The organism is Ruegeria sp. HKCCD7628 (assembly GCF_057221005.1).
Genome location: NZ_JBWVBA010000006.1, coordinates 57,672 through 173,014, shown reverse-complemented (window position 1 = coordinate 173,014; position 115,343 = coordinate 57,672). Strand labels below are relative to the sequence as shown.

At 55.7% G+C, this 115,343-nt stretch carries 101 protein-coding genes, 1 pseudogene and 1 riboswitch (2 of these 103 cut by a window edge); of the genes and pseudogenes, 43 read left to right on the top strand and 59 right to left on the bottom strand.

Annotation, left to right across the window (positions count from 1 at the left end; genetic code table 11):
- From AC2TAD_RS14290 to AC2TAD_RS14275, 4 genes are all read right to left on the bottom strand, one after another.
- Positions 1-58, bottom strand: the 5' end (the start) of a protein-coding gene (locus AC2TAD_RS14290; protein WP_480868446.1) for a lysylphosphatidylglycerol synthase transmembrane domain-containing protein. 845 nt of this gene lie to the left of the window's left edge; the window shows 58 of its 903 coding nt (coding positions 1-58); the start codon lies at positions 56-58; its stop codon lies beyond the left edge, outside the window.
- On the bottom strand, positions 55-1,668 hold the full coding sequence (locus AC2TAD_RS14285; protein ID WP_480868444.1) for a sulfatase-like hydrolase/transferase: 1,614 nt from the start codon (positions 1,666-1,668) through the stop codon (positions 55-57). The genes AC2TAD_RS14290 and AC2TAD_RS14285 overlap by 4 nt, the downstream gene beginning before the upstream one ends.
- The gene (locus AC2TAD_RS14280) at positions 1,665-2,285 is read right to left on the bottom strand and encodes a CDP-alcohol phosphatidyltransferase family protein (protein WP_480868442.1); all 621 of its coding nucleotides are present in this window, start codon (positions 2,283-2,285) and stop codon (positions 1,665-1,667) included. The genes AC2TAD_RS14285 and AC2TAD_RS14280 overlap by 4 nt, the downstream gene beginning before the upstream one ends.
- 201 nt (positions 2,286-2,486) lie before the next feature.
- Positions 2,487-3,221, bottom strand: coding sequence for an endonuclease/exonuclease/phosphatase family protein (locus tag AC2TAD_RS14275; protein ID WP_480868441.1), 735 nt, complete (start codon positions 3,219-3,221; stop codon positions 2,487-2,489).
- Positions 3,222-3,306: 85 nt separating this feature from the next.
- Here AC2TAD_RS14275 and AC2TAD_RS14270 point away from each other — a divergent pair, with 85 nt between their 5' ends.
- Both AC2TAD_RS14270 and AC2TAD_RS14265 read left to right on the top strand, forming a co-directional pair.
- Positions 3,307-3,888, top strand: a complete 582-nt coding sequence (locus AC2TAD_RS14270) for a YceI family protein (RefSeq protein ID WP_480868440.1) — start codon at positions 3,307-3,309, stop codon at positions 3,886-3,888.
- A gap of 165 nt (positions 3,889-4,053) precedes the next feature.
- A complete protein-coding gene (locus AC2TAD_RS14265) occupies positions 4,054-4,896 on the top strand; it encodes a cytochrome P460 family protein (RefSeq protein WP_170754275.1) in 843 nt (280 codons plus the stop codon).
- Positions 4,897-4,976: 80 nt separating this feature from the next.
- Here the strand turns inward: AC2TAD_RS14265 and AC2TAD_RS14260 are convergent, their stop codons facing one another.
- From AC2TAD_RS14260 to AC2TAD_RS14250, 3 genes are all read right to left on the bottom strand, one after another.
- Entirely contained in the window at positions 4,977-7,136 is a 2,160-nt protein-coding gene (locus tag AC2TAD_RS14260; RefSeq protein ID WP_480868437.1) for a Tex family protein, read from the bottom strand.
- A gap of 65 nt (positions 7,137-7,201) precedes the next feature.
- Positions 7,202-8,224, bottom strand: coding sequence for an Ldh family oxidoreductase (locus AC2TAD_RS14255; RefSeq protein WP_480868436.1), 1,023 nt, complete (start codon positions 8,222-8,224; stop codon positions 7,202-7,204).
- Between the two features lie 75 nt (positions 8,225-8,299).
- The gene (locus AC2TAD_RS14250) at positions 8,300-9,247 is read right to left on the bottom strand and encodes a c-type cytochrome (protein WP_170754268.1); all 948 of its coding nucleotides are present in this window, start codon (positions 9,245-9,247) and stop codon (positions 8,300-8,302) included.
- Positions 9,248-9,295: 48 nt separating this feature from the next.
- On the opposite strand from AC2TAD_RS14250, the gene AC2TAD_RS14245 reads away from it, so the two are divergent.
- Genes AC2TAD_RS14245 through AC2TAD_RS14235 form a run of 3 tightly spaced genes read left to right on the top strand, consistent with a single transcriptional unit; the run spans position 9,296 to position 11,742 of the window.
- Positions 9,296-9,868: an RNA polymerase sigma factor gene (locus AC2TAD_RS14245; protein ID WP_331251810.1), complete on the top strand. Its 573-nt coding sequence runs from the start codon at positions 9,296-9,298 to the stop codon at positions 9,866-9,868.
- Entirely contained in the window at positions 9,865-10,611 is a 747-nt protein-coding gene (locus AC2TAD_RS14240; RefSeq protein WP_480868433.1) for an anti-sigma factor, read from the top strand. The genes AC2TAD_RS14245 and AC2TAD_RS14240 overlap by 4 nt, the downstream gene beginning before the upstream one ends.
- Positions 10,612-10,668: 57 nt before the next feature.
- Positions 10,669-11,742 (top strand): helix-turn-helix domain-containing protein, encoded by a 1,074-nt coding sequence (locus tag AC2TAD_RS14235; RefSeq protein ID WP_170754265.1) that lies wholly within the window; start codon positions 10,669-10,671, stop codon positions 11,740-11,742.
- Here the strand turns inward: AC2TAD_RS14235 and AC2TAD_RS14230 are convergent.
- A complete protein-coding gene (locus tag AC2TAD_RS14230; protein WP_170754263.1) occupies positions 11,715-12,605 on the bottom strand; it encodes a LysR family transcriptional regulator in 891 nt (296 codons plus the stop codon). The genes AC2TAD_RS14235 and AC2TAD_RS14230 overlap by 28 nt on opposite strands.
- A 104-nt stretch (positions 12,606-12,709) precedes the next feature.
- On the opposite strand from AC2TAD_RS14230, the gene AC2TAD_RS14225 reads away from it, so the two are divergent.
- Entirely contained in the window at positions 12,710-13,594 is an 885-nt protein-coding gene (locus AC2TAD_RS14225) for a phytanoyl-CoA dioxygenase family protein (RefSeq protein ID WP_480868431.1), read from the top strand.
- A gap of 8 nt (positions 13,595-13,602) precedes the next feature.
- Here the strand turns inward: AC2TAD_RS14225 and AC2TAD_RS14220 are convergent, their stop codons facing one another.
- Complete coding sequence (locus AC2TAD_RS14220; protein ID WP_170355198.1) at positions 13,603-14,907, bottom strand: UDP-glucose dehydrogenase family protein; 1,305 nt, start codon at positions 14,905-14,907, stop codon at positions 13,603-13,605.
- A 158-nt stretch (positions 14,908-15,065) separates the two neighbouring features.
- On the opposite strand from AC2TAD_RS14220, the gene gmd reads away from it, so the two are divergent.
- Positions 15,066-16,190 carry a GDP-mannose 4,6-dehydratase gene (gene gmd, locus AC2TAD_RS14215; RefSeq protein ID WP_170754257.1) on the top strand — a complete coding sequence of 375 codons (1,125 nt, stop codon included), beginning with the start codon at positions 15,066-15,068 and terminating at the stop codon, positions 16,188-16,190.
- A 10-nt stretch (positions 16,191-16,200) separates the two neighbouring features.
- Positions 16,201-17,178 (top strand): GDP-L-fucose synthase, encoded by a 978-nt coding sequence (gene fcl / locus AC2TAD_RS14210; RefSeq protein WP_480868429.1) that lies wholly within the window; start codon positions 16,201-16,203, stop codon positions 17,176-17,178.
- 23 nt (positions 17,179-17,201) lie between these two features.
- Here the strand turns inward: fcl and AC2TAD_RS14205 are convergent, their stop codons facing one another.
- The 7 genes from AC2TAD_RS14205 to AC2TAD_RS14175 all read right to left on the bottom strand — a co-directional run bounded on the left by AC2TAD_RS14205 (position 17,202) and on the right by AC2TAD_RS14175 (position 26,673).
- Positions 17,202-18,278: a DUF2793 domain-containing protein gene (locus tag AC2TAD_RS14205; protein ID WP_480868428.1), complete on the bottom strand. Its 1,077-nt coding sequence runs from the start codon at positions 18,276-18,278 to the stop codon at positions 17,202-17,204.
- Between the two features lie 189 nt (positions 18,279-18,467).
- A complete protein-coding gene (gene galU / locus AC2TAD_RS14200; protein ID WP_170355194.1) occupies positions 18,468-19,361 on the bottom strand; it encodes a UTP--glucose-1-phosphate uridylyltransferase GalU in 894 nt (297 codons plus the stop codon).
- 308 nt (positions 19,362-19,669) lie between these two features.
- Positions 19,670-21,475, bottom strand: a complete 1,806-nt coding sequence (locus tag AC2TAD_RS14195) for an ABC transporter ATP-binding protein (protein WP_480868426.1) — start codon at positions 21,473-21,475, stop codon at positions 19,670-19,672.
- A gap of 1 nt (position 21,476) precedes the next feature.
- Positions 21,477-22,406, bottom strand: a complete 930-nt coding sequence (locus AC2TAD_RS14190) for an ABC transporter permease subunit (protein ID WP_170355192.1) — start codon at positions 22,404-22,406, stop codon at positions 21,477-21,479.
- Between the two features lie 10 nt (positions 22,407-22,416).
- Positions 22,417-23,340, bottom strand: coding sequence for an oligopeptide ABC transporter permease OppB (gene oppB, locus AC2TAD_RS14185; RefSeq protein WP_209196323.1), 924 nt, complete (start codon positions 23,338-23,340; stop codon positions 22,417-22,419).
- A gap of 67 nt (positions 23,341-23,407) precedes the next feature.
- On the bottom strand, positions 23,408-25,036 hold the full coding sequence (locus AC2TAD_RS14180; RefSeq protein WP_170754247.1) for a peptide ABC transporter substrate-binding protein: 1,629 nt from the start codon (positions 25,034-25,036) through the stop codon (positions 23,408-23,410).
- A 401-nt stretch (positions 25,037-25,437) separates the two neighbouring features.
- Entirely contained in the window at positions 25,438-26,673 is a 1,236-nt protein-coding gene (locus AC2TAD_RS14175) for a lytic murein transglycosylase (protein WP_480868424.1), read from the bottom strand.
- Positions 26,674-26,844: 171 nt separating this feature from the next.
- Between AC2TAD_RS14175 and AC2TAD_RS14170 the strand changes: the two genes are divergently transcribed.
- From AC2TAD_RS14170 to AC2TAD_RS14155, 4 genes are read left to right on the top strand one after another with little or no spacing between them, the layout of a single operon-like run.
- Positions 26,845-27,807 carry a cytochrome ubiquinol oxidase subunit II family protein gene (locus AC2TAD_RS14170; RefSeq protein WP_480868422.1) on the top strand — a complete coding sequence of 321 codons (963 nt, stop codon included), beginning with the start codon at positions 26,845-26,847 and terminating at the stop codon, positions 27,805-27,807.
- Positions 27,804-29,894, top strand: coding sequence for a cbb3-type cytochrome c oxidase subunit I (locus AC2TAD_RS14165; RefSeq protein ID WP_480868420.1), 2,091 nt, complete (start codon positions 27,804-27,806; stop codon positions 29,892-29,894). The genes AC2TAD_RS14170 and AC2TAD_RS14165 overlap by 4 nt, the downstream gene beginning before the upstream one ends.
- A complete protein-coding gene (locus AC2TAD_RS14160; protein ID WP_170754238.1) occupies positions 29,891-30,523 on the top strand; it encodes a cytochrome c oxidase subunit 3 in 633 nt (210 codons plus the stop codon). The genes AC2TAD_RS14165 and AC2TAD_RS14160 overlap by 4 nt, the downstream gene beginning before the upstream one ends.
- Positions 30,516-30,842, top strand: coding sequence for a cytochrome o ubiquinol oxidase subunit IV (locus AC2TAD_RS14155; protein WP_234899478.1), 327 nt, complete (start codon positions 30,516-30,518; stop codon positions 30,840-30,842). The genes AC2TAD_RS14160 and AC2TAD_RS14155 overlap by 8 nt, the downstream gene beginning before the upstream one ends.
- A gap of 32 nt (positions 30,843-30,874) precedes the next feature.
- Here the strand turns inward: AC2TAD_RS14155 and AC2TAD_RS14150 are convergent, their stop codons facing one another.
- Together AC2TAD_RS14150 and AC2TAD_RS14145 are read right to left on the bottom strand one after the other, a co-directional pair.
- On the bottom strand, positions 30,875-31,243 hold the full coding sequence (locus tag AC2TAD_RS14150; protein ID WP_331251872.1) for a CrcB family protein: 369 nt from the start codon (positions 31,241-31,243) through the stop codon (positions 30,875-30,877).
- Complete coding sequence (locus AC2TAD_RS14145; protein ID WP_170754413.1) at positions 31,237-31,605, bottom strand: fluoride efflux transporter FluC; 369 nt, start codon at positions 31,603-31,605, stop codon at positions 31,237-31,239. Before AC2TAD_RS14145 ends, AC2TAD_RS14150 begins: the two co-directional genes overlap by 7 nt.
- Before the next feature lie 336 nt (positions 31,606-31,941).
- Here AC2TAD_RS14145 and AC2TAD_RS14140 point away from each other — a divergent pair, with 336 nt between their 5' ends.
- From AC2TAD_RS14140 to AC2TAD_RS14130, 3 genes are all read left to right on the top strand, one after another.
- Positions 31,942-33,417 carry an FMN-binding glutamate synthase family protein gene (locus AC2TAD_RS14140; protein ID WP_480868418.1) on the top strand — a complete coding sequence of 492 codons (1,476 nt, stop codon included), beginning with the start codon at positions 31,942-31,944 and terminating at the stop codon, positions 33,415-33,417.
- 61 nt (positions 33,418-33,478) lie between these two features.
- Positions 33,479-34,018 carry an RNA polymerase sigma factor gene (locus AC2TAD_RS14135; protein WP_480868416.1) on the top strand — a complete coding sequence of 180 codons (540 nt, stop codon included), beginning with the start codon at positions 33,479-33,481 and terminating at the stop codon, positions 34,016-34,018.
- Complete coding sequence (locus AC2TAD_RS14130) at positions 34,015-35,952, top strand: vWA domain-containing protein (RefSeq protein ID WP_480868415.1); 1,938 nt, start codon at positions 34,015-34,017, stop codon at positions 35,950-35,952. Before AC2TAD_RS14135 ends, AC2TAD_RS14130 begins: the two co-directional genes overlap by 4 nt.
- 41 nt (positions 35,953-35,993) lie before the next feature.
- Here the strand turns inward: AC2TAD_RS14130 and AC2TAD_RS14125 are convergent, their stop codons facing one another.
- From AC2TAD_RS14125 to AC2TAD_RS14110, 4 genes are read right to left on the bottom strand one after another with little or no spacing between them, the layout of a single operon-like run.
- Positions 35,994-36,644 carry an ABC-type transport auxiliary lipoprotein family protein gene (locus tag AC2TAD_RS14125; protein WP_170754228.1) on the bottom strand — a complete coding sequence of 217 codons (651 nt, stop codon included), beginning with the start codon at positions 36,642-36,644 and terminating at the stop codon, positions 35,994-35,996.
- The gene (locus AC2TAD_RS14120) at positions 36,641-37,957 is read right to left on the bottom strand and encodes an MlaD family protein (RefSeq protein ID WP_480868414.1); all 1,317 of its coding nucleotides are present in this window, start codon (positions 37,955-37,957) and stop codon (positions 36,641-36,643) included. The genes AC2TAD_RS14125 and AC2TAD_RS14120 overlap by 4 nt, the downstream gene beginning before the upstream one ends.
- Positions 37,958-37,961: 4 nt before the next feature.
- On the bottom strand, positions 37,962-38,777 hold the full coding sequence (locus AC2TAD_RS14115) for an ABC transporter ATP-binding protein (protein WP_480868412.1): 816 nt from the start codon (positions 38,775-38,777) through the stop codon (positions 37,962-37,964).
- A 1-nt stretch (position 38,778) separates the two neighbouring features.
- Positions 38,779-39,903 (bottom strand): MlaE family lipid ABC transporter permease subunit, encoded by a 1,125-nt coding sequence (locus AC2TAD_RS14110; protein WP_480868410.1) that lies wholly within the window; start codon positions 39,901-39,903, stop codon positions 38,779-38,781.
- A 241-nt stretch (positions 39,904-40,144) separates the two neighbouring features.
- On the opposite strand from AC2TAD_RS14110, the gene AC2TAD_RS14105 reads away from it, so the two are divergent.
- The 3 genes from AC2TAD_RS14105 (at position 40,145) to AC2TAD_RS14095 (ending at position 44,358) form a co-directional block, all read left to right on the top strand.
- The gene (locus AC2TAD_RS14105) at positions 40,145-41,677 is read left to right on the top strand and encodes an alkaline phosphatase family protein (RefSeq protein ID WP_480868408.1); all 1,533 of its coding nucleotides are present in this window, start codon (positions 40,145-40,147) and stop codon (positions 41,675-41,677) included.
- Positions 41,678-41,791: 114 nt separating this feature from the next.
- A complete protein-coding gene (locus AC2TAD_RS14100; protein WP_480868536.1) occupies positions 41,792-43,657 on the top strand; it encodes a PAS-domain containing protein in 1,866 nt (621 codons plus the stop codon).
- A complete protein-coding gene (locus tag AC2TAD_RS14095) occupies positions 43,657-44,358 on the top strand; it encodes a response regulator transcription factor (RefSeq protein ID WP_209196309.1) in 702 nt (233 codons plus the stop codon). Before AC2TAD_RS14100 ends, AC2TAD_RS14095 begins: the two co-directional genes overlap by 1 nt.
- Positions 44,359-44,444: 86 nt before the next feature.
- Here AC2TAD_RS14095 and AC2TAD_RS14090 read toward each other — a convergent pair whose 3' ends face one another.
- From AC2TAD_RS14090 to AC2TAD_RS14060, 7 genes are all read right to left on the bottom strand, one after another.
- Positions 44,445-45,716 (bottom strand): HlyD family type I secretion periplasmic adaptor subunit, encoded by a 1,272-nt coding sequence (locus AC2TAD_RS14090; RefSeq protein WP_480868406.1) that lies wholly within the window; start codon positions 45,714-45,716, stop codon positions 44,445-44,447.
- Positions 45,717-45,738: 22 nt separating this feature from the next.
- Positions 45,739-47,886 carry a type I secretion system permease/ATPase gene (locus AC2TAD_RS14085; RefSeq protein WP_480868404.1) on the bottom strand — a complete coding sequence of 716 codons (2,148 nt, stop codon included), beginning with the start codon at positions 47,884-47,886 and terminating at the stop codon, positions 45,739-45,741.
- Positions 47,883-49,223, bottom strand: a complete 1,341-nt coding sequence (locus AC2TAD_RS14080) for a TolC family protein (protein WP_480868402.1) — start codon at positions 49,221-49,223, stop codon at positions 47,883-47,885. The genes AC2TAD_RS14085 and AC2TAD_RS14080 overlap by 4 nt, the downstream gene beginning before the upstream one ends.
- A 6-nt stretch (positions 49,224-49,229) precedes the next feature.
- Complete coding sequence (locus AC2TAD_RS14075; RefSeq protein ID WP_480868400.1) at positions 49,230-50,036, bottom strand: SapC family protein; 807 nt, start codon at positions 50,034-50,036, stop codon at positions 49,230-49,232.
- 59 nt (positions 50,037-50,095) lie between these two features.
- On the bottom strand, positions 50,096-52,279 hold the full coding sequence (locus AC2TAD_RS14070) for a hypothetical protein (protein WP_480868399.1): 2,184 nt from the start codon (positions 52,277-52,279) through the stop codon (positions 50,096-50,098).
- Positions 52,280-52,384: 105 nt separating this feature from the next.
- Entirely contained in the window at positions 52,385-53,335 is a 951-nt protein-coding gene (locus AC2TAD_RS14065; protein ID WP_480868535.1) for a hypothetical protein, read from the bottom strand.
- Positions 53,336-53,338: 3 nt separating this feature from the next.
- Positions 53,339-53,914 carry a hypothetical protein gene (locus AC2TAD_RS14060; RefSeq protein ID WP_480868398.1) on the bottom strand — a complete coding sequence of 192 codons (576 nt, stop codon included), beginning with the start codon at positions 53,912-53,914 and terminating at the stop codon, positions 53,339-53,341.
- A 246-nt stretch (positions 53,915-54,160) separates the two neighbouring features.
- On the opposite strand from AC2TAD_RS14060, the gene AC2TAD_RS14055 reads away from it, so the two are divergent.
- A complete protein-coding gene (locus tag AC2TAD_RS14055; protein WP_480868396.1) occupies positions 54,161-55,273 on the top strand; it encodes a lactonase family protein in 1,113 nt (370 codons plus the stop codon).
- Between the two features lie 24 nt (positions 55,274-55,297).
- Positions 55,298-56,011: a dockerin type I domain-containing protein gene (locus tag AC2TAD_RS14050; RefSeq protein ID WP_480868395.1), complete on the top strand. Its 714-nt coding sequence runs from the start codon at positions 55,298-55,300 to the stop codon at positions 56,009-56,011.
- A gap of 13 nt (positions 56,012-56,024) precedes the next feature.
- Here AC2TAD_RS14050 and AC2TAD_RS14045 read toward each other — a convergent pair whose 3' ends face one another.
- The 3 genes from AC2TAD_RS14045 to AC2TAD_RS14035 all read right to left on the bottom strand — a co-directional run bounded on the left by AC2TAD_RS14045 (position 56,025) and on the right by AC2TAD_RS14035 (position 60,114).
- Positions 56,025-57,341: an HlyD family type I secretion periplasmic adaptor subunit gene (locus AC2TAD_RS14045; RefSeq protein ID WP_480868393.1), complete on the bottom strand. Its 1,317-nt coding sequence runs from the start codon at positions 57,339-57,341 to the stop codon at positions 56,025-56,027.
- Entirely contained in the window at positions 57,341-59,107 is a 1,767-nt protein-coding gene (locus AC2TAD_RS14040; RefSeq protein ID WP_480868391.1) for a type I secretion system permease/ATPase, read from the bottom strand. Before AC2TAD_RS14040 ends, AC2TAD_RS14045 begins: the two co-directional genes overlap by 1 nt.
- A gap of 143 nt (positions 59,108-59,250) precedes the next feature.
- Entirely contained in the window at positions 59,251-60,114 is an 864-nt protein-coding gene (locus tag AC2TAD_RS14035) for a LysR substrate-binding domain-containing protein (RefSeq protein WP_480868389.1), read from the bottom strand.
- Between the two features lie 171 nt (positions 60,115-60,285).
- On the opposite strand from AC2TAD_RS14035, the gene AC2TAD_RS14030 reads away from it, so the two are divergent.
- Positions 60,286-61,620, top strand: a complete 1,335-nt coding sequence (locus AC2TAD_RS14030; protein ID WP_480868387.1) for an SWIM zinc finger family protein — start codon at positions 60,286-60,288, stop codon at positions 61,618-61,620.
- Positions 61,617-64,319 carry a DUF6493 family protein gene (locus AC2TAD_RS14025; RefSeq protein WP_480868385.1) on the top strand — a complete coding sequence of 901 codons (2,703 nt, stop codon included), beginning with the start codon at positions 61,617-61,619 and terminating at the stop codon, positions 64,317-64,319. The genes AC2TAD_RS14030 and AC2TAD_RS14025 overlap by 4 nt, the downstream gene beginning before the upstream one ends.
- Here AC2TAD_RS14025 and AC2TAD_RS14020 read toward each other — a convergent pair.
- The 5 genes from AC2TAD_RS14020 to AC2TAD_RS14000 are packed head-to-tail and all read right to left on the bottom strand — an operon-like array spanning position 64,316 to position 69,611.
- Positions 64,316-65,227, bottom strand: a complete 912-nt coding sequence (locus AC2TAD_RS14020; protein WP_480868384.1) for an SMP-30/gluconolactonase/LRE family protein — start codon at positions 65,225-65,227, stop codon at positions 64,316-64,318. The genes AC2TAD_RS14025 and AC2TAD_RS14020 overlap by 4 nt on opposite strands.
- Positions 65,224-66,201, bottom strand: a complete 978-nt coding sequence (locus tag AC2TAD_RS14015; protein WP_480868383.1) for an ABC transporter permease — start codon at positions 66,199-66,201, stop codon at positions 65,224-65,226. The genes AC2TAD_RS14020 and AC2TAD_RS14015 overlap by 4 nt, the downstream gene beginning before the upstream one ends.
- Positions 66,198-67,124 carry an ABC transporter permease gene (locus AC2TAD_RS14010; RefSeq protein ID WP_480868381.1) on the bottom strand — a complete coding sequence of 309 codons (927 nt, stop codon included), beginning with the start codon at positions 67,122-67,124 and terminating at the stop codon, positions 66,198-66,200. Before AC2TAD_RS14010 ends, AC2TAD_RS14015 begins: the two co-directional genes overlap by 4 nt.
- On the bottom strand, positions 67,121-68,593 hold the full coding sequence (locus AC2TAD_RS14005; protein ID WP_480868379.1) for an ATP-binding cassette domain-containing protein: 1,473 nt from the start codon (positions 68,591-68,593) through the stop codon (positions 67,121-67,123). The genes AC2TAD_RS14010 and AC2TAD_RS14005 overlap by 4 nt, the downstream gene beginning before the upstream one ends.
- A 4-nt stretch (positions 68,594-68,597) precedes the next feature.
- Positions 68,598-69,611, bottom strand: coding sequence for a substrate-binding domain-containing protein (locus tag AC2TAD_RS14000; protein WP_480868377.1), 1,014 nt, complete (start codon positions 69,609-69,611; stop codon positions 68,598-68,600).
- A 214-nt stretch (positions 69,612-69,825) separates the two neighbouring features.
- Here AC2TAD_RS14000 and AC2TAD_RS13995 point away from each other — a divergent pair, with 214 nt between their 5' ends.
- Genes AC2TAD_RS13995 through AC2TAD_RS13985 form a run of 3 tightly spaced genes read left to right on the top strand, consistent with a single transcriptional unit; the run spans position 69,826 to position 71,744 of the window.
- On the top strand, positions 69,826-70,749 hold the full coding sequence (locus AC2TAD_RS13995) for a sensor histidine kinase (RefSeq protein WP_480868375.1): 924 nt from the start codon (positions 69,826-69,828) through the stop codon (positions 70,747-70,749).
- Positions 70,750-70,755: 6 nt separating this feature from the next.
- On the top strand, positions 70,756-71,016 hold the full coding sequence (locus AC2TAD_RS13990) for an ATP-binding protein (RefSeq protein WP_480868533.1): 261 nt from the start codon (positions 70,756-70,758) through the stop codon (positions 71,014-71,016).
- Positions 71,013-71,744: a response regulator transcription factor gene (locus tag AC2TAD_RS13985; RefSeq protein ID WP_480868373.1), complete on the top strand. Its 732-nt coding sequence runs from the start codon at positions 71,013-71,015 to the stop codon at positions 71,742-71,744. The genes AC2TAD_RS13990 and AC2TAD_RS13985 overlap by 4 nt, the downstream gene beginning before the upstream one ends.
- A 9-nt stretch (positions 71,745-71,753) precedes the next feature.
- Here the strand turns inward: AC2TAD_RS13985 and AC2TAD_RS13980 are convergent, their stop codons facing one another.
- The 15 genes from AC2TAD_RS13980 to AC2TAD_RS13910 all read right to left on the bottom strand — a co-directional run bounded on the left by AC2TAD_RS13980 (position 71,754) and on the right by AC2TAD_RS13910 (position 86,989).
- Positions 71,754-73,169 (bottom strand): FAD-binding oxidoreductase, encoded by a 1,416-nt coding sequence (locus AC2TAD_RS13980; RefSeq protein ID WP_480868372.1) that lies wholly within the window; start codon positions 73,167-73,169, stop codon positions 71,754-71,756.
- 77 nt (positions 73,170-73,246) lie between these two features.
- A complete protein-coding gene (locus AC2TAD_RS13975) occupies positions 73,247-73,504 on the bottom strand; it encodes a DUF4242 domain-containing protein (protein WP_170355157.1) in 258 nt (85 codons plus the stop codon).
- A gap of 28 nt (positions 73,505-73,532) precedes the next feature.
- On the bottom strand, positions 73,533-77,066 hold the full coding sequence (locus AC2TAD_RS13970) for an AAA family ATPase (RefSeq protein WP_480868371.1): 3,534 nt from the start codon (positions 77,064-77,066) through the stop codon (positions 73,533-73,535).
- Positions 77,067-77,171: 105 nt separating this feature from the next.
- Positions 77,172-77,429 carry a hypothetical protein gene (locus tag AC2TAD_RS13965; protein WP_170355155.1) on the bottom strand — a complete coding sequence of 86 codons (258 nt, stop codon included), beginning with the start codon at positions 77,427-77,429 and terminating at the stop codon, positions 77,172-77,174.
- Positions 77,430-77,442: 13 nt separating this feature from the next.
- The gene (locus AC2TAD_RS13960) at positions 77,443-78,144 is read right to left on the bottom strand and encodes a NapC/NirT family cytochrome c (protein WP_480868369.1); all 702 of its coding nucleotides are present in this window, start codon (positions 78,142-78,144) and stop codon (positions 77,443-77,445) included.
- A gap of 29 nt (positions 78,145-78,173) precedes the next feature.
- The gene (locus tag AC2TAD_RS13955; RefSeq protein ID WP_480868368.1) at positions 78,174-78,611 is read right to left on the bottom strand and encodes a nitrate reductase cytochrome c-type subunit; all 438 of its coding nucleotides are present in this window, start codon (positions 78,609-78,611) and stop codon (positions 78,174-78,176) included.
- Positions 78,612-78,623: 12 nt separating this feature from the next.
- Complete coding sequence (gene napH, locus AC2TAD_RS13950; protein ID WP_480868366.1) at positions 78,624-79,541, bottom strand: quinol dehydrogenase ferredoxin subunit NapH; 918 nt, start codon at positions 79,539-79,541, stop codon at positions 78,624-78,626.
- Entirely contained in the window at positions 79,538-80,356 is an 819-nt protein-coding gene (gene napG / locus AC2TAD_RS13945) for a ferredoxin-type protein NapG (protein WP_170754176.1), read from the bottom strand. Before napG ends, napH begins: the two co-directional genes overlap by 4 nt.
- A 27-nt stretch (positions 80,357-80,383) precedes the next feature.
- A complete protein-coding gene (gene napA / locus AC2TAD_RS13940) occupies positions 80,384-82,876 on the bottom strand; it encodes a nitrate reductase catalytic subunit NapA (RefSeq protein ID WP_480868364.1) in 2,493 nt (830 codons plus the stop codon).
- A complete protein-coding gene (locus AC2TAD_RS13935; RefSeq protein WP_170355149.1) occupies positions 82,873-83,166 on the bottom strand; it encodes a chaperone NapD in 294 nt (97 codons plus the stop codon). Before AC2TAD_RS13935 ends, napA begins: the two co-directional genes overlap by 4 nt.
- Positions 83,163-83,678 (bottom strand): ferredoxin-type protein NapF, encoded by a 516-nt coding sequence (gene napF, locus AC2TAD_RS13930; protein ID WP_480868362.1) that lies wholly within the window; start codon positions 83,676-83,678, stop codon positions 83,163-83,165. The genes AC2TAD_RS13935 and napF overlap by 4 nt, the downstream gene beginning before the upstream one ends.
- A 192-nt stretch (positions 83,679-83,870) precedes the next feature.
- Positions 83,871-84,884, bottom strand: coding sequence for a FecCD family ABC transporter permease (locus tag AC2TAD_RS13925; RefSeq protein WP_480868361.1), 1,014 nt, complete (start codon positions 84,882-84,884; stop codon positions 83,871-83,873).
- Position 84,885: 1 nt separating this feature from the next.
- Positions 84,886-85,833: an ABC transporter substrate-binding protein gene (locus AC2TAD_RS13920; RefSeq protein ID WP_480868359.1), complete on the bottom strand. Its 948-nt coding sequence runs from the start codon at positions 85,831-85,833 to the stop codon at positions 84,886-84,888.
- Entirely contained in the window at positions 85,830-86,633 is an 804-nt protein-coding gene (locus AC2TAD_RS13915) for an ABC transporter ATP-binding protein (RefSeq protein ID WP_234899475.1), read from the bottom strand. Before AC2TAD_RS13915 ends, AC2TAD_RS13920 begins: the two co-directional genes overlap by 4 nt.
- Positions 86,633-86,989: a DUF1636 family protein gene (locus AC2TAD_RS13910; protein ID WP_170754165.1), complete on the bottom strand. Its 357-nt coding sequence runs from the start codon at positions 86,987-86,989 to the stop codon at positions 86,633-86,635. Before AC2TAD_RS13910 ends, AC2TAD_RS13915 begins: the two co-directional genes overlap by 1 nt.
- A 102-nt stretch (positions 86,990-87,091) precedes the next feature.
- Positions 87,092-87,295: riboswitch (cobalamin riboswitch) on the bottom strand.
- 126 nt (positions 87,296-87,421) lie between these two features.
- Here AC2TAD_RS13910 and AC2TAD_RS13905 point away from each other — a divergent pair.
- The 9 genes from AC2TAD_RS13905 to AC2TAD_RS13865 all read left to right on the top strand — a co-directional run bounded on the left by AC2TAD_RS13905 (position 87,422) and on the right by AC2TAD_RS13865 (position 98,490).
- The gene (locus AC2TAD_RS13905; RefSeq protein ID WP_331251812.1) at positions 87,422-88,069 is read left to right on the top strand and encodes a helix-turn-helix domain-containing protein; all 648 of its coding nucleotides are present in this window, start codon (positions 87,422-87,424) and stop codon (positions 88,067-88,069) included.
- 181 nt (positions 88,070-88,250) lie between these two features.
- Positions 88,251-89,144 carry a class II glutamine amidotransferase gene (locus AC2TAD_RS13900; protein WP_480868357.1) on the top strand — a complete coding sequence of 298 codons (894 nt, stop codon included), beginning with the start codon at positions 88,251-88,253 and terminating at the stop codon, positions 89,142-89,144.
- 1 nt (position 89,145) lies between these two features.
- Positions 89,146-89,829 (top strand): protein GlxC, encoded by a 684-nt coding sequence (locus AC2TAD_RS13895; protein ID WP_480868355.1) that lies wholly within the window; start codon positions 89,146-89,148, stop codon positions 89,827-89,829.
- An 11-nt stretch (positions 89,830-89,840) separates the two neighbouring features.
- The gene (locus AC2TAD_RS13890; protein WP_480868354.1) at positions 89,841-91,169 is read left to right on the top strand and encodes an FMN-binding glutamate synthase family protein; all 1,329 of its coding nucleotides are present in this window, start codon (positions 89,841-89,843) and stop codon (positions 91,167-91,169) included.
- Between the two features lie 71 nt (positions 91,170-91,240).
- Positions 91,241-92,569: a type III glutamate--ammonia ligase gene (gene glnT, locus AC2TAD_RS13885; protein ID WP_480868352.1), complete on the top strand. Its 1,329-nt coding sequence runs from the start codon at positions 91,241-91,243 to the stop codon at positions 92,567-92,569.
- 131 nt (positions 92,570-92,700) lie between these two features.
- Positions 92,701-93,501, top strand: a complete 801-nt coding sequence (gene fabI / locus AC2TAD_RS13880) for an enoyl-ACP reductase FabI (protein ID WP_480868351.1) — start codon at positions 92,701-92,703, stop codon at positions 93,499-93,501.
- Between the two features lie 11 nt (positions 93,502-93,512).
- Complete coding sequence (locus AC2TAD_RS13875) at positions 93,513-95,927, top strand: DUF3141 domain-containing protein (RefSeq protein WP_480868349.1); 2,415 nt, start codon at positions 93,513-93,515, stop codon at positions 95,925-95,927.
- A 6-nt stretch (positions 95,928-95,933) separates the two neighbouring features.
- The gene (locus tag AC2TAD_RS13870; RefSeq protein ID WP_480868348.1) at positions 95,934-97,328 is read left to right on the top strand and encodes a bifunctional enoyl-CoA hydratase/phosphate acetyltransferase; all 1,395 of its coding nucleotides are present in this window, start codon (positions 95,934-95,936) and stop codon (positions 97,326-97,328) included.
- A complete protein-coding gene (locus AC2TAD_RS13865; protein WP_480868346.1) occupies positions 97,321-98,490 on the top strand; it encodes an acetate/propionate family kinase in 1,170 nt (389 codons plus the stop codon). The genes AC2TAD_RS13870 and AC2TAD_RS13865 overlap by 8 nt, the downstream gene beginning before the upstream one ends.
- On the opposite strand, the gene AC2TAD_RS13860 is transcribed toward AC2TAD_RS13865, so the two are convergent.
- The 7 genes and pseudogenes from AC2TAD_RS13860 to AC2TAD_RS13830 all read right to left on the bottom strand — a co-directional run bounded on the left by AC2TAD_RS13860 (position 98,491) and on the right by AC2TAD_RS13830 (position 104,315).
- Positions 98,491-98,961, bottom strand: a complete 471-nt coding sequence (locus AC2TAD_RS13860) for a phage holin family protein (protein WP_170355135.1) — start codon at positions 98,959-98,961, stop codon at positions 98,491-98,493.
- Between the two features lie 10 nt (positions 98,962-98,971).
- The gene (locus AC2TAD_RS13855; RefSeq protein ID WP_480868344.1) at positions 98,972-99,217 is read right to left on the bottom strand and encodes a hypothetical protein; all 246 of its coding nucleotides are present in this window, start codon (positions 99,215-99,217) and stop codon (positions 98,972-98,974) included.
- Positions 99,218-99,313: 96 nt separating this feature from the next.
- Positions 99,314-99,979, bottom strand: coding sequence for a D-lyxose/D-mannose family sugar isomerase (locus AC2TAD_RS13850; RefSeq protein WP_480868343.1), 666 nt, complete (start codon positions 99,977-99,979; stop codon positions 99,314-99,316).
- Between the two features lie 15 nt (positions 99,980-99,994).
- The gene (locus AC2TAD_RS13845) at positions 99,995-100,921 is read right to left on the bottom strand and encodes a carbohydrate kinase family protein (protein ID WP_480868341.1); all 927 of its coding nucleotides are present in this window, start codon (positions 100,919-100,921) and stop codon (positions 99,995-99,997) included.
- A gap of 26 nt (positions 100,922-100,947) precedes the next feature.
- Positions 100,948-101,937: a glucokinase gene (locus tag AC2TAD_RS13840; protein WP_480868531.1), complete on the bottom strand. Its 990-nt coding sequence runs from the start codon at positions 101,935-101,937 to the stop codon at positions 100,948-100,950.
- 42 nt (positions 101,938-101,979) lie between these two features.
- Positions 101,980-103,281, bottom strand: a pseudogene (locus AC2TAD_RS13835) (GH1 family beta-glucosidase); the annotation flags it as partial.
- A gap of 2 nt (positions 103,282-103,283) precedes the next feature.
- The gene (locus AC2TAD_RS13830) at positions 103,284-104,315 is read right to left on the bottom strand and encodes a LacI family DNA-binding transcriptional regulator (RefSeq protein ID WP_480868339.1); all 1,032 of its coding nucleotides are present in this window, start codon (positions 104,313-104,315) and stop codon (positions 103,284-103,286) included.
- Positions 104,316-104,530: 215 nt separating this feature from the next.
- Between AC2TAD_RS13830 and AC2TAD_RS13825 the strand changes: the two genes are divergently transcribed.
- The 9 genes from AC2TAD_RS13825 to AC2TAD_RS13785 all read left to right on the top strand — a co-directional run.
- On the top strand, positions 104,531-105,799 hold the full coding sequence (locus AC2TAD_RS13825; protein WP_480868337.1) for an ABC transporter substrate-binding protein: 1,269 nt from the start codon (positions 104,531-104,533) through the stop codon (positions 105,797-105,799).
- A 63-nt stretch (positions 105,800-105,862) separates the two neighbouring features.
- Positions 105,863-106,870, top strand: coding sequence for a carbohydrate ABC transporter permease (locus AC2TAD_RS13820; RefSeq protein WP_170355128.1), 1,008 nt, complete (start codon positions 105,863-105,865; stop codon positions 106,868-106,870).
- Positions 106,871-106,874: 4 nt separating this feature from the next.
- Positions 106,875-108,023, top strand: coding sequence for a carbohydrate ABC transporter permease (locus AC2TAD_RS13815; RefSeq protein ID WP_480868336.1), 1,149 nt, complete (start codon positions 106,875-106,877; stop codon positions 108,021-108,023).
- Between the two features lie 9 nt (positions 108,024-108,032).
- Complete coding sequence (locus AC2TAD_RS13810; protein WP_480868335.1) at positions 108,033-109,688, top strand: alpha-amylase family glycosyl hydrolase; 1,656 nt, start codon at positions 108,033-108,035, stop codon at positions 109,686-109,688.
- A gap of 3 nt (positions 109,689-109,691) precedes the next feature.
- Positions 109,692-110,780: an ABC transporter ATP-binding protein gene (locus tag AC2TAD_RS13805; protein WP_480868334.1), complete on the top strand. Its 1,089-nt coding sequence runs from the start codon at positions 109,692-109,694 to the stop codon at positions 110,778-110,780.
- 313 nt (positions 110,781-111,093) lie between these two features.
- A complete protein-coding gene (locus AC2TAD_RS13800; RefSeq protein ID WP_170355124.1) occupies positions 111,094-112,218 on the top strand; it encodes an extracellular solute-binding protein in 1,125 nt (374 codons plus the stop codon).
- Between the two features lie 115 nt (positions 112,219-112,333).
- A complete protein-coding gene (locus AC2TAD_RS13795; RefSeq protein WP_480868333.1) occupies positions 112,334-113,446 on the top strand; it encodes an ABC transporter ATP-binding protein in 1,113 nt (370 codons plus the stop codon).
- Positions 113,447-113,456: 10 nt separating this feature from the next.
- Positions 113,457-114,377: an ABC transporter permease gene (locus tag AC2TAD_RS13790; protein ID WP_480868331.1), complete on the top strand. Its 921-nt coding sequence runs from the start codon at positions 113,457-113,459 to the stop codon at positions 114,375-114,377.
- On the top strand, positions 114,374-115,343 hold the 5' portion of the coding sequence (locus tag AC2TAD_RS13785; protein ID WP_480868330.1) for an ABC transporter permease. It continues 284 nt past the right edge of the window; the window shows 970 of its 1,254 coding nt (coding positions 1-970); it begins with the start codon at positions 114,374-114,376; the stop codon falls past the right edge of the window. The genes AC2TAD_RS13790 and AC2TAD_RS13785 overlap by 4 nt, the downstream gene beginning before the upstream one ends.

The following is a 115,343-nucleotide window of genomic DNA, read 5'->3' as shown; positions in this document are numbered from 1 at the left end:
ACAACACGACGCCCAACAGCGCAAGTGATCCGAACAGGCGAAACAGGCGGCCACTCATCTCGGTTTCCCCGCTAATTGCCCCGAAGAAGTGAAGGCTAACAGGAAATCATCGCGAAACGTATCCATCCGACGTACCGGGCCATCTGCGGCGGGCGCTAGACCGTCAGCCCAGCCCCAGTGGTTAATCAAAGACAGAACATCTGTGGGGCCGATAACATGGATCGGGACATCGCGATTGTCACTGCCAGCCACAAAACCTGCGGCTTGATGATCTCCTGCGACAATAACCAGTGGTGCTTGCTTACCCAGTTTTGCCACATGCGAAAACACTGCTTGCAAACTGTAGTCGACCGCGCGGCGATAGGCGTCCCGCACATCATCGTGATCCTGCCATAACTCGCGCGCGGGGGGGCCTTGCTCGGCCATCGGTGTGAAAACGGTTCCATCGCCCAGGTCCTGATCCCTGATCATCCGCGGGATCGGTGTCCATGGTGCGTGAGACGAGATCAGCGCAACTTGAATGAAATCAGGCCGTGGGTCGGGCGGTAGCAAATCCTTATAGGTCGCCAGAGTGAACTGATCAGGCATAGTCACCCAGCCAAAACGTTTTCCGCGATAAGGAATGTCCGCGGCTGCAAATATGTGATCGAACCCCATCACGGCGCTTTCGGGCCACGCCAGCGTAATCGCAGGCATGATCGCCGCCGTGCGATAGCCGGCATCCCGCGCATAGTGGAACAACCACTTTCGATTGCTGACCAGCATCGCGTTGTAGCGTCCGTTATCCGACGTCCAAAGTCCGGTCGACAAGGCGCCATGTGCCAGCCAGCTTTCGCCACCTGCCGTGGGTGAGGTCAGCCAGCCGCTTTTGACGGACAGTCCCGCTTGCGTAAGGGCCGTCTCGGCGCTTTGTAGCGTCGGCAGGTGGGTGTCGGAATACAGTGGATTATCAAAGCTCGCGCGGCCATAGCTTTCAATCCAGATCAGTAGAATATCGCGGCCCGAAAGCCTATCCAGCAAACCTTGCGCTTGGCGCATCGGATCTGCCCGCGCCTCGCGACGGAACACAGACAGATCGTCAACGGTTGCCTGCATCTCGGTCCCACGCTTGAACACCAGCCGGGATGTCCACGCCGTGCCCGGAGGGCTTTGATCAAAACGCCAGTATTTAAGGTGATGCCCGGCGTCCGCCACGGCCCAGGATCCTGTGATCATTATGCCAAGCACCGCAGCCGTCTTCGCCCAAACGGGGGGTGACAGAGACCCCCAGGCCTTCAACCCAAATCGCAGCAATACGAAATAGATGGCCACCAGCGCGCCGCCTGTCACAGCCATCGCTATGGCCAAGGGCCTGCCAACACTGTCTTGCAACAAGCCAAAACCTGCCTCGATCAAAAATGTATCGACGATTGGATTAAAGGTGCGGTTATACGCGGTGAACGTGGCGTAGTCAGCTAGTTTCATCAGGCTGGCTGCGATCAAAAGGGCCGCCAGAATTGACGCCACCCCAGGAATCCTTCCGAATGCGATCATGAACAAAAGGATCACGGGTAATTCCAGCGGCCAGCGATTCACCGCAGACCAATTCATTGTGCCGGGATGGTTCGGCAGGACCAAAGCGCAAAAGACCAAAAGAGCGCCGAGGACAAGTGCGAAAGATAACCTCATGAGTTGCGGCTCAGCAGCCAACGGATATCCACGCCAAATGAGTAACTCAGCGCGATTGACGCACTGATGGAAATCGGCGCGATCAGAAAGTGAGGTGCCAACGGGCAAATGAGGATCAAAAGTGCCGTGATCTGTACCACGCAGATGGTTTTGCGACGAAAGGATGGCCTAAGCTCTCCTTGCAGTCGGGGTATTGCCCAACCAGCAATAACAAAGGCATAGCGAGCAAAACCAAGGATCAGAACTTCGGCCTGTGTGGTTCCGGATAGCATCAGCCACAGCGCAAGCACTGCACCCAAGGCGGCATCGGTTTCCATGTCGAACCGCGCGCCAAAATCGGATTTCAGTCCAGAGCGACGGGCCAGCCAGCCGTCCAGGCCATCCATCGCAAATGCACTTGTTCCGATACAGAATATCACCCAGCCCGACACAGTGTCGGCGACAAAAAGCGTGCCGAAAAGGAACGCCACAAGGGCCGCGCGCAGCAAGGTTACGGTATTGCAAAGGCCCAGCAACCTGTGAGGGTACGAAGTTGCCAACCCCAGCCCGGCAAGGGCCGAGGCCACGAAGAACGCAAGTAGAACCCAAAAAACGGTTGGCAGGGTTAACCATGCCAAGATTGTCAGCCCACACCCAATCAAACCTACCTGAAGCCAAAAGGAGGTCAGGGGCGACATCAGCCAGAGAGACTGGCGGTCGGTTGTCACGCGCTGTGACGCTTGGACTTTGGATTGCGGTGTCATAATCTATTGTGATCTAGCGTAGATTTCCCTTTTGACTAATCTCTTAACAAATGCCGAGCGTCATTATTCAGGTGATCACGAAACCTTGACCGAAGCAATCAATGGTAAATGGTCTGACGCCATGCGCAGATTCGGCGTCGACATAGCCTGTGCATCAAAGACCCCATCAGGCCGATCAGTCATAATTCGGTCCAGAGGCAACAAAGGGCGGCGTGACGGAAAGGTCGCCCGCGCGGGTCCTGCAAGCTTTTGCCCAACAAGACGTCTGTGAAACATCAAACCACCCCACGGCCGCCATTCGTTCAAGTCACCCAGAAGAATTGTCTGCATCTTAGGGCGGCGCCGCAAATATTGCCCGATGATACGCATTTGTATGACGCGCAAGGGTTGGAACAGCGATAAATGCGTAGAGAGAATTCGCATATCGACGCCGTCTCGCAGGGTCTCGACCACGACCGCGCCGCGGTGGCAATGCCCCGGAAGATCGACAACATCGCGGTGGGTTACCTCAAGAAGCGGATGAAGAAATAGAATGGTTCCCAGGAATCCGTCGCTTTGTGATCCCCATCGCATCGCATGCTGATCATGCTGGTAAACCAAGCCGGTGTCGCCCTGTATACGGCGCATGTCTAAAATTCGCGCATGTGGCCGGCACTCGCCATCGGCCTCCTGCAAGGCTAAAACGTCCAGCCGAAGAGGGGCCAGATCAGAAGCGATGGTTCGATGGATACGATCGGGATCAACCCGCTTGTCCGCTCCCTTGGCGCGGTGAATGTTCCAAGTGGCACAAGTTAGACGGGTTAAGCGCATTTAGTTTACTTTGTCGGTGCAGGGCGCGGGCTATATGGTTGTTTGACTACCTTTATCTAGTTCGACAATCGTCAAGGGACCAGCCATGCGCAATATTGCTTTAAGCTTTCTGATCGCAACCTCTCCAATCGCAGCGGCCGCCGAAATGGCGAGCTACGAACTGGACCCCGAACATACGACAGTGTTTTTTACCATAGAACACATTGGATATGCCGACACGCTGGGGATATTCGGCAATGTGCAGGGTATTTTCGACTATGACACCGAGACGCAGGAACTGGCGAATGTTCAAGTCGCGATCGACGCCAAAAGCGTCAACACCTTTAACAAGGCGCGTGACGGGCACGTTAAAAACAAGGATTTTCTGCATGTCTCGGAGTTCCCCGAAATCACCTTTGTCGCAGAGTCTGGTACAGCCGCCACGGACAATGCGGGCACAGTGACCGGAGACCTGACGATATTGGGCGTGACCCAGCCGGTGACACTGAACGTGAAGTTGAACAAGGCTGAACCCTACCCATTTGGGCACAAACGGTTTGTGCTTGGGCTTTCGATAGAAGCCTCCATCAAACGCAGCGACTATGGCATGACTTACGCGGTCGAGAATGGCCTTGTGGGTGACCTTGTGAACATAAAAATCGAAACCGAAGCTATGCGGATCGAATGACCCGTTTCGGCCTGCACCAAGCTTAAAAATGGTCTCATTTTTTTGTGCGCGTTTGTGAACGGTGCATCCATTGCGTGCGTAGTTCATGTGCCTAATGTCCTGACCACAGCAAGCATCGCCGTTTGTCATGTTTCGGGCGGCTGCCAGCCAGTGAAAGGACATTTGATGAAATCGTTGGTAAAAGCCGCACTAAGGGCCGCCATAGTTGGCACCTCGCTGGGGACCGTTGTGAATGCCGGAGATATCCAGGCTGGTAGTGAAACGGCCGCGCAATGCGCCGCCTGCCACGGTAGTGCTGGTATCAGTACGGCCGACAACTTCCCAAACCTTGCCGGTCAAAAAGAAGGCTACATCAAAAAGCAGTTGATGGCGTTCAAAACCGAAAGCCGCAAGGATGATTTGATGAACGCCATCGCAGCGAACCTGTCCGATGCAGAGATCGATAATCTGGCCGCTTATTTCGCCAGCCTGCCCGGGGGCGAAGCTGGGGCGGTTGCCAGCAATGAAACGGGTCTTGACGGATCGTTGATGGCGTTCCCGAAGGATCATGAAACCACGTTCACCCGTTATCACCGCAAAGACTATGACGACCGTAAACAGGTTCGGTTCTTCAGCGGTAACGATTTGGCGCTTGAAGGGGTCAAGACCGGTCTGCCGTTCAAACCTGGTTCGTATTTCCTGGTCGAGATTTACGACGCTAAAAAAGACGCTGATGGTAATCTGCTAAAGGACGCTGAGGGTAAATTGATTGCTGGCGAGCGTAAGCTATTTACGGCAATGGAAAAGCGCGACGGTTGGGGGGATGATGTCCCTGAAATCTATAAGAATGACGATTGGCGTTATTCGGTCTTTGAAGTCGACGGCTCGAACAAGGCTGGTGTGAACGAAGCTCCGTGCATGGCCTGCCACAAGCCGCTGACCGAGGATGACTACGCGTTTACCGTTGACTGGGTCGAAGACTTCCACGCGTCACAAACGGCTGGCTATTCGCACAAGATCGTCGAGTAAAAGGGCGTTCGCCGCACTGTAGATTTCTGAAAACCCCGGCTGAATTGCCGGGGTTTTTTGCTTGTGCAGCGTACCCAAGGCTATCCCTTTTTCTTGCGCATGCTCAAACCAATGCGTTTGCGCTTGGTGTCCACATCGACGACGGCCACTTTGACAATCTGGCCGGTTTTGACCACGTCATGGGGATTTTTGACAAACCTGTCGGTCAACTGGCTGACATGCACCAGCCCGTCCTGATGAACACCGATATCAACAAACGCGCCGAAGGCGGCGACGTTGGTCACGGTGCCTTCCAGAACCATTCCGGGCTTTAGATCGGAAATCTCCTCGACACCTTCGCGGAAAGTCGCTGTTACAAAACTTGGACGCGGGTCGCGCCCGGGTTTTTCAAGCTCGGCAAAGATGTCTTGGACAGTCGGAAGGCCAAATCTGGCATCGACGAATTGCTGCGGTTTCAGTCGTTTCAGGGCCTGTTCATCCCCCATGATTTGCCGAATGTCTCGCCCGCAGGCAGAAACGATGCGCCGGGCTACGTCGTAGGATTCGGGATGCACCGAGGATGCATCCAGGGGCTCTTTGCCGTCCCGGATGCGCAGAAACCCTGCGGATTGTTCATAGGCGCGTGGTCCCAACCGCGCGACGTCCAAAAGTTCGGACCGCGTGGCGAACGGGCCGTTGATGTCACGATGTGACACGATGGCTTCGGCAAGGCCAGGCCCCAGGCCCGAGACGTGTGAAAGGAGCGGAGCAGACGCGGTATTCAGGTCCACCCCGACGGCGTTCACGACATCTTCGACGGCGGATGCCAGCGACTGCGATAACCGGTGCTGATCCACATCGTGCTGATATTGGCCCACTCCGATTGATTTGGGTTCGATCTTGACCAGCTCGGCCAACGGATCTTGCAGGCGCCGTGCGATTGAAACAGCGCCGCGCAGTGACACATCCAGATCGGGAAACTCACGCGCCGCGAGTTCCGAGGCCGAGTATACCGAAGCGCCCGCCTCGGAAACCACCACCTTGGTGGGCGCTTTCACTGACTTGGGCAGCAGTTTCAACGTGTCGGCGACCATCTTCTCAGTTTCGCGGCTTGCTGTGCCGTTGCCGATCGCGATCAACTCGATCTGATGCGCTTCGATCATAGCCAGAATGCTTGTCTGCGTGGCCTTCAGGTCGTTTTTCGGTTGAAACGGATACAGCGTGGTGGTGGCGATGACTTTGCCGGTTGGGTCGACAACAGCCGCCTTCACACCGGTACGAATGCCGGGGTCCAATCCCAGCGTTGCCTTGGCACCTGCTGGCGCGGAAAACAGCAAATCCTTGAGGTTATTCGAGAACACCTGAATTGCGTCATCCTGCGCCCTGCTGCGCAGATCGGCCATCAATTCAACCATAAGGGACAGGGACAGTTTAACCCGCCACGTCCAACCCGCCACCTTGCGAAGCCACACGTCTCCGGGTGCATCGCTGCGCGTCTGCAAACACGCAGCAACGATGGCCTCGGCGTGCGCCACTCCTGTCTCGGGTTCAGGCGCGATATCAAGTGTAACAATACCATCCTTGGACGCGCGCAGCATCGCCAACGCGCGATGAGAGGGCGTATTCGCCCAAAGCTCGACATGCTCAAAATAGTCGCTGAACTTGGCACCCTCCTTTTGTTTGCCGTCGATGACTTTGGACGTCAGATACGCTTCGCGTTGCATGAAGCCGCGTAAATCGCCAAGCAAGTTCGCATCTTCGGTCAATCGCTCGGCGATGATGTCACGCGCGCCGTTCAAGGCATCTTTGGTGGTGGGCACGGCTTCGGTTACATAGCGCTCGGCCAGTGCCTCTGGTTTGGCCGAGCGGTTTGTCAGGATCGTATCGGCCAGCGGCTCCAACCCGTTTTCGCGCGCGATCATGGCTTTGGTGCGGCGCTTGGGCTTGTAAGGCAGGTAGATGTCTTCCAGCTGCGCCTTTGTGTCCGCCCGAGTAATGGACTTGACAAGATCGTCGGTCAGTTTGCCCTGATCCTTAATCGAGCCCAGAATCGTTTCGCGCCGCGCTTCAAGTTCGCGCAGATAGGTCAGCCGGTCAGACAGCGTGCGCAGTTGAGTGTCGTTCAATCCACCGGTTGCCTCTTTGCGGTACCGCGCGACAAAGGGAACGGTGGCTCCTTCGTCCAGCAATTTCACCGCAGCACCGACCTGTTCGGGGCGGGCGCTGATCTCTGTGGCGATGGTGCGGGCGATGCGGTCCAAGGGGGCCTCCTGAATATTATCCGGAGGACCTACTTAGCCAGCCATATGCCGAAGGGAAAGAGGCCTTACACCTGAGCGGCTAGCGCCTGCAAATCGTCGTGCAGCGTTTTGGCAATTTCGACGTAACCACGTTCAGTGTTGCGGGCCCTTGCGGCAAAGCGCCTTTGCGAGGGCAGGCGTGCGCCCTGACCGATGATATCGGCGAACAAACGCTCGGCGCGGCTATCATTTGCGGCCAAACGGCCACCGCTGAACTGGGCCGGATCAAAAGCAAGAATGATCTCGCCGTGATAGGGCGCGCCGCCCGCGCCTTCGGCGTATTCCATGCTTTCAAGGCTGGTCAAATCGTCGATCAGAGGGCCTGCCATCAGCTCGATCATGATCGACAGGGCCGAGCCCTTATAGCCGCCAAAGGTCAGCATCGCGCCCTCCATCGCCGCCTGTGGATCGGTCGTGGGTTGGCCGTCCTTGTCGATGGCCACACCCTCGGGCAGGGGCTTGCCCGCGCGTCGATAGAGTTCAATTTCACCGCGGGCAAAGGCACTGGTGGCAAAGTCGAAGGTAAACGGGTCTTGCCCCTGACGCGGCCAACTGAAGGCCAGCGGATTGGTGCCGAGGCTACCGCGCGTGCCCCCCGCAGGGGCGACCCAGGAATGGCTGGGCACCATCGCCATCGCGGCCAGGCCAACCGCAGACAAGCGCTCGACCTCGGGCCAGAGCGCCGAGAAGTGAAAGCAGCGGTTGATCGCCATGGCGGCAATGCCGTGGGTTCGCGTCTTCTCGATCAGTACCGGCAGCGCCTGTTCGAAGGCCAGCAAGGACATGCCGTCCTGCGCATCCACCCGAACGATGGCATTGTCCGAATGTTCCAACACCGGCGCGACACGCCCATCGATCTTGCCCGCTTTCATGGTGTCGTTGCACATGAACAGGCGGAACAACCCGTGAGACTGGCAATCGTCGATTTGACAGGTCGCAAGCATCCCTGCAATTGCGTTAGCGTGGTCCGTTCCAAAACCGGATTTCGTCAAGATGTTGAGGCTAAGGGCCTTAATCTCGTCCAGTTCCAGTTTGACCGTCTCGTTCATGCCCCGCCCCTGCGCTGTCATTTGGTTATGACAGGCATAGCGCGGCGGGGCAGGTGAGGGAAACGGTTTTGAGCCTTAGCTCTGCGCCTCGTCCTGCAAATAGGCAATCACGTTGGTGATGTCTTCCTCTTTCTTCAGGCCGGGGAACTGCATTTTGTTGCCGGGCAGGGCCCCTTTGGGGTCAGCCAAAAAGGCAGCCAGAGTTTCAGGGTTCCAGACCAGCCCTGACGCCTTCAGAGCATCCGAGTATTTGAACCCTTCCGCTTGTGCTGCTTGTGCACCGACGATTCCGTACAATGACGGTCCAACGCCATTCTTGCCTTCTTTGATTTGATGGCAGGCTTTGCATTTGCGGTAGACTTTCTTACCGGCTTTAATGTCGCCTTCCACCGCAGCGACGGCGACCGGGGTTGCAGCGGCAGCGGGTGTTGCCTCGGCTTTGTTTTCATCCATGTTGAAGAACAAGCGCGCAGTGACTGGTACGGTGCGGGTGATGCCGGGCAGGCTGGCCAGTTCCATCAGCTTGTCGACACCTGCATTCACGCCTGCGTCTTCGGTGCTGATAAACACCATGTCATTGGTTGACACCATAACCGACGTCTCGGATACGCGGACAACGAACATTTCTGCCTCGAATTCCACGTCTGTCCCCACCAGCGTAAGTACCGCTTCGACGTCAATTACCGCGGTTTCGCCTACTCCAAGCGCCTTGACCTCGGCCATGTCAAACTCGGCCTTCAGGGCGGCAGTGCCCGCTTTGCGGAAGACGTGCTCGATCATCCGCTCGTTACGGATGTCGATATTCGTTTCGACCGACGACAGATCGATTTCGATCTCGGCCTTGCCATCTGGACCCACGTGACCGGAAAGGTTGGTGAAGGAATTGACCTCGCCCACGGTATCTTTCTTGATGGTACCATACGCCAAATGAGAGTTTTCAGGCGACAGGGTCCAATGCTCGGCCAGTACTGGCGTTGCAACAATTGCCGACGCAATCGTGACTGCTTTCAACAGAAGTTTCATTTCTTTCCTCCACGGGTTATGTCAATTCTGACCAGGCGGGCCCGGCTCGTGAATGTCAAACACACACAGGTCACTATTTATTCAATGGTTGGTGCAATTAGTTCCGAACAAGCCGTACGCGGCGCGATACAGACGCATTCAAAACGCGTCTGGCGGTTTGGGCTGGCCTTGTCCGGCGCCTCCGACGTAGCCGACGATTTATTGCAATCCACTTGCCTTCGCGCGCTCGAGCGCCATCATCAAGTGACATCACATGACCGGTTGGACAGTTGGCTGATGACGATCTGCCGCTCGATCTGGCTGAATGAAGTCCGGGCGCGCTCGGTTCGGAAGGCGCAGGCGCTGTCGGTCACACCCGAAGCAGAATTAATTTCGCCTGAAGCTGACTCGGAAACGAATATTTTCGCAGCTGAGGTGTTTACTCAAGTGATGCACCTGCCTGAAGCGCAGCGGGAAACGGTCATGCTTGTGTTCGTTGAGGGCTATAGCTACCGCGAAGCGGCTGCGATGCTGGATGTGCCGATTGGAACCATTATGAGCCGGTTGTCTAACGCCCGGCAGAAACTTAAAACCGTGATGCAGCTAAGTGCTGCAGACGCCGTTCGACGGAGTGGCAAATGAAGTTTTCCGATGAGACGCTGATAGCGTATCTGGAAGGCACAGTGGATGACGACCAGGCAACCGCGATTGAACACGCGGTCGAGGACGACCCTGAGCTCGAGGCGCGCCTTATGGCGCTGGACCCGTTCGCACCTATGGTGCAGGCGGTATTTGAAAAGGTGCCCGCCGAGGCGCCGAAAGTTGAGCTGCCAGAGCCGCAGCCGGTGGAATCTTCGCATTCTTCAGGCGGACCGTGGCGCCTGATGGCCGTTGCGGCTTCGGTGGCAGTTGTCGCTGTGTCAGCAACGTTCTGGACAACCCGGCCTGAACCTCTGGGTTGGGCGCAGCAGGCGGCGATCTATCAGTCGCTTTATGTACCAGACACGATTGCGTCGCTGGACAACTCGGAACAGGCGCTGAAAATGCAGTTCGATTTGGCAGAGGCAGAGCTGGGACGGTCCTTGAACCGCGAAACGCTTGAAGCTTTGCCAGGAATGGAACTGAAACGCGCGCAGGTTTTGTCATTCAATGGCAAACCGCTGGTTCAGGTGGTATTTGCCGACGAACAAGGCCAACCCTTCGCCTTTTGTATCATCCGACAAGGTGAGGGTGCCCCCAGTAAGGACGTCAATCTTGCCGAGCTTAGCGGTCTGGCAACGGCGACATGGTCCGAAGGTGGCTATGGTTATATGCTGATTGGCAGCAATCCGCAGACACCTCTGGAAGGGCAGCTGGATATTCTGACCTCAAGTTTCGCCAGCTGATCAATCTGCTGCAGAAACGCCTTGTGAACTGGTGGAAATACCCGAAATATGCCGGGTATGACCACTAAACCTGTCAGGCCAGACCCGGAAGACGACGACTCGCTGGGGCCGCGCAGCATCTATGATGCTGATCCGCCAGAGGAAGACGATCTGTGGTTTCTGCCCGCCGACGCCGAGATTGACGAAGATTTTCTGCCACCGGGCCCGAAGGCCGATCGCAGAACACTGTTCGACTTCAGGGATTGGCGGGCCGCGCAGGCCGAACTCTCCTATGAACTGGCGGATCTTGCGGCAAGTTTCGGGGCTCTGGACGAGAGACTACGAGCGGGTCCAGAGGGATGGACGCATCGGTTGGCACTGATGGATGTTTCAGACCTAGGTTGGTGGACCGGTGACCGGATTGGCGTTGATCGTCTGGCGCTGTGGACAGGGTTGCGGATCGGATCGACCGGAGATGACGTTCAGGCGTTGTTTCGGGCAGGTTGGGCCGTCAGACGCCTGACAACCGGAGCTGGCCCGGCCGAGGGTGGCTGGACCACTGGATTGACCGCATTTCTTGATCGTATGGCGCTTGACATGGACGAGGTCCCCGAGGCGATTGCTGATTTGGCGGACGTGATGGACAGGGTTGCAAGCCTGCACCCGGTTACGCAAGCAGCGATTGCATTCCACGCATGGCGCGCTCTGTCTCAGGGCATGGGACAAGACACAGAGGCTGCGGTCATTGCCGCCCGACACGCGGCAACGATGGGCCGGGGAGGCGCCCTTTTCATGCCGGTTGCACTGTCTGGACCGGGTGCTTTACGTGGGGTTGGAGAGGTCAACGATAAGCTAAGTGCATGGATCAAGGGGTTAGGTCAGGCCGTTTTGGCTGCATTGCTTCACTTGGACCGTGTCAGCGCGTGGGAACTCCGTGCTCGGGATCTGACGTCCGATCTGAGTGGGAAAACCCCGCCAATGCTGGTTGATGTGCTAGCCGCGTGGCCAATGGTTTCGGTTCCTTTGGCTGAAGAATTGACCAAGGCGTCACGAGCGACCGCGCAGCGTAACATTGACCTTTTCACGTCGCGCGGTTTGATCCGCGAGGTGACAGGGCAGGGACGTTACCGTGTCTGGACCGCAGCACTGTAATCCATGATCCAGTTGCGAAAGTCGCGGGCGGGAGGTCGCAAAGCAGATTTGGACGGGTAAATCAGGTGATAGGCTTCTTGCCCCGCAACGTCGATGCCGGGCAGGCAGGGCACAAGGCCCGACAGGGCCATGACCCGGTCAGATGCAGGGGCACGCGCCAAGGCAATACCGCCTCGGTTGGCGGATAGCTCAGCCGCCATTATGGAATTGTCGGCAAAGAAAAACCGGGCCCGCCCAGCTGGAAGGCGCAGTGTTTCGAACAGATGAAGCCAGCTGGCGCGATGGGTTGAAACTTCGATGAGGGTGAACTGAAACAGGTCCTCAGGGCTATGGATGCGATCCGCGATATCTGGCGGAGCGACGGGGTAAAGGCGTTCGCGCAACAATTCGTCGCCCTCAGTGCCGAAAAGTGTCGGGTTTCCGAAAACGATTTGAAGATCGGTAAATCGATTGGCAAAGTCTGCCGTCAGATTACCGGTCGTCAAAGACAGGTTGATCCTGGGGTACAGGTCCTGAAACGTTGGCAACCCGCTGGCCAGAATACCATGCGCAAACAAAAGCACCGACTGAACGTACAAGCGTTGCCCGCGCGTTTCGCCAAAAAGACCCGTGGTCGACGTTTCCAGCATCAAAAGCGATTGCTGGACCGAAGGCAAATAGGCGCGACCTGCCTCGGTCAGTGTCACAGAGTGGGCATGGCGATGGAACAGGGGCGTTCCCAGTTGATTTTCCAGGGCTTTGACTTGCTGACTGACGGCGGCTGAAGACATGTTCAACTGCCCAGCCGCGCGCGCAAAGCTTTCGGTGCGGGCCGCAGCCTCGAAGACACGAAGCCAATTGAGGGATGGGATGCGGGACGACATGAATTCAGGCTAAGCTCAACTTATCCTCACGGGCAAGACACAACATTCTGCCTTACTTCGGATAACGTCTAAGCTTTGAAGACATGCCTGAGAAGGAGACACGCATGTCTGCATTGAATTCCGCGCCGATTGGCAGTCTGACGCCTGAGCAGATAGAAAGCTATTGGGAGGACGGATATCTTTACCCGCTCACTACGTTTTCGGAACAGGAAACGTCCGAGATCAGGGCAGAGTTCGAACAGATCGAGAAAGACTGGCTTGGCGCAGATCTTCCGCTACCCCTGAATACCTATAAACGGGTCAACGCACATCTTGTTATGCCGCTGGCAGCGCGTGTTGCAACGGACCCTCGGGTGCTGGATATCGTTCAGGGTATTCTGGGGCCGGATATCATGGTTTGGTCGGCCGAGTTTTTTGTTAAGGAACCGCACACCCGCCAAACAGTCGGTATGCATCAGGATCTGACCTATTGGGGGATGGGCGAAACGCCGGATCAGGTGACCGCGTGGATCGCGCTGTCTCCTGCAACGTGTGACAGCGGATGTATGGATTTCGTAAGCGCCAGCCACAAGAACCCGATCCTTCCGCATAACGACACCTATTCGGATACGAATTTATTGTCGCGCGGGCAGGAGATCGCGGTAGAGGTCGCGGATGAGGATAAAACCCATATCGAGCTGGCACCGGGTCAGATGTCGCTGCACCACGGGTTGACCATCCACGGCTCCGGACCAAACCGCTCGGATGACCGGCGGATTGGTCTGGCCATCCGCTATCTGAACCCGAATGCAAAGCAATTGGTGGCCGAACGCGATTATGCCCTGTTGGCACGGGGCGAAGATACGCAAAGCAATTTCGTGCCGGTACCTGCGCCAGAAACGCTGTTTTCACCCGAGGCGTTGGCGCTTTACGAGCAGGTACGGCAAGATCAGAGCAAGGCCCTGGCCGAGGGAGCAGACAGTTCTGTGCCGCTGTACGCCAATTCTTAAAGCGGCGGTCAGCGGCCCACACCGATATAGGTTTCGAATCCCGATTTCCGGGCAGCCGATTTCGAATAGATGTTTCGTAGATCCACCATCCGGGGGGACTTCATTGAACGTGCCATGTCCGACAGGTTCAGGGCGCGGAACTCATTCCATTCGGTCAGCAATACGACCGCATCCGCATCGGTGGTTGCGGTATAAGGGTCGTCGCACCATTCCACGCCCGGCAACAAGGCTAATCCTTCGGCCCGACCCTGCGGATCCACAACCCGAACCGTTGCGCCTCCGCCGATCAGTGCGGGGACAATGGTCAACGACGGGGCATCACGCATATCATCTGTGTTGGGTTTGAACGTAACACCCAGAACCGCGATGGTCTTACCGTTGAAGCTGTCATCGCATACGTCGCGAATTTTCTCGATCATGCGGTGTTTGACGCCGTCATTCACGCGCATAACCGTTTCGGTGATCTGCATCGGATAAGCGTGTTCCTGACCAATCCTCGCCAAAGCAGCGGTATCTTTAGGAAAGCATGAGCCACCATAACCCGGACCAGCATGCAGGAACTTGTTGCCGATACGACCATCCAGACCAATGCCGCGCGCGACTTCTTTGACATCACCGCCCACACGTTCGCACAGGCCGGCGATTTCGTTGATGAAAGTAATCTTGGTCGCAAGAAACGCGTTTGCCGCGTATTTTATCATCTCGGCGCTTTCCAGATCCGTCGTCAGGATAGGGAAGTCTCGCAGATAAAGCGGCCGGTAAATCTCGGCCATAACTTCGGCGGCGCGGTCGCTTTCAACGCCAACGACAACGCGATCGGGGCGCATGAAATCGTCAATCGCCGCCCCTTCGCGCAGGAATTCAGGATTTGAAGCGACGTCAAAATCTGCATCCGCATTGGCCTCAAGAACAGCCTCGTGCACCTTTCTGTTGGTGCCGACGGGCACGGTCGATTTGGTGACGATCACGGTGTAGTCGGTGACCGACTGAGCAATCTCTTGCGCGGCGGCCATCACGTAGGTCAGATCAGCGTGCCCGTCGCCGCGCCGGGTTGGGGTTCCAACGGCAATGAAAACTGCGTCTGCACCGTCCACGGCAGCAGCCAGATCGGTCGTGAAACTCAACCGCCCCGCTGCTACATTCTTGGCCATCAGGACATCAAGTCCCGGTTCGTAGATGGGAACTTGGCCGGCTTGCAACATCTCGATTTTCTTTTCGGCTTTGTCGACGCAAATAACGTCATGGCCAAAATCCGAGAAGCAAACGCCCGACACAAGGCCAACATAACCTGTGCCGATCATCGCTATCCGCATTTTTCAATGTCCTTCAACAAAAGACTGTTTAACGCGCGCCAGCATTTCGCAAAGTTCAACGGGTTTCAATGCCGTTTCCTGCCGCCGGGTTGCATTCTGGGTGTTCTTGCTGTTTCTGAGAGTCCTACCAGCCAGATTGAGTTTTGTGGAACGAGACAATGACAAAAACTGCTTTAATAACCGGCATTACAGGGCAAGACGGATCGTATCTGGCCGAGTTTCTCTTGGAGAAAGGGTATGAAGTTCACGGAATCAAGCGCCGCGCCTCGTCGTTTAATACGCAACGCATTGATCATATCTACCAGGATCCGCACGATCCGAACCCTCAACTCCACTTGCACTATGGTGATCTCAGCGACACGTCCAACCTGACTCGAATCATTCAGGAAGTTCAGCCGGATGAGGTCTATAACCTCGGCGCGCAATCCCATGTTGCCGTCAGCTTTGAATCGCCGGAATACACAGCGGATGTCGATGCGATTGGGACGCTGCGATTGCTGGAAGCGATACGGTTTTTAGGCCTGGAAAAGAAGACACGTTTCTATCAGGCGTCCACTTCCGAGTTATATGGCTTGGTGCAGGAAATTCCTCAGAAAGAAACCACACCGTTCCACCCCCGGTCCCCATATGCCGTGGCCAAACTTTATTCATACTGGATTACTGTGAATTACCGTGAGGCGTACGGGATGTATGCGTGCAACGGAATTCTGTTCAACCACGAAAGCCCGCGCCGGGGTGAAACCTTCGTGACGCGGAAAATAACACGGGGTCTTGCGAATATTGCGCAGGGGCTTGAGGAGTGCCTGTACATGGGCAACATCGACAGTCTGCGCGATTGGGGGCACGCGAAAGACTATGTGCGGATGCAATGGCTAATGCTGCAGCAGGATGCGCCAGAAGACTTCGTTATCGCGACAGGCGTACAGTACTCCGTCCGTCAGTTTATCGAGTGGTCGGCTGCGGAACTGGGTGTTACGCTGGAGTTCTCGGGTGAAGGCGTTCAGGAAGTTGCGACTGTCAAAGCGGTCAAGGGCGAAAATGCGCCCGCGCTTAAGCCCGGGGACGTCGTCATGCGTATCGATCCGCAATACTTCCGGCCCGCCGAGGTCGAGACCCTGTTGGGCGACCCTTCGAAGGCCAAAACCAAACTTGGATGGGTGCCGGAACTGACCGTTCAGGAAATGTGTTCTGAAATGGTAAGCGAAGACCTCAAGACCGCCAAACGTCATGCCTTGCTGAAAGAGCACGGCTTCGATTTGCCAGTAAGCCTGGAAAATGGCTGAGGTGGGCGCAATGCGGAAAATCTATGTTGCCGGTCATCGTGGTATGGTCGGTGCGGCCATACTACGGCAGTTGCAAGATCGTGGGGCGGCAGGTGAGGCACTGACCATTGTAACCCGCACTCATGCGGAACTGGATTTGACTGATCAGTCCGCAGTTCGGCACTTCATGGAGACCGAACGGCCCGATGTTGTCGTTTTGGCGGCAGCCAAGGTCGGAGGTATTCACGCGAACAATACATACCCGGCAGATTTCATTTACGAAAACCTGATGATCGAATGCAACGTTATCCATCAGGCGTTTTCAGTGGGAGTCCAGCGCCTGCTGCAACTTGGCAGCTCATGCATCTATCCCAAGGCTGTACCGCAACCGATGCGAGAAGATGCTCTGCTGACTGGAGTGCTTGAGCCGACAAATGAGCCGTACGCAGTTGCCAAGATTGCAGGTATCAAGCTGTGCGAAAGCTACAACCGGCAGCACGGCGTTGACTATCGCTCAGTTATGCCAACCAATCTGTACGGCCCAGGTGATAACTTTCACCCTGAAAACAGCCATGTTCTGCCGGCTTTGATCCGTCGTTTTCACGAAGCCAAGCGGGACGGTCTGGACGAGGTGGTCATCTGGGGAACCGGTAAGCCTCGCCGAGAGTTTCTGCACGTAGACGATATGGCCAAAGCGTCTCTGTTTGTGCTCGATCTGCCACGCGATGTTTATGAAGCCAACACAGAACCCATGCTGAGCCATATCAACGTCGGCTGTGGCGAGGATATCTCGATCGCGGAGCTTGCAACTCTGGTGGCCCGCACGGTGGGTTACACCGGGCGGATCACTCAGGATGTCAGCAAACCAGATGGCACAATGCGTAAGCTCATGGATGTGTCACGATTGGCGGATATGGGTTGGCGTGCGCGGATCACCTTGCAAGACGGCATCCACGAAACCTATGCGTGGTTTCTGGAACAGTCAGATGCTGAATTGCGGGCAAAGTAAAGCTCAGATCACAAAACCTCTGATCAGAACCAGCGTCCTGTGGCGGTTGCGGTCGGAGCGACAGGCGCAGGGTCAGAAACCGTTGATAGTACTTGGTAGGACACATTTGTGGCTGCCGGCGCATCAAACCCGACAAATCGCGAGACCGATCCACCGCTGCCGCTTAGGGCAGGTTTGGTCCCAGAGGCAAAGGCAATTGGAAAGGTCCAACTGTTTTGCCCGCTTGAAAAAATCGCGCCTTCGCCGATGGTGCAGCCTACTGCGCTCAGATTGACTGTACAGATTTGAGTGCCGTCTGCGAAACGAACAAATTCACCATTTGCGTTCGAGCCCCGCTCGATCACTGCGCCTGTCGGCGTGCCTGATGTTTGTGACACAGATCCCAGCACGTTGCCGGGGCTATAGCCAAAATCCGCCCGCATCAAACGACCCGCAGTTACGTCCGAAGCACTGCTTTGAATCGCTGCACCAGTTGCAATTGCAGTTGTCGGATCGAAAACAAGGGCATCTGTCCATGTGTTCCCATCTGCCGAAACCTTGATTGAAAAACCAGTTGAGCCTGCCAGTCCCATTTCGGCGTGACCGGTCCAGTTGGACTGAAACAAAAGCGAAGCGGTATCCCCCGCGCTTGCCTTGTTGATCTTTAACTGGTGGCTATTGCCCTCATGGCTTAGCAATGTGGCAGAAGAACGAACCGAGAGGCGGTTTGTTGCGTCCCAGGTCGTTGCGACGCCTATCCCGTCCAGATTCTGCGTTGCCCCTGCCGGCACAACCCAATTCGAGCCTGTCCAGACTTTCACACGCCCGGCGCTGATGTCCCACGCTCTCCAGCCAATATCTGGCGCTACAAAGTGCCACGCATTATCCAACCATGCCGCAAGCATGTTTTCCTGACCTGACCATTCACCAATCGGAGCTTCACCTACGGCATGAACTTCACCCTGCGCTGGGGCCACTGGTGGGTTTGATGCATCGGTTGCCACGACGCTTAATTGAACAATCACATCCAGTTGCCTTAAGGCTTCGTTATGAGTGACGTGCTTTTGTGCTTGCGAGGGTTGAATGAATGGTAAATCCAAGCGGGGTGAAACTTGTGGCATTGGGGCGTGTCCTCCTGAAGATGCTGGTCCGACAATTGATTTGCGCGCCAAACTGCCATCAAATGGATGAATTCACGCTAAGCGGGCAGAACGCGTCCAAAAGGAAGTGGTAAGTTTTCTGTCATGTTGCCCGAAAAAGAAAAGGCACCCAAAACCGGGTGCCTTTGTACTGAGATTATGGGGCGGAAATTATTGGGCTGCTTGGTCAGTCGCCATCGTATCGTGCAGATATTCCCGCAGGTCGTCGCGCAGATCGGGTCGGGCCAATGCAAAAGCCACGGTTGCTTGTAGAAATCCAGCCTTCGAGCCGCAGTCGAAACGTTGTCCTTCGAACTTGTGCCCAAATACCGGCACACCATTCCCGATATCCTCGGCAATCGCGTCCGTCAGCTGAATCTCACCACCGCTGCCTTTTTTCTTCTGGTTCAGATTATACAGAACCGATGGGCCCAGAATGTAGCGACCGATCACTGCGAGGTTTGAAGGCGCCTCATCCGGTTTGGGCTTTTCCACCATGCCACGAGCCCGGACAACTTGTCCGATATTCTCACCTACGTCCAAAACACCATAGGAGCTGGTTTTTTCTTGGGGAACCTCCATCGCAGCCACCATGTTTCCGCCGGTTTCCTCATAGGCTTCGACCATTTGCTGCAAGCATGGTTTGTCCGCGGCGATGACGTCATCAGGCAACATGACGGCAAAGGGCTCATCCCCGATCAATCGGCGAGCACACCACACAGCATGGCCCAGCCCCAAGGCTTTGTGCTGCCTGATATACGCGATTGCGCCACTTTCCATGTTGGTTTCATCCAGCACTTCAAGCAGCTCGTCTTTGCCCTTGGCCTTGAGTTCTTGCTCCAGAATATGGTTGTGATCAAAATAGTCCTCAAGCGCGGATTTGCCGCGCGATGTGACAAAGATGAATTCCTTGATGCCAGCCGCACGCGCTTCGTCAATTGCGTATTGGACCAGCGGACGATCGACCAGAGTCATAATCTCTTTGGGGACGGATTTCGTCGCAGGCAGAAAGCGGGTACCCAGTCCCGCAACCGGGAAAATCGCTTTGGTAACCTTGCGTACCATTGTACCTCTCAGTTTTTAAAATTTGCACCGAAGTCCAGAGGCTTCGGAACGTTGTATTAGGCCGTGAACCCGGAATGTTCAATGACCTCGCGGAGACCGCTAGGGAAACAGGAGAAATCGTGCCATCCCAATACAGGGAAGTCAAAACGATCCATTGTCACATGCGAATGAAACCTTACCTTTCGTGCTATATTAGGAAACTAATTTATATTTTAGAGTGAGATAGTTTCCAAAAAAGCGCCTAATCGATGGAAAAACAGGCAGGTTGGTTAATACCTCAAAGCCAGAATCTGGCTTTGAGGTTTGTACTATGCATTGGCCACAATGCTTTCTAGTGGATCATGTTCCGCAACGAAGTGATCGGGCTTAATTTCGTTAAGTTGCGGGACATAGTCCTCTTGGCCAGCGAACAGGCGACTGGGGAGAAACCGCAGGGCAGCCTTCGGATCCATCGGCGAGGGAAGCTCACCGGGGATTTTCAGCCTTTGGCGGCTCCGTTCCACATCTGGGTCAGGGATCGGAACAGCCGATATCAGAGACTTGGTATAGGGATGGATCGGATCAGAGCAGATCACCTCGCCATCCCCCAGCTCCACGATCCGACCCAGGTACAACACCATGATCCGGTTCGACACGGCACGTACTACCGACAGATCGTGGCTGATGAAGATCATCGAAAGGCCGAACTCCTGCTGCAACTCGCGCAGCAATTCAACGATCTGCGCCTGAATGGACACGTCCAAGGCCGAGACCGCCTCGTCGCAGATGATCAGCTTGGGTTTGTTGATCATCGCGCGCGCGATGCCGACCCGTTGGTTCTGACCGCCTGACAACTCGTGCGGATAACGGTTGATCATGTTGGCGTTTAAGCCCACACGCTCCATCATTTCGCTGACCATCTGCTTGCGCTCGCGGTCCGTCAGATCAGGGCGGTAGGTCTTGAGCGGCTCGGCGATCGAAGCCGAGATTGTCATGCGCGGATCGAGGCTGGCCAATGGGTCTTGAAAGACGATCTGCAAGTCCTTGCGGTACTTGTTCAGCTCGGCGCGTTTGAGACCCACAATAGGATGGCCCAACCAGCTGACATTTCCGCCACTGGGTTCTATCAGTTGCAACACGGCGCGCGCCAGCGTGGACTTGCCGCAGCCGGATTCGCCCACAACGCCCAGAGTTTCACCCTTGCGGATGTCAAAGCTTACGCCATCGACGGCTTTGAGTGGCACTTTGCGCCCGAACAGCCCGCCTTTGACGTTGATCGGGAAATGCACCTTGACGTCATCGACCTTGAGCAGCGGTTCTTCGACCTTCTCCAACGCCTTGGGCGCATCGCCCGCATCAATGCGTGGCATCGCCTCGAGAAGGGTGCGGGTATAGTCGTGCTGCGGGTTGCGGAAAATTTCGCGGGTGTCTCCGGCCTCAACAAATTCGCCCATGCGCATGACTTGAATGCGGTCGCACATACGAGCGACTACGCCCATATCATGGGTGATCAGGGCAATCGCGGTGCCTTCGTCCTTTTGCAGGCGCACCATCAGGTCAAGAATGTCGGCCTGAACGGTCACATCCAGCGCCGTGGTCGGCTCATCCGCGATCAGCAGTTTGGGGTTGCACAGCATCGACATGGCGATCATCACGCGCTGACGCATCCCGCCCGACAGCTCGTGCGGGTATTGATCCAGCCGCCGCGCGGCTTCGGGGATGCGGACGCGGTTCAGCCAGTCCAGACAGCGAGCCCGCGCTTTGGAACCCTGCAGCCCCTCATGCACCTGAAGAACCTCGCGCATTTGCTGGCCGATGCGCAGATGCGGGGTCAGCGCGGTCAATGGGTCCTGAAAGATCATGCCCACGTCTGAGCCACGGATCTTGTTCAGGCGGTTGATGGGCAGGTTCAGGACTTCGGTGCCGTTCAATTTGGCTGACCCAAGCGCCCGACCAGCAGGTGGCAGCAAGCCCATCGCCGCCATGAAGGTTTGGCTTTTGCCCGACCCGCTTTCACCCACGATGCCAAGGCATTCGCCGGGGTTGATGTCGAAACTGATGCCTTTGACGGCCTCGACCACGCCATCGGGCGTGTCGAACTGGACCTTCAGGTCTTTTACGGAAAACAGACTCATATCAGCGATCCTTTGGGTCCAGAGCGTCACGCAAACCATCCCCGATGAAGAACATCGTGATGATGATGGCGACGTAGAATGTCAGCGGGAACATCAATTGCCACAGGGTGCCATACCCCATGGTTCCCGCCCCTTCCGCGATCAGACGTCCAAGCGAGGTGTAAGGTTCTGAAATCCCCAGCCCAAGGAACGAGATAAAGCTCTCGGTCAGGATCATTTCAGGCACCAGAAGCGAGGCATAGACGATCACCACGCCCAGCAAGTTGGGCAGGATATGGCGGTACATGATCGTGAATTCGCTGACGCCTGCGGCGCGGGCGGCCTCGATAAACTCACGGTTTTTCAGGGTCAGGGTTTGACCCCGTACGATCCGCGCCATGGTCAGCCAGCCGACCGCGCCAAGTGCGATGAACAGCATGAAGAAGGATCGACCTGCCACGACTAGCAGCAGAATAATCACCAGAGTTGCCGGGATCGCCAGCAAGATGTCGACAAAGCGCATCATGACGCTGTCAGTCCGGCCACCGATATAGCCTGCGGCGATACCATAGCAGGTGCCCACGATTAGCGCCGTGGCCGCCCCGATCAGACCGACTAACAGCGATGTGGTGGTGGCCTGTATGACGCGGCTGTACAGATCGCGCCCTAGATCATCGACGCCAAAAAAATGCCCCGTCTCAACCGAGGGCATCCCCATGCCACGAACGTCACCCATGACGTTCCAGTCGATCTCTTCATTGTTCCAGACCGCGAAATAGGGACCGATGATGGTGAACAGAACGATCAGCGCTAGAATGACTAGGCTGGCCATCGCAGCCTTATTGCGCACAAAACGCATCCGCGCGTCCTGCCACAGTGAACGCCCCTGAATGACCGTGTAATCGGTGATATCTTCGGCCAGGTGGGCGGCTTTTTGAGATTTTCCAAGCATGGTTCGCCCCTTAGTACCGGATTTTCGGATCGAACCAGGCATAGGCCAGGTCGGTCAAAAGGTTCACGACGACGGTCAGCGCGCCATAGAGGATCGTGACCCCCAAAAGTACCGCGTAGTCGCGTGAAAGGGCCGAGCCGACATAGGCTTGCCCCAGACCTCCGGTCGAGAAATAGATGTCCACGAAGACCGAACCGGTCAGAACATAGACGAAGACCGGGCCCAAATAGGAGACGACGGGCAAGAGCGTCGGTTTCAACGCATGGCGCCAGATCACGGTTCTGGTCGGCAGGCCCTTGGCCCGCGCGGTGCGGATGAAGTTCGAGTTCAGAACCTCAAGCATCGACGAGCGTGTGATCCGCGCGATCGAGCCGACATATGAGGTCGCGAGCGCGATGACGGGCATGATCAGGTATGGCCATTGCCCCCCATTCCAGCCACCGCCCGGCAACCAGCCCAACCACAGGGTAAAGGTCAGGATCAGGATCGGGCCCATGATGAAGTTCGGCAGCGCCTGAGCTGCAATGCCCAGACCGACAGCGAAATAGTCGATCCAGCTATTGTGCTTGATGGCTGCCGCAATCCCCAGGCCTACGCCAATCGTGGTAGCAAACAGGAACGACAGCGATCCATAAGTCAGCGAGATCGGGAAACCTTGGGCGATGATGTCGTTTACATCGCGGTCCTTGAACTTGAAGGATGGCCCGAAATCGAAATGCACCACGATGTTATAAAGATAGTCCCAGAGCTGTTTCCACAGCGGCTGGTCCAGCCCATAGCGTGCCTCGATATTGGCCAGAACCGCAGGCGGCAGAGGCCGTTCCGAGGTGAAAGGCCCACCGGGCGCGAAGTGCATCAAAAAGAAACAAGCGACGATCAACAACAAGATCGTCGGAACGGCGACCAACAGCCGCCGGATGATATAGGCAAGCATTTCATGCCCCCAATTATTGGCTGTGCCCCAAAAGCGGTTCTTGGGGCACAGCGGGATCTAAAGGTGATTACTCGGCTGTTTTGTAGAGGTTTTTGGAGTACCAGTTCTGCTCTACGTTATTGACCGGCCAGTTCCCCACATCGCTGTCCATCATGTAGACGCCAGCATAGTGATAGATCGGGATGACGGGGGTCTCTTGCGCGATGATACGCTCGACCTCGGTATAAAGCGGCGCGGCATCGTCCGCGGTTTTGGCAGAGGCCAGCAGTTCATCAACTTTGGCGTTGTTATACTTGCCGTCGTTATAGCCCGAATCCGACTGCAACAGGTCCAGGAAGGTCGAGGCTTCGTTGTAGTCGCCACACCATGCGCCACGGGCCAGATCGAAGTTCTGGTTACCGCGCTCTTCCAGGAACACTTTCCATTCCATGTTGGCCAGCTCGGCGTTCACGCCCAGTTTCTGTTTCCACATCTGGCTCAGCGCCACGGCAACTTTCTTGTGGGCCTCTGACGTGTTGTAGACCATCTCGAAGCTCAGCGGATTGTCTGCGCCATAACCGGCCTCGGCCAGTAGTTCCTTGGCCAGTTCGTCCCGTTCGGCTTGCGACATCGACGCCATTTCGACGTCCGGAACGGTGAAGCCTGCGGTTGCTTCGGGCGCGAAAGTATATGCCTGCGGCTGACCGCCTGCCATGATGTTCTCGGTGATGATCTTACGATCTACGGCAAGCGACAGGGCCTGACGGACATTCGGGTCTTTGAACGCTTCCGGACCACCTTCGGACAGGTTGAACGTGTAGTAATAGTTGCACAGACGCGGGAAGCTGATCGCCTCTTCCGGGTGCTCTTTTTGCAGGCGCGGGAACTGGCCTGCGGGAACTTCCGTGCGGTCCAGTTCACCGGCCAGATAGCGGGTCAGGGCCACGTTTTCATCGTTGATGACCAAGGCCACTACCTTTTCGATGATCGTGTTGTCATTGTCCCAGTACATCTCGTTGCGCTCGCGGACCGAGCGTTCCTGCGGCAGATGCTCGGTAAGAACATAAGCACCGTTCGACACGATGTTGCCGGGCTTGGTCCAGGCGTCGCCGAACTCCTCAATCACTTTCTGCGGGGCAGGGAAGGTGGTCGCATGCGTGGTCATCTGCGGGAAATAGGACAGCGGTGCGCTCAGCTTTACTTCCAGCGTGTGGTCATCGATGGCCTTGACGGCCAGATCGTCAACCGGCTTTTCGCCTGCGATAATTTCAGACGCGTTTTCGATCGACATCAGCTCCATGTACCACGCATAGGGCGAGGATAGAGCGGGATCGACGGCGCGTTTCCAGGCAAAAACGAAATCGCCTGCTGTAACCGGATCGCCGTTGGACCACTTAGCGTTGTCTCGCAGGGTGAAGGTGTAGACATCTTTGGCGTCATTCGTGGTAAAGCCTGTTGCTACACCTGGAACCAGATTTCCGTCTTCGTCCTGGTTCATCAGACCTTCGAACAGATCGCGGACGATCTCGGCGCCCGAAACATCCTCAACTACCTGCGGATCGACCGAGCTGTGCTCGTCCAGAATGCGATATGTGAACGTCTGGTCATCGGCCAGCGCTTCACCCGTGGTCGGGTGGGTCCCGGCGGCAAAAGCCGCGCCGGTGATCATGGTCGAGGTCAACAGACCTGCTAGCGAAGTTCGAATATATTTGTTCATGTTTGTATTCTCCCGTTTTTGGGGGCGACACACGCATAGCCCGTCAGAGCGGTCGCTGACCTCTCTGATTGTCCGGCTCGGATCGAGCTCGGGACGGGTTCACAGTTTGCTTTGTCAGATCGCAATGAACACCGCGTCGCAGTCTTTCGGTTGCAGTCGGAAACGTGGTTGCGAAAGTCGCCCTTCACTGGGGCCGACGTTGGCATTATTTCAAAAAAGGTTAAAGCCTTTGCCTGCAAATTGGGCAATCTAACGTCAATTGTGAATGAAAACGGGTCCTATCCGGCAATAAAATAATTTAGCGCAGGCGCTTCTTGACACTTTTGTGAAGCTGCTTGGAAACACGTTGACGCTTTACGCTTGGTAATGGCTCAAGCATAGCCTGTGAAAACAGCGAATCGCTATTTGGCCAGAGTCGCTTTCATTGAAGCCGCGGGGAAACAGGTCGGGATACGGCCAGTTTGTTCCTGCCACCTACCGATAGAACGGCGCGTCTTGAATCCAGGTAAACCATCCGCTCCGCCCACGTCGTGCCCTTGAGCTTCTAATGATTTCTGCATTGCTACAATGTCTGATCGGTAAAGCGGGTCTATCGCACCCCAACGTCCCTTGAAGTCGCCGATTTGGTACTGGATGCGATCGCTTACGTGGCCGACAAACAGTGCATACAGATCGCTGTTGTTGTATCGCTTCAGCACATAGAAATTTGGTGTAACCAGAAATGCTGGTCCGTTTCGACCAGCAGGCATCATCAGATATCCTTCTTCGGGCAGTTCATGCTGTGGGAATGGTTTCCCCGACACTCTCTGAATGCCCAGTTTAGCCCAATCACGAATAAGTTTACCCTGATCAGGCCCCTCGTTTGCGCAGGACACAGATAGGGGAACCGTGACTTCAAATCCCCAATCGCGGCCCGGCACCCAGCCATGCCGCGCAAGATAGTACCCAATTGACGACAAAGTATCGTCAACCGAGGTCCAGATGTCTGCGCGTCCGTCTCCGTTTCCGTCAACCGCATGTTCAAGATAATTCGAGGGCATGAACTGGGGTTGCCCAAGAGCTCCGGCCCAACTGCTTTTCATCCTACCAGGTGGGGCGTGGCCCGCCTCGGCAATCTCGAGCGCTGCGATCAGTTCTTTGGTGAACAGTTCCGCCCGCATGCTCATAAACGCTTTGGTAGCCAGAACCTGTATGGCGTCATGCCGGATGGGCACTTGACCGTATCCGCTTTCTCGTCCCCAAATAGCCAACAATATGCGGGCAGGGACACCGGTTTCAGTTTCAACTCGGGCAAGCACCGCGCCATGGCGGCGGGCCATCTTACGCCCAACCGAGGTTGCACCTTGCACTGAGCCAGGGTTGAAATAGCGGGCAGGCGCACCGAATTCGGCCTGTTTCTGTTGTGTCGGCTGCACCTTGTGTGTTCCGGGTGGAACCAGGTCGGGAAGATCCCAGTTGAGCATCACACCGTCAAATGCTTGCTGAAAAGTGTGTTTTGAAACGCCCTTGGCTTTTGCGTTCGGCCATATGGTTTCACCAATCCACGCCTGAAATTGGTGTTCGATAGCAGCGCGGTCCTGAGCCCGCGCAACAGTCGTGCAAAGTAGAAGAGCAAGAAAACAAAAAATCCAACGCATTTCCGAATTGTCTCAACCTAGGTGTTCCGCAAGTCAATAGTGTCGTTTGTATAAGGCTGGGGTTGATCGCAAAGGAATACGAACAATTTGGGGTTTTGGAAAACTCTTGAGAAATCGCCCGACTCTGTTGATAGTTCAGCCAGACCATATGCCGTAGGAGGGCGAACAGGCGTGGCCCATTTCAGAGTGTCATCCGCTGTGTTGCCAATCGCCGCATTGGCTCTGACCGCGGGGTTGTTTGCACATGTGGCCCATGCTGCCGACAGTTTTCTGGAGCCGCAAGGCCCCATCGCAGCCGTTCAGAAAACACATCTGGTGCGAGCAACGCTGTTGATCCTGATTGCTGTTGTGCCGGTTTTATGCCTCGTACCTTTGATCGCAATCAGGTATCGCAGGCGCAAACAAAGTCAGTCAGCTTATGCCCCGAACTGGGACTTTTCGGCGCGTCTGGAGTTCTTGATGTGGGGCGTTCCGGTCGTGATCGTCGCGGTCTTGTCTTTCTATCTGTGGAAGGCAACTCACCGGTTGGATCCTTATGCAAACTCATTTGGTGAAGCGCCTGCCATCAATGTGCAGGTCGTAGGCTTAGATTGGAAATGGTTGTTTATCTATCCTGACCACGGCATCGCCACTGTAGGAGAGTTTGGGATACCTGTAGGCCAACAAGTCGCGATAACGTTGACGACTGACACCGTTATGCAGTCTTTCATGATCCCTGCGTTAGCCGGCCAGATTTACGCGATGCCGGGAATGACCACTCAACTGCATCTCGTCGCCAACACGCCAAAGACCATGCTGGGTGAAAACACGCAGTATAATGGCAGGGGCTTTACCAAGCAAAAATTCCTGACACAGGCCATGCGGTTGCAGGATTTCGATGCGTGGGTAAACAGCGTGCGAGCCAACGGCATTCCGCTAACAACCGAGACCTATAAAATACTGGCAATGCGCACCGACAGGGACGAAGTTCAGGCTGCGTTGGGCACCGCGACGATGCCTCTGAACGCCTTGTACTTCACACTGGATGACGGCGACTTGTTCCATTCTATTCTGCACCGTTACCACAGCGGTCAACCTTTGTCGGCAGCGCAACAGCCCGGGACCGTTTCATATGGTCAGGAGGGCGGACAATGACGACTGCGTACAGCGAAACATTCGGCCGCCTGAGTTGGGACTCTTTTCCGATTGCGGGGCTGATCCAGTCTCCGAACGCCAATGAGATAGTCGCCAACGCCGCCGCCGCGATAGTGATCGTCGGAGCAATAGCCGTTGTCGCCTTGCTGACTTGGTTTCGTCTTTGGGGCCCTCTTTGGCGCGATTGGCTGACCAGCGCGGATCACAAGAAAATCGGCATCATGTATATAGTCTTTGCCATCGTCATGTTGGCTCGGGGCGTTCTCGAAGGTGTTGTGATGCGCGCTCAGCAGGCCGCAGGCCCAGGTGAAGGTTTTCTGGAAGCTGAACATTTTGCTGAACTGTTCAGTACCCATGGCACAATCATGATTTTCTTTGTCGCGGTTCCTTTCGTGTTCGGCATTGCGAATTTTTTGGTTCCCCTGATGATCGGTGCACGAGATGTCGCCTTTCCGGTCATGAACCAGATCAGCCTTGGTTTTACGGTCTCCGCAGGCATGATGCTGATGGTGTCATTGGTGGTCGGAGAGTTCTCGACCGGCGGCTGGACGGCCTATCCACCCTATACTGGTGCAGCCTTTAACCCCGGTGTAGGACCGGACTACTGGATCTGGGCCATTGTTGTGTCGGGTATCGGAACAACTCTGACAGGTATAAACTTTGCAGTAACAATCTATAAATTGCGCGCGCCCGGTATGACCTTCATGCGTCTGCCGATGTATTGTTGGACGATCATCTGCAGTTCGATCCTGATCGTTTTCGCAATGCCACCGCTTGGCGTGGCGGCTCTCATGTTGGCGGCGGATCGATATCTGGACTTCCATTTTTTCACCAACGACCTTGGTGGGAACATGATGAACTATGCCAATCTGTTCTGGCTGTTCGGACACCCCGAGGTCTATCTGCTGGTCCTTCCCGCGTATGGGATTTATTCCGAGATTTTCGCAACCTTTTCGGCGAAACGACTGTACGGCTACAACTCGCTTGTCATCGCCACGATGTCGATCGCGGTTATGTCGTTCACGGTTTGGCTGCACCATTTTTTCACGATGGGTCAAAGCGCGCTGATAAATGCGGTGTTTGGGATTGCGACGATGCTGATCGCTATTCCGACCGGAGTGAAGGTTTATGACTGGATGGCCACACTGTTTCGGGGCCGAATCCGTTTCTCGGTCCCGATGCTGTATGGCCTCGCATTCCTTATGCTGTTTGTGATTGGAGGCCTCAGTGGCGTTCTTCTGGCTAATCCAACGTTGGATTATCAGGTTCACAACACGCTGTTTCTTGTCGCGCATTTCCACAACGTGTTGTTGCCCGGGGTGTTGTTTGGGTTGCTGGCTGGATACAACTACTGGTTCCCCAAGGCCTTTGGGTTTCGTTTGAACGAAGCTTGGGGGCGACTGACGGTTGTTCTGTGGACAGTTGGGTTCATGTTGACCTTTTTGCCGCTGTATTTCGTCGGTCTGATGGGGATGCCCAGACGGTCTTTCAGTTGGGAGGACCCCAGCTTCCACCCCTATATGATCGTTGCGGCGCTTGGATCACTGGTGATCCTGTCAGCGCTGCTGGCGGTCGTTGCGCAGTTATGGATCAGTATCAGAGACCGCGAGAAAACACGCGTGCCGGTTGGCGACCCATGGGATGCCCGCACACTGGAATGGTCGACGCCGGCGCCGCCGCCGCCTTACAACTTCGCTATCATCCCCAACGTGACCGAGCGGGATGATTTTGCTGCGGCCAAGGAACGAAATGAAGCTTACCCGCAGCCTGAGGCTTACGAGGATATTTTGCTGCCGCGCAATACCGCGATCGGTTTCGTTTTGTGTGTTTTTAGTGGTGTTTGGATGTTCGCGCTTGTCTGGTGGATCTGGTGGTTGGCCGCGTTGATGAGCGTCCTTATCGTCGTGGCGTTCATCGCCTGGACGTTCCAAACGGACACCGAAGTGGTCATACCGGCCACCGAGGTGCGCAAACAGCATGAAGCATGGCTTGAGATCGTGCGCAATTCGGACCCTGTCAATCGCGACCATGAATGCGCACCTGAAAACCGTGGTCTCGCGCGACCAGATATGGAGGCCACAACATGAAGCGCGCTCCAACCCACAGTTACCCCGGATTGAATCTGGGCCGCAGGCATCCCGAAGCGGACAAGGCCAGTGAAGTCGTCACATTCGGTTTTTGGGTCTTTCTAATGAGCGACCTTGTCTATTTTGGTCTGATGTTCGCGATCTACATCACCATGATAGATGCGCAGGCCGGTGGACCCGGTCCGCATGAGCTGTTCAACCTTAAGAGCATTTTTGCCCAAACGCTCATCTTGCTTACGAGCAGCTTGACTGTGGGGCTGGCGATGCTGGCCTTGAAGTACAACCTGCCACGCTCACGCATTGTGATGTGGTTTGGCGTCACGCTTGTTTTGGGGTTGAGTTTTCTGGTTCTTGAAATGAGTGATTTTATGGCGATGGCTGAAAAGGGAGGCATTCCCCAACGCAGCGGGTTTCTGTCCGCTTTCTATGGCCTCGTTCCACTGCACGGCCTGCACGTTGCTGCCGGTTGCATCTGGTTGATCGTGCTTGGCATCCAGCTTCGCGTTTTTGGTCTGACAGACCTGCTTATGTCGCGGGTCGTGCGGTTGGCCTTGTTTTGGCATTTCCTTGACCTGATCTGGATCGGGATCATCACGATCGTTTATTTCGGAGGGCTTGCCTATGGATAAGCGCAGCGAAATGCACCGTCGGGAACGCCGCCGTTATCTTATAGGATATGGCGGTTCACTGCTTCTGACCATTTCTGTCTTCTTGGCAGCGTTTGTCTTCGGTATTGCGACCAAGGGCGTTTATTTGACGATTGGATTGCTGGGGCTTGCGCAATTGATTTTACAGCTGGTCTACTTCCTTCACATTGATCGCAGGCGCAGTAGCCGTGAAGATTTGGATCTTGTGTTGTTTTCAACGCTGGTTTTGCTGATCATCATAGTCGGTACAATCTGGATCATGGGAAATTTGGCGGTGCGCATGCACACGTTTCCAATGTAGTGACCAAGTTAGAAACGCGAACTCTTCGGCACTCAAAGCCTCGTCAATAAAAGACCAAATCCAAGCGCTATCCAGCATAAGGCAAGGCTGAGGCATATGTTGCCCGCAGCCAGGGCAAATGTGTTCCTGCGCCGCAACTCCAGCGACTGATAAGCAAAGCTTGAAAAGGTCGTGAAGCCACCGCAGAACCCGAAAACAAGGTGTTTCTGTTCTTCGCTTATCTCAGTTACCCCGCCGAGGTACCCGATCCAGAGGCCCAGAATGAAACTTCCTGCAACATTTACGATCAACGTCGCAAAAGGCAGATCGTGATTGATTTTCAAAGCCACCCATTGGCGCAGGACCGCACCTAGACCTCCGCCTAAACCAAACATTATATGCTGGTAAAATTCGCTCAACACCCGGACCTCGTGTTGAAAACGCGGCGACCTATTGCTTCGCCCGCGAGGGCGGCAATCAGGCCACATGCGATCTCAAGTACAGCAGCCATTGCGGCGTACCAGGGGTTTATAGCGGCCAACATGTCTAAGTCTGCAACAAAAGAGGAAAAGGTAGATAGCCCGCCGCAAAACCCGACAGCGCCAAGGTGCAGGACATGGGCATGTACGCGGTGTCTTATGGAATATAGCCAGCCCAAGACAAAACAGGCGGCAATATTAATCCCGAAGGTTGTTGTTAGGATCCGAATGCCGGGGATCTCTATAGAAAAAGCCTCTCGAAACAACGACCCTGCTGCGCCACCCACGAAAACAGCCAAAAACATCCACGCTGTGGCTGAAACCTTCGGGTGGGTAGATTTTTGGGCCAATGGTTTCGTCCGTTTCAAGCGTGCGAGTTGGATACCGTGTGACTAAAGTAGGATCAACTATGAGCCGACCGTGAAGCCCTGCCCTCAAAATCACCGTCATCTAAATGCACTGATACAATTGCTTGCAATCAAACGCCAAATGCCCCCACGATTTGATCGACCCGCCATCTGATTTGGAGAGCTAGGATGATCGTCCGCAGACTATTTTATTTTCTCAGTTATGTGTGTCTGCCGCTGACGGTTGTTTGGGGACTCTTTTGGCCTCCTGCGCATTGGTTGTTGATATTCTTGGTGCCATATTCAGTGATCGGGCTTTATGACGTTCTGACCACCAAGCACAATGTGCTCAACAACTATCCGGTTCTAGGTCACTTCCGATATATGTTGGAGTTCGTCAGCCCCGAGATACGTCAGTATTTCGTTGAGACCAACGAAAGTGGCCGACCTTTTAATCGTATCATCCGTGGGTTGGTCTATGCGCGCGCCAAGGGGCAGGTGGATACGCAGGCGTTTGGTACGCAATACGATATCCTGACCGTTGGGTATCACCGCGCCAACCACTCGCTCGCGCCCAAACATGTGGATGAAAGCGAAAAGCGTGTCTTGCTGGGTGGCCCCCAGTGCAGCCAGCCCTACAACGCCTCGCGATTGAATGTATCTGCCATGAGTTTTGGTGCCTTGAGCGCAAACGCGATCAGAGCTTTGAATGGTGGCGCTAAAGATGGTGGATTCGCCCATAATACTGGTGAAGGCGGATTGTCTCCGCACCATTTGGCCGAGGGCGGAGACATCATATGGCAGATTGGAACCGGTTACTTTGGGTGTCGGACGGCCGATGGCGGTTTTGACAAGGACAAATTTGCCGAAAAAGCCGGCACAGAAGTTGTCAAGGCGATTGAAATCAAGCTGTCGCAAGGGGCCAAGCCATCTCATGGCGGTGTGCTGCCTGCCGCAAAAGTTGACCAAGAAATCGCTCAAATCCGGGGTGTGCCGGTGCATCAGGACGTTATTTCTCCGCCGGTGCACTCTGCATTTGAGGGGCCAACGGGCCTGATGCATTTCGTGCAGCATCTGCGCGAAATATCAGGTGGTAAGCCGGTCGGGTTTAAACTGTGTATTGGACGCCCGTCTGAGTTCATGGCAATCTGCAAAGCGATGCTTGCAACAGGGATTGTGCCGGACTTCATCACCATTGACGGTGCCGAAGGTGGCACCGGCGCGGCCCCGGTCGAATTTACCAATCGACTGGGGATGCCTCTGAACGAGTCTCTGATCTTCGTCAACAACTGCCTGTGCGGCGTAGGGTTGCGGGATCAGATCAGGATCATTTGCTCGGGCAAAGTGGCGACGGGATATGACATGATCGAGAAATTCGCGTTGGGTGCCGATATGTGCAACTCGGCCCGGGCGATGATGTTCGCGATAGGTTGTATTCAGGCCCTGCACTGCAACACAAACAGATGCCCATCCGGCGTGGCGACCCAAGACCCGATCAGGGGGAGAGCGGTGAACGTACCGCAAAAACGCAAGCGTGTTCAGCGCTACCATGACGCGACCGTGGATAGCTTTGTAGAAATTCTGGGGGCTATGGGCAAAGAAACCACCGCCGAGTTGCACCCATCAGATATCCGGCGCCGTACCGCAGATGAGCGTGAGAATTCCTATGCTGATCAATACACGCTGGTGGCTTCCGGTGCCTTCCTTTCAGGTTCCATTCCGGATGAGTATGCGGCTGATTGGGAACAAGCCACATCCGAACATTTCTGATTTTTTTACGAATGCCGCCAAGGATTGACCTTTCAGATGCGTCTTACTCATCGTGATGCGCATGGAAACGTCGGATGAAGACTTGGCTCAAGCCGCGATTGAAGGGGACGCTGAGGCGTTTGCTGCCCTTCTGGAGCGTCACTACGATCGAATTTTCCGTCTGGCCTATCGATTGACCGGCCGCGAGGAACAGGCCGAGGATATTACTCAGGATATCTGTGCCGGTTTGCCGTCCAGGATTGCCGGGTTTCAAGCGCGGTCGAAATTTACCACTTGGTTGTATCGCGTTGTGGTGAACGCCGTCGAGGACACACGCCGCAGGCAGGCGACGCGCAGCAGAGCTGCGCTTGGGTGGGGCGACGTTGAGCAGATGCGCCGCGCCGAAGCAGCCGAGGTAGCGGAAGCCGTCGAGTGGCTGCAAACAGCGATGCGGTTGTTGCCGCTCGACTTGCAGGAGACGCTGGCCCTGACCCTTGAAGATGAGATGACGCATGCGCAGGCGGGTGAAGTATTGGGAGTGTCCGAAGGTACCGTGTCATGGCGTCTTGCTGAAATTCGAAAGCGTCTGCGTGCAATGCGACAAGAGGAGTTGGCGCAATGACCGATGATCTTGAGCAGTTGAAGAAAGTAATGGACGTCTCGACCCCCGGTCCAGACGCATCCCGTCGAGCCGCCAATATGAAACTGGCGCAAAAAAACTTTGCGGCGCTCCAAGGATCGTCCGCCCTGGACCGTCCCAATGTCAGGCGAGGCCTATTGGCCCGCGTGACAAAAGGAGCGAAATCCATGTTGAATGCCCTCTCACACCGTGGTCTGCTGACGGCCACGACAGCCGTTGCAACCGTTGCTCTGGTTGTGATCCTGCCGCAGACTCGTGACTATGTGCCGAAGCCGACGTCTTGGAAACAAGTCCAATCCGATGTCCCACAAAATGTGGTGGCAGAGGCTGAAGACGCTCTCGGTAACAGTGAGCCAGGGTTTGAAGCCCCAGTGTTGGCCGAACTCGCCGCCCCATTGTCCGAGCCGAGAAACCAGCGGGCTACAGGCCAGAAATCCGTCGTGGACGGTAATGCCCTGACTGCGGATGAGGGCGGCAGCACGCCACCTGAGCTGTCGCGCCTGCATGGCTTGTCCCTCGAAAGGGATACTGAGGCATTTGCCACTGCCGAAACAAACCCGCTGAAAATTACAGCAGACGATCCCGTGTCCACATTTTCGATCGACGTCGATACGGCCTCATATTCAATCGTTCGGTCGTCGTTGCTGAATGGCAAATTGCCCCCGCGTGATGCGGTGCGTATCGAGGAAATGATAAACTACTTCCCCTACGCCTATCCTCTGCCCGACGGTCAAGCGCCTTTCCGACCTTCGATCACTGTAAGCCCAACCCCTTGGAACGATGGGACTCAGCTTGTCCATGTCGCAATTCAAGGTACGACGCCGGTTGTCGAGGAACGCCCGCCGCTTAACCTTGTCTTTCTGATCGATACGTCGGGTTCGATGCAGGACGCCAATAAACTGCCGCTGCTCAAGAAGTCCTTCCGCTTAATGCTGGCTGAGTTGCGGCCCGAGGATCAGGTGTCCATTGTCACCTATGCAGGCAGCGCTGGACAAGTTTTGGAGCCGACATTTGCCTCTGATCAAGGTAAGATCCTAGCTGCTCTTCAGCGCCTTGAAGCCGGTGGTTCGACTGCAGGGCAGGCCGGCTTACAGCAAGCATATGAAGTGGCGGAAACTATGTCTGCTGAAGGTGAGGTTACCCGAGTCCTTTTGGCGACAGATGGTGACTTCAATGTTGGGATGGCTGATCCCGAAGCGCTGCGGGACTTTATTGCTCGCAAGCGAGACAGCGGAACATATCTCAGCGTTCTGGGGTTTGGGCGCGGCAATCTTGACGATGAGGTCATGCAGACGCTGGCTCAGAATGGGAACGGTCAGGCCTCATACATCGACACCTTGAGCGAGGCGCGTAAAATTCTGGTCGACCAACTGACAGGTGCATTGTTCCCGATCGCAAATGACGTGAAGATTCAGGTAGAGTTCAATCCCGCTCAGATCGCTGAATACCGCCTGATCGGTTATGAAACCCGAAGCCTCCGACGCGAGGACTTTGCAAACGACAAGGTCGATGCCGGAGATATCGGGGCAGGGCATTCGGTCACGGCGATATACGAAGTGACGCCGGTGGGGTCTGAAGCCATTAGGAACCAACCTCTTCGCTATGCCGACAGCGTGGTGTCCGACGCGTCTGAAGAGATTGGCTACTTGAAGCTGCGCTTCAAAGCACCGCGCTCAGAAGAAAGCCAATTGATCCAGGAACCGATTTTCTCCGGGCAGGGCGACGTGACCGAAGATATTGGTTTCTCATATGCCATTGCAGGGTTCGGCCAGTTGCTACGCCGAGGTGAATATCTAAATGGCTGGTCTTATGATGAAGCCATCGCATTGGCCAGCACATCCCGTGGCGATGATACGTTTGGGTATCGATCAGAAGCTGTGACGCTGATGCGCCTCGCGCAATCGCTTGAACGTTAGTCACAACGGGTGCCGTCCTACGCGGCACCCAATAACCTCTATCAGAAAGACCTAGGGTTGTTGCTGGCGTGGGTGTGTATTCTCCGAATACTCCATTCGACAGCGTCGCGCATGGTCTTGCCCAATGCGACGTCAAAGGCATTGACCAGATCGGGTGTCTGGTCGCTTTCTGAAATGACATATTCTTGAAACGAGTCCGACGCGATGATCTTGTCCTCGAACTCATCGATGATTTTGATATTCATTCTGACTTCGACCCGTACAATTGATGAGCCGTCGGGCTGTTCTACGACGATTCCCTGAAATTCGCGTAGGTCTGGGACTATGACATAGTCCGCGCGCAAACCCACAATGGACCGTCCGACTGCAGCGACTTTTCCGCTGTTTTCATAGCTTTCGACCAGCAGGGATTGAACAATCAAAGGTGCCCGGTCCACCCAACGCGCCCGCGGTAGGTATTGCACCTGAAGCGGTGTAGGTTGCACCGCGATCTGATCCGTATTGACCGCCGCGGTTGCGGTCGGTTCTTCCACTACAATCTGTCGTTGGATTCGTGGCAAGGACGTTGAAAATGTGCTTTTGGGCGTGAGCAAGTAGAGATCGTTCGGTTTAGACGCCTGCGTAAGCGTTCCCAGCCCTGTACAGCCCGCGATGGCCGCAACCGCCAGTAAAGCAAGGAATATCCTGATCATTGGCGAAACTCCGATGCTTGGGTTCCCAGCAAAAAGCGTGCAGGATCGCGTTCGACCTTGTCGACCAACCGATCGAGGCTAACGACAAGCCGTTGGGATTCTTCGATAAAGCGAGTGAATTGGGGCAAGCCAACTCGCATGAAATCAGAAAGTTGACGGCGGTTCTCCTGAACGATGCCGTCAATCGTGCCTAGCAATTCAGAAGCGGACTTTGAAGCACTGAGAACATCAGCTGATATCTCGTCCAGCCGGTCGGTTACCCGTGTGACCGTGTTCGCCACCTGATTGGCTGCGTTACGAATGTCTGCAACCACCTCTCCCACGTCTTCGTTAATCACTCGGTTCGCCGAGTCAAAGGCACGCTCGGCCGAGGTGAGGGTTCCCTTGGCCGCTTCCATCGCACCTGTGATCGTACCAAGGGTTTTGTTTGCATTCAGGAAAGTCTCGGAAACGGTTGCCAGCGCGACGCTGCCTTCATCCGACAGGCCCGACAAGTTCTCAGCCAAAGACGAGGCTTGCTCAATGAATGGTTTGAGATCCTGTTGGATGACCTGATCCGCTGTTTCAAAAGTAACCTTTGCACTGTCCAAGGCAGCAGCGGCGGATTCGGACGCTGTTTTAACGCTTTTTAAAGTGTCCGTACCAGTTTCCAGCGTTGTTTCCGCCGTGTCGGCCAGATTATCAAGCCGTTTTGAGAAAGCAGAAATCTCACGCGCTGCTCCACCCAGATCAGACGACAGGCCTTCAAAGTCTGACAGTGTCTTATCTAGGCGACCAGTGGCCGAGGCGACGTTTTCCAGAATATCCGAAACTGCCTGCCGGTTCTTGTCGTCGACGACCTCATTGATGTCTTCTAGCAACGTTATTGCCTTTTCCATCAGCAGCGGAGCGCCTTCGAATAAGGATTGTATCGCGCTGCGTTTACTTTTGATGAGGCTATCTTGCGGCAGACGCTCGGCTGTGGGCGAACCACCGGTCAGCTCGACATAGCTGACACCTGTTACACCAAGCGATTGTAACTGAGCGATTGTCTCTGTCGTAACCGGGATTTCTGCGTCAACTTCCAGACGAACGCGTACTTTTGAAGGGTCATTTTCATCGAGATTCAGAGAAATCACCTGACCTACCGGCAGGCCATTGTAGCTGACTCCACCAGCAGCGGATAGGCCCGAGACATTGTCGAACAACACATCATAGTAAGCGTATTGCCGCGAGATTTCGAATTTGGCGAGCCACAGAAGGAACCCGAAAGCACCAAGTATGCCCGCAAGGGTGAAGGCGCCGATCAAGATATAATTCGCTCGGGTTTCCATGGTTCTACCTGCTTTGCCCTTTCTCTTGCGCTGCGCGCGCCCGAGGGCCGGTGAAATATTCTTGCACCCAAGGATGATCGACTTTGGTCATTTCTTCAATCGGCCCTTCAACCAAAACGCGTTTTTCCGCGAGAACGGCAATACGGTCACAAATGGCATACAGGCTGTCCAGATCGTGCGTGACCATGAAAACAGTTAATCCCAGCGCATTTTGCAGTTCTCCGATCAGATCGTCATAAGCGGCGGCTCCGATCGGGTCCAACCCGGCCGTGGGCTCATCCAAGAAAACGATTTCGGGATCCATTGCCAACGCACGGGCCAGCGCAGCCCGCTTGCGCATCCCGCCTGAAAGTTCCGAAGGAAATTTGCCGCAACTGAGCTGCGGCAAACCGACTAGGCTGATTTTCAAACTGCCAAGTGCGCACATTAGGCTTTCACTCATACCAGTATGTTCCCGCAGAGGAGCGATGACATTCTGCAAAACGGTTAGTGACGAAAACAGCGCCCCATCCTGGAATGCAACACCCCAACGCTGTTCAATCCTTCGACGCTCCTGTTCGGGACCGTTCAACACGTCGACGCCCAGAACTTCGATACTGCCAGCAGCAGGTTTGTTCAGCCCGACAATTGTCCTTAGCAGAACGGACTTACCAGTACCTGACCCGCCGACGATGCCCAGTACCTCACCGCGCCAGACGTCCAGATCAAGGTGCTGGTGAACCACCTGCGGCCCAAACTGGTTGGTCAGGTTACGTACCCTAATGACGGCCTCGCGCTGGGTGTCGGCCTGGGTTGTTTTCTGCGGCACGGTTCCGTCCATGTCAGACTCCCATAACCGAGAAGAAGATCGAGAACAAAGCGTCCAGTGCAATAACCATAAAAATGGATTGAACCACAGACGAGGTTGTCCTCTGCCCGACGCTTTGAGCAGACCCCTTGACCTGCAACGCTTGCCAACAGGCGATAACACCGATGACCAGCGCAAAGAACGGCGCTTTGATCATGCCGATCGCAAATTGCCAGATGCCTGTGTTTTCCTTCAACCGCGTCGCGAACATTCCGGGGCTGACGTCGAGGTCGATCCAGCTCATAAGTCCACCGCCGATCAGGGCGGAGACATCGGAAATGAAGCCAAGGATCGGCAACATAATCAGCAAGGCGACCACCCGCGGGATGACCAGAACCTCAATCGGGTCCAGGCCCAAGGTGCGCATGGCATCAATCTCTTCCTGCACTTTCATCGAGCCTATGGACGCCGTGAAAGCCGAACCGGACCTACCTGCCACAATAATAGCCGTCAAAAGGATGCCCAATTCCCGCAAAACCGAGATCGAGATCAGTTCGACTACGAAAATCTCGGCGCCGAACTGTTTCAACTGGGTTGCACCTTGGAATGCCAAAACGACGCCAATCAGAAAACCCATCAAGGCAACGATCGGAATGGCTTTGAAACCGACCTCTTCCATCTGCGAGACCAGAGCCGCCCGCCGTAGCCTGCGTGGGTTCAGAAGGGTCCGACCTAGTCGGTGCAGCGTCAGGCCAAGAAAGTCCAGCATCGACAGGGTGTCTTTCCACCCGCCCGCCGTCCGTTTGCCGACGCTTTCCACCCAGTCTCCAAAGCTGCGATGGTGAATTTCAGTTACTGGGTCATCGGGGATGCTTTTGGATACAGTCGCAATCAGGTCGGAATAGGCAGGTGACGCACCATGAAGATCAATCTCACCCCCTGCCTTTTGTACCCGGCGCGTCAGATCGGCGACCAGCCATGCGCCGCTTGTATCCATTGCCTGAACGTCTGACAGGTCCACAACGACCTTGTTCCCCGTAGGCGTGAAGGATGTGAATGCGGCTTCTATACTGCTTAGGGTTTGGGTTAGAAGTTCACCCGACACTAGAATGCTGATGCCTTCAGCATCATGGTTCAAATTTACGGTTGGTCGGGTCATGAGCGTATGTGATTTAAAACACGCGTGCGCTGCAACGTATTTTTCGAAAGATTCGGGTTATTCTCTCCTCTCAATAGCGCATGTGTGACAGTTTCAGACGCAGGATTGATCGATCAAGCCGACAAACACGTTTCAAGTCTGATCTTAACTAAGGCCAAGTGTGACGAATCTGTTGCTGCTTGGGTAGAACCCGGACAATGTCCGCATCAAAAGCCAAGCCAGCAGGATCAGAGGAATTGGGATGCAACGCGCCGGGAATGTCCTTTTTATCATTATTGACCAGCTTAGGGCCGATTGTCTGAACGGCGCACTGGCGGGACATGTCGACCTGCCCAACATGCGCGCCTTCATGCAAGAGGCGGTGACGTTTGACAGGCATTTTTCAGTGACCAACCCTTGTGGCCCGTCGCGCGCCTCTATCCTGACCGGGCAATACGCGATGAACCATCGGTCCGTGCGAAACGGGACACCTTTGCGCCACGACACCCCGACCATAGCAAGTGAAATGCGAAAGGCTGGCTATTCGCCTTTGTTGTTTGGCTATACCGACACGACGGCCGACCCTAGGATACACGACCCAAACGACCCTGTTCTTCGGTCTTATGAACGACCCATGGCCGGGTTCGAGGAAGTGGTCGAGATGCGACTAGAAGAGTCTTATCCATGGCGGTCGTACTTGATGAAACAAGGCTATTCCTTTGACAGCTATTGGGATGTCCATTCACCGGTCTCTGAATCCGGTGGTCCGGCCAAGCTGAATGATCCAGCGTTGTACGCGGCCAAAGACAGTGACACCGCGTTTTTGACGGATGTATTCCTTAATAGTATGGCGCCGCTTGTTGGGCAGAATTGGTTTGCGCATCTCACCTATATCCGCCCGCATCCACCCCTTGTGGCACCTGCCCCCTACAACAACATGTATGACCCAACGTCGCTCCCTCTGCCTGGCGGGCTTGGGGGCGCGAACAGCGAGGCCGAAGTTCATCCATTCTTTGCACCTACTATGCAAAAACAGACTGCTGCTGACTTCGTCCTGGGTTTTAAGAACGTTGATCCGACGCCTGAGAACATCCAAATTCTGCGATCTGTTTATCTGGGGTTGGCGACGGAAGTCGACCACCATATCGGACGGGTCGTCCAGTTCCTGAAGGACAGTGGCCAGTATGAAGACACTTTGATCATTATCACTGCTGATCACGGAGAGATGCTCGGAGATCGAAACAGCTGGGGTAAAATGACCGTCTATGATGCGGCCTATCACACGCCCCTTTTGATCCGGTTGCCTGGCAATCGAGACCAAGCGGGTTCCGTCATTTTTGCTCCGACCGAATCCATCGATGTTACCCCGACCATTCTCGACTGGATTGGGCAATCCATTCCAAATTCGATGGATGGGCGGTCTCTGCTGCCTTTGCTGCGTGGGAACCTGCCCGAGGACTGGCGCAGCTATTCCTTTAGTGAGCTGGACTTTTCCGAACCATTGAACCCCACGATCTGGCAGGAACAGCTAGGGACTGATCCCAGCGATTCATCCCTTGGAATATTGCGGGATGACCGCTTTACTCTGGTCGAGTTCGCTGCGGACCTGCCTCCCATGCTTTTTGACCACACGGGCCGTGGAGAGTTTGAAAACGTGGCGTCAAACCCCGACTACGCACCCGAACTGGCCCGGCTTACGCGCCAAATGTTGCGGCACCGAATGCGCAATATGGACCACACGTTGTCATTATGTGCGATTACATCCGACGGCCCAAAGTCTCGCTCTAGGCATTGATCGAATTCTGCGTGGCCTTGGGCGCTAACGCCTCTACACCTGCGAGATTTCCGATGTTACGGATATAACTCGGGGAGGGTGGAATTGGACATCACCGAAGAACAGATCAAAGCGATGACGTCGGCCGGGTTGAATCTGATTGGTCAGGCGTTGTCGATCTATGACAATCAGCTGCGACTGGTTGTAAGCAATCGACCGTTTCAGGTGATGTTTGACCTGCCCGATGACCTCGTAAAACCCGGTGCGCTGTTTCGGGATACCATCCACTATCTGGCGACACATGGTGAGTATGGCGATGATGCGGATGCTGACCAGATCGTCGAACGCCGAATCCGACAGGCTTTGACTTTTGAACCCCACTACCTTGAACGCGTTCGAGCCAACGGTCAGGTTATCTCGGTCGAGGGCGCGCCATTGCCGAAGGGGGGGTGGGTTGCAGTTTATACAGATATCACAAACACCAAACAGGCTGAGGCCCTGCTGCGCGCCCGTTCGGTAGAACTGTCCGGGCAACTTTTGGACAGGGCCGAGGAACTTTCGGCAGCGAACCGAAAGCTCGCTTCTACAAATTCGGCATTGGAAGAAGCCAAGCGGCAGTTGACCGAAACCGAAGCCCGCACGCGCATGACGACTGAAATGATGCCCGCTCATATAGCGCATTTGGATATTGAAGGAAGATATGACTATTCCAATCGACGTCTGAATTCAGTGATGCCAGGCCGTCCGTCCGATATAATCGGGATGCATATTTCTGAGGCATTGGGTGCTGCGGCCTATGACAAAGTCGAGCCGCACCTTCAGAAAGCGTATGACGGGGAAACATCCGTTTTCGAGTTCACTGAAAACCAGGGTTCGCGACGTATTCGTGTTTCTTTCACGCCAGACAAAGAAGGCGGGGTTTATGTCATGTCAGTCGATATCACCGAAGAAACACAAGCCCGGGTCGCCTTGCAGCAAACGCGCCGTCGGGCCATGGCGGCCCAGATGACCAGCGGCCTTGCCCATGATTTCTCGAACCTCTTGACGATCATTCTTGGAATGCAATCCCGACTGCAAAAGATGGACTTGCCGGAATATGCCCGTGAGTTGGTCACCGCCACGCAACAGACCGCCCGCCGCGGGGGCCAATTGCTGAACAGAATAGCGGATATGACGGGCAATCGTACTCCTCAACCCAAGGCAACCGATATGCGTGGGTTACTTGAAGACCTGCGCATTCTGGCCTCGCCGTCGTTGCCGCGCGGTGTTGGGCTATCGGTGGTCAATACACTGCCAGACGTCGCCTTGATGCTGGATTCAGGCATGGTGCAGGATGCCCTGCTGAACCTTGTGTTAAATGCGCGCGATGCCTGTGGTGAAACAGGTCAGATTACCATCAGCGCTCATAAGGTGGGTAGCATCTGGGCGGAAATCGCGGTTTCCGATACTGGCCCCGGCTTTTCGCCTGAAGCATTGGACAAAGCACTCAACCCGTTTTTTACCACCAAGGGGAATAAGGGGTCTGGGCTGGGTTTGCCAATGGTTTATGACACGGTCAAACTGGCTGGCGGCGATTTGGATCTGCGCAACACACCGTCTGGCGCCTCTGTGGTGCTGCGTTTGCCGTACAGACCGGCTCCGCCCGTGCAAGAGGGGCTTGTTCTGTTGGTCGAAGACAGCGACGCGCTCAGAAGCCAATTCCGCGACATGCTGGTCGAACTGGGATTTTCCGTGATCGAGGCAACTTCGAAATCCGAGGCTTTGGCTTTGGTTCAAAATTTACAGGACATAGTCTTGGTGCTGTCGGATATCCGCCTGGAGGGAGAGGAGACCGGGTTGAATCTTTTGGACGACATAAACGCATCGGTGCCCTGCATTCTAATGACTTCGCTGCCTTATTCCGATCCATTGCACAAACAAGCGCTTGTACGAGCACCAGTTTTACGCAAGCCATTCACCCGCGCTCAACTTTGCGCCCTGATCAGAACCGAGGCCGCCTGATGACCCAACCACTGGTCACGATTGTTGATGACGAACCTGAAATTCGACGGATATTGACCGATGCTTTGGAGGAGGCAGGCTTCCGGACCCAGAGTTTCTCTCGTGCGCGCGAGTTTGAAGCCTCGTTGAAACGTGTTACTCCAGACGTGTGCCTAGTGGATCTTTCATTGCCTGACACAGATGGTCTGGCGCTGGTGCATCGCTTGGCGCTAGAGCAAGGCGCAGCGGTCATAATCATCTCGGGCCGAGCGCAGGTACAGGACCGGGTTACCGGTTTGGAATTGGGTGCTGATGATTATATCACCAAGCCCTTTGATCCTGCCGAAGTTGTCGCGCGTATACGGGCCCGGTTGCGAGCGCCGCGGGTGCGACCAACTCATTCTGATGTGGCACATTTTAACGGTTGGACTGCCTATTTCGATCGCTACATTCTGGATGATGGCGCAGGGACCGAGACCCCATTCAGCCACGCCGAAGGGGAAGTTTTGCGGCTGTTTCTGGAAAGCCCAAAAAGGTTGATCAGTCGCGCACATATGCAAGAGACTTTGGGCGGTGCCGCAGGGGATAGTTTTGATCGGGCGATGGATGTCAGAATATCCCGACTGCGTACCAAATTGGGTGAAGACCCCAAAAACCCCAGATTAATCAAAACGATTTATGGTGCAGGCTACATTTTTCTGGGAGATGTCGTTTGGCAATAAGCGAGCGGCATTATGAGTTTTTCAGTCCATGGCCGCCAAGTGATTTCAGGTTATTTGTTCGGTTGGCCCGCCTTAAGAACCTCTTTCTATTCCCGCAGAGCTTGCTCCTTGACTTTGACGACGGGTCTTATCAGGTATTCCATCACAGTTTTTCGTCCCGCTAGAATATCGACTTCAGCGATCATGCCGGGAATGATCTCAACTGCCACTCCGTTGGCATCCAGAAAAGACTGTTGGGTTTGAATCTCAACGACAAAAACTTCTTCGTCATTTCGCTCTGATCGCGTTATGGTGTTTGCACCGATCCGGACTATTTCCCCATTCAGCGCACCGTATCGCGCGAAGTCATAAGCGGTGATTTTGACCTTCACCGGCTGTCCGGCGTGCAAAAACGCGATATCATCTGGACGCACGTAGGCTTCGACAAGCAAATTGTCCCCGAGTGGCACTAACTCGATCAATTCCTCTCCGCTGCGGGCCAACCCACCAATCGTGGTTCTGTGAATCCGGTTGACCACGCCTCGAACCGGAGATCTAACTTGCGCACGACTTGCGCGATCCTGCAAAGCCGGCAAAACGGGTTTTAGCGCTGCCAATTCCGCCGTTGTAATAGCAAGGTCAGTCAAAGCTGCAGTGTGAAACCGACTGCGCGTCGCACGAATTCGGTCGTCAATCTCTGCGAGGCCAGTCTGCAGCCTGTTGGTCACAGCTTGCGCACGTGTTCTGCGCCCATGCCACTCGGCTTCATTACGGCGCAGAGTCAACAGCGTCGTGGCGGGTTCCATCCGTTTTTCTACAAGCGGCGTCATGATGGCGCGCTCTTCAGCTAGGATCTTAAGAGTTTCGTCGGCTGTTATCTTGTCTACCAGCCCTTCTTCATACTCCCTTTGTTTCTGCTCCCGTTGACGCTCGAGGATCGCGATTTCAGCGATGAGCTCTGACTGACGACCTTGGTACAAAGCAGTTTCCGATCGAACCACGTCCGGCGCCCCTTCCATCAGTTCCTTGGAAAAAAAGAGCTCACGGTCTTCAATTTCGGCCATCAGCCGTTCCGCCCGCGCCATTAATCCGAAAGCGCGCTGTTGTTCCTGACTGAATTGACTATCGATTAGCGTCGTGTCGAACTCCATCAGCAACGCGCCTTTATCCACGAATTGACCTTCGTTCACGTGCAGATGCTGCAGCACACCAGTTTCTGTTGCTTCGATCAGCTGGACGTCCGCCAATGGAACCACCCTGCCGTCTACACGTGTTACGTCGTCCAGTTCCGTAAGATAGGCCCACAAACCCGCGCTGATAAGACACGCCAATATGACCAATAACAGGATCGAGCCCTTAAGAGGTGACCGTCCGCGCATTTACCGTGCCAATGACGCAAAATCATGATGCTGCGACATTCAGATGCCTCCGCTGAGTAGGGGTGTGGTTAGTTAGGATACTCTTGGGACCATCGGCGCTGACCTGTCCATTTTCGATAACAATGACACGGTCCACTAATGACAGCAGGCTGGTTCTATGGGTAACGATGACCATCGTAGTGTCTGTCGTCGCTTTTTTGAGGCGGTCTATTACTTTCGCTTCAGTTTTGACGTCCATCGCACTGGTCGGCTCATCCAACAACAATATTGGAGGTCGAGTTACTAGAGCCCTGGCTGGGGCAATGGACTGCCGCTGCCCACCTGATAGACCCTCGCCACGTTCTGACAGCATTAAGTCATACCCCCCGGATCGGTCGGCGATAAAATCTTCTACACCTGCAGTTTTACCGGCCTCGATAATGTCCCGGTCGCGAGGCCTGGTGCTGCCACTTGCAATATTTTCCCGTATCGACCCTGAGAAGAGCCAGATATCCTGTAGAACAGTCCCGATGTTTCGACGCAGATCCCCGGGGTCCAACTGGCGAATGTCCACTCCGTCAAGCATCACAGACCCGGACTGGGGTTGGTACAGCCCAAGCAACAGCCGTGTGACTGTGCTTTTCCCCGAGCCGATTGGGCCGAGAATTGCGACTTTTTCTCCGGGTTTGATATCAAAGGAAAGGCCAGACAAAGTAGCATCCGCCTGCTCTGGATAAGTGAACTCCAAGTTTCTGAATGTTATTTGGCCTTGGCATTCAGGTCGACGTATCCACTTTTGACCTTGAGGTCGTTCATTCGTGGCGTTCATCAGTGCGTTAAGGTTCTTAAAGGCACTTCGGGCCTGATTGATCCGTGTAAGTGTCTGGGCCAGTTGCCCAAGCGGCGCCAATGCCCGTCCTGTCAACATAACCGAAGCTATAAGCGCACCCATACTTCCATGACCATCGGCAATTAGAAAAACTCCGTAGAACACGATCAACACTTGGGCCGCCTGTTGCGTGAAACCCGTCAAATTTAGTGCAAATTGCGTAACTGCACGACTTCTCACGCCGTGGGAAGACTGCCGTTCCAATGCATCTTCCCAACGGGCAAGCATTTGTTGTGCCGCCGCCGTTGTTTTGATGGTTTCCAACCCTGACACAGTTTCGACCAGTACGGATTGCTTGGATTGCCCGTCTGAAAAATTCTGCTCGGCCAGCCGTGACAGAATTGGTTGTGCAATCAGACCCGTCATCAGAACAACCGGCACTGCCAAAGCGGGCACAAGTGCTAAAGGGCCCCCGACCAAGTAAATTACAAATATGAACAAGCCAATGAACGGCAAATCCACTAAGGCGACGAGGGTTGCCGAAGTAAAGAACTCTCGCAGAGTTTCGAATTCCCCAACTGTGCTCGCCATAGCGCCGGTTGAACCGGTACGAGAAGTCATGCGCAGATCAACCAATTGATTGAAAATCCGACGCCCGATGATCAAGTCGGCTTTCTGCCCAGCCTGATCAATGAACCCTGCCCGCAACAACTTGAGGGCGAAGTCGAACAGCAAAGCCAACCCAACGCCTATTGTCAGCGCAATTAGTGACTCCTTGGCTTCGTTAGGTAAAACACGGTCATAGACGACCATGATGAAAACAGAGGTTGACAAACCTAGCAGGTTGGCAATCGAGGTCGCCAGGACAACCTGAAAATAGGACCAACGGTTTGCTGCCATCGCGGACCAGAACCAGTGGCCCGCAGTGGGGTTCCCGCTGTTTTTTGTATCTTCGGATTGAGAACGGCGAAATACGATCGCATAACCGGTATAAACATCTTGGAGATTGTTTTCGAAGACTTCACCAATCTCATCACCCAGACTTGGATCATAAATTAAGACCCTGCCACTGGTCGAGCGCCCATGAAAAACCACGACGCGATCGTCTTTTAAAAATAACAGGGCAGGAGCCAACGTATTGTCGAAACTCGAGAGCGTCCAAGCGCCATAACCAGCTTGGAGTCCAGTATTTTGCGCAACTTGAATCGCGTGGGGAATGGTTAAGTTCCCCGATACCCCGGACCTTGCAGCGTGCAAACTGGCTACTGAAATCGATCTTTCCAAAGATGAAGCCACGTGAATCAAACACGTTTCGAGATCAGGTAAATCTGTCCTTTTGATTAGGGAACGCAGGTCGATCATTGATTTGCTCCATGTTCAAACGTCTGGATTCCCAACAGATCAAGGATGTCCCCTGTCAAACTGAGCACCGCATAGTTTGTCAGAAAGAAACTCTGTTCGGCGAGGATTAGCCGTTCCTGCGCGTTGACAAAGTCGCGTTGTGCGTCGAGGATTTCGATCAGGCTGCGCCGTCCTATGGTGAACTGAGCGCGAGCAGCTTTAACGCTGTCAGCATTAACGGTGGCTGCAATCCGAGCTGCCTGTAGTCTTTCCGCTCCCGCCATTTGGTCAGAGCGCACGAATTCTAACTCACGGCGAAGTTGACGAACCAGATCTTCTTTTGCAAATTCTGCCTCTTTGACCTGAGCTTCTGCTGAGGCAATCGCCGCTTTTCGTTGGCCTGTGCTGTCAAGTTCGTAGTTGAACGATAGATCAACGCCGAAATTCGCATCATTGTCGTCATCGCGATCCGTGAAGGCCGCAATTTCTATGTCGGGTTGACGTCTTGCAATCGCCGCTGACTGTTGTGATTTAGCCGCCAGCAAAGAAGCATCAGCGCGGCGAACCTGAGGGCTTTCGGCAATGATCTGTGCATCTGTTCTTGGCACGCTTGGAGCTTCTATCGCTGGTGATAAGGTGCCAGGTTCGTGGCCAAACACTTCATGAAACTGAGCTTCAGCTCGATCTGTGCGGGCTCTGGCATCTGCGAACCGTGTTCGCGCGTCTGCCATGCGGGACTGCGCGGTCAATACATCGGCATTTGAACCGGCACCCTGTTCAAAACGCTCTGTAATTTGGCGCGTTATTTCCTCATGGACGCCCACGTTTTCAAGGGAAATTCTTTGAATCGCTCTTTGATTAGTAACTGAGACATATGCCTCAATTGCAGTTAGGGCGATGGCAGCGGCAGTTTGCAGTTGATCGCCGCGACTTTCAAGAACTCGGGCTTTCGCGGCAGTCAATTCTCCGGACGCAGCGCCGCCGTCATATACTAGTTGCGATATCCGAACGAAGGGCGTTACACCTGCAATATCGCTGTCCACGCGTTCGGATCTGGCGTTAATCCCCATTGAAACGCGTGGCAGAAATGCGCCCCGGGCGGAATCGCGATCTGCAATTGCAAGGTCATATCTGCTTGCGCTACGTGTGTTGGAGGGACTATTTTGAACGGCCGAACGCACGAGTTGACCGAACTCACTTTTTGCCAATTCAAGTGAAGGCGCGGTTGCGCCAACGCCGACCGATCCGCGCTCAAAAGACTTTTCAACAAACGCCAGGTCAGGTGCGGAAGCACATCCTGATAAGCAACAAAGAACAAAGAGCAGTTTTGTGATGGGGGTGAATCTGAGATTTGACATTACAGTTCACATTTCACCGGTTTCTATCATTTCATCCGACTGGGCGCACGCTAATGCTTGAATGAAATCAGAGACTTCTGAATTTTCTGTGAATGGTTTTGCGAAGCGATCATAAGTCAATTTTTCTTGAGCGCGCGAAATCCAGGTGCAGTGAGCCATAGAAACCTTATGTGCATGGATCAAAAGCAGAGCACCGCTTTCGTATAAAAACGCCAAGGTCTCTGATGGCATTTCTCGTACTTTTGGAAGCGATGCACCAAAGCAACCCTTAGGTAGTGAAACGTTTTCGAAAGTTTCTATGGGCTTAAGAAAACCGAGATCAGAGATCATCTGGCATAGCTTGCGTGTTTTGTTGGTCTCGATCGCGCAGGCTTTTAGAAAGACTAGAACGCGGCGTAATTCTTGCGACAGTTCACCGTTGTCATCGAAAAAAGGTTCCCCGTCGGATTTTTGTCCAATCAACTCGGAACGCTCGTTGACCATTAGTCTGTAGTCTTCGGTTTTCGGGTCTGTTACTTCCACCTCAAAAGGGGGGCAGCGCAATGCAGCTGGCACATAGCTTGCAAGCCAGCGACCATCCGGCGCAATAAAAGGTGAAGTCTGTGTTTCGCTCACTGAAAGCAGAGCCACCGGCATGATGTGTTGACCAATTTGTCTGAAAACAATTGGATATGCTGACGCTGCCTGAAAAATTTCCTGAAGAACAATAGGGCAGTGCCTAAGGTTTTCTGCGAAGTGGTAGCTCTCGAACCGAGACCAACCTTTGTCTTTGTGGCGACAGTAGGTCACTGGTGCCAAGTTAGTTTTTGACATGTGCGGACTTCCGTTCTGGAGTCGCTGCCAGCAATAATTGCCGGCAGCGTGGCAGGAATTTAAACCGACGCGCCGGTTGGGTCGGTATGTAGGATGTTGTCCGCGCTCAGTCCGCTTAGATCATTCAATCCCGTGAACTGAGCGACAGTATCGACCGTTGCCGATCCCGGAGCCGAATAATCAACCTTGACCAGTACGCTGTCCGTGCCGTCGGTGGCGAGTACGAAGATCTCGTCCCCATTCTGTACGCCAGTCAGGCTTTCAACTGCCGTTTCGATGGTGCCAGATGTCAGATCTGACAATACAGTCGTGAAGCCCACAACGCCGGTATTCGCGCCTAAAGCGTCTCCTGCGCCGAGGGTCTCAACTCCGGTTCCATTGCCGCGCAAAGAACTTACGCTGAGACCGCTGAACATCAATGCGTCGGTGACGTCGGCAACCGGACCCAAAGTGAAACCTGTAATCGTGTCCACCCCGTTTTCCGCTGGGTCGGCTTCAAACACTACAAGGTCTCGTCCCGTACTGGTCAAGTCGATCGTATCGTTGCCTCCCTGACCACGCAAAACGTTGTCGACTTCGGTTGCCGTGAGGGTTTCGTCACCGTCCGTGCCTAAGTGATAAACTGTTGGACCACCGTCAGGTGTTGTCACGGACAACACTACAGGCTGGCTGGCGTCTTGTACCGTCATGGTGAAAGTTACTAGAGGTTGGGAAAGATCCGTGAACACAGTGGCTGCTCCGCCGAAACTTACCGCCGATGCTCCAACCGGATTGGTGAGAAACAGGTCAAAAGCTCCGTTTTCAACATCCGATCCGGAATCGAACGTTACGACCGATGGGTCAAACCCGAGTTCTGCAGTGATTGCCAAGCCACTCGATATATCTCGGTCCGGGTCTGCGTAAATCTCGAAAGTCAGAGTTGAGCCGTTGCTGTCTGTTTGGACAATCGCATACGCTCCAGGTTCGTGAGCATTGTTCTGGTCCGAAACCGGGAGAGGATCAGAACCTCCGCTTACCGTTGCCGAAGCCTGAAAGTTCAAATTGTCCCCTGCATCAATGCCGGTGAAAGCTGTCGCGCTGACCGGCAAAGACCAACTGCCATCGGCGGCCACAGTCGCAGACCCGACCGGAGACCCATTCAGCGTAATGTTAACACTTTGTCCTGAACTCAAACCAACTGATGTTCCGGAAACTGTAGCGCCCGAGCTCTGGGCGTTGCCGAGATCAACCGCACCATTTGGTCCCGTCTGGTTTATAGTCAAAATCGGGCGCAAATCAGTTGTAAGGTTTGTCGTAGCTGGCGTCGCCGAGTTGCCTGCCGTGTCGCTGACCGTCGCTGACAAGGTGAATCCGGTACTGTCCGACAAGGATGAAAGGTCGAGTGTTGGGATTGTCGCGGACCAAGTCCCTCCGGTGACAACAGCTGTGTAAGTTTGATTGTTCAATGTGACTGATACAATCTGTCCGTCTTCTGCACTGGTCGACCCCGACACCACAAGATCGCTGCCTACTTCATTGATATCCAGGATTGGCCCAATTGGCAGCGCATCCAACGTGATGGAAGGTGCGCTAAAATCGGTTTGCAAAGTCCCGGTGTCGCTGGAAACATTTCCGGCTGCGTCCGCAATCGTAGATGTGACATTGTACGTGACCCCATCTTGCAATGTACCCAACGCCGTTGAAGAGGCAGTATAGCTCCATGTGCCGCCTGAGACCGTTGTCGTCCCGGAAACATCCACGGTTCCGTCTGGGCGAACGATTTTAACAGTGACAACCGTGCCGTCTGCAGCATCCGATGTCCCAGAAACTGTCATGTCGGTGGCTTGCTCAGATACGTTTAGGACAGCGCCATCGGATAGCCCGGTGATATTGATCGTCGGAGCCGTAAAGTCCGTGTTAAAACTGCTGCTGGCCTCGGATGCAGGATTGCCCGCTGCATCCGAAACATTGGCAGCGACAGAAATCGTAGCGCCATCAGTCAACGCCGACAGATGTGCTGCAGGGATGGTGGCGTTCCAGGTGCCACCGGACACGGTTCCAATGTATGTCTGCCCATTGATTTCAACAGTGACAGCTTGGCCGTCTTCCGCTGTCGACGATCCAGTAACCGTCAAATCAGTTCCCCGCTCGGATGCGTTTAAAACGGTTCCGCTAGAAAAGCTGTCGATGCTCAGGGTCGGGGGGGTCACGTCTTTGTCTAAAGTCGCGCTGGCCTGAGGGGCATTAAGACCATCTGTGTCCATCACGTCTGCCGTAATCGTGAATGAGCCACCGTCGCTGAGGGCGACCAGATCAGCTGTCGGGACGGTTACACTCCAGCTGCCACTCGTGATGTTGCCGGTATATGTCTACCCGTTCACTGTTACTGTGACCTGCTGTCCATCCTGTACATTTCCGCTTATTCCACTGATGGTCAGTTCTGCCCCAACTTCAGCGCCATTGATGACACTTCCAACGGGCAGTGGTGAGATAGCGATAGTGGGGCCAGTCAGGTCCACGGGTACAGAACTGAAGGCCGGAGGTGAAACGTTACCGGCGGCATCAGAGGCAACCGCGTTTACAGATACCGGAGTTCCCGTCGTCAACCCCGAAAGATCGGCGACCGGAACCGAAACGCTCCAGCTGCCGCTCGAGGCCGTTGTCGAGTATGTTTGACCGTTGAAGTTTACCGTAATTGCTTCCCCGTCGGCGGCGGTGGTCGTGCCGGTCAGTGACAAGTCGCTGCCTACATCAATAAGGTCAATCGACCCACCTGCAACCTGATCTAAAGTGACAGCCGGTGCGGTGAAATCGGTTTCGATGCTGGTTGTAGCCTGAACGGCCGGATTTCCGGCCTCGTCTTTGACGTCCGCGGTAACAGTAATGTTGGAACCATCGGACAATGCAGTCAGATCCGAGCTGGGAACCGTGATGGCCCACTGTCCTCCTGAGATTGATCCGGTATAGGTTTGACCGCCGACGGTAACCGTAATTGTTTGTCCATCTTCCGCGTCTGTCGTGCCAGAGACTATCAGGTCAGTTGCCTGTTCGGCTGCGTTCATCACGTTCCCAGCTGAGAGTCCTGAAATTGCCACGTTTGGTGGCAATGTATCGATTTCAAAAATGACCGTCTCGGTCGAGATTTCGTTCCCATCAACGTCGAGGCTGCGGACGACAACATTTGTCACGCCTTGAGGTAGGTTGGCTGCCTGTGCAGGCGACAAAGACAGGCTCCAGGTTCCATCACTGTTCAAGGTGGCCGGCGCGACAAAACTTCCAATAGCAATTTGGACTGACTCGGCGCCTTCAGCTGCGTTTATGTTCTATGCGGCACTGCTCAACGCAGTGGATTGTACACCAGAAAGGTTCAGGTGAGGGTAGGTCGGAGCTGGGGGAGGAGCAGAGTCGCCACCGCCTCCTCCTCCTGCGCCGGCTGCTGCGGCCCCTGCCAGCCCAAGCCCGCCAAGTGCGGCTCCTACGCCGCTGATGCCACCGGCACTAGCCGCGCCGCCGGCTTCGGCCGCTAGGCTGAACTGTGCAATTTCGGCCACCGCATCTTCGGCTATCATAATGGCGCCGCTTTCAAGAATTTGAACTTTTTCAGCGGCAACGACTATCGTTTGACCATCGGCCAATTTCAGAACAACATCTCCGTCTTTTAACAACTTGACCGATCGAACACCTGGAATGGTTTCCGCGAATTGGAAGGCGTAGAGTTCCTCGACGGTGGCCTGAGCAAGTGCGGGCAATGCCAACAGAGTCGAACCAAGACCACCGGCAAGCCCTGTTCCGGCCCAACGGCGCATCTTTCCGTCAATCCACTTTTGTAGTTTGGATTTGTCAGCTGCGTCCGCCTGCAATTCGTGCGTACGGGTTCTGGATTCAGGTTCTTTGGTCATCTTACCCTCATATGTGGTGTCCGCGTCCGCCCGATGGGGCAAGTTGCTGTTCATCTGTCTTTCCCATCTGTGACTCATGCGGTCGGACCTGAAAAATTTGTGTTAATCTGAAACTGAACTCCTCGTTTTCACCACATTCGCGCTTTTGTTTCGGACTGGGCATCAGGTCATCCTATTCACGAAGCCAGGTGTGGCGTGGGGTGATGGTTATGATGCTTCAGTTCGAAGGAGTGGTTGCAACGGGAAGTGCAGCGCTCGTTTCAGGTTGGACGTATTGGAACACCCGTTTCCTTTGCTAACGGGGACCAACTGGTGTTGGATGTGCGCTCGGCCAGCGGTTTGGTTGGGTATGAACTGAATCCAGACGGCACAATCGGGGCGCTACAAGAAACAGGAACACTTGTGGGAGGCGGGGATGTCTCTGCCGTGGTCCAGCTGTCTGGTGGAATTTTGGCTGTAGCTCATGAAACCACCGGGGAGATTGCAACTTATAACCTTAACGACGATGGGACTGTGCGTCTTGCGGGGTCAAGCACGGGCCAAGCTGATTCGATGCAAGTGATACAGATTGCGTCCAGTTCGATTCTGGTGACAAGCGATGCCACCTCCGGGACAGTCGGAACCTTCAGTATCAATCACGGAACAGGCGCAATCAGTGAAGTGGATAATACTGACACGCTTAGCACCTTGGGAATTGCGACACCGACCGCAGTGGAAGTCGTTCAGGCTTATGGTCAGTCCTGGGTTGTGGTTGCCGGTGCCCAGAGCAACTCGTTGAGTGTCATGATGCTCGGCAGTGACGGCAGTTTAACCCCCACAGATCATGTGCTGGATTCTTTGCACACGCGGTTTGGCAATGTTCAGGATCTCGAGGTTGTCGAGGTGAACGGTCATGTTTTCGTTGTCGCCGGCGGAGGGGATGACGGGATTACACTGTTCACCATGACGCCCGACGGACAACTGGTGCACCAAGACAGTTTCGAAGATACGCTTCAAAGCGGTCTGCAAAACGTAGAAGCCTTCAGCGTTGCACATGTGGGTGATGAGTTGCAGATACTTGTAGCCTCGCAGCAGGATGCGGGACTGACACAGCTGTCCGTCGATGTGTCCAATTTGGGCGTCGTATGTGACGGGTTCGGTACTGTGAACGGAACAAGTCAGAACGACATCCTCAGCGGCAGCATTCTGGAAACAACTTTGAACGGTGGAGCAGGGGACGATATCCTGATTGCGGGCACCGGAGCGACAACAATGACGGGCGGGGCTGGTGCGGACATTTTCGTTGCCCAATACGGAAGTGACCCAATCACGATCACCGATTTTCAGGTCGGAGTCGATCGGTTGGACGTGTTTGATTAACCTCTACTCAGAACGCCCGAACAATTGACCTTCACGTCCACGGCAACAGGTGCGGTAATCGAGTACCTGAATGAAACGATCGAGGTAAATTCGAACACGGGTAGCCCGTTGTCGCTTGTACAGGTGTTCGGGGCGGGATTTAGAGGGCCGGACCACATTCCCGTCGATTTTGGCGACTTCGGTGGGCTTGATCCCGGCAGCTCGGACGGCATTCAGGGCGACATTACGATTGATTCTACGTCTACAAATGCGGGGTTAAGCGACGCTGAGATCCGCTTTTCGATAGATGGAGGCGGGACAGTGAGCGTGCGGGCTGACGACGATGGGGTGTTCGACTTGGGCCTGCCATCAGGAACCTTCACGGGTGAGTTGGATATCGTGAAAGGGTATTCAACGGCGTCAGGAGACATTACAGCCCTTGATGCTCTTCAGGTTCTTCGTATTGCGGTTGGGCTTGACCCAACATGGGGGCCGGCCACCGCGGAAAATCTGATTGCGGCAGATATCAACAGGGACGGTGCAGTGAACGCGTTGGATGCGCTTGCGGTCTTGCAAGTGGCAGTTGGGCAATCTTCTTCACACCAGGCGGAATGGGTTTTTATCGACGCCGATGCCGACCTTTCAGCTGTCACCAGAACCAATGTCAGTTACGAGACGGGCACAGATATCGTTGTGGTCGACAATGTTCTGGCTGCTGACATGACTTCAATTCTGCTAGGAAACCTCGAGTCAGTTTAAGCCCGTTCCCAGGTCATTCTCGGAATGCTCGATTGAAATAGTCTGATAGCGGTTTGACGAGGAAGGAAAGGGGCGTTCTTTCGTCCGTCTTGATCATAGTCTCAACAGGCATACCCGGTAGCAGTTCCTGGCCATTCAGACGTTCGACCTGGCCGTCATCGGGTGTTACTTCAGCGCGGTAAAAGGTTTGACCTGTTGCCTCGTCAGTGAAGGTGTCTGCCGACACATTGATCACCTTGCCCGCAATTTCCGGCGTTTCACGTTGGTTAAAGGCTGTGAAGCGCAGCAGAACGGGTTGCCCGACATGCAGCTGATCCACATGGATTGCATCCACTCTTGCTGCAACCAGTAACGGTGTGTCTTGTGGCACAATATACATCATAGGCTCACCTGCCTGGATCACCGATTGCAATGCAAATACCTCGCTCCCATAAACGGTGCCGGTGACCGGAGACCGAATATCCAGTCGCGACAAGCGAACGGTCAACGACAATCTCCTTTCCGCAAGTTCTGCGATCTGGGCCTGAATGTCCCTCAGGGTTGCGATGGCTTCCTCTCGCCGTGTCGCGGTCAACTCGACGATTTCGATTTCCGTCGAAGCGATCTGCCCCCGAAGTCGCGCGATGGATGCCTCAAGACGTCCGATTTCCCCGGTCAGGCTAGCCTGTTCACGCTGCAGGGCTAGAACGCGGCTTGCAGGGGTTAAACCACGTTTAAACAGGCTTTGCTGGTCTTCCAGTTCTTCGTTAATCAGCTCCATCTGACGGCGCAGGGAAGCCAGTTGAGAATCGTTGCCTTTGATCTCACTTTCAATCTGAACAAGCTGGTTGCGCAATTGTCCGGTCTGTTGAGTCAACGTTTCTAGGCGCGCTTCGAACAGACGCTGTTGTCCGTAGACAAGGTCATCGGCCAAACCTTCTTGCATTTGAAGCTCTTGCAACTGCGCCGCAAGGTTGTCGATAGAAACACCGTCGCGTTCGGCTTCCAAACGGGCTCTGCGCGCCAGAAGCTCGAACAGCTGCGCTTCGACAATGGTTTTTTCAGAGGTGAGGAAAGTATCATCAAGCCGCACCAGCAAGTCGCCGCTATCCACCGCATCTCCGTCGCGGGCAAAAAGCTCTCCGACGACGCCGCCGTCAGGATGTTCAACGACCTGACGATTGCTTTCTACTTCGATGGTACCCTGGGACACGATGGCACCGGCAAGCCGTGTACGAACCGACCATATACCCAACCCTCCAACTAGGATCGCCAAGGCAACAAACCCGACGATAGCAGGGAAAGTTATGCGCCAGACAGGCCGTATATTATTAGCGTCCTGGTCCGGCATCAGTCGTTCGCCTTTTCTCGGGTTACCTTGACAGTCGTTTTGCTAAGGTCGCGTTTGATCACGTTGGCATTTTGTACCATAGCTCCTAAAACCTCGTCCCGATTTCCGGACTTCACGACCTGCCCTTTTTCAATAACGACCAGGTCGTCGCATTCTGAAATTGCCTGCGGGCGGTGGGTCATTATGATGGCGGATTTTCCTTCGGATTTGAGACCGCGAATTGCCGCGTTAAGTGCCTCGGTTCCATCGGCATCCAAGGCCGAGTTCGGCTCATCCAATATAAGCAGAACCGGATTTCCATAGAGCGCGCGTGCTAGAGCTATACGCTGCTTCTGGCCGCCTGATAGCTGGCTGTCATTGCCATCAAGAAACGTGTCATAGCCTTTGGGCAACGTTAAAATCAGATCATGAGCATTTGCCTTTTTGGCGGCTTCTACCACGGCCTGAGCATCCGGGTTCTCGGACATGCGCGCGATGTTTTCCGAGACGGTTCCGTTGAACAGCGTCACATCCTGCGGCAGGTATCCAATGTGCTGTCCCAACTCGCCGGAATCGTATTGATCCAAGGTTGCCCCGCCCAAGCGGACCTCTCCATTTACGGGACGCCAAAGGCCCAAAAGCGCCTTTGCCAGTGTTGACTTTCCTGACCCGCTTTTCCCGATCACGCCGAGCGCTTTTCCCGGCTCCAAAGACAAGGACACATTGCGCAATGTCGGACTTTCCGCGCCAGGCGGAATGAGCGTGACCGTCTTGGCCGTTAAATTGGCCTCGGGTGTGGGCAGTTTTGTGCGCAGAGCGTCGGGCGGCGTAGATTGCAGGAACTCATTCAATGAGCCCCATGCAGTTCTGGCGCGCTGAACCATCGACCACTGTCCTATAGCCTGTTCAACCGGGGCCAAAGCTCGGCCCAGTAGGATCGACGCGGCGATCATAGCACCTGGCGTCACTTCGTTGCGCAACACCAGCAACGCGCCAAGCGCCAACATGGCAGATTGCAAAAACAGACGGAGGGACTTTGTCAGAGATGAAAAGCTGCCTGTCCAATCACTGGCGGAAATCGTTTGCCGCAAAGCGTCCGTCCGCTGTCGTTGCCAGCGGTTGGTGATGTCGGTTTGCATACCCTGAGCGCGCACAATCTCAGCGGCTTGGCGGGCATGTTCCGAAAATGAGTTGGCCTTGGCCGAAGCAGATTGTGCGGCAGCGGTTTTGCGATGCGTCAGTTGTTGGTTCATCAGAGCGATGACGACCAAAACCGCACCTCCTGCGATGGCTAACCACCCTAGCAGCGGATGAAAAAGGAAAATGGCCGCCAGAAAAACGGGTGTCCACGGGATATCCATCACAGCAAGCAATACCGGTGATGAGCATAGGTTTTGAATGGATTCCAGATCCCGCAGGGCCGTTGCCGGAGCTGCACGGATTTGTGGATGCAAAGATCTGCGCATAGTGGCGTCAAACACCCGTTCATCCAACTGGGATTGGAACCGTGCACCAAACCGCGCAACAATCCGACCGCGGGCATAGTCTAACATGGCCATCAGGGCATATAGCAGAGCGACCAACAAAAAAAGCGCTGCCAAGGTTTCTACCGCGCGTGAACCAAGCACCCGGTCGTAGACCTGCAACATAAAAAGAGGGCCGGTGAGCATCAAAAGGTTGACAAACACACTGAACAGGAAAGCAAGCGCCAAAAATTTTGCACCCTGATTGCGCGCGGCTCTTAGCTCCTCGCGAGGGGCAGGTGGTGGTACTAAGTCATTTTTCACGAACGGAACCCTGGGTCCTGAGAGCTTTGACACATCTTAGACTGATGGTCAGAAAGAGAAAATGCCAGTCTAGGCTGAAGCCAGAAAACAGCGTGGTGTTCGCAACAAATGAGCCAGCCGAAATGGTTTGGAAGCAGCCAGCGTCACTTGGCTTCTAATGCTGTTTTAAAGAAGGATTGGACAAGTCGAGAGTCTCCGCGCTCTTTCAAATGTGCCAGATAATAGCGGGTCTCAACCTTTACATCTCTAAGCGGAATTGCGCGCAGATTGGGGTGAGAAACGAATTCGAAATCGGCGACGAAGCCGATTCCGATACCCTGTTCTACAGCTTTCCAAATAGCTTCCCTGCTTCCCAACTCCAGAATTGGATCCAGAACGACTCCTCGTTTTTCCGTTTCGGTTTCGATGGCCAGCCGCGTGGTGGAACCGACCTCGCGTCGGACTACTCGTTGTCGGTGAAGGTCGGCAATTGAGATACTTTCCTTATGGTAAAAAGGGTGGTCGGAATTTACGAACGCCACTACCTGGTGTTTGCTATAGAGCTGAGTTGTCACTCGGGGGTCAGATTGAACTTCGGCCAGGATGGCGACATCAGCGTCGTAGGACAGAATCCGATCAAAACACCTTTGCGAATTGCCAAACCAAACCTCAATGTCGATCGCCGGGTATTTGGATTTGAAGGCAACGATCATATCCGTTGCATGAAAAGGACCGACCGCGGCAATACTGAGGCGACCGGCGTGAAATCCCCGAAACGACTCCAGCAGCGTTTCGGCGTCAATCTCGGCCTGGTGCAATCGCGATGTAATGGCTAACAATTCTTCGCCTGCGTTGGTCAGATGTACTTCACGCCCAACGCGGTTGAAAAGTTGAATATTATAGCGGCTTTCGAGGTCTTTTACCTGTGTCGAGAGCGTAGGTTGCGTGATGTTGAGCTCCCTCGCGGCAGCCGAGAACCCTCGGAATGTCGCAACCGCATGGAAAGATCTGAGCTCGGATTTAAGCATTGAGAAAACCTGAATTTACATCCGCATTTATTAGAAAAGTATATATATCGAGCTCGGGTTGTTTGAAAGAAAAGACCAAATCCCGAGTTGCGATGGTTGCAAAGATTTCATTCAGCTAGCTACCATTGCTCAGAGTATTTACATCCTTTGACAGGTTTTTAGGGCTCCGGAATGAGCGGAATTGATTATATCTATAGCTATGATGGCCGCTCGTCCTTGGCGGGTTCCGGACAAGCCAAGTTTCTGCGATTGGCTTCGGACAAAGGCCAGCCAGAAAGCGCGCAAACTTATCTGAAAGCGAAAGCCATTCAGCCGGACCTGACCGCAAAAGCTCTGCGCGCGATATCTGAAATTGTTGGTTCACGATTCTATGTTCCGCCCGCCATGCTGGCGCGAATCCTGCGTGAAGCTGACCCGGTTGCGACTGTCGGGCGAGAATGTGTCCGGTTTGAAGGGTTTTCCGCCTGTTGCAGTGTGTATGCGCGACTGGACCTCGAGCAGGAGTCGCTTGAGGTGGAAAAGCGGAGAACTGGCACGACGAATGTGGATTTTGGGCCTGAATTGCGTGCTCTGTTGGCGCAGGTGAAACCGAGCGGCGAACTAACAATCGGAATCGGTTCATCCTTTGTAGATATTGCGCATGAAAAAGGCTGCGTAACAGAACGCAAAGTTCCGCTGCCGTTGCGCTGGCTGAAAGGGTTCGCCGAAGTGCAAGGGCATCTTGCAAGCATGGAGAAGGTTTTTTCCCTTCCGTCCGTACCGGCACAAAGGTTTTTGCGTACGTTGCCGCGTTCAAAAGCCGATCATTTGCTCTGGGTTTCTGCCGCGGGAAACCGAGTGCGAACGATGACGCGTAAAAGCGCTGATAGTGTACCTTTGTGTGGGGCGCATCGTTTACGTGTTTTGGAGACTCTGGCGAGTAAAGCGCGATATTTGAATGTTTATGGAAACCCGTCACTTGGAAGTTCTGCCTGGGAGTTGGATTTCGGCTCTCAGAGATTCACGTTGGTATTGAACGCAGAGCCTTGGCGCGGCTTTTCGGGGGATGGGCGGTTGCTGTCTGATTTGGTTCATCCGAACAGCTACGTTCCGATCATTCGCGCCCATTTGAATTGGCAAGATAGTCTCGACCTAGCGTTTTTGGGGCATGAACCTGGTGTATCAGGCGCAGACATTCGTCAGGCGATCTCACATCTGGCGGCAATTGGCCAAGTTGGTTTTGACCTTTCTCAAAACGCCTGGTTCCACCGGCAGCTCCCGTTTGGTCTGGAGCGTCTGCAGGCGCTCAACCCTCGTCTCAAGTCTGCGCGGGCGCTTTTTGACAGCAAGGCTGTGACGTTGTCGCAAACTGGCGCTGACGTAGTCAGTGAGAACGTCACTCACCGCGTGCGTCTCTCTCAAGACGGATACAGTTGTACTTGTCCGTGGTACGCCAAATATCAGACGACGCGGGGGCCCTGCAAGCATGTTCTTGCAGTAGAGATGGAGTTGGAGCGTTTGCATTGAACGAAACGGATTTCATCCGGTTGGTTACGACAAAGTCGGCCAAGCGTGTCCTGAAGGCACTGGCCGATCTTTCCGAAGAAGACCGCCGTAAACTTGCTCCAACTGCGCTGAAAGTTCAAAAGCGTCAGCAGAAAGCAGCCTGGGACGTTCGGTTTAACGGTCTCAAACCTCCAGTTGATCTCGCCAAGGATTTGGAGGCTTTAGGCGTGGCTGTCTTGGCAACGGCGCGCCCGTCCGAATATAGCTGCGGCGATTGGCGCATTCTGCCAAGTTCGATCCCGCTGGAGGAGGTTTTTGCCGTACTGAACCCAAGCTGGATGAACGCGTGGGCCGAAGCTGCGGTCGAAGACAACCCTAGATTGATCGCCACAATCCACGCCCTTGTTAACAAGGGGCTTTGCACCATCCCCAAAACTGATGCTTACATACTTGGATATTATGCTGGACAGGCCGGCATACCGGAATTGGCCCGCACACAATTTCTTGCCGAGGATGTCTGGCGGTTTTTTGAGGTCGAAGGCGGCGGCGACCTCAGCCTAGCCGCAAGCGATAAGTACTGTGGGCGAAATGTTTCATGGGCCAACTTACTGATCGAACTCAGCCGGGACGGGACTTTAGACAGGCAAAGGCTTCTGGATGCGTCCTTGGATGCGTTAGAGCGGGACTTTGGCCAGTTCAGGGCTGGGTGGTATTCCCGGTTCCACGTCGCCATGGACCCCACGGAAGATGAGATTGCAAGCCGGGCAAACCGTTACCTCGACTTGCTGAGCAGCCCTGTTCCACCCACTGTTGCATTCGCCCTGAAGTTTTTGAAACGGATGGACACAAATGGGGGGGTGGACCCGACTTTACTTGTGACTTCTATCGAACCGGCGCTTCAAAGTCGGCAAAAATCATCGGCAAAACTGGCGATAAAGCTATTGAAAAGCAGTGCCAAACGGCATCCCCAAAGCATGCGTGACGTGGCCAAAGTCGCCGTTTCGGCCCTGATATCTGAGGCCAGAGAGGTTCAGGCGCTGGCGCTTGATTTGGTCGAAGAACTTGATCAGGTGAAAGATGCCGAAATACAGGCTCGGATGAGGGATTACCTGGAGCTGGCAGCTCCTACTGTTCAAACTCGACTTGCCGCTCATCTGCAAGACGCTCCTGTCCAAACCAATGAAACACCTTACCCAACTCCATTGCTCGAAGAAGTCGTTCCAGTTGCGTCGGCGGAAGAAGCTGTTGAAACGTTTTTGGCGCTGCTCGAACACTGCGATGATGCAGTACTGACCGAGCGTGCTCTGGATGGCATGGCACGCTATGGAGCGTCGGCAAAGCCCTTGCTGAATCCTTTGGCCAAGCGGGCAAACCAGTTGAGGGCGCGCGGGATTGATGCTGGGCTTGAAAACAGAAGCCATCTGCAGATTCCTATTGCAGCTACGGCCCTCGCGTGGGCGCGCGGTAGCGATTTTGTGGCGGAAATAGAACCCTCCCTGCAGCCCCGGTACTCGGGTCATGTTCCTTTGGGAACCGATCCAAACAGCTTTGTTGGTATGTTCTCTGCGCGTTCTGCTGAACTGCTGGCATTTTTGCAGGCCGGTCTATCGGTACCCATGTTGTCTGCTCCGACCGACAATCGTGGTTACCTGGCTCCGCAAAAGCTGATCCAGCGTATGAATGAGTACCGTCAGAAGAAGTTGGTTCCGGGACAGGCGGATTTTAAGTTGGCGCTAATGCGACTCGCGCCAGAGGATCGCGAAGCGGCCCTTTTGGATTTCACGCCCGAAACCGAGGAAGAAAGAGCCCTGGCCTACGCAATGGGCGCAGATCACATACCCGAGAAAGATCCGCAATTATGGGCGCTTGCCTGGGCTTCACGGCTGCCATGCAGACCTGATCCCGCAGTGCAGAAGTTAGTCGGACACTCCATTCCCGGAGCGGGTGTACCAGCAATTTATACGTTCCACGCCGAAATTCGTCGGATCGACGAATATTTCTGGCCTATGCCGCGGGTGGACATTTCGCCTGAGATACCCAAGCATTTACCCCGAGAATTGGGTTTTGCTGTGCCGGCAAAGCTTGCGCACACATATCTTGGTGATCCAGGTGTCAGTTGGTTCACTCACCCAAGCCCGTGGGTCGGTCTACTGAGGCCCTCGCAATCAGAACTGTTTTTTCTGTCTGGTATCTTCGAGTTGGAACTCGACCAGAAGTTAACCAACCATTTCTGTCTGATGTTTTTGGACCCTTTCTTCAGACCGGGACTAAACACCGGTCCGATGTCTCACGCAATGTTGGCTTGGTATTTGGCTAGCGCTGATGAAGGGATCGGAACAAGCTCGGTTGATGCGTTTGCGACGATCATCGCGCAGAGGACGTTCAGTCCGACCGAATTCGGTGCCGCCGCCCGTCAGCTTGTCTTTTTCGCAGCGTTGCCGCTGCGGCGATGGACCAAGCGTTTGGCCGAGGTGGCAGTTGTTTCCGCTCAGCACGGCAAGGCGGTCAGACGCGCCTTGTCCTGGATGTTGGTGGACCTGCCCGACGATGTGCCACGAGATTTAGGTGGGCTGCTTGAGTTGCTGCACGAGTTGTGTACCGCGAGCGGCACGGGTCTTGAGAACACAGAAGCCGTCGTCGCCCTCAACAACATCAAGGTTGCGGGCAAAACAGGTAAGTTCGCCAAAATGCTGGTCGGTTTCAAAGGCCCTATAGACTAGGGTCTGGCTCCGGCCGAATTGACAAAGATCGAGTAGACGGACGTCGATGCGGTGATGAACAGAACATTTCCCCGCGCTCCACCAAAAGTCAGGTTGGCAACGGTTTCGGGCACTCTGATTTTTCCTAGCAGATCACCGTCAGGAGAAAATACATGAACCCCGTCCGCTGCCGAGCACCAGATATTGTCGTGTCGATCTACACGCAGCCCATCAGGAAGGCCGTTGTCAATCTCACAAAACTCAGCGCCGTTCGCAAGATTACCATCTTCACCCACATCAAAAACGCGAAGAACAGACGGTACAGATGGATCGTGGCTGCTGCCGGACTCCGCGATGAAAAGACGGGTTTCATCCTTTGAAAATGCCAGCCCGTTTGGTTGGACAAAGCTTTTCGTGACCGCAGTGATTTCAAACGAATTGGGATCGACACGATACACGAAACTGCCGTCCTGTTCGGGCTCGGCTTTGTACCCTTCCAAGTCTGACAGTATGCCATAGGTTGGATCCGAGAACCAAATGGAACCATCCTGTCGCACGACCACGTCGTTGGGAGAGTTCAGGCGTTTCCCCGCGTGGCGATCCGCAATCACAGACCTGCTGCCGTCGTGCTCGGTCCTGATCACCGATCTGGTTCCGTGATGGCAGGTTACCAGACGACCCATCGGATCGCGGGTGTTGCCGTTGGCATAGTCCGAATGCTGCCGGTAAACACTTACCCCTCCGTCGGGTGTCCACTGACATATCCGCGCGTTCGGAATGTCTGAAAACAGCAGCAGATTATGAACAGGAAACCAAACAGGACCTTCAGTCCAGATATGCCCCGCGGATATTCGGGAAAGCCCCACATTGGTGTGGATCAGATCGCGAAATTCCGGGCGTATAATTTCATATGTCTGCGAAAGGGTCATACATCGTATCCTTTGCGACTGGCCAATGCGACGACCCCGACGATAACGACACCGGTCAGTATCAACCGAATTCCGGCCCCTAGCCCGTACGAGTTCAGCATTGAGACGATCAAAAACATAAAGAGAGCGGCACCCCAGATACCGGGCACATTTGAATTGCCGCCACCGATGGATGATCCTCCGATCACGACCACGGCAATCGACATCAACATGTATTCGGTTCCCATGTTCAGGTTGGCCCCGCCCGAGAAGCTGGCGAGTAAAAACCCCGCAAGTGCAGCGCAGACGGCCGAGTTCACGTAGACGCCAAAACGTACCGCGTTGACGGGCACTCCGCTGAGACGGGCGGCGCGCAGGTTTTGACCGATTGCGGAAATCCAGCGGCCGGCAATTGCGCGCTCTAACACGACCCATGCGAGGATGGCCAACAGGATGCCGACTACGGCGATGTTCGGAATACCAAGTGCGCCACCGGTTGCGAATTCTGCCAACGGTTCGGGCGGTTTGATCCGCAGGCCCCGGTTCGACCAGATCGCAAGCGATTGGTACAGGAACGAGGCTGAAAGCGTGGCGATAATAGGCGGGATACGCAGCAACAGTATCAGGCCAAAGTTAATGACCCCGCAGCCGATACCAACCCCGATTGCGACCAGCAGGCCGGGCAGGATCATCGCGGTTTCACTGTCCATGAATTTCAAGGCAAGCGTGGCTGCCAAAGTCATCGAAGCTGGAATGGATAGGTCTACGTTGCCGGGACCCAAAGTGATAACCAGCATCTGACCAATGCCAACGATGGCAGAAAAAGACGCAAAGGTCAGGGCGGCGTAAAACAGCGATCCAGCCCCGGATCCGGCGATCAGACTGGTGGCGCCGAAGGTAATGGCAGCCGCAAGAAATGCCCAAATCCAGGGTTTGCTCAGTAACGCGCGGACAGAAGTTGCAGCGGTCATCGGTTCTGATGCGTTGTCGATCATGCAACGGCCCCTTTGCGGATGAAGACAAGCCGAACGGCAAGAACAAGGATCAGGATCGCGCCCTGCGCGCCAATCTGCCAGTCCGGTGACAGGCGCAGAAACGAAAGGAAACTGGCGGCCAGCGTTAAAGTCAAAGCACCAATCACGGCCCCGAAAGGAGAAATGCGACCGCCGACGAATTCTCCGCCGCCGAGAATCACGCCAGCTATCGACAACAGCGTATAACGCAGCGCGATATTGGCATCCGCGGCGGTTGTCAGCCCGACCAGAGACATCCCTGCAAGTACGCCAAACAGCCCCGCCAGCCCGTAGGCCGAGGCTCGCAACCGCACCAACGACCATCCTGCACGTTCCATTGCACGGTCATTTCCGCCGACACCCTGTAGGATCACTCCGACCCAAGATCGCTTGATCAAGAAGTGCACGGCCAACGCAATGACCAGTGGTGCAACAACGGCGATCGGAACCAGCGGAGTTTTCAGGCTCATTAGTGTTTTTAGCCATTCCGGCGACGCTCCACCGGGGGATGGCAGGATCAAGACCGCTAGGCCTCCCCAGACAAAGGACATGCCCAATGTAACAACGATGGCGGGCAATCCGCGCAATTGGATCAATGCGCCCAGCAGCGCGTAAGCCAAGATGGCTGCGGCCAGTATCATGTAGCCAATAACAGGGGTGTCATGGACAAATGTCGCCGTAACGCAGGCGCAAAAGCTGACAAACGTCCCGATGGAAAGGTCGATGTCATTTACCATGATGATCATCATTTGGGCGATGGTGGCCAAAGCCACTGGTATGGCAAGATTGAACAGCAGGTTCAGACCAAAATAGCTCATCGCGCGGGGCTGCAGATAGAACACGGCCCCCAACAATACAACAAGCGACAAAACCGGCAGGGCCAGGCGTAGACGATCGCCGCTCATTGCACTGCCTCCTGCATTTCGAATGAGGCATGCAGGATGTTTTCTTCGCTGATCTCATCACCGACCAGTTCTGCAGCGATTTCGCCAGCGCGAAACACAAAGACCCGGTCACATTCCAGGATTTCGTCGGTCTCGGTTGAGTACCAAAGAAAGCTGCGGCCTTTGGCGGCTTCGTTCTGAATCATTTGATAGACTTCTTTTTTCGTTCCGATATCCACGCCGCGCATCGGATCGTCCATCACGACCAAAGGGGCCGAGGATGCAAGGGCACGGGCAAACAGGACCTTTTGCTGATTGCCGCCGGACAGAGATAATATCGGGTTCAGCAAGTTGTCTGTGCGAATTCCGATCCGGTCTTTCCATTTCTGGACCAGCCCCGACTCGGCCGGTCGGTCTACCATCAAGCGCTTGCTGAACTCTGGCAAGGTCGTCAAAGATAGGTTCCGCAAAATGGACCATAGGGGCATCACACCGTCTCGGGCGCGGTCACCGGCCACGAAAACAACCTCGGGGCGCTTGCCTGATTTCCAGACGGAGGAATGGTCAAAGAAGATCTGAGCCAGCGCTTCGGCCTGCCCATGCCCGGCCAGACCGGCCAAACCCACGATCTCGCCCTGACGCGCGTTCAGCCCTATAGCAGAGCTGACAAGGACCGGTCCCAGCTCCCGTTCGGATCGCGCGCTGCCCTGCGCGTCGTCATCCGGTGCGACATGCCCCATTGCGTCAACGATGGATTGACGGGTAAACGCCTGTGCCGGCTTGTCATCGACGATTTGACCGTCTTTCATGATCACGATGCGGGTTGAGACGTCGAAAATTTCGCCCATCATGTGCGAAATGAACAGAACCGCTCCGCCCTCGGAACAGTAACGCTTGATATGGTCCAGCAACTGCTGAGCGATTGCCGCATCCAGCGACGAGGTTGGTTCGTCCAGAATAACCAGACTGGGCTCGCTGTCGCGGTCGGCGAAAGCGATGGCGATCTCGACCATTTGGCGTTCGGCAATACTAAGATCGCCAACTGTGGCGCGAGGGCGAATGCCATGGCCGGGAAAGACGAGGTCCAGCGCGTCCGACATTTTCTGCGACGCGACTTTGCGCCAGCCTTTGCGCGGCATATTGCGATACGGGATCCGCAGGTTTTCCAGGACCGTCAGATTTGGACAAAGCGATAGTTCCTGAAACACGCTACGCACTCCGGACGCTTGCGCGTTTTCACTGTTTTTAAGGGCGGGGTCCGAGACCCGATACCGAACCGCACCTTCTGTTGGGGTTAGACGCCCATTGATCACATTGGCCAGTGTTGATTTCCCTGCGCCGTTGTGGCCAACAAGACCAACACATTCCCCGGCCTTGATCTCGATCGACGCGGCCCGAAGCGCCTGAACCGGCCCAAGTGACATATGGGCCGCGTCCAGCGCGACAACCGGCGCATCAGGTGCGCCGGATATCGTTTGCATGTCTTTCATCGATTTACTTGGACGAAGCAATCACGGCCTTGGCATCTTCCAAGGAGTATTCGACATTCGCAACCGAACCCTTCGGCGTGGTTTTCAACGCGTCTTCAAGTTCGTCCTGTGAAATAGCCAGGAAGGGAACGGTAAGGTCCTTGGGCACCTCATTTCCGTCCAGAACCTGCTGCGCCACCCAGAAAGCCAGGGTGCTGACACTGGGTGCAATCGACAGCGAAGTCGTTTCATTACCGTTCGCGGCTTTTTCATCTGACCACCACTGCAGCTCATCCTGCCGGTTACCCATGACGATGGTTGGCATTGCCCGGTCGGTGGCTCCGATGGCTTGTGCGGCCCCATAGCCGTCACCGCCTTGGGTCACGACACCGACAATCTCGGGCAGGCTGGGCAAAATACCCGCAACGGCTTTCTGGGCCACGTCTTGAGCCCAATCGCCATGGACCGAACCCACGATTTCAAAGTTGGAGTTTTTCACTTCGTCATGGATGCCGGCGCTGATTTCATCGTCCACGAAAACGCCTGCCAAGCCCCTGATTTCAAGCAGGTTACCGCCTTCGGGATAGCGTTCAGCCAAGTATTTGACCTGTTCGCGACCCATTTGTTGGAAATCGACGGCGATGCGCCATGCGCAGGGTTCCTGTACGATACCGTCAAAGGATACAACGGTAATTCCGGCGTCACAGGCAGCTTTGACGGCGCCGTTGATCGCTGTGGGCGAGGCCGCGTTGATCACGATCGCATCATACCCCTGCAGGATCATGTTTTGAATTTGCGCAGCCTGCTCGGTGGCCTGGTTTTCGGACGTCGTAAAGGCATCAGTGGAAGCAACTTTACCGTCTGCAACCGCGGCCTCTCCGACTTTTTGCCAGCTTTCCAGCATCGCTTGGCGCCATGAATTACCGGCATAGTTGTTGGACAAGGCGATGCGCTTGTCCGATGTGTCCGCCACGACGTTAGTGGTTGCGAATACCGTGATCCCGGCGGCTGCGCCGAGCATAATGGCCTTGAGTGTCATTCTTTCCTCCCTCGGCGGCCGATCCGCCGCACAAATACCGCGCCCGCTCCTCCGGGACGATGTCGAAAAGATTCCCTGGCGTGTCCGAAAGGTTAAGAGTAGGACGCGCGCAAAGCTTGCGGGTTCCCGCAAAACTGTTGCGGTAATCCGCATGACAGGATCGGGGCAGACTTCTATACTCTGGTGTGCTGGCCAATTTACCGAAAGTGCGTCGATGGCTGATCTTGCCTACTACCTTAGAATTTCCAACCACCTGGCGAGAAACCTGGACATCAAATCCGCGCTGCGCTCGGTCAAGTCAGAGATTGACCGCATTCTGCAGGTCGATCATTTGGATGTTTGTCTCATCGACGACAAAGGATACTGGAACACAAGCTACGAAGTAGGTCTTCGCACAAGTTGGAGCCGTACGCGGGCTCCTGTAGAGGTATCTCCGGTACGCGATATATTGCGCGGCGAATGTGACAGTCTACTCACTGGAAATGCTTTGGAGGACCCGCGATACGTTTTCGAAGGCGCTGACTGCGGACCCATCATCAGGCATGAAATGCGCAGCCGTGTGAATGTTGCGATGAAGGTGCTTGGCCGTACGATCGGGGCACTGAACTGTTCTTCCCGAAAGCCGGATTTCTACGATGAACAGGCCTTGGAACAAGTGCGCAATATCGCAGATATCCTTGCCCCATATTTCTATGCCTTGCGTGCAAATGAACAAACGCGGCGCGAAGCGATCATGCGTGCGGAACTACAAGCCCGTGAGGAAGGTTTGCGTCTAGGTGCACTTAGCCTGACAGATGCGTTGGAACTGGAGCGCCAACGGATCAGCATGGACTTGCATGATCAGACTTTGGCCGACATGACCCGTATCAGTCGTGAGTTGGAGCGCTGTAAGACAGTTAAAGACATCGAAGCGCTACGCGGCAATTTGCAGACCTGCATCCAGGGTCTGCGAGAAATAATCGACACGTCTATTCCATCGTTGTTGGAACTGTTTGGCTTTCAACACGCTGTCCGGACTCATTTAGAGCGCGCGGTAGGCGCCGATCAGGACATTGAGATCGACGTGCGTGATTTTTCTGATGGTCTGATAGACGACCTGCCACAAACCAAGCGGATCGCTTTGTTTCGGATTGCATAAGAAGCCATCAACAATGCTGTGCGTCATGCGGATGCTTCTTCGATCCTGGTCGAGATCGAATGTCGCGAAGGGCTTCACTTGCGGATCAGGGACAATGGCGCAAGCGCCTCCGCACTCGAGACAAAAAAGGCGTCTGGTGGTCTGACCCATATGCGCACACGCGCCAGATTGATCGCTGCGCAGTTTGACATTCGGTGTTCTGAAGGCACTGAAATCAGTGTTTGTCTTCCGGTGTCCGAATGTCCCAACAGAAAGGTGAGTGCATGAAAGTTCTGTTGGTTGAAGACGACGCGATGCATGCCAATTACTTGAAGGAATTGGTTCAGGAAGCGTTGCCCGAAGCGTCGGAAGTGAGTCTGGCGACAAATGGCCGGGACGGAGAAATTCAGGCCCGCCAGGACGCCGTTGAAGCCATTGTCATGGACCTGCGCATGAAAGAGCGCAATGGTATCGAGGCCGCGCGCACCATTTGGTCAGAACGACCTGACACGCGTATTCTATTCTGGTCGAACTATTCGGATGAGGCATACTTGCGTGGCATTGCTCGGATCGTGCCGAAAGAGGCGGCTTATGGTTATGTCCTAAAGACGGCCAGCCCATCCCGGATGCATCTGGCGTTGCGGGCGGTGTTGCTTGAAGCCCAGATCATGGTGGATCGCGAGATCCATCAGATTCAAAGGGATCAGAGCCGGTCCGGTGAAGCCCTGACCGAGGTTGAACTAGCCATTCTGACCGATCTTGCGCTTGGCTTGCCGGATAAGGCGATTGCTGCCCGTCGCAAATTGGCGCTGCGCACGATACAAAACCGACTGCTGTCGATATACGAAAAACTGGATGTGAACGATTTGCTGATTAATACCGGCGAGGTCGCGATCAACAAGCGTGTCCGCGCCGTATCAAAAGCAATGACGTCTCAGATTCTGAACAACGAAGCCATCGTAGCAGCAGAGAAAGACCTCAGCAGCTGGTTGGCCCGATCGTCTTTTCCCGTATAGCGCCACGCGTCAGGCGGGCAGAATATTGTGGTTAAGCCGGAACAGATTTTCCGGATCATACTGCGCCTTGATTTTGGCCAGCCTCATCCCGTTTTCACCGTAGGCACCGGCCATGTGATCGGCCTCATCTTCGGGCATGAAATTGACATAGGCGCTGCCGGTGGCATGGGGCGTCATACGATCATAGAGCGCGCGTGCCCATGCAATGCATTCGTCGTCTTTTTGCGGGTCCTCCCACCGGGTATGGACGTTCATGATGAAATGCGCGGACCGTTCCGGATATGCGGTGGCGTCGGAAGACACGCGGGCCATGGCACCGCCCACATGCGCAATAAACACCTCGCATGCCGGGTCGGGCAAGCTGGAGATACCATTCAGCAACCCCGTTATCGCATCTGATGACAACGTGCTGAAATCGTGACTTTTCCAGTAGTTCCGTGCACCCGGTGTCAAAAGCGGGTCAAACGCCGCCTGCCAGTCCACAAAGGCGTGGGGCGAAATGACATCCACAATCGGAGAGCCCAACCCACGTAGTTCCTTCATGGCGTCCTCGCCATCTCCCATGGGGCCGGCATAGCAGGCGGCAAAGATCAGAACTTCCCGCCCGTGCCATTCTTCGGGCAGGAAGGGCAAAGGGGGCGCTTTGCGCATCACGCTCCAGACTGTCAATTCATCGGGTGCAGAATCCGCTATTTGCACATACTCGGCCAACAAGCCTGGCGCGGCTTCGATGGGGTGAACAATCAGTCCGGATAGGACCTGAGGACCGAGAGGATGCAGTTGGAATTCAAAGGAGGTGACGACGCCGAAATTCCCCCCGCCACCACGGATTGCCCAAAATAGATCGGGGTGGCTGGACGGTGATGCAGTGACGATCATACCTTCCGCTGTGACCACCTCGGCTGAAAGAAGGTTGTCGATAGTCATGCCAAACTTGCGTGTGGTCCAGCCGAAACCTCCACCCAGGGTCAATCCGGCTGTACCGGTTGTCGAGTTGATCCCGAGCGGAACGGCCAAGCCGTGGGCCTGCGTCTCGCGGTCAACGTCGCCCAGCAAGGCGCCAGGTGCGACTCGAGCGGTTCTGGCCATCGGGTCTACGTGGACCGATCGCATCTGGGACAAGTCCAGCATAACCGCATCGTCAGCAACAGCGTGACCGGCGATCTGATGTCCGCCCGATCGAACTGACATGACCAGACCAGCGTCCCTTACAAAATTCACTGCCTTTTGTACGTCGCTTGCACCCAAAGCCTGAATGACGAATCCAGGATGGCGATCCACGATACTGTTCCAGGTTGTGCGTGCTGCGTCGTATTCCGCAGTACCTTCGCAATACACGCCACCGCGTAAAGCCGCACTAAGATCATCCAGTGAAGACTGGTCAACTTGGGCCGAAGTCCCATGCAGAGTTTTTACGTCGAACATAATCGATGCCTTCCTTAATAATGGAAGGTCTCTTGCCACTTGCCTCTGATAGAAATTGGAGTTTCAATTATTGCGTCTTACGCGAAAACTCCCGGATCTATCCGATCTACCGGAGTTATAACATCTGCCGGAATATTCAGGCGCGCGGCTGCTTTTCTCAGGCTTTCCTCGTCAGGCGCTTCGTAAAGACAATAGGTTTTGCGTTTATCGGCACTAAGGAACGAGAAGATCCATTCGACCCCCTCCTCATCGTTGATTTCCTTGATGTGCGCTTTGCCGTCGTCCGTGATATTCAGCTGTTCGGCGAAATGGCGTTCTATAATATATCTTGGCATATGCACCCCCAGGGCATGCGTTTATGAACTAAGTGACCGTTCCTTCAAGCTTAGACATAAGGGAAATCATACCCAAATTCTGTGCGATTGCCAACGCTTCGGCCTCTAGGTGAAACGCATGTTCGAGGTTCTGCTTATGCCCGAATTTTCGCAAAGCAGACGCGTATGAAGCCTTGCTGTGCGCGATCCAAGGTGGGCTGGCCATATTTGTGTCGATCTCGATTGCCTTGGTCAGCATATGTTCCGCGATGTCGCGATCGCCCAGCAAGGTTGCCAGATTGCCTAGCCGGCGTGCGGCCGCCCCGGTGCAAACGGTGGTGGCACCAGCAGTGATCGTCAGGTCCTCGTAGGGCAAAAGCAGGTCAAACAGCGTTTGCGCATGGTCTTGCCTGCCAACCGCGACACAAATATCCGCAAGATATGACAGCGTAGTTGAATACATGGCATCTGCCGGTAGGTCGAACCGGTTTGCCGCCAATTCGTTGAGAATCCGTTCGGCCGGGTCGGAATAGCCCAACTCGGCGGCGATAAGACCAAAGCCAGGTTTCCAAGTGATGTCGTCGGGGTCTTCCTCCATCAGTTTCTTGATCACCGGAGCGACCTCGTGAAGCCGGTTCTGTTCGCGTCGGATCGTGAACATCTGCACACCGAAAACACCTTCGATGTGTTTACCGTGGGTTTTTCGGCCGATCTTTACAGCCTCAGTCGCGAATGCTTCGGCTTGTTGCCAAGCGCCTTCCATGATGGCAACCATCGCGCGCGCGTGGATTTGAACCCAGTAAAGCTGCAGGTGATTGTCCTTTTGCGAGACCTCTGTCAGCAGCTTGAGCGAGCGGTCAAGCATAACCCTGTCAGCCATCTCGGCCCCAACAAACAGGCTGAGGGTCCGGTCGCGCCCTTGGTCAATCGTGCCCAGTTTTTCGGCGACGTCGTGCATGGCTTGCAGGTTTTGCCGCCAATTTCGCGCCTCTTCATCCTGCCGAGCCACAAACGGGGCACCAAAACGCATCATCATGACTGAGAACTGCGATTTGTAGTCACCGAGATTTGCCGCCAGTTTCATGGCGCGGTGGCCGTACTCCGCCCCTTCACTAAACTGACCGATAAACATATAGGCCCGAGCGAGTTGGCTCATCAACTGGCACTGGCGTCTTTCGTCGTCTTCGGGCAGACCATTCAGTGCCTCAAGACACAATGAGATCGCCTCATTGTGACGTTGGCTGGACATCATGCACGAATCCGCGAAGTGCTGCGCGATGTCTGCGGACAGTTCGGCATGTCCCAGTGTTCGGGCCGCGTCGGAGGCTTGTTTGAGCTTGGCAATCCCTTGAGGCAGATCCCCAAGGCTGTCGTAGCTGCGCCCAACCAGAACCATCGCCGTGATTGTTTCGGCGCTGTTTTGCGTTCCAAGATTCTCTGCAGCATGAAGTGCCTCGGTCGCGTTGGCCATCGCTTCTTGACTGGCAGACCGGGCAAGGGCCATTTCTGTTGCCAATTTCCATTGCGTGAACGCAATCTGCCAGTCTTCCGCTTCGGTCAAATGCCTTGCGACCAATTCAGGTCGGCGCGCAATCTCGGCCGATCGCAGACGTGTCAGGGCCTTGGCTACGTTTGCGTGTTGGGTTCTTCGGGTCGCAGACAGCATGGATTGGTATGCGGTATCGCGGATCAGGGCATGCCGGAAAACAAATTGGCCGCGGCTGTGTCCGCTTTCGAAAACAAGTCCCGTTTCCACCAGTTCTGCCAGCCCCGACTGCAGGTTCGGTCTTTCCAGATCAATTGCCTCCGCCAGAAGGTCCAGCGCAAACTCGCGACCGATGACCGCGCCTGTCAACGCCATTTGCTTTGCCTCTGGCGACACGGCGTCGAGCCTGGCCATCAATGCGCCCTTCAACGAAGATGGAACGGCCAGATTTTCCTCTCCGGCTTCCATATATGCGCTGGTAAGTTCTTCGACGAATAGAGGCACGCCGTCGGTTTTTTCCATGATCAGGCGAACCAATGACGCGTCTGGTGAATGGCCCGATATGTTTCGGATCAGGTTTTCAACCTGTTCAAAGTTGAAACGACGCAGGTGCAAGGTCTGGACGTGCGCATCACCGGCGTCGCGCTGTAGTTCCCAGCCAGGGCGGTGCGTGATCAGGATCATCAGCGGCAAATCTGCGCAGATCGCCCGGAACCGATCAAGCAAGGCGTTCGTCGACGGGTCGATCCAATGCGCATCCTCGACGCACAGAACGACCGGTTTAACCTGCGACCGCGCCTGCACCGTTTTTATCAACGTTTGCACGGTTATGTCGCGCTGTTCCTGCGGAGACAGGTCCAGAATATCCCGAGCCAATGCGCTTGCTGGGGCGACCAAGGCTGCAAAAACGGGAAGAACCTGATCCAAGTCGATGCCTTGCCGCGCTTCGAGCATGGCCCGGACGTGGCGCAACACCTGGTCATCGTCGAAGCCTGGCTCCACTCCTGCATCCTGCGATATTCGCTCGGTTACAGGATGGAACGGACTACTGGTTAGATATGGCGAGCAATTCAGTCTGATGATATCAGCCTGACCTGCATTCGTAACGTCGTTCAGAAATTCTTCTGTTAGGCGTGATTTACCTATGCCCGCTTCTCCGGTCAGCAGAATGACTTCACCCTGTCCTGCGCGGGCGCGAAGCCAGGTTTGTTGCAGGATACCCTTTTCCGAACTGCGCCCAACAAGCTGGTTTGATCCGTCATCACGATGCGCTGCTTTAAACCGGCTTTCAGCCTGCCTTTCACTAACCACCTGCAAGAGCTCTCGGGGGTCTTCAAATCCCTTAAGGTCGACGCGCCCAAGCGACGAGAATTCGAAAATACGATGCAGCATCGCTTGCGAATCCTCTTGGGTCAGAACAACCGTGTTCGGCGGGGCTTTTTCCTGCAACCGAGCAGCAAGGTTGAGGATTGGGCCCGTCATCGCGCCTTCTTCATGTGTGTTTTCGCCGATTGTATCGCCAACGACTACATCGCCACTTGCGATTCCTATGCGTGCGGCCAGCGGTTGACCGGAAGGTGTCCGGAGCTTTTGAACCCGGGAGATAGCCTCTAAACCGGCCTTAACCGCGCGCAAGGCGTGGTCTTCGAATGCACGCGGCCAACCAAAAAAGACCAGCAATCCATCGCCAAGATACTTGGCGACGAAGCCACCATAGCGTGATACCGCACCTGCAACTGCGTCCTGATAGGTTTGCAACAGCAGGCGCATGTCTTCGGGGTCCAATTGGTTCGTCAGTTCTGTCGAGCCGACAAGATCAGCGAAGAACACCGTCAGATGCCGGCGTTCGGCCTCATCGTTTTTGACCGCTTGATCCGGAAGCAAAGAAGTAGCCGAAGAATCGACATGGTCTTGTTGATCGAATTCCTGAATGGCAGCCAGCAGGATTTTCCTGTGGCCCAATGACACCCCTATTTCCTTGAGGTCGTCATTCGTAAGCAGAGGCAGCGCACGCGCGTCGACGTCGTTTTGCCGAAACGCATCGGTGTACTGACCCATCCCAAGTTCTTGCAGCCATGTTCCGACTTCAAAACCCATTGCAGGATCATGCGGCGGAAACGGTTTTGGATCAAGTTGAGCGTTCAGGCGCGCAACGGGAAGCGCATAGGCGACGCGGTGGTTCGCGGCGCCGATACCGTATGGTTAGACAGTCGCACCTTTGATGCGGATCGCCGATCCAAGTGCTCCGGCACAAAAGCCGACGACGACTGCGATAACCAATTCTATGGTCTGGATATTGGCAAAGGACCAGTGTGCGAAGATAAGCGTTTCAAGCACACCGACGACACCGCCCATAACCGCGCCTAGCATCAGGTTGCGGGTCATCATACCCAGCGCAAGGCCCAAGATGCCCGGCAGGCTGATAATGTTGGCGCCGATTGTTCCCAGAAGTTCAAGCATATCGTGCCCTTTCTCAGTCGGCCTGCTTGGTCAGGAATGACCGGATTTCTGCGCTGCCTTCAGCAACCTGATCTTGCAGCGTTCCAGACGCTTTGCTCGCCAGAGTTTCCGTCACCTCTTGGTATTGTTCCAGGTATCCGGGTGGCAGGCTGTGTGCGATGCCCTGATGGCAGTCGATGCATGTCATGTTGTTGTCGATCGCCCTTTGGTGTTCGGACGCGGCGCGGGTTTCCTGAATAGTGAAGTCCATGTAGTCGAAGTTATGGCAGTTGCGGCATTCGCGACTGTCCGATGCCTTCATCTTTTTCCACACAGCCGAGGCCATACTCAGACGATGGTCTTCGTATTTTTCAGGCGTACTGATTGTGCCAGCCAACTCGTGATAAACGTCTTTGACAGCCATGATCTTGGCCTTGATTTTGTGGTTCCATTCATGGGGAACGTGACAATCCGAACAAATCGCCCGGACGCCCGAGTGGTTGTTGTAGTGAACCGTTTCGCGGTATTCGCCCAGATTGGTCTCCATCGTGTGGCACGAGGTGCAGAATTCCTCGGTGTTGGTCAGTTCCAGGGTCCAGTGGAACCCGCCCCAGAACAGGATGCCAGCCAGAAAACCTGCCAGCACCAGAAAACCCGAGCTGAACATGACGGCCGGTGTCCAGATCGCGTTCCAGATGCGGCCAATCCAGCCGCGTTTTTCGGGGGAGTCTGCCATGTCGGTGCTCCTTTCAATCAAGCGTTGGATCAGTTTCCGGAAGAAGGTTCAAAAACATTGTCGACGAGCGCGGGCGTGTCTGCCTGCGGAACATGACACTGATTGCAGAAGTACCGAGTACCGGCGATTTGATCCAGTTCACGTCCTTCGCGATCCAGGTAGTGCGTCATCGATAAAGTGGGTGCGTTGCGCTCACCGGCCTTTGTCCAGTCGTGGCAGGACAGGCATTGGTTGGTCCGCAGATCAATCTGGTACTGGTCGATTGAATGCGGGATCAGCGGAGGTTGCTGTCGGTAATTTCTCTGCATACGCCCTTCGATCGTGCGGTGGACCTGATCGAGTGGAACGGGTTCATCAACCTCGGCACCGCGCAGGGCTTCGACTTGCGCGGATTGGGCAAGGGCGAACCCACTCAGAAGGATGACGGGGATCAAGGCGGTGACGCCGGTCAGGATTGGCTTGTTCATCTTGGCACTCCCTTAGGTAGGTCTGGCTGCGCGCCTCTCGGGCGCGGGAACGGGATCGAAAGGCGCGGCGACCTGGTCGTCGAACCGGTGAGTAAACTTGAAGACATCGACTGCGCAGACATCAATGCAGCGGCCGCAATTCGTGCAGTCGGGCGACAGGATCAGCGGTGTGGTGCCGGTTTTGCCGCGTAACGCGGGTGATAGGACGTGGTTTTCCGGGCAAACGGCAAAGCAATCCATGCAGTCGTCACAGGCTGCGCGATTGGGCGCGCTGACACGCAACATCGCTTTGGTGCCGATCAGGCCATAGAATGCTCCGACCGGACACAGGTGCCCGCACCATCCGTGGCGTGACACGAACAGGTCGAAGAAGAAGATCGCAACGATCATCGCCCAGACAAAGCCCGCGCCGAAAATCAGCCCGCGATGCAGCATGGTGATCGGGTTGATCAGCTCCCAAGCAATGACGCCGGTCAGACCCGAGACGATCAGCACCGTAGCTAGGATCCACAGCCGGGTACCGCGTTTGGGTTGCCAGCCTTTGGGCAGATCCAGCTTGCGGTGCAGCCAATGGGCGGCATCGGTTACGGGGTTGATCGGGCAGACCCAGGAACAATAGACGCGCCCGCCGATCAGCGCGTAGACGACCAGAACTATCAGGCCTCCGATCAGGGCGGTAAGCTCGGGCCAGTGCCCGGCAACCACGCTTTGCAGTAGCACAAGAGGGTCGGTCAGCGGCAGCACGCCAAGGGTCAGCGACCCGGCCAGCGTGCCCTGAACGATCCAGATGCCAAACCACGGGCCCAGCAGAAACAGAACCAGAAAGAACAGTTGAGAGGCACGGCGCAGCAGCAGGTATTTGTGCGCGCCGATCCAGCCTTTGACTTCGATGGCTTCCTGTCCGACAGGCATATGGGTGCGGGTGCTCATTGTCCGGCCCCCGGCAAATTGTACTCCGGCGCAAAGCCGCCCGGCGTGACCAGATTATCGGTACCCGGTCCGGGCAGGCGGTCGGGCAGGTCGATGATACCTTCGACCACAGGCGCGCCTTTGGCGGCTTTTTCTTCCCAGCCTTTGCGATAGTGGTCGGCACTGCTACCGCGTGCCAGCCGGGTAGGCAGAACCTTGATCGCGGCTTCCGGTAGAACGCAGCTTTTCTCGCACATTCCACAACCGGTGCAGCGGTCGCCGTGTACGGTAGGGAGGAACAGCGCGTGGTGACCCGAACGGGTGTTGTGCGCGGTCTCAAGCGTGATTGCCTCGTCAATCACGGGGCAGACGCGGTAGCAGACGTCGCACCGCAGCCCCAGGAAGTTCAAGCAGTTTTCCTGATCGACCAGAACGGCCACCCCCATGTCGGCGTCGTCGATGTTGTCCAGCGAGGGGTCCAGCGCCCCAGTGGGGCAGGCGGCGACACAGGGAATGTCGTCACACATCTCGCAGGGCACGTCACGAGCGGTGAAATAGGGTGTGCCGGTGGCGACGGCATCGACGCCAAGCTCGGCAAGTTTCAGCGTGTCATAGGGGCAATCCCGCACGCACAGGCCACAACGGATACAGGCGGACAGGAAGTTTTGTTCCGGCAAGGCTCCGGGGGGACGCAATGCCTCGGCTGGTAACGCCCGCGCGTCGCGTGCCAGCCAGGCCAACATGGACCCGGCCGCCACGCAGCCGCCTGCGGCGCGCGCCGAGTCCTGAAGGAACCGGCGCCGCTGCGGCGAGAGGGGAGAGCCAACACCAGACATGAGACTTACCTTTGCCTTGCCAGTCTCTTACGCGCGCTCGACTTTACAGGCGCATTTCTTGTAGTCGGTTTCCTTCGACAGCGGGCAGGTTGCATCCAGCGTCAGCTTGTTGGTCAACTGGTGCTCGTCAAACCAAGGCATGAAGACCAGCCCACGTGGCACCTTGTTGCGCCCGCGGGTTTCGACCCGGCTGGTCACCTCGCCCCTGCGAGTGGACAAAACAATTTCCTGACCGCGCCGCAGACCGCGATCCCGGGCGTCGTCTGGGTGCATGAAAACAACGGCTGACGGGAAGGCGCGGTGCAATTCCGGAACCCGACGGGTCATCGAACCCGAATGCCAGTGTTCCAGGACCCGGCCGGTGCAAAGCCACAAATCGTATTCATTGTCCGGCTCTTCAGCAGCAGGTTCGTAAGGCGCGAAGATAATTTTGGCCTTGCCGTCCTTGTGACCATAGAATTTCACGTCGGCCCCTTCGGGTACATAGGGGTCATAGCCTTCGCGGAAACGATAAAGCGTTTCTTTGCCGTCCACGACCGGCCAACGCATACCGCGTGCCTGATGGTACATTTCGAACGGTGCCAGATCGTGCCCATGACCGCGCCCGAATTCGGCGTATTCTTCGAACAATCCTTTCTGCACGTAGAACCCAAAATGCTCTGCTTCGTCATTGTCGAAACCTTCGGCGGTTTCAGAAATCGGGTATTTGTCAACATTCCCGTTCTGGAACAGAACCTCGAACATCGTCTTGCCGCGATGCTCTGGCATCTTGGCCAGCAGCTCTTCGCCCCAAACTTCTTCTACGGTGAAGCGTTTCGAGAATTCCATCAGCTGCCAAAGGTCGGACTTAGCCTCGCCCGGCGCTTTAACCTGTTGATGCCAGAACTGAGTGCGGCGTTCGGCGTTGCCATATGCGCCTTCTTTCTCGACCCACATAGCCGTTGGCAGGATCAGGTCAGCTGAAACTGCGGTGACGGTTGGATAAGGGTCTGAAACTGTGATGAAGTTTTCAGGATTGCGATAACCGGGGTACCCTTCCTCATTGATATTCGGGGCGGCTTGCATGTTGTTGTTGCATTGAACCCAATACGCGTTCAGCACCCCGTCTTTCAGCATTCGGTGTTGCAAAACAGCGTGGAAGCCCGGTTTTGGCGGGATTGTACCTTCGGGAATTTTCCATGCGGTTTCACAAATCTCGCGGTGCTCGTCATTCGCGACAACCATGTCCGCGGGCAGGCGGTGGGCAAATGTGCCAACCTCTCGGGCGGTGCCGCAGGCAGATGGTTGGCCGGTCAGCGAGAAGGGCGAGTTGCCGGGTTCGGAAATCTTGCCAACCAAAAGGTGGACGTTGTACATCAGCGAGTTCACCCACGAACCGCGCGTATGCTGGTTGAAACCCATGGTCCAAAGGCTCATGACTTTCCGGTTTGGATCCGCATATTGTTTCGCAAGTTTCTCAAGCTTGTCAGCGGGAACACCTGAGAGTTCAGATACATATTCCAAAGTGTATGGCTCAACAGCTTTGGCATATTCTTCGAAGCTGATGGGTTCCATTTTGCCCGAGTTCGGGTTTTCCGCGTCTTGCTGAAGTTGGTTTTCGTCGCGCAGGCCGTAACCGATATCGGTTGCCGTCTTGGTGATGTTTACGTGCTTTTTGACGAAGTCTTCGTTCACCGCACCATTCTGAATGATGTAGTTGGCGATATAGTTCAGGATCGCCAGATCTGTCTGTGGATTGAACACGATGCCATTGTCAGCCAATTCGAAAGAACGATGTTCAAATGTTGACAGGACATGAACTTCGCTGCCCGGTTTGGTCAGACGCGTGTCTGTCAGGCGCGACCACAGGATGGGGTGCATCTCGGCCATATTCGAGCCCCACAGAACGAACGTGTCTGCGTGTTCGAAATCGTCATAGCAACCCATCGGCTCATCTATGCCAAAGGTCCGCATGAACCCAACAACAGCCGAAGCCATACAATGGCGCGCGTTGGGGTCGATATTGTTCGAGCGGAAGCCGGCTTTCATCAGTTTGGCGGCGGCATAGCCTTCCCAGACCGTCCACTGACCCGAGCCGAACATGCCCACGCTGGTCGGGCCTTTCTTGGCCAGCGCCTCTTTCCACTTGGCGGCCATGACATCAAAGGCTTCGTCCCAGCTGACCGGTTCGAACTCGCCATTCTTGTCGTATTCACCATTGGTTTTGCGCAGCAACGGAGTGGTCAGGCGGTCTTTGCCATACATGATCTTGGACAGGAAATAGCCCTTGATACAGTTCAGGCCGCGGTTCACCGGCGCGTCCGGGTCGCCCTGAGTGGCCACAACGCGGCCTTCCTTGGTGCCAACCAGAACGGAACAGCCCGTTCCGCAGAACCGGCACGCGGCCTTGTCCCAGCGGATATCCGGCGTCGCCGCCTGAGCGTCGGCCGCGCCTGTGGCCAGCGGAATACCGGCGGCCGAGGCCGTGGCTGTGGCCGCAGTGGCCTTGAGGAATGTCCGGCGTGATTCAGAATGTGTCATAGCGTGAGCCTCCGGCTGGTGGTTTGGCTTGGGGCATCGGGACGCGGGCGGGTCTCTGCGAGGTCCTCGAAATGGTGATAGGTCAACGTCAGAGACACGACCCCCGGGATCTGGTGCAGATCCATGATGGTCTCGGACGCAAGGCGTTCAGGGGTATCTTCGACAACGACGACGAAACGGCCGTCTTCGGTCTGGGCGTGGAGTTCGACGCCCGGAGTTGCGGCCATGGATTGCGCCGCATTGGCGGCATAGTCCGGCGCGACATGGGCAAGGCAACCGCAGATGTTCATTGTATCGCTTCCATTTGAGGTTGAGGGTTATGCTTCAGTGTAAGTGCGTCAGCAGGACAAAGCGCCTCGCACAATCCGCATCCATTGCACGCTTCAACATTCAATGCGGGTTCCGCGCGCCCTTGGGTTTGGAGCGAAAATCGGATTGCGTTCTGCTCGCAATTGTCCTGACAGATGCGACAGCTGACGCCGTTCATGGATAGGCATGCTTGCTTTTCAAGCGACGCGCGCCATGGCCACAGGGCCAATCGGCTGATATCAAGCGCCGGTGTTGGGCAGGCTTCGGCGCACGCGCCGCAAAACGTGCAGGGATTGTCGGTTGGAGTGAACGCGGGAAATCCATCTGCCGCGATTGAAAGAACGCCTTCGGGGCAAGCCACGACGCAGTCTCGGCATTTTGTGCACTGATCATAAAAGACCTGGCCGACCGATCCCGGAGGCCGGGCTATTTTGCCGTCCTCTTCTTGAAATCGGGCGCGCAGGAAAGCGCGACGGGTCGTCACTTGGTCCATTTTAGACCTGGCTCTCGTCGTTTCTTTTGTTTGCTAATTTCCGCTTAGCGTTTTTGAACCGAGCCGGTTTTGATTTAGATCATTTTTTGGGCACTCTTAAGGTTGATCTAGGATATATTTTAAATGAATGTCGGAATTTGACAGGTGACCACAGTTTGCAGCCCAAGAATGAGTGAACAGGCTCCGTGTGATCTACCGTTTCGCGTTTGCAGTTCTCAGCAACAAAATGAACACGAAAACGGACCCTAACGAGGTGGTCACTATGCCGACCGGCAGTTCTTGCGGGGCCAGCAGCAGCCTGCTGAGGATATCGGACCCGGTCAGCAGAACAGCGCCGACCACCGCGGCCGCAGGGATTAAGTGGGTGTGCAGTGGTCCGGCAATTCCGCGCGCGATATGCGGAACCATCAGCCCGACGAACCCGATCACCCCGGCGACTGAGACAAATACAGCCGTAGCCAAAGCGGCAACAAAGAACATCTTGAACCGCAGCGACTGGACCGGGACACCCAGTGTCGACGCTGTCATGTCACCGGTCAACAAGGCGTCCAGCCAACGGCTGCGATATAGTGAATAGGCCAGAATTAGGATCAAACCCGCGCAGACGAGCGGAAAGGTTTCCCAACGCGCCAGACCCAATCCGCCCAGCATCCAGAAGATGACAGAATGCGCAGCACGGTTGTCGCCTGCGAAAATCAGGTAATTAGTCAACGCCGAGAACAGAAACGACACGGCAAGCCCAGCCAGGATGAGCTTTTCCGGTGCACTGGTTCGCAGCCCGTGGACAAGAGCCAGCACAATGCCCGAGGCCACGAGACCCCCACAAAATGCTGCTATCGGCAAAGTCCAGAACCCCAGTATGTCACCAGTCACCGTAATGACGAACACTGCCCCCGCCGCCGCACCAGAGGAAAGACCGAACAGGAACGGGTCGGCCAGATCGTTTCGCGTAGTCGTTTGCAGCACAACTCCAACAACTCCGAGACCAGCGCCGATCACGGCGGCAAAAAGCGCGCGGGGCAGGCGCAGGTCGAAAACGATGCGGTGAAGTGGTGACATGTCTCCCTCGATCACACCAGCGCCGAGCAGAATAGCTGAGACCGTATCGGACAGAGGAATGGATGTGGTTCCGTAGATTGTCGAAACCAGAAGAAGGGCGGCCAGAATGGCCACCCCCATCAAAAGTGTCAGCCCCAGACGGCCCAATTCAGTTCAGACCCGTGCGCATGGCTGCTGCCAATTTTGCGATGGCCTGAATGTTGGCCGGTCCCGGCGTCAATTCTTCGTACCGCAAACCGATCCAGCGCTCGTTTTTGACCGCGTCGGTTTGTGACATAACAGGATGTTCTTGCAGAAACCTGAACGTATCCGCCGCTCCTTTTCCGGTTTGATAATCCAACAGCACTAAAAACTCAGGGTTCGCGGCTGCCACGGTTTCCCATGACGTGCGACCCCAGCTTGTGTCCATATCACGGGTAACGTTGAGACCACCCGCCGCTGCTATCATAGCGTTGGGGATTGCGTATTTCCCAGCAGTGAACGGAGCGTCCGCCGGGCCATCCAACAGAAACACTCGAGGTTTCGGTAAGTCTGCGGTTTGTGCCTCGATTGCGGTCAGTTCATCCTTCCAACCAGATACAAGCGCTTCGGCCTTGTCTTCGACATGCATGACTTTGCCCAGCCGCAGAATGTCGTCAAACAAAAGGTCCATGCTGGCCTCGGGGCGGTCTTTATGCAGATGAACGCAGCTTTCAGTCAGGATCATGGTTTTGATCCCGAACGGGGCAAGTGTTTCTGGCGTTACATCACCACCGGGACGCATTCCATAGTACCAGCCGGCGAAGAACAGATCGGGTTCTACCGCGACAATATTTTCCACCGATGGATATTTCGGTGCCAGTTCGGGGATATCTCCACGTAGCGTGTCGAATTCAGGACTGGTTTTGTACCAGCCGGTGATGCCCGTGAGGCCGACGATTTTGTCTTGCAGACCCAGCGCAAAGGCCATGTCGGTCATGTTCATGTCATGTACGACCAACCGTTCGGGCTGGGTTTCAAACACCAGCGGTTCACCACAATTGTCTACGGTCACTTCATGCGCAGCAACACCGCTCGCCATGGCCATAACCAGAGCCACGGACAAGATATGTTTCATTTTGGAAATCTCCTGGAGGGTTGGGAAACAGTGGTTTTTCGTATGTCCAGCGCGGGGATCATCCGACCGTCGTGCTGAAAGAATAAGTAGTCGACGCCGAACGTGTCGCGCACATGTTGAGTCGTCAGGACCTCGGAAACAGGGCCAAACCCGGTCAGCCGGGTAGATTTCATCAACGCGACATGGGTGGCGAATTCGGGGATCATGACAATGTCATGGACAATCATTATGACGGTTATCCCCAGTCCAGCGACCAGCGACAACATCCGCCCTTTGGCGTCGGGATCCAAATGGTTCGTCGGTTCGTCCAAAAACAGAAGAGTAGGGTTCTGCGCCAGCGCACGCGCGATATGGGCGCGCTGACGTTCGCCACCCGACAACACTGCCATGCGCTTGTCGGCAAGCTCCAAAAGGCCGGTCAGGTCCAGAATTCGCGTCAAGTCGTTTGCGTGATCTTCAGAGGAGCGGTCCGAGCGAATTGGAATTTGCCCAAGTGCCACATAGTCACGCAGATGCAAGCGCCCATCGGGATATTCCTGCTGACTGACGACGGCAATTTTTCGGGCGCGCTCCGTCGCTGACAGTGTCTTCAAGCTCTGCTCTTGCACCAGAACGTCGCCTTCGGACAGAGCTTCAGCGCCACAAAGTAAGTTCAGCAGAGTGGTTTTGCCAGCGCCATTCGGACCGGCAATGGCCAGAACCGACCCCTCTTCAAGGTCGAACGAGATGTCTTGCAACAGAACGTCACCGTGAAAAGAATAGTAGGCTACACCACGCGCCTGCAGGAAGGGTCTGGTCATCATCGAGCTCCTCGAACAGCCAACGCCGGCATGCGCGCCAATGTCTTGGTTATCAGAGGCGCCGGCCTGTCTGTGGCCTTTGTCCAACCAGTTGCGCTGCCCAGGTATTGCGCGGCGAATTGGGCAAGAGCATTCAGCTCTTGCTCGGTGCCGATATCACCAAACAGGTATTGGGCTTTTCCTAGGGCCTGAAATCCGACAGTGACCGGGTGATCGCATCCAGCCATACAGTCTACTGTGCGCACTGCGAAACCCGCAGGCAATTCAGGGCACAAGGCATCCGCAATGTGCTGCGCTGCCTCCAAACCCTGACAGGTCGCGCAGATCAGAACAAAATGATCAGTGGGCTCGGCCATCAAGCGTCTGTTCCACGGCCCCTGGGGCCGTACTGAAACGCGGTCGCGCATAAAGGCGTACGAGGTACCATCAAGCCTCCTTCCAGGACGCCCCGCCCCGGGTTGGTTTCGGTTGCGATGGCAGGTCTCCTGACTTGCGGGTCGAGGCTTGGCCACCCTTCCCGACATTATTCACGTCAGTGGGATATTGGCTTCGCTCACCGCCTACAGTTGCGGGGGCAGTTACGGACTTGGCACTTAAACCTCACCGTATTCCCTTTTCACCGCTGGAGCATGCCCCAGGGAACCATCAAATGCGTCACTGCCCGAGATCAGATCGCCGGTCAACACAAATCACCGGAGGTTGCGCAGGAATGTAGTTTTGAAAATATGTTTCCCTTCAAGAAAATTGCAGGCGATAACGACGAAGCGAAAGGCGTTAAGGATAGGTTGGTGAAAGCATCAAACGATAGGTCCAAACCTCAGTTTTCTCAGGATCCCCACAAGGTCAGGGACCCCGGTGAAAAGAACCTCGAAACGGCGATCGGTCGTGAAATCCGCGCGTTGAGGTTGCAGCAGGGCGTGACAATTGCGGAATTGTCGGGGCTGACCGGGTTATCCATCAGTATGCTGTCAAAAATCGAAAACGGCTACACATCGCCTTCATTGACGACGCTACAATCGCTGGCCAATGCTCTGAGCACACCGATCACTGCATTTTTCCGCAGATATGAAGAAACCCGAAACGCAACCCACACCAAAGCGGGAAAGGGCGTTGAAACAGAGAGAGCCGGGACACGCGCAGGCCATCAATACAGCCTTTTGGGTCATATGGGGTCTAATGCCAGTGGTGTTGTGGTCGAACCCTATCTGATCACGCTGACGGAAGAGTCCGACACTTTCCCGACGTTCCAGCATGACGGGATTGAAATGCTCTACATGCTTGAAGGCGAAGTCGATTACAGACACGGCGATCAAATTTACCTGCTGGAGCCGGGTGATACGTTGTTCTTTGATGCGGACGCACCGCATGGACCCGAGGTGCTGCGCAAACTGCCAGCCCGCTACCTGTCGATCATCTCATATCCGCAGACGCGTTAGTCACGATTCGGCGATTGATAAACCGCTGCTGAGGTTTTGCGGGGTTGCTCTCCGTGATTTTTGAATGCGGGGGAAATAGATAGCCGAAAATATTCCCCTTATGAATATTAATTTCCCTTTGTTGATAACCTGAAGTTCAGGTGTTAGCGTCTGCCCAACTCAACACAGGAGAAGCTGACACATGTGTGGAATTGTCGGCCTTTTTTTGAAGGACAAAACGCTCGAGCCTCAATTGGGCGCGATGCTGACAGATATGCTGATCACAATGACAGATCGCGGCCCGGACAGCGCCGGGATCGCGATTTATGGACCTGTCGGAGATCAGGCAAAGCTCACCGTGCAATCCGACAATCCGGACGCGGATTTTCAGACTCTGGCCGAAGATTTGGCCGACGTCTTGACCAGCCCCGTCAGCTTGGGCCGCAATGACACTCATGCGGTTCTGAGCGTGGCCAACGACAAAGTCAGCGCTGCGCGGCAGGCCCTGAGGGAATTGCGCCCTGGCCTACGGATCATGTCCGATGGCGATGCGATCGAAATTTATAAAGAAGTTGGATTGCCTCGAGAGGTGGCGGAGCGGTTCCAATTGACCTCGATGTCCGGCAGCCACGGGATTGGCCATACACGCATGGCCACTGAATCCGCCGTCACCACAGAAGGGGCGCACCCGTTCAACACCGGCGCGGATCAGTGCTTGGTGCATAACGGATCGCTGTCCAACCACAACGCCCTGCGCCGCAAACTGATGCGCGAGGGCGTGCGGATCGAATCCATGAACGATACCGAGGTCGGCGCGGCCTATCTGACATGGAAAATGCAAAACGGGGCCACTCTGGGTGAGGCGCTGGAAAGCAGCCTTGAGGATCTCGACGGGTTCTTTACCTTTGTGGTCGGCACCAAGGATGGGTTCGGCGTGGTTCGCGACCCCATCGCCTGCAAACCGGCGGTAATGGCCGAGACCGATCAATATGTGGCCTTTGGCAGCGAGTATCGCGCCTTGGTCAACCTGCCGGGAATCGAGGATGCCCGCGTCTGGGAACCCGAACCCGCAACCGTCTATTTCTGGAGCCACTAAAATGCAGAGCTATGATGTTGCCGAACAGGGCCTGCGCGGGCTGAACGCCGCCCTTCAGGCCCAAAGCACCGAGACAAACCAGACCCAGTGGCAGGTTCAGAACCCCAAGGGCAGCCATGCCATCGCTGTCGGTCTGGATGCCCCGATTGAGGTCACGGTCAAAGGCTCAACCGGCTATTACTGCGCGGGGATGAACCAGCAGGCGACCGTTCGGGTCGAAGGCTCTGTTGGGCCGGGCGTGGCCGAGAACATGATGTCGGGCACTGTGATCGTTGAAGGCGATGCCAGTCAATATGCCGGGGCCACGGGCCATGGCGGGTTGTTGGTGATCAAGGGCAATGCCAGCTCGCGCTGCGGGATTTCCATGAAGGGGATCGACATTGTGGTGCATGGCAATATCGGCCATATGTCCGCCTTCATGGCGCAAGCGGGGACGCTGGTGGTCTGCGGTGATGCGGGCGACGCGCTGGGGGTTTCATTGTACGAGGCGCGGCTATTCGTGCGCGGCTCGGTCAAAAGTCTGGGCGCGGATTGCATTGAAAAAGAGATGCGTCCCGAACATCTGACCCTGTTGCAAGACCTGCTGGAGCGCGCGGGCGCGGATGCCAAGCCGGAAGAGTTCAAACGCTATGGCTCGGCTCGGCAGCTTTACAATTTCGATGTCGACAACGCGGCAGAATACTGAGGAAGACGGTTATGGACGATCACACACCACGCACGATGCCGATACAGTCTGAAACGTTTTCAAACCCGGTCAACGCGGAAATCCGGCGGGCGGCGGCAACGGGCATCTATGACATTCGCGGCGGCGGCGCGAAACGCAAAGTACCGCATTTCGACGACCTGTTGTTTCTGGGGGCCTCGGTCAGCCGCTATCCTCTGGAGGGCTATCGCGAACGCTGTGACACCTCGGTCACGCTGGGCACGCGCTTTGCCAAGAACCCGATCCAGCTGGATATCCCGATCACCATCGCGGGCATGAGTTTCGGTGCGCTGTCTGGCCCCGCGAAAGAGGCGCTGGGTCGCGGAGCGTCAGCTGCCGGTACGTCGACCACCACCGGTGACGGTGGTATGACGCCCGAGGAACGCGGTCATTCCTCGAAACTGGTTTATCAGTATCTGCCTTCGCGCTATGGCATGAACCCCGACGATCTGCGCAAAGCCGACGCGATCGAGATTGTGGTGGGGCAGGGCGCCAAACCCGGCGGTGGCGGGATGCTTTTGGGTCAAAAGATCAGCGACCGCGTGGCCGAGATGCGGACCCTGCCCAAAGGGATCGACCAGCGCTCGGCCTGTCGGCACCCGGATTGGACGGGCCCGGATGACCTTGAGATCAAGATCTTAGAGTTGCGCGAAATCACCGGCTGGCAAGTACCGATCTATGTGAAGGTCGGCGCGACGCGACCCTATTACGACACGGCGCTGGCGGTGAAAGCCGGGGCTGATGTGGTGGTGATGGACGGGATGCAGGGCGGCACCGCGGCCACGCAGGATGTCTTCATCGAACATGTGGGTATCCCGACGCTGGCCTGTATCCGCCCCGCCGTGCAGGCATTGCAAGATCTGGGTGTGCATCGCGAGGTGCAACTGGTGATCTCGGGCGGTATTCGCAATGGCGCGGATGTGGCCAAGGCGATGGCTTTGGGCGCGGATGCGGTGGCCATCGGCACGGCGGCTTTGATCGCGCTGGGGGACAATGACCCGAAATGGGAGGCCGAGTATCAGAAGCTGGGCACCACCACCGGGGCCTATGACGATTGGCACGAAGGCCGCGATCCGGCGGGTATCACCACGCAAGACCCGGAACTGGCGGCGCGCCTTGACCCGGTCGAGGCCGGGCGGTGTCTGCGCAACTACCTCAAGGTCATGACGCTTGAGGCGCAGACCATCGCGCGCGCCTGCGGCCACAACGATCTGCACAATCTGGAGCCCGAAGACCTGTGTGCTCTGACGATGGAGGCCGCCGCCATGGCGCGCGTGCCTCTGGCGGGGACAGACTGGTATCCGGGCAAGCCGGGGTTCTGAGACAAGCGGGCGCGACCCTGACCGGGGCCGCGCCTTTTCTTTTGGGTTCAACAGGGAAAGGAAAGCCGACCATGACGACAGATCTGGCTGCTTTCGCCAAGGAAAAAGGCGTCAAATACTTCATGATCTCGTTCACCGATCTGTTCGGTGGACAACGGGCCAAACTGGTCCCTGCACAAGCCATCGCCGAGATGCAGATCGAAGGCGCAGGCTTTGCCGGGTTCGCCACTTATCTGGACATGACCCCGGCGCACCCTGACATGTTGGCGGTGCCCGATCCGTCCTCGGTCATTCAGCTGCCTTGGAAGCCCGAAGTTGCGTGGGTTGCAGCAGACTGTGTGATGGAGGGTGAAGACGTGGCCCAAGCCCCGCGCAACGTTCTGCGTCGTCTGATCGACGAGGCCGCCGCCGAAGGGCTGCATGTCAAAACCGGGGTCGAGGCCGAGTTCTTTCTGCTGACCCCCGATGGAGAACAGATCAGCGATCCGTTCGATACCGCCGCCAAGCCCTGCTATGACCAGCAGGCGGTGATGCGCCGTTATGACGTGGTGCGCGAGATTTGCGACTATATGCTGGATCTGGGCTGGGGCCCGTATCAAAACGACCACGAGGACGCCAATGGCCAGTTCGAGATGAACTGGGAATTCGACGATGTTCTGCGCACCGCAGACAAGCATTCGTTCTTCAAGTTCATGACCAAATCCGTGGCCGAAAAACATGGGTTTCGCGCCACCTTCATGCCCAAACCGGTCGAAGGGCTGACAGGTAATGGTTGTCACGCCCATATCTCGGTCTGGGATGCACCGGGGGCTGATGCCAAGACCAACGTATTCGCGGGTGAAGGTGACGGCCCGACCGGAGAAGTGGGCCTGAGCGAGAAGGGCAAACATTTCCTCGGCGGGATCATGAAACATGCCAGCGCGTTGGCTGCGATCACCAACCCCACGGTGAACAGCTACAAACGTATCAATGCCCCGCGCACTATGTCGGGCGCGACCTGGGCACCCAATACCGTCACGTGGACGGGCAACAACCGCACCCATATGGTGCGCGTGCCCGGTCCGGGCCGGTTCGAGCTGCGTTTGGCGGACGGTGCAGCAAACCCGTACTTGTTGCAGGCGGTGATCATCGCGGCGGGGCTGTCCGGGTTGCGCTCCAAAGCCGATCCCGGCCAGCGTCATGATATCGACATGTATGCTGAGGGTCACACCGTAACCGACGCACCGAAACTGCCGCTGAACCTGCTGGACGCGCTGCGCGCCTATGACAGTGACGCGGGGCTGAAGGCGGCGATGGGGCACGAATTTTCCAGCGCCTACCTGAAGATGAAGCATCAGGAATGGAATTCCTTCGTCAGCCATTTCTCACGCTGGGAGAAAGAGCACACTTTAGACATCTGATTGGCAACCCGCCGATATTCAGCACACCTCTTGTGCGGTTGTTACATTCTCTTGTTATGCGGCGCTGCGGCATGGGCGGTTTTGGACGCTATGCCGTAGCGTAAACTTTGTGGTTTTGGGTGGAATCGCCTATGCTGCAGCGCAGAAAAAACGAGAGGATCGGCACCATGTTCCGCCTGGATGGAACGAAAGCGCTGATTATTGGCGTGGCCAATGATCAGTCGATTGCCTGGGGTTGTGCCCGCGCCCTGCATGCGCAGGGGGCCGAGGTCGCATTGACCTATCTCAATGACAAGGCCGAACCGCATGTGCGAGGCCTCGCGGATCAGGTCGGGGCAAAAATCGTTATGCCGCTGGATGTCCGAAAACCAGACCAGACGCAGGCGCTGTTTGATGAGATTGGCGCGCGGTGGGGTCGGCTGGATACACTGGTGCATTCGATCGCGTTTGCTCCGCGTGATGATTTGCATGGTCGCGTTGTGGATAGCTCGGCCGAGGGGTTTGCATTGGCCATGGATATCTCGGTCCATTCTTTTTTGCGTATGATCCGTCTGACAGAGCCATTGATGGATCGTGGCGGCACCTGCATGACGGTCTCGTTTCTGGGTGCCAGCCGGGTCGTTGAGAATTACAATATCATGGGCCCGGTCAAAGCGGCGCTTGAAGCTGCTGTTCGATATGCTGCTGCAGAGCTGGGGCCAAAGGGTATCTCGGTTCACGCCTTGTCGCCTGGCCCGTTACAAACACGGGCTGCCTCTGGGCTGGCTGAATTCGATGCCCTGCTGTCAGATGCCGCCGCCCGAGCACCCACGCACCATTTGGCGACGATCGAGGATGTTGGTGCCTATGCCGCTTTTCTTGCCAGTCGCGAAGCATTCAACGTCACCGGTGGGGTCCATCCCATCGACGGCGGATACAGTATCGTCGGTTAAAGGATGTCCTCATGATACCGAATACACATTCCAAGTCTCTGCAGTTCGGGTCCCATATGGCCCGCGATGCAGCCGTCGCAAATGACAGAACCTATAGTGCCGTTGAAAATGCGCTGGAACAATCGCAGGTCAAATGGAACTTGCTGTCAAAGTCAGCTGCGTTGCAATCCATTAAAATCGCGACGGATCACTCCGAGCGCACGCGAAACCTGCTTCAAGGCATTGCAGACGCGTCTGCCCGAATTGCTGGCTCATCGTTCATTGCGAAGGATTGGGCGGACTACCTGAAGGACGCAAGCCAGCGGGTCGCTTTGACAATGGATGTGCTGCGTGAGCGCGGCGATATTTTCCTTGAACACGAGGCTGCTGGGTGCCCACCCGTATTGGTTTACGATTACGAAGTTGTGGTGGATGGCGCGCAGCTCAAGCGGCCTTGCAACTATCAGCTGTTGCAGATCGTGCCGCCTGAAGGTGTCAAAATCGACAACATCAAACGCCCGTATGTAATCATTGATCCAAGGGCGGGCCACGGTGGTGGAATAGGCGGATTTAAAACCGACAGTCAGGTCGGGGTAGCGCTATCCAAAGGGCACCCGGTTTATTTTGTCAGCTTTGGTCGTGACCCGGTGCCGGGCCAGACCCTCGCCGATGTCATGCATGCCGAGGCCGGATTTGTCAGAACGGTAAGCGCCCGCCATCCCAACAGTCCTCAACCTGTTGTCACGGGTAACTGTCAGGGCGGTTGGGCCACGTTGATCATGGCGGCCTGCAACCCCGATTTGACGGGCCCGCTTGTGCTGAACGGAGCGCCGATTGCCCCTTGGTCAGGCGAAGTCGGGGAAAACCCGATGCGGTACAATGCCGGAGTTCTGGGCGGCACATGGCAGCCGATGTTTTGGTCCGATCTGGGTGCTGGCAAGTTTGACGGTGCCAATCTGGTGATGAATTTCGAACAGCTGAACCCCAGCCGGAATTACTTTGGAAAGTACTTTGATCTCTATCGTGATCCCGAAGGCGGCCGCCAGAGGTTTCTGGACTTTGAACGCTGGTGGGGTGGTTACTTCATTTTGAACGAAGCCGAAATCCACTGGATCGTCGAGCAGCTGTTTGTGGGCAATCGTTTGGTCAAGAACACGGCGCAGCTGGAGCCCGGTGTGCCAATCGACATCAAGGCAGTGAAGGGCCCGATTTTTGTTTTCGCCAGCCAGGGTGACAATATCACACCGCCTCAACAGGCGCTGAACTGGATTGCCGCAACCTATTCCGACGAAGAAGAAATCCGCCTGCGCGGTCAGCGGATCGTTTACATGTTGCACGACGAGGTCGGGCATCTAGGTATTTTCGTATCGTCCAAAGTCGCACGGAAAGAGCATACCGAGCTTGCCTCGACCCTTGAAACGGTCGAAGCCATGGCGCCGGGGCTTTATGAGATGAAGATCGAAAACGTCGAGGGCGTGGGGCTCGACAAGAAATTCGAAGTCCGCTTTTTGGAGCGGACACTGAAAGATGTGGCAGCGCTGGATGACGGGCAGCAGGACGAGACCTGTTTTGCTGCTGTAGCGCATATGTCGGAAACTCAGGCAAATATCTACGAAACCTTTGGCCGCCCTTTCGTGCAATCTGCGGTTACGCCGACCACGGGTCAGGCTTTGCAAGATCTTCATCCTTTGCGGCAGCAACGTGCGTTGGCGTCTTCCGCTCAGCCTGCGATGTTGCCCGTGAAAATGACCGCTGACTTGGCCAAGGAAAACCGCTTGGTTGCTGCGCAGGACAATCCCTTTTTGCAATTGGAGAAACTTACAGGGGACTGGATCGAGCAGATGATGGACTTGGGCCGGGACCTGCGCGATGCCTGGTACGAAGCCGCGTTCTTTTCAATGTGGGGCGGCCCGGTGGCGACGTGGTTTGGGCAAAAAAATGCGGCCCATCGAACCTTGCCAGACCCTGAAGGACTGAAGGCCCTTCCCGAAGTGCAGGCCGCTTTGGCCCATATGAAACAAGGGGGCGTCGCCGAAGCTGTTGTCCGCATGTTGATCCTGCTGGCCTTCAGCAATCAAAGTTTTCGCTCGGAAATATTGGATCGTTGGGCTCATGTGTTTAAACATGAGGATCCGTTCAAAGACCTGACAGTTGAACAGCGTCGCCGCCTTTTGCACGAACAGACGATCATAACGACGTTTGACGAACAAGGCGCCCTGGACAGTTTGTCTGATCTATTACCCGCCGAGGAAGAGCGCAGCAAAGCTGTTGATCTGATCGAGAGGATTGTTGGAGATATTCCGCAACCTACAACCGAGCTGATAGCTATGGTTCGAGACTTGCGACAAGTGCTTGACCTGACTGCGCCAGAGCCTAAGACAGCGGCACTTCGGACATCAAAGACTCGCAGACCAGCAAAGCGGCCTGCTGAAATCAAGCAGAGTTGATACAGAATGAAAATCCTCGAAAATCGAACGTTTTCGCAACTGGAAGTTGGCGATGAGGCGCAATTGACCCGACTGTGTACAGTCGACGACCTGTACGCGTTTGCCTCGGCATCAGGTGATCATAATCCGTTGCATCTGGCGGCTTATGATGGTGATGGCGACGGTCGGCCCGAAGCGGTAGCACCTGCGTTGTGGCCTGCGGGCCTGGTGGCGGCGGTGTTGGGAAATATTCTGCCGGGCGCAGGGACGCAGACCCGACGTGCAGATCTGAGCTTTCATGTTCCGGTCTTGGCAGGGGATGAGCTGACGGCCTTTGTTACTGTCGCGGAAAAGCTGGAAGACGGCGATCTGATCTGCACAACCGAAGTGCACCGCGTTGGGGACAATATTCTGGTCCTCAGCGGAAGTGTTCAGGTAACGCCACCCGCCCAACACATGGAGTTCGACTCGGTCGAAGTTCCGGGTCTTGTTGTTCAGCGCCATCGCCATTTCGACGCGCTATTGGAAAAGGCGCGCCCGCTTGATCCGATGCCAACAGCGGTTGTCGCCCCCGAGGATGCCAATTCGCTTGGCGGTGCCTTGCTGGGCCATGCCAACAACATCATCACGCCCATACTTGTGGGGAACCGAGGCAAGATCGAAGCCGCTGCAGCCGAACTGGGTGCCGATTTGACAGGTATCGAGATCGTCGAAGCCGCCAGCCATGGGGTAGCTGCGCATAAGGCTGTAGACCTGGTGGTCGAAGGAAAGGCGGAAACCTTGATGAAGGGGTATCTGCATACTGATGAGCTGTTGCACGCGGTTCTGCGTCGGGAAAAGGGGCTGCGGACCGGGCGGCGACTGTCGCATGTATTCGTGATGGACGTACCGGGCATGTCGCGGCCGATCATGGTAACGGATGCCGCAGTCAATATCGCGCCTGACCTCGAGACCAAGGCAGATATCGTCCAGAACGCAATTCATCTGGCGCACTCGATAGGGATCGGAACCCCGAAAGTTGGGGTGCTGTCGGCGGTTGAAACGATAAACCCTCATATGCCCTCATCAGTAGATGCAGCGCTGCTGTCCAAGATGGCCGAACGGGGTCAGATCACAGGTGGTCTGGTCGACGGCCCTCTGGCGATGGACAACGCGGTTGACCTGAACGCGGCACGGACCAAAGGTATTACGTCCGAGGTCGGCGGCGCTGCGGATATTCTGGTCGCTCCGAATATCGAGGCCGGAAATATGGTGGCGAAACAGCTTACTTTCATCTCTCATGCCGAGGCCGCTGGCATCGTTCTGGGGGCAGCAGCGCCCATTATCCTGACGTCCCGGTCAGACGACGACGCGTCGCGCCTGGTATCTTGTGCGGTGGCAGTGCTGCACGCCAATGCAACCAAAGGCAAAATCCATGGCTAACCATGTTCTGGCGTTGAACGCCGGCTCTTCTTCGCTCAAGTTTGCGCTGTATGAACTGGTGGATGACAATCGCCCCAGTATGCGGTGGCGTGGACAGATTGAACGCTTGGGCGACGCGCCGCGTCTGCTGGCGCAATCCGCTGGTGGGCGGTCGATAGACCGGCCTTTGAGCAATACCAAAAGCCATGACGAAGCAATCCATGCGTTTCTGGAACTGGCGCAGGAATATCTGCCTGACATTCATGTCCGTGCGATCGGGCATCGCGTGGTGCATGGGGGCACCGTATATTCCGAGCCTGTTCGCATCGACGACGCTGTTATTGATACTCTCAGCAGCTTTATCCCCTTTGCGCCGCTGCACCAACCATACAGCCTTGCGGGCATTCGTGCCGCCAGCGCGGCTTTCCCCAACACGACGCAGGTCGCTTGTTTCGATACCGCCTTCCATCGTACGCACCCGTGGGTCAATGACACCTTCGCGCTGCCGCAAAGCTATTACGACAAAGGTGTGCGTCGGTACGGCTTTCACGGACTTAGCTATGACTACATTTCACAAAAGCTGAAAGAGATCGCACCGGGTCTTTACGATGGCCGGGTGGTTATCGCGCATTTAGGCAACGGTGCTTCAATGTGCGCGGTGTCCGGAGGGCGTGCCATTGCATCGACTATGGGGTTCTCGGCGTTGGATGGTTTGCCTATGGGGACGCGCAGCGGGCAACTGGACCCCGGTGTTGTGCTTTACATGATGCAGCAAGATGGCATGTCTGCCGATGAAATCGCCGAAGTCCTGTATCGCAAGTCAGGACTGTTGGGTCTTTCAGGTATTTCTTCAGACATGCGGACTCTGCTGGCCGCCGATACGCCCGATGCGCGCAAAGCCATCGACTATTACGTGTTCCGCATCCGTCGGGAGTTGGGCGCGTTGTCGGCCGCGCTGGAGGGGATTGATGCACTGGTCTTTACCGGTGGTGTTGGCGAAAACTCAGCCCCAATTCGGCAAATGGTATGTGATGGGATGCGGTGGATCGGAATTGATATGGATCACGCACGCAATGCAGATGGCGGTACAGTTCTGTCGACCGATTTCAGCCGAGTCCGAATTCTGTCGATCCCAACGAATGAAGAGATGGTGATCGCGTGGGCCGCTGCAGCGATGATGTAATCAATCTGCTTTCGTCTTTCGGTTCCGCGCGTACTTGAGCGCGGAACCCAACAGCGCACTGACGATTTCTGGCGTCAGCGCGCCTATTGGATCGCGCCGGACGCCCGAGACAACATTTCGCGCTTCGGTTAGGTTTTCTTTTATTTCAACCTCGATGTCTTGCAGGGCCATATCGCGCAGCTCGACGGCTGCGGTTGTATCCGTCGACGCAGTCATCGAGTTCGCGATTAATGCCAGCAAGACGGCAAGTACCAGATTCAGCCCGGCCAGAATAAGAGCAGCCACAGGTTTGGTCAGCGTCGCCGAAAGCCAGAAGAAGCCGGCTATGTTCAGCATCACTACCGCCAGACCGATGGCAAATCCTGCCGCGGCGTAGATGCCGGTTCGTTTCGCTGCGACAGCAACCTGCCGTTGCGCAATCAGGCGTTCGGCGCGCAGGATGATCGAAATATTTCGGGAAATGCGGCTCATGCGTGGTCTCCTACCGGGAACGGCCCATCAGGTAGCCAACCGCGAAGATTCCGATGGCAAACATAATCGATTTCTTATGAGGGATATCCTCAAATTCCGTCAGCACCTCGTCAATCTGCGAGGTCCATTGATCCAGTGTGTCCGAAATCTGTTCGGTTACGCTTTCGCTTTTGGCAGGGTTTTCAGTCTGGGACCTATCGTCCAGTTGTCGACGGAGCTCCGCAACTTCTGCTTCCAACTCGGCTTTTGTTACCATCCTCGGGCCCTTTCACCGCTGACATTCTATCACAGCTTTGCAGTGCGCCTGAGAATGATACCGAGTTTTTCCGTTTAGTAAAACGGACTTATGTGGCTAGTAGTCCGATACCAGCAAGAAGTCAGGCGCAACATCCTCTTCGATCGTTGCAAAACGCGGGATAGGGTCTTCGAATACATTGTCCGTGCGGTCGTCGTTAACTGTGGAGACCTCGCCGATCAGGCAGTCGCCCTTTTCCGCCCAGAAGGCGTGCCATATCCCTGGCATTAGCGTAACGCTTTCTCCCGGTTGCAGGCGTAGTAGCTCTCCGGGTTTGATGGTGACAGGACAACTGTCGCTGGGGACGACGACAGGATTGTCACGGTCAATGCCGCCATCCGGATCCGACGCATAAATCTCCATCACAAGATCGCCGCCGCCGCGGTTGATGATGTCTTCGGCCTTGATGATGTGGCGATGCATCGGCGAAAGCTGTTTGTCGCGGGACACCAACAGCTTTTCGGCATAGAGCATTCCCCGGCCTTTATTCAGATCGGTCACGTCGCCGTTGCGCAAGGTGAAAAGGAATAATCCAAGCTCATCAAACCGGCCTTGCCCGTAATCGGTGATATCCCAGCCTAGACCACGGTCTCGAATCCCTTGCGCATCATCGCTGCGCATACGGTCAGGCGACCACCTGGCGAACGGAGGCAATACAGCGCCGAAAGAGTGAATGAATGCCTCTGCTTCGGATTTGATGGAATTAATTTCAGATCGTTTCATCTGTGCCTCTTCAGCTCAAAGCTCATGCGCCCAGGGTGGGTTTGCACCTGCGCGGGATACAGTGATCGCAGCAACCTGTGCCCCTTTGATGAGGGCCGCGCCTAGCGCATCAGTTGTAAGATGGCGTACGGCTGACTTGGTCAAGTGACCGGATTTCTGCAACTCTGCGAGAACGCCTGCATTGAACGTGTCGCCAGCGCCGACCGTATCGACAACTTCGACCGGGTTGGAGGGTGTCGATATTTCTGTTCCGTCTGCCAAATAGCCCGTAGCCCCATCGCTGCCTTTTGTTACAATCACGGCGGTAGGTCCGTCTTGTAGCAATCGCCGGGCTTTGTCAGCGGTACCTTTTTGTCCGGGAAGAATCCAATCAAGATCCTCGTCCGATACTTTTACAATATCCGACTGCGAGATCATCCGGTTCAACCGCGTTCGATACCGTGACTCATCCTTGATGAATCCCGGCCTGATGTTTGGGTCCAGCATAACGGCGCGGTCAGAACAATGCTGCTCCTGAACCGAAGCGTAGGCATCAGCGCAGGGTTCGCAAGCAAGACTTATCCCGCCAAAATAAAGGGCCGAAACACCGGCTAACTGCGGCGGCATGTCTTTGGGCATCAGCATTCGGCCCGCCGAGTTTTCGTCGTTAAACGAGTAGGTCGCGTGGCCGTTTTTCAACTGTACGAATGCCAAAGTCGTTGGACGATCCGAGCGAATGACATGCGTCTGATCTACGTGGCTGTTGGTTAAGGAGTCGGCAAGCTGATCGCCGAACATATCGCGGGACAAACCAGTGAGCATTCCAACCGATGCGCCCAAACGACCCAACGCGATGGCGGTATTGAAAATCGCCCCGCCGGAATGGGGAACAAAACCCTGCCCACCGTCGGTGGTCGGGGCGGGGATCATGTCGATCAGCGCTTCACCGCAGCACAAGATCATTCGGGGACCTTTCCGGTTTGGCCGCGTCAGGCCATCCGACGCGCGAGCGCACTTTTGCAGAAATTGTTAGCGCCAACAATGCCAAATTCATCCTGTTCGGAGACATAAAGGTTCATCGACCGGCGCAACTCACTAAACCGCCCCCCTGCGTTGAAGGCGTCTCGGAAGGCGTCCTTGAACAGCCAACGGTTCTTTTCAGCCACGCCGCCTACCAGAAAAACACCGCCCGCAGGCATCATGGTGACGGCCATATCGCCCATGACGGCCCCCAAGTGTGTGGTAAACATATGGGCCGCGCGTACCGCATGAGGGTCTGTTTGAGCCAGCGCGTCTTGCAGGATATCCTTTGCAGGACGGGTTTCTGCGTTGGTTTGACCAGCTGCGAGTTGGATAGCTTGGTAGAGGATGGGCAGGCCAGTGCCGCTCAGGAACATCTCGGCCTCAAGGGTCAGCGAGTCGTCAAAGAAACACTCGGGCGCGACCTTACGCGCGGCGCGAAATACTTCAACCTCGTCAGCGTGGCGCGGGGACAGGCCCACATGGCCGCCTTCGCCGGATGCCGTATGATAGTGCCCCTCGGAATAGAGCAACGACCCAACCCCGAGGCCGGTGCCCGGCCCAACGACCAAGCGGGTGCCGACCGGTGGGGTTTCCGCACCCTGCATCACTTCGACGTCACCGGCACCGATTTCGGCCACAGACCACGCCGCTGCGGTGAAGTCATTGATCACGAAGGTATGCTGCGCGCCGGTCGCACGACCGATATCATCCTCGGACAAATCAAGCTGCGCGTTGGTCAGTCGGATCGTACCATCCCGCACCGGCCCGGCCCCGGCGGCGACAACCGCCTGCGGGTCGGTACCGATCTCATCGCGCAGGCTGTGAAACGCCTCGAGCAGTTGCGGCAGCTGACCCGTTGGGTATTTGCGCAGATCGGTGAGTTTCCCGTTTGAGATAACTCCCAACCGGGTGTTGGTCCCGCCGATATCGGCAACCAGATTCCAGTGTTCATGCATGGCTCCGGCGGGTTGTGCCAGGGGGACAGAGACTTGTGCGCCGGCGAGGGCAGTTTTCACTGCCTCAAAGGACGCTTTGGGTGTCCGCTCCATCGTATCGAAATCCACATCAACCAGACCAAAGCGCTTCTCGTAGCCAAGGGCCCATTCGTAGTTGTCCAGCAGCGACCAGATAAAATAGCCTTTGACGGGCACATCCTGATCTAACGCGTCTTTCACAGCGGCCCAATGCTGGTTGAGGTAGTCGATCCGGTCCTCATCCTGCTGGCGCTCAGAGCTGGCCATGCCATTTTCGGTCACATAGATCGGCAGATCGCCGGTATATTCTCGAGCGGCCCGGGTAAGGAAACGTGTCAGGGCGGAAGGCTCAATTTCCCACCCCATTTGGGTTTTGGGCAGGGGGCCAGGGACCTCTTGCAGGCTGGGCCAGGCGGTGTCGGCAGGCGCGATCAGTTTGCGGGTGTAGTAGTTCAGCCCGCACCAGTCCACGGGCGCGCCGATCGTGTCGAAATCATCCTGCCACCCGGTTGGCAAATAGAGATCCAACCCGTCCAGAACATTTTGCGGATAGGCTTTGTTGAACACGCCGCCCAGAAAGAACCGGTTGTAGATACCGTCATACAAGTCGGCGGCTTTGCGCGCCTCGGCGCTGTCATCGGCGGGTTCGGCCCATTCCAGATTGAACACCGCGCCCAGATTGGACATGCCCAGACCGCGCATCGCCTCGATCGCTCGGCCATGCGCGAGCAGAACATGATGCATCGCGCGAGCCGTCGCACGGATATCGCGCAGGCCAGGAGCGTGGTGGCCGTCGAAATGGCTCAGCCAGCTGACGCACCAGGGCTCATTGATGGGGGCAACACTGAACATCCTGTCGCCGATGCGGCCCATTATGACCTCGGTGAAATCGGCGAACCATCCGGCAATATCCCGGTTGCGCCACCCGCCCAAATCCGCCAGCGGCGAGGGCAGTTCCCAATGGTAGAGCGTCGCACAGGGGCGAATGCCGCGTTCCAGTAGCGCATCGGCCAGCCGGTCGTAATAGTCCAACCCGGCTTCGTTCACGACCCCGCGTCCTTCAGGCAAAACCCGCGCCCAGCTGGTTGAAAAGCGATAGCAATCAAACCCGGCTTCGCGCACCAGATCAAAGTCCTGATCGAAACGGTTGAGGTGATCGCAAGCGAGATCTCCGTTTTCGCCCCGCACCACGTTGCCGGGCGTGCGGGCAAAGGTGTCCCAATGGGTCTGACCTGCGCCACCCTGCGCGTGGCCTTCGATCTGATAGGCAGAGGTTGCGACACCAAAGAGGAAATCTTTGGGGAAATCAGCGCGGGTATATTTCATGTTCAGAACCTGTCAGGAGCGGGGCCGGTCGAGCCGCCAACTACCAGTTCGGCCTCCAGCAATCTAGTTTTAACCGGGTCGTCCGGTGTTTTGATCCGGTCAATCAGCATTTCGGCGGCGATCTCCCCAGCCTGCCTGACCGAGGATCGCGTTGCAGTAAAGATCGGTACGTCCTGTCCATTCTTGAGATAGGAAAGGTCGTCATCATGCGCGATGACCGATACATCGCGACCCATTTTCAGCCCAGCCTCATTCAAGGCGCGCCGCACCCCGATGGCAGAAATCATTGACGAGACCAATATGGCCGTCGGGGGGTTATCCAGTTGCAGCATGTCGCGGGCTTCGTGATGGCCGTAAACCTCGGTCATCTCGGCGCTGCGCATCAGAGCGGGTTCGGGCGTCAGATTGGCTTCTTGCAGAGCCTGCAGATATCCTTCGCGCCGACGTTGGGCGAAATCCATATCCTCCAACCCATTGATCAGCGCGATACGTTTGTGCCCCAGATCAATCAGAAAACGGGTCGCCCTCAGGAATGAGCTTTTGTTGTTCACATCGACCCAGTCATAAGGCACCTCGATCCCGGTCGAGCGGCCATGTACGATGAACGGAACCGCCATGCGGGTCAAAACCTCGATCCGGTGTTCGTTGACCTTGGGGCCTTGCAGAACGACCCCATCGACAGCGCCGCGTTGGAACAAGTCCCGATAGGTGCGTTCGATCGAGGTATCGTCGGCATTGGTGAACATCATGTCATAGCCATGCGCGCCATAGGTCCGAGCGGCCCCCGCTACAAAATCCCCAAAGATCGGGTTCACCATTTCATGTTGCGCTGAGCTAGGAATCACATGCCCGATCACCATAGAACGCCCCGTGGCCAGCCCTTTGGCGCGGCTGTTCGGGCGATAGCCGTGTTTGGTAGCCGCAGCCTGAACCCGCTCTCGCGTGGCCTCGTTCACTTCGGGGTATCCGTTCAGCGCGCGACTGACCGTTGTCTGTGAAAGACCAAGGATTTCTGAGAGCTGCTTTAGGTTCATATCTCTTCAAAGCGCCTTCAAATTTGTGGCAAAACCGTTGTGAGAGGGTTTTCCTATTGGGTCAACCTGTTTCTACACGTCGTGTGTTTTATTAATTTTTTGACGAATTTTAAACCCAATATTGACAGAACTTGAATGTTAGCGGATAAAACCCGTCATTCAAAGCGCTTTGAAAACTGAGTCTCATGGGCGCGATAGAGTTGGGAGGAGAATTCATGAAACACTCGCTTTACGCAGGCGCGGCAACGTTCGCCCTGATGGCGGGCGCGGCGCATGCCGACAAGGTCACGGTGTTTGGCCCCTGGTTGGGGCCGGATCAGGAAAATGTCGAAAAGGTGCTGGACGGCTTTGCTGCTGCGACCGGGCATGAGTACGCCTATGTCGGCTCGGATAGTTTCGAACAGCAGATCCGCATCGACGCGGAGGCGGGATCTGCCCCCAACGTTGCGGTGTTCCCGCAGCCCGGTCTGGCAGCGGATATGGCCAAATCCGGATTCTTGACGCCTTTAGCAGATGGCACATCCGATTGGATTCGCGACAATTACGCTGCAGGCCAATCCTGGGTCGATCTGGGGACTTACGCAGGCCCGGACGGTGCGGACAGTCTTTACGGATTTTTCTACAAGGTCGATGTGAAATCGCTGGTCTGGTATGTTCCCGAGAACTTCGAGGACGCCGGGTACGAAGTGCCGACCACGATGGAGGAACTCAAAGCTCTGACGGACCAGATTGTGGCAGATGGCGAGACGCCTTGGTGTATCGGTCTGGGGTCTGGCGGAGCGACCGGCTGGCCCGCGACCGACTGGGTCGAGGACATGATGCTGCGTACACAATCGCCCGCGGACTATGACGCCTGGGTCGCAAATGAGATGAAATTCAATGACCCAAAGGTTATCGCGGCGATCGAAGAATTCGGAGCCTTCGCCCGCAACGACGACTATGTCGCTGGTGGGGCAGGGGCCGTGGCCACGACCGATTTCCGCGACAGTCCCAAAGGCATGTTCAGCTCTCCGCCGCAATGCTATCTGCACCGTCAGGCCTCGTTCATTCCGGCTTTCTTCCCCGAAGGCACGGTCGTGGGTGAGGATGCGGATTTCTTCTACTTCCCGGCCTATGAAAGCAAGGACTTGGGCAGCCCGGTTCTGGGTGCGGGCACGCTTTGGGCAATCACCAATGACAGCCCCGGCGCTCATGCTTTGATCGAGTATCTGCAGACCCCCGAAGCGCACGAGACCTGGATGCAGCTAACCGGGTTCCTGACACCGCATAAGGGTGTTGATACCTCGCTGTTCTCGGACCCGACGTTGAAGAAGATGAACGACATCCTTCTGGGTGCGACCACCTTCCGGTTTGACGGGTCTGACCTAATGCCCGGCGGTGTTGGCGCAGGGACGTTCTGGACCGGCATGGTCGACTATGCTGGCGGGACCTCGGCGGAAGAGGTTGCCAACGAAATCCAATCCTCCTGGGACGCGCTGGACTAAGCGTTCCTGATCGGGCAACCCGCTGGTGCGGGTTGCCTGCCACCGTCGCAAGGGAGACGCGGCATGCATCCGGCATTACAGGGCCTGCTGACCATCGCCATCGGCGTGTCAGGGTGTGTGGGCTATTTCTACCTCTCCAACCAATTTCTGGACAAAGTGCTGTTCCCGGCGCGCGGCCCGAATGCAGGGCGCAATATCAACCGCGCCAACATGATCCGGCCGTGGTTGTTTCTGTTCCCGGCGTTGGCGGCGTTGGGCCTGTATCTGGCCTATCCGGTGGTCGAAACGCTGCGCTTGTCCCTTACGGATCGGGTACCCGGTGGGGGCTATGAATGGGTGGGCCTGGAAAACTACATCCAGATGGCGAATGAGCCCAAGTTCTGGGAAGCCATGCGCAATAACATGTTCTGGTTGATCATCGTGCCGGCGCTGTCGACCGCTTTGGGCCTTTTGGTGGCGCAACTGACCGACCGCATCCGTTGGGGCAATATCGCCAAGTCGCTGATCTTCATGCCGATGGCGATCTCGTTCGTCGGGGCCTCGGTGATCTGGAAGCTGGTCTATGACACTCGCCCGGCCGAACAGGATCAGATCGGGATGCTGAACGCCCTTTATATCTTCTTTGGCGGGACCGAGCCGCAAACTTGGCTGACCATCCCGTTCTGGAACAGTTTCTTCCTGATGGTCGTGCTGATTTGGATTCAGACCGGCTTTGCCATGGTGATCCTGTCCGCGGCCTTGCGTGGCATCCCCGAGGAAACCGTCGAGGCCGCCATTCTGGACGGCGCCAACCCGTTCCAGATTTTCTTCCGTATCAAGGTGCCGCAGATCAAGACCACAATTCTGGTCGTATGGACCACGATCACGATCACCGTGCTCAAGGTCTTTGACATCGTCTTTGCCATGACCAACGGCCAGTGGGAGACACAGGTTCTCGCCAACTACATGTATGACAAGCTGTTCCGCGCCAATGACTGGGGTGTGGGGTCGGCCTCGGCCATGGTGATCATGCTGCTGGTCACTCCGATCCTGATCTGGAACGTGCGCAACGCGCGCAAAGAGATGGAGTGAGGCCATGAGCAATATTGCAGGAACCAAACCGGCGCTGCGCTGGGTCGTCCATGCCTCGGTCATATTTCTGGTCGTGCTTTGGGTTGTGCCAACACTTGGGCTGTTGATCTCGTCTTTTCGCACGGCCGATCAAATTGCCACAAGCGGCTGGTGGAAATCGCTTTTCCCGTCCGAACAGAACCTGACTTTGCGGTCCACCGCGCCGGACACACAGGTTCTGGAAAACGGGGTTTACGTGATCGAAGGCAACCTGTTTGACGCGGGAACGACGGCTACGATCTCTCAATGGGGTGTCAGCTCTCGGGCCGTGGATGCGTTTGTTCCGGGTGATACCGCTGAGCTGCGCCGGGGTGGTACGATCACTGTGGACGCGCAAGGCAACTACAGGATGGAGAATTCGGAAGAATTTACCGGCGGCCGGGGCGCCCGTGTATTCGTGACCGCAGAATTGCCGCCCGAGTTCACGTTGGCCAATTACCACAAGGTTTTGTTGGCTGAAGATTCTTCTGACAGCATGGGGCGGGCGTTCTTCAATACTCTGACTGTGACCATCCCGGCGACAATCATTCCGATCTTGGTGGCCGCCTTTGCGGCCTATGCGTTGGCGTGGATGGATTTCCCCGGCCGCGCCCTGCTGATTGCTGCCGTAGTTGGATTGTTGGTGGTGCCGTTGCAACTGGCGCTGATCCCACTTTTGAAATTCCACCTCAATATCGGGATCGGGAAAGGCTATCTTGGGGTTTGGATGGCCCATACCGGGTTCGGGATGCCGCTGGCAATCTACCTGCTGCGCAACTACATGGCTGGCCTTCCCCGAGACCTGATCGAAAACGCGCGGGTTGACGGAGCGACCGAGTTTCAGATCTTCACCAAACTGATCCTTCCGCTCAGTTTCCCGGCGCTGGCCTCTTTCGCGATCTTCCAGTTCCTGTGGACTTGGAATGATCTGCTGGTCGCCAAGGTCTTTTTGATCGACGCGTCGGGTCAGACCACCGTCATGACCAACCAGATTGTCGAGTTGCTGGGCACGCGGGGCGGCAACTGGGAAATTCTGGCCACGGCGGCCTTTGTCTCGATCGCCGTGCCGCTGATCGTTTTCTTCGCAATGCAAAAATATCTGGTCCGGGGCCTGCTGGCCGGATCCGTCAAATAGAGGCTTCTGATGAACGTGCAGAACACTGTGGACACAACGAAGGCAACCCAAGCAGCGTCCGATTGGTGGCGTGGCGGTGTGATCTATCAGATCTATCCCCGCAGCTTTCAGGACAGCAACGGCGACGGAATTGGCGACCTGAGGGGGATAACTCAGCGTCTGGGCTATATCGCCTCGCTTGGGGTCGATGCGATCTGGATATCGCCGTTCTTCAAATCTCCGATGAAAGACTTCGGATATGATGTCAGCGATTACCGCGATGTCGATCCGATGTTCGGAACGATGGCGGATTTCAAAGAGCTTCTGGATCAGGCGCATGGGCTTGGGCTGAAAGTGATGATCGATCTTGTGTTGTCGCATACCTCGGATCAGCACCCGTGGTTCAGCGAAAGCCGGTCCAACCGCGAAAACGAAAAGTCCGATTGGTATGTCTGGGCGGACCCGAAACCGGACGGAACGCCGCCAAACAACTGGTTGTCGATCTTCGGAGGCTCGGCCTGGCAGTGGGACTCGCGGCGATTGCAGTATTATCTGCACAACTTCCTGACTTCGCAGCCCGACTTGAATTTCCATTGCCCGGCGGTTCAGGACGCCTTGCTGGATGTGGCCCGGTTCTGGTTGGATTTGGGCGTCGATGGGTTCCGGCTGGATACGATCAACTTCTACTTCCACGACATGCAGCTGCGCGACAACCCCGGCTTGCCGATGGATCAGCGTAACGCCTCGATTGCGCCGATGGTGAATCCCTATAACCATCAAGATCACCTTTTCTCCAAAAGCCAGCCCGAGAATATCGCCTTCCTCGAACGGTTGCGTGCGTTGACCGACGAATATGAAGGCCGTGCCTGTCTGGGTGAGGTCGGAGACGCGCAGCGCGGGCTTGAGATCATGGGAGAATACACCACCGGCGATAAACGGATGCACATGTGCTATGCCTTCGAGTTTCTGGAAAAACGTGCATTGACTGCGTCTTACGCCAAACAGGTTTTCGATCAGTTAGAGGACAAGGCCGGTGATGCGTGGCCTTGCTGGGCCTTCTCGAACCATGATGTTCAGCGACACGCGACGCGTTGGGGATTAAGCGACGAGGCCGTTCGACAGCATGCGGTTCTGATGATGTGCCTTCGCGGCTCTGCCTGCCTGTATCAGGGTGAGGAACTGGGTCTGCCCGAGGCCGATGTAGCGTTCGAAGATCTGCAAGATCCTTACGGCATCGAATTCTGGCCCGAATTCAAAGGCCGCGACGGATGCCGCACGCCGATGGTCTGGGCCGCGCAGGACGAGCAATCGGGATTTAGTGCCGGTCGTCCTTGGCTGCCCGTCAGCCCGCTGCAAGCCGAGCGCGCGGTAGACAGGCTGGAGCAGGACCCGAACTCGATGCTGCATCACTATCGCCGCGCGATTGCGCTGCGACATGCGCATCCGGCACTGATGTCCGGGGAGCAGATGCAGATGGCCCAGACCGGCCCTGTTCTGACCTTCCTGCGCGACGCCCCGACTGAACAGGTTTTCTGTGCCTTCAATTTGGGCTCGGATCCGACCCAAATCACATTGCCAGAGGGGAACTGGTACGTAATCGGGGAGGAGTTGGGCAGCGTCGACGGGGAAGGGGCACTGTCCCTCGACGCTGCGCAATTCTGTCTGCTGGCGCGGGACAAGGGGTAGGTTATGTCGGAACTCAAACTCACGGACGTGGCCAAGACTTATGGTCATGTGGATGTTCTGAAGAACATCAACCTGGACATTGACCGGGGCGAGCTGATCGTTTTCGTCGGCCCTTCGGGCTGCGGTAAATCCACCTTACTACGTATGATTGCAGGGCTGGAGAAGATCTCGGGCGGGACGCTTGAGATCGAGGGGCAGATGATGAACGATGTGCCCCCGGCGCAGCGCGGCATTGCGATGGTGTTCCAAAGCTATGCGCTTTATCCCCACATGACCGTGCGCGAGAATATGGCCTTTGCCCTCAAGATCGCCAAAATGCCTGCGGCGGATGTGGATGCCGCGGTCGAACGGGCCGCCCAGATCCTTCAGCTTGAACCGTTTCTGGACCGCCTCCCCAAGGCTCTGTCCGGGGGGCAGCGTCAGCGGGTTGCCATTGGGCGGGCCATTGTACGCGATCCCAAGGTGTATCTGTTCGACGAACCGCTTTCGAACCTCGACGCGGCCCTGCGTGTTGCGACGCGCATTGAAATTGCGCGCCTGAAAGAGGCAATGCCCGACAGCACAATGATCTACGTGACCCACGATCAGGTTGAGGCCATGACATTGGCCACTCGGATTGTTGTTCTGGCCAACAAGGGTATCGCACAGGTGGGTACTCCGTTGGAGCTGTATGAAACACCCGACAATGAGTTTGTCGCGCAGTTCATAGGCTCTCCGGCGATGAACCTGTTGCCAGGTGTCATCGTGCAAACTGGTTCCGAGACGGTGGTTGATCTGGATTCAGGCGGAACGGTTACAAGCAGTATCGCGACCCAAGAGCAAGACATGGGTAAGCAGGTCAATGTCGGCATCCGGCCCGAAGACTTTGTACCCACCGATGAAAGCCCTGCATTCGAAGGCGTTGTCGATTTCACAGAAGCATTGGGCGAGGTGACTTTGTTGTATTTCGAGAGCCGTAAAGGTGCCGAAGCCGTCATTGCCAAATTGCAAGGGATTCAACGCGGCAAAAGAGGGCAAACAGTCGGAGTCACGGCTAGCCCTGAGAAAGTTCACTTGTTCCATGATGGCAAAAGCATGCGCGCAACATCCTGATTCTTCTGAAAATCACTAAAGCACTCTCATATCTGGTTTTGCCTGCTTCACTCGACTGGTAAACGGGTCTGCTCCGTTTTGCCTCATTTATCGGCATGTGGATCAAGCGGCATATTTTTAACGTTTCTGCAATTTTGATGTTTTCGGGCCAGAGCCGTGCATTTGCTGAATTGCGCACAGGATCGTGCAAGAGAGCAGCGCAAACTGGACCTATGAAAACTGATAACTGTCACTTTTGGACTGACAGAGGTCTCGCAAAGGTCTAGCGTGTAAACACAAAAACAAAAAACTAATGAAAACGGGAGATACAACTATGACTGAATTCAAGACCCTGTCCCGGCGGACAGTCCTGAAAGGCGCTGGTGCGGCGGCGCTGGCTGCCCCGCTTTATAGCAAAAGCGCGCTGGCCTCGTCGGGTGAAATCAACATCCTGATGTGGTCGGACTACCTGCCGCCGTCCTTCCTGCAGGAGTTTGAAACTCTGACCGGAATCAAGGTCAACTATACTGGTATTGGTTCGAACGAAGAGATCATCAACAAGATGAAGGCCACCAAAGGCCAGGGCTTTGACATCGTCTCGCCCACCAACAACCGGTCCTTGCAGTGGGAACCGCTGGAGCTGTTGCAGCCCTTCGACATGAACAAGGTGCCGATTGATCTGGTGAACCCGGCGATGGCCGCAATTGGCACGGATGCGTGGAACTTTGGCGATGCGGGCGTGCATTGGCTGCCGCATATCTGGGGTACCGAGGGCATTGCCTATCGCACCGATCTATGGCTGCCCGAAGGCGATGCGCCGTCTTATGGCGATGTATGGTCCGAGGAGAACGCGGGCAAAACCATGGGTCGCGCGCATTCGATGATGCTGGGCGCAGGTCTTTACATGGAACGTTCCGGTGAGATGGAACCGGGTTCGGTCTGGGCCGCTTATGGTGACGAAGACACCATGCGCAAGGTTTGGGGCCAGATCGCCGACTGGTGCATCGAGCGCAAGAACCGGATCAAGCTGATCTGGAATGACGCGGATACTCAGAAAAACGGTCTGCTGAACGAAGGTGTTGTGGTTGGTCAGACTTGGGACGGCCCACCGCTGGCGTTGAAATCGGCAGGCGAGCCTGTACACTACCAAGCCCCTGTCGAGGGTGCGATGGCCTGGGTTGACGGTATGTCGATTCCGACCGGTGCGACGAATATCGATCAGATCTATGCCTTCATCGACTTTGCCTATCAGGCGAAGCCGGCTGGTGTGGCGATCGACAGCCACGGCTATAACTCGCCAGTTCTGGGTGCCGATCAATATTCGGGCGACACCTACAAGAAGAACTTTGCCGAGGCTTATCCGGGCGACTCGCTGGCCAACCTCAACCCGTGGCCGGCTGAGGCACCGTGGTACGCCGAAACCCGGACTGAGTTCGTCAACAAGTTCAAAAGCGCCTGATCGCTTTGAAACGACGCCCTCCGCGATGTCGCGGGGGGCCATCCATCCGTGCGCTTTGGCGTGACGGACACTATATCGGTGTGGTCCCCATCCGCACCAGACGGAGATACCTAAAATGAGTGCAGGGGTCGGTGTAGATCTGGAAAACCTGTGGATTCGGTTCGGCGATTTCGTCGCCGTGCGGGATGCTAATGTGAACATCAACGGGGGGGATTTCTTTTCGTTCCTTGGCCCTTCGGGCTGCGGCAAGACGACGATCTTGCGGGCTGTTTCCGGCTTTCTTGATCCCAGCGAAGGCAAGGTTCTGATCGGTGGCAACGACATGCGCGGGATCGGCCCGAACAAACGGCCCACTGCACTGATCTTCCAGAACCTCGCGCTGTTTCCGCTGATGAAGGTCTGGGAGAACATTACCTTTTCCATGGAAATAAAAGGTGCCAGCGCCAGAGAGCGCCGTAAACGCGCGGATGAGTTGCTGGACATGATCGCCTTGCCGGGGCAGGGCGACAAACTGCCTAGTGAACTCTCAGGCGGCCAGCGTCAGCGTGTGGCCATCGCGCGCGCCCTGTGCGCCGAACCCGACGTATTGCTGCTGGACGAGCCGCTCTCGGCGCTGGACCTGAAGCTGCGCCAGCATATGCGCACCGAACTGCGCGAGATTCAGCAACGTGTGGGGATTACTTTTATTTACATCACCCACGATCAAGGCGAGGCGCTGACCATGTCCGACAACATCGCCGTGATGCGGGCGGGTGTGATCGACCAGATTGCTGACGGCAAGACGATTTACAATGACCCAAACACGGCTTTTGCGGCCTCGTTCGTCGGGGAAAACAACGTGTTCCGAGGCAAGATCAGGCAGGTCATGGGGACTGAAGCCGTGATCTCGACCAATCGCACCGGCGATCTTGTAGCGCGGATTTCAACCGCCAATCAGGGCAAGATGCGCGAAGGAGATGAGGCAATGATGTTCGTCCGACCCGAAGCCTTTGCTATCGCTTCCGATGACGCCCCGGGCGACCATTGCGTTACGGCACGTGTGAAGCACGAAGAATTCGAAGGCAACGTCTTCAACATTTTCACCGAAGGCGACGGTGGTAAAGAGATCAAGGTATCCCTGCCCAATGTCGGGCAATCCTTCGAGGATCACACAGGCCAGACCATCCGGCTGGAATACGAGACCCGCAACGCGGTTCTGGTTCCGGCAGGTGAGCTGGCTGCGGAATAGGGGAAATCACATGCCCCGTTTCCTGAAAGAATTCTTCAACCGCAATGGCACAGGCATGGGGCTGGCGATTCTGGGTCTGGTGATCTTCTGGACCATCGGCCTGATCATCCTCCCTCAGTTGTCGATGCTGGATTTCTCATTCCGGCCCAACCTGCCTCCGCCCGAGATTGGCGGGCCAAAGGATGTCTATACGCTGGAGAACTACAAATACCTGATCTACGGCCCCGAAGGCGGCAGTCAGGACTATAACGCAGTTGATCTGCGCGTGTTTTTCCGCACTTTGCTGGCTGCGATCTGTGTGACGATCTTCAACCTGATCCTGTGCTACCCGATCGCCTATTATCTGGGTCAGTCCAAAGGCAGCCACATCCGCATCTTTGCGATCATGCTGATCATCCCCTACTGGATTAACGAAATCCTGCGTGCCTTTGCTTTGCGGATTATCTTTGGCGAGACAGGTGTGCTGAATACCTTGTTCATGGGGCTGGGCATCTGGGATACGCCGTTTGACTTTATCCGCAACGATATCGCGCTCTATGCAGGGCTTGGCTATGCCTACATCCTGCTGATGATTTTTCCGATCTATAACGTGATCGAAAGTCTGGACCACAATCAGATCGAGGCCGCGCGGGATCTGGGTGCGCCCTGGTGGCGTATTCACTGGCGGGTAGTTATTCCTTACGCCAAGCCGGGGATCAGCTCGGGCTGTACGATGGTGTTCATGCTGTCGGCCGGTGCGCTGGCCGCGCCGCAGATTCTGGGCGGGCCGTCCTCGCTGTGGTTCACGCAGCTGATCTATCAGCAGTTCAACGATAATAATGACTGGCCGCAGGGGGCCGCCTACGCCATCGTGCTGCTGGTGACCTGTATCCTGTTCGTGCTGGCCGTGATGCGCCTGTTCAAGGTGAATATGGGGGATATCGGGAAATGAACCTGTCCTTCCTGCGTATCAGCATCTGGGTCTATCTGGCGATCTTCTTCCTGTATCTGCTGGGCCCGCTGGTGATCATGTCAGTCACAGCCTTCAACTCGTCCGCATTCCCACGGATGACCCCGTGGGAATGCCTGACCTTCCAGTGGTTCGGAGAACTGTTTCAAGATCAGCGTATCCTGAACGGCATCAAGAACTCGCTGATCATCGGGGCCGGTACGGTGGTTTTGTCGGTTGCGATGGGGCTGGCGGGGGCGCTGATGCTGACCCAAATCTGGCCCAAGCTGCGCGCGACTTATTACACTATCATCATCGCGCCGATCCTGATCCCCGGCGTTGTGCTGGGGATTTCGACACTGGTGTTCTGGGACCGGATCAACCGGATGCTCGGGCTGGGCGCGGATAGTGTGTTGTCGAACGGCATCTTCCTGACGGTGATTGGCCAGTCCACCTTTATCGCCAGTTACTGCATGCTGGTGCTGGTGGCGCGTCTGCAGCGTTATGACGTGGCCCTGACCGAGGCCGCGCTGGACCTTGGTGCGACCCATGCGCAGGCATTCCGCAAGATCCTGCTGCCGTTCATGCGACCCGCGATTGCAAGCGCCGCAGTGCTGGCATTCCTCGCGTCGTTCGAGAACTACAACACGACCACTTTCACCTTTGGCGAATACCCGACGCTGACCATCGAACTGGCGCAAAAGGTGCGGTACGGAATCACGCCTTCGATCTCGGCTTTGGCCTTCATCATCGTGGCGCTAACTGTGTTCTTTGCTCTGCTGAATGAGGCCAAGCTGAAACGGCAGGAGCTGGTGGCTGCCGCGCGCAAGAACGCCACGGTCGAGGAATTGGCGGGCAAGATCAAGTTGCCCAGCTTCTTCGCGGGTAACGTGGCGGCCCTTTTGGTGGTTGTCTTCGGCGTGGCCACGATCACCGTGGTTGGTACCGCGACAGCCTATAACCCTGCGC

Bases quoted from the DNA above. Each gene is read 5' to 3' on its own strand.
- AC2TAD_RS13795 (WP_480868333.1), top strand. From the start codon at position 112,334: ATGAGTGCAGGGGTCGGTGTAGATCTGGAAAACCTGTGGATTCGGTTC.
- AC2TAD_RS13805 (WP_480868334.1), top strand. From the start codon at position 109,692: ATGTCGGAACTCAAACTCACGGACGTGGCCAAGACTTATGGTCATGTG.
- AC2TAD_RS13800 (WP_170355124.1), top strand. From the start codon at position 111,094: ATGACTGAATTCAAGACCCTGTCCCGGCGGACAGTCCTGAAAGGCGCT.
- AC2TAD_RS14090 (WP_480868406.1), bottom strand. From the start codon at position 45,716: ATGCGCGGACGGTCACCTCTTAAGGGCTCGATCCTGTTATTGGTCATA.
- AC2TAD_RS14085 (WP_480868404.1), bottom strand. From the start codon at position 47,886: ATGATCGACCTGCGTTCCCTAATCAAAAGGACAGATTTACCTGATCTC.
- AC2TAD_RS13960 (WP_480868369.1), bottom strand. From the start codon at position 78,144: ATGGCAGACTCCCCCGAAAAACGCGGCTGGATTGGCCGCATCTGGAAC.
- AC2TAD_RS13935 (WP_170355149.1), bottom strand. From the start codon at position 83,166: ATGAACATCTGCGGTTGCCTTGCCCATGTCGCGCCGGACTATGCCGCC.
- AC2TAD_RS13815 (WP_480868336.1), top strand. From the start codon at position 106,875: ATGAGCAATATTGCAGGAACCAAACCGGCGCTGCGCTGGGTCGTCCAT.
- AC2TAD_RS14205 (WP_480868428.1), bottom strand. From the start codon at position 18,278: ATGCCACAAGTTTCACCCCGCTTGGATTTACCATTCATTCAACCCTCG.
- AC2TAD_RS14255 (WP_480868436.1), bottom strand. From the start codon at position 8,224: ATGAACGAGACGGTCAAACTGGAACTGGACGAGATTAAGGCCCTTAGC.
- AC2TAD_RS14135 (WP_480868416.1), top strand. From the start codon at position 33,479: ATGGAAACGTCGGATGAAGACTTGGCTCAAGCCGCGATTGAAGGGGAC.
- AC2TAD_RS14075 (WP_480868400.1), bottom strand. From the start codon at position 50,036: ATGTCAAAAACTAACTTGGCACCAGTGACCTACTGTCGCCACAAAGAC.
- AC2TAD_RS14060 (WP_480868398.1), bottom strand. From the start codon at position 53,914: ATGACCAAAGAACCTGAATCCAGAACCCGTACGCACGAATTGCAGGCG.
- AC2TAD_RS14000 (WP_480868377.1), bottom strand. From the start codon at position 69,611: ATGACACTCAAGGCCATTATGCTCGGCGCAGCCGCCGGGATCACGGTA.
- fcl (WP_480868429.1), top strand. From the start codon at position 16,201: ATGCGGAAAATCTATGTTGCCGGTCATCGTGGTATGGTCGGTGCGGCC.
- AC2TAD_RS13895 (WP_480868355.1), top strand. From the start codon at position 89,146: ATGCAGAGCTATGATGTTGCCGAACAGGGCCTGCGCGGGCTGAACGCC.
- AC2TAD_RS14180 (WP_170754247.1), bottom strand. From the start codon at position 25,036: ATGAACAAATATATTCGAACTTCGCTAGCAGGTCTGTTGACCTCGACC.
- AC2TAD_RS14275 (WP_480868441.1), bottom strand. From the start codon at position 3,221: ATGCGCTTAACCCGTCTAACTTGTGCCACTTGGAACATTCACCGCGCC.
- AC2TAD_RS14010 (WP_480868381.1), bottom strand. From the start codon at position 67,124: ATGAGCGGCGATCGTCTACGCCTGGCCCTGCCGGTTTTGTCGCTTGTT.
- AC2TAD_RS13855 (WP_480868344.1), bottom strand. From the start codon at position 99,217: ATGGTAACAAAAGCCGAGTTGGAAGCAGAAGTTGCGGAGCTCCGTCGA.
- AC2TAD_RS14070 (WP_480868399.1), bottom strand. From the start codon at position 52,279: ATGGACACAGATGGTCTTAATGCCCCTCAGGCCAGCGCGACTTTAGAC.
- AC2TAD_RS13955 (WP_480868368.1), bottom strand. From the start codon at position 78,611: ATGAACAAGCCAATCCTGACCGGCGTCACCGCCTTGATCCCCGTCATC.
- oppB (WP_209196323.1), bottom strand. From the start codon at position 23,340: ATGCTTGCCTATATCATCCGGCGGCTGTTGGTCGCCGTTCCGACGATC.
- AC2TAD_RS14110 (WP_480868410.1), bottom strand. From the start codon at position 39,903: ATGACCCGACCAACCGTAAATTTGAACCATGATGCTGAAGGCATCAGC.
- AC2TAD_RS13790 (WP_480868331.1), top strand. From the start codon at position 113,457: ATGCCCCGTTTCCTGAAAGAATTCTTCAACCGCAATGGCACAGGCATG.
- AC2TAD_RS13920 (WP_480868359.1), bottom strand. From the start codon at position 85,833: ATGAAACATATCTTGTCCGTGGCTCTGGTTATGGCCATGGCGAGCGGT.
- AC2TAD_RS14095 (WP_209196309.1), top strand. From the start codon at position 43,657: ATGACCCAACCACTGGTCACGATTGTTGATGACGAACCTGAAATTCGA.
- AC2TAD_RS13830 (WP_480868339.1), bottom strand. From the start codon at position 104,315: ATGAACCTAAAGCAGCTCTCAGAAATCCTTGGTCTTTCACAGACAACG.
- AC2TAD_RS14165 (WP_480868420.1), top strand. From the start codon at position 27,804: ATGACGACTGCGTACAGCGAAACATTCGGCCGCCTGAGTTGGGACTCT.
- AC2TAD_RS13900 (WP_480868357.1), top strand. From the start codon at position 88,251: ATGTGTGGAATTGTCGGCCTTTTTTTGAAGGACAAAACGCTCGAGCCT.
- napA (WP_480868364.1), bottom strand. From the start codon at position 82,876: ATGACACATTCTGAATCACGCCGGACATTCCTCAAGGCCACTGCGGCC.
- AC2TAD_RS14235 (WP_170754265.1), top strand. From the start codon at position 10,669: ATGACCACTAAACCTGTCAGGCCAGACCCGGAAGACGACGACTCGCTG.
- AC2TAD_RS14175 (WP_480868424.1), bottom strand. From the start codon at position 26,673: ATGCGTTGGATTTTTTGTTTTCTTGCTCTTCTACTTTGCACGACTGTT.
- AC2TAD_RS14015 (WP_480868383.1), bottom strand. From the start codon at position 66,201: ATGATCGACAACGCATCAGAACCGATGACCGCTGCAACTTCTGTCCGC.
- AC2TAD_RS14020 (WP_480868384.1), bottom strand. From the start codon at position 65,227: ATGACCCTTTCGCAGACATATGAAATTATACGCCCGGAATTTCGCGAT.
- AC2TAD_RS13860 (WP_170355135.1), bottom strand. From the start codon at position 98,961: ATGAGCCGCATTTCCCGAAATATTTCGATCATCCTGCGCGCCGAACGC.
- AC2TAD_RS14045 (WP_480868393.1), bottom strand. From the start codon at position 57,341: ATGCCGGACCAGGACGCTAATAATATACGGCCTGTCTGGCGCATAACT.
- AC2TAD_RS13840 (WP_480868531.1), bottom strand. From the start codon at position 101,937: ATGCATGAACACTGGAATCTGGTTGCCGATATCGGCGGGACCAACACC.
- AC2TAD_RS13875 (WP_480868349.1), top strand. From the start codon at position 93,513: ATGATACCGAATACACATTCCAAGTCTCTGCAGTTCGGGTCCCATATG.
- AC2TAD_RS14105 (WP_480868408.1), top strand. From the start codon at position 40,145: ATGCAACGCGCCGGGAATGTCCTTTTTATCATTATTGACCAGCTTAGG.
- AC2TAD_RS13985 (WP_480868373.1), top strand. From the start codon at position 71,013: ATGAAAGTTCTGTTGGTTGAAGACGACGCGATGCATGCCAATTACTTG.
- AC2TAD_RS14160 (WP_170754238.1), top strand. From the start codon at position 29,891: ATGAAGCGCGCTCCAACCCACAGTTACCCCGGATTGAATCTGGGCCGC.
- AC2TAD_RS14270 (WP_480868440.1), top strand. From the start codon at position 3,307: ATGCGCAATATTGCTTTAAGCTTTCTGATCGCAACCTCTCCAATCGCA.
- fabI (WP_480868351.1), top strand. From the start codon at position 92,701: ATGCTGCAGCGCAGAAAAAACGAGAGGATCGGCACCATGTTCCGCCTG.
- AC2TAD_RS14195 (WP_480868426.1), bottom strand. From the start codon at position 21,475: ATGAGTCTGTTTTCCGTAAAAGACCTGAAGGTCCAGTTCGACACGCCC.
- AC2TAD_RS13865 (WP_480868346.1), top strand. From the start codon at position 97,321: ATGGCTAACCATGTTCTGGCGTTGAACGCCGGCTCTTCTTCGCTCAAG.
- AC2TAD_RS14155 (WP_234899478.1), top strand. From the start codon at position 30,516: ATGGATAAGCGCAGCGAAATGCACCGTCGGGAACGCCGCCGTTATCTT.
- AC2TAD_RS13965 (WP_170355155.1), bottom strand. From the start codon at position 77,429: ATGCTTGAACTTCTGGGAACAATCGGCGCCAACATTATCAGCCTGCCG.
- AC2TAD_RS14100 (WP_480868536.1), top strand. From the start codon at position 41,792: ATGACGTCGGCCGGGTTGAATCTGATTGGTCAGGCGTTGTCGATCTAT.
- AC2TAD_RS14005 (WP_480868379.1), bottom strand. From the start codon at position 68,593: ATGAAAGACATGCAAACGATATCCGGCGCACCTGATGCGCCGGTTGTC.
- AC2TAD_RS14130 (WP_480868415.1), top strand. From the start codon at position 34,015: ATGACCGATGATCTTGAGCAGTTGAAGAAAGTAATGGACGTCTCGACC.
- AC2TAD_RS13890 (WP_480868354.1), top strand. From the start codon at position 89,841: ATGGACGATCACACACCACGCACGATGCCGATACAGTCTGAAACGTTT.
- napG (WP_170754176.1), bottom strand. From the start codon at position 80,356: ATGTCTGGTGTTGGCTCTCCCCTCTCGCCGCAGCGGCGCCGGTTCCTT.
- AC2TAD_RS14190 (WP_170355192.1), bottom strand. From the start codon at position 22,406: ATGCTTGGAAAATCTCAAAAAGCCGCCCACCTGGCCGAAGATATCACC.
- AC2TAD_RS14115 (WP_480868412.1), bottom strand. From the start codon at position 38,777: ATGGACGGAACCGTGCCGCAGAAAACAACCCAGGCCGACACCCAGCGC.
- AC2TAD_RS13915 (WP_234899475.1), bottom strand. From the start codon at position 86,633: ATGACCAGACCCTTCCTGCAGGCGCGTGGTGTAGCCTACTATTCTTTT.
- AC2TAD_RS14125 (WP_170754228.1), bottom strand. From the start codon at position 36,644: ATGATCAGGATATTCCTTGCTTTACTGGCGGTTGCGGCCATCGCGGGC.
- galU (WP_170355194.1), bottom strand. From the start codon at position 19,361: ATGGTACGCAAGGTTACCAAAGCGATTTTCCCGGTTGCGGGACTGGGT.
- AC2TAD_RS14285 (WP_480868444.1), bottom strand. From the start codon at position 1,668: ATGAGGTTATCTTTCGCACTTGTCCTCGGCGCTCTTTTGGTCTTTTGC.
- AC2TAD_RS13970 (WP_480868371.1), bottom strand. From the start codon at position 77,066: ATGGGTTTTGAAGTCGGAACATGGCTGCAAGAACTTGGGATGGGTCAG.
- AC2TAD_RS14145 (WP_170754413.1), bottom strand. From the start codon at position 31,605: ATGTTTTTGGCTGTTTTCGTGGGTGGCGCAGCAGGGTCGTTGTTTCGA.
- AC2TAD_RS13825 (WP_480868337.1), top strand. From the start codon at position 104,531: ATGAAACACTCGCTTTACGCAGGCGCGGCAACGTTCGCCCTGATGGCG.
- AC2TAD_RS13845 (WP_480868341.1), bottom strand. From the start codon at position 100,921: ATGATCTTGTGCTGCGGTGAAGCGCTGATCGACATGATCCCCGCCCCG.
- AC2TAD_RS13810 (WP_480868335.1), top strand. From the start codon at position 108,033: ATGAACGTGCAGAACACTGTGGACACAACGAAGGCAACCCAAGCAGCG.
- napH (WP_480868366.1), bottom strand. From the start codon at position 79,541: ATGAGCACCCGCACCCATATGCCTGTCGGACAGGAAGCCATCGAAGTC.
- AC2TAD_RS13870 (WP_480868348.1), top strand. From the start codon at position 95,934: ATGAAAATCCTCGAAAATCGAACGTTTTCGCAACTGGAAGTTGGCGAT.
- AC2TAD_RS13910 (WP_170754165.1), bottom strand. From the start codon at position 86,989: ATGGCCGAGCCCACTGATCATTTTGTTCTGATCTGCGCGACCTGTCAG.
- AC2TAD_RS14030 (WP_480868387.1), top strand. From the start codon at position 60,286: ATGAGCGGAATTGATTATATCTATAGCTATGATGGCCGCTCGTCCTTG.
- AC2TAD_RS14250 (WP_170754268.1), bottom strand. From the start codon at position 9,247: ATGAAACTTCTGTTGAAAGCAGTCACGATTGCGTCGGCAATTGTTGCA.
- AC2TAD_RS14265 (WP_170754275.1), top strand. From the start codon at position 4,054: ATGAAATCGTTGGTAAAAGCCGCACTAAGGGCCGCCATAGTTGGCACC.
- AC2TAD_RS13850 (WP_480868343.1), bottom strand. From the start codon at position 99,979: ATGAAACGATCTGAAATTAATTCCATCAAATCCGAAGCAGAGGCATTC.
- glnT (WP_480868352.1), top strand. From the start codon at position 91,241: ATGACGACAGATCTGGCTGCTTTCGCCAAGGAAAAAGGCGTCAAATAC.
- AC2TAD_RS14080 (WP_480868402.1), bottom strand. From the start codon at position 49,223: ATGTCAAATCTCAGATTCACCCCCATCACAAAACTGCTCTTTGTTCTT.
- AC2TAD_RS14240 (WP_480868433.1), top strand. From the start codon at position 9,865: ATGAAGTTTTCCGATGAGACGCTGATAGCGTATCTGGAAGGCACAGTG.
- napF (WP_480868362.1), bottom strand. From the start codon at position 83,678: ATGGACCAAGTGACGACCCGTCGCGCTTTCCTGCGCGCCCGATTTCAA.
- AC2TAD_RS13995 (WP_480868375.1), top strand. From the start codon at position 69,826: ATGGCTGATCTTGCCTACTACCTTAGAATTTCCAACCACCTGGCGAGA.
- AC2TAD_RS13820 (WP_170355128.1), top strand. From the start codon at position 105,863: ATGCATCCGGCATTACAGGGCCTGCTGACCATCGCCATCGGCGTGTCA.
- AC2TAD_RS14220 (WP_170355198.1), bottom strand. From the start codon at position 14,907: ATGCGGATAGCGATGATCGGCACAGGTTATGTTGGCCTTGTGTCGGGC.
- AC2TAD_RS13980 (WP_480868372.1), bottom strand. From the start codon at position 73,169: ATGTTCGACGTAAAAACTCTGCATGGGACTTCGGCCCAAGTTGACCAG.
- AC2TAD_RS14035 (WP_480868389.1), bottom strand. From the start codon at position 60,114: ATGCTTAAATCCGAGCTCAGATCTTTCCATGCGGTTGCGACATTCCGA.
- AC2TAD_RS14225 (WP_480868431.1), top strand. From the start codon at position 12,710: ATGTCTGCATTGAATTCCGCGCCGATTGGCAGTCTGACGCCTGAGCAG.
- AC2TAD_RS14120 (WP_480868414.1), bottom strand. From the start codon at position 37,957: ATGGAAACCCGAGCGAATTATATCTTGATCGGCGCCTTCACCCTTGCG.
- AC2TAD_RS13975 (WP_170355157.1), bottom strand. From the start codon at position 73,504: ATGCCAAGATATATTATAGAACGCCATTTCGCCGAACAGCTGAATATC.
- AC2TAD_RS14230 (WP_170754263.1), bottom strand. From the start codon at position 12,605: ATGTCGTCCCGCATCCCATCCCTCAATTGGCTTCGTGTCTTCGAGGCT.
- gmd (WP_170754257.1), top strand. From the start codon at position 15,066: ATGACAAAAACTGCTTTAATAACCGGCATTACAGGGCAAGACGGATCG.